Here is a 115343-nt window from a genome sequence, read left to right as displayed (position 1 = left end):
GTGGCACGTGGGCGTCTGCTTCGTGATCATGACCTACTACGCCGTGATCCTCGCCTGGTCTTTCCGCTACATCTTCTTCGCGGTGAACTCGGCCTGGGGGAACGACCCCCAAAAATTCTTCTTCACTAAATTTCTGGAAACCTCCAAGCAGACCGCGGTAATCGGCGCTCCCGTCTGGGGAGTACTAATCCCGCTGGCACTCATGTGGGTGGCCGTAGTGGGGATTATCGCCCTCGGCGTGCAAAAAGGCGTAGAACGTGCCAACAAGGTATTCATTCCCCTGCTGGTAGTCGTATTCGCGGCGCTGGTGGTGCGCGCGCTACTGCTGCCAGGAGCCATGGAGGGATTGAACTCCTTCTTCACCCCCGACTGGTCGGCAATTGCTAAACCTAAGGTGTGGATGGCAGCATTCGCGCAAATCTTCTTCTCGATGTCCGCCGGCTTCGGCATCATGCTCACCTACGCCTCCTACCTGCGCCGCAAGTCGAACCTTACCGGGACCGCGCTCGTGGCAGGATTCGCAAACTCTTCCTTCGAAATCCTGGCGGGCATTGGCGTGTTCTCCGCCCTCGGCTTCATGGCCTACCAGCAGGGTGTGCAGGTATCTGACCTGGAAGGACTGTCTGGCATTTCGCTAGCGTTCATCACCTTCCCCAAGATCATCTCGATGATGCCGGGCGGCGCCTTCTTCGGCATTTTGTTCTTCGTGTCGTTGACTTTGGCTGGGATCACCTCGCTGCTGTCGCTAGTGCAGGTAGTCTCGGGGGCATTTGCCGACAAATTCGGCTGGCCAGTAAAGCGGGCAGCAATTCTGCTTGGCACGGTGGCCGGCGTTATTTCGCTGGTGCTGTACGGCACCACCTCGGGTATGGGGGCCGTCGACACGGTAGACGCGTTCATCAACTCCGTGGGCGTAGTGTTTGCAACCATATTGATGGCTGTGGCAGTGTCTTGGGTGTGGCCCAAGCTGAGGCCGCTGCGCCAGCACCTAAACGTGTTGTCCACCGTTCGGATTGGCTGCTGGTGGACTTGGATGATCCGGCTGTTCATCCCCGCCTTTTTGGGGCTCATGCTGGTGCTTTCCATTCGCGACTATCTAACCGAAGGGTACGGGGATTACCCCACCTGGTATGTGGCCGCCTTTGGCTGGGGATGCGTGGGGCTGTGCGCCGTATTTGCCATCGTGTTCCCGCTGGTGAAGTGGCGTGACGAAGAATCGCTTGAAGGCGAACACGACCTAAGCGGAGTCGACTGGATCAAGGAGGCCCAGCAGTGACCGGAGCAGCAATAATCCTGATGTTAGTGACCATTCTGATCGTTTGGGGCGGCCTAATCGGTTCGGTCGTAGCCCTGCACTACATGTCTACCCCCTACGAGAAGGCAGAAAAAGTAGTGGCTTCCACCCCGGCCTCGGGAATCGCACAAAGCGCGCGGCCCTAGAGGCAGCCCGCAAATACTTTGCCCCCACCGCGCAGATTGTGAGCGCGGTGGGGGCTTGTGGCAGTTGGGAGCCCGCCTCGCCTTTAGATTTTGCCCAGGCTAGCCTCCAGAGTCTTGTGTGGGAACCCGGCCTTGACCATAGCGAGGGCGCCTGCCGCCTACTTTGGCTGGCTTGGGTTGGGGCTTACCTGCTTTGGGCTTGAATCAGTGCGGGACGAGTTGGGCCCAGCGGCGCCCCGTCCGGCGCGTATTTCACGGATTACCAAACCTGCCATCAAAATGGCCACCCCGTTGTAGGAAGTAAAAAACATGACAATGCAGGTCCACAGCCCCTGCAAAAAATAGTCGATCGGGCTTGAATAACCGGTAAAGCGCGTGGCTACATACCCGCCGAATATTTCCGAAATTATCCAGCCTACAAGGATCGCAATGCCGCCCCAAATGAGCCATCTGTCCAAATTCTTCAGCACGCCCACCCCTTCTTCTGTGTTGCCGGTGAGGCCAGTCTACAGGGCAAAAGTCACAATTGAATTGTTATAGTGCCCGCTCAGAGGGGGAATATGAAAAAAATATAATCATTGTTGCTGGTGGCAAGCTGATCCTTGCGTTAGTGTTGAGGGCGGAGGGTACACGATTGAATAAACTTTGCCACATTGCGCTGATCTTCTTAGGGATCACCCTGGTGTCTCTGATCGGGTATGCGGTAACTGATGTGCTCGCCGATCCTGGCACCCTGGCATGCAAACTGGGTGCCATAGCCCGCCACGTTGCCCAGTGGACCGGCTTTGTCTCGCTGGTGGCAGGCGGGCTATGGGTGATGAGCCTCGCCGCCAGAGCAAAACGCTAGACCGGCACCCAAAAAAGTACTACCCCGCGCCCAAACTGTGGCCCGCCTAGCCGGGCCCGCCCTTCGGCCTCCTACGCCCTTGGACAGGACGGGTGCAGCCTACCGCCTGCGTGTACCAAAAATGGAGCGGGTTATCTCGCGGCCCAAAGTCCGCCCCGCAGAACGCAACACGTTCGTGAACACCGACTCCATGTCTTTTGCTCGGCGTGCCTTCGCCTTTTCGGCCTCTCGCTGCGCCCGCTCGGCCTCCTTTTGGGCCTGTTTTGCGGCCTTGTCGGCCTCCTTCTGGGCGGCCTCCTGCTCTTTGCGGGACCGTGCTTCTGCCTGCGCCCTGCTGGAACGTTCAGCCAGCTCTTCGGTGGCCGAATGCGGGTCTACCGCACTCGCGTACTTCTTAGCTAGCTCAGATTCAGCCACCAGAGCAGAGATTGTCTGAGCGGAAGCTTGCCCCATGACCGAAGCGGGCGCCCACATCGAAAACGGTGCCACCGGGGTGGGGCGTCCCTTGGGATCCAAAACCGTAACTACGGCCTCGCCAGTACCCAAATTGGTTAGCACCTGGGCTAAATCTAGCTTGGTTTGGGGGAAGGTCTTTACCGTTTCCTTCAGCGCCTTCTGGTCGGCGGGGGTGGCCGCGCGCAGCCCGTGTTGTATGCGCGAACCCAGTTGCGCCAAAACGTCCGCCGGAATGTCGGAGGGCGATTGCGTAACAAAAATTACCGAAACGCCCTTGGAGCGAATCAGCCGCACCGTGTGTACAACCTGGCGCACAAATTCTTTGGTGGCATCTGTAAAAAGCAGGTGGGCCTCGTCAAAAACAAAGGTCAGCTTCGGTTTATCCACGTCGCCCACTTCGGGCAGGGTTTGGAACAGTTGGGCCAGCAGCCACATGATCAAGGCAGATATGAGGGCGGGACGGCTAGACATGTCGCCAACTTCAAGCAGCGAAATTACCCCTGCTTCGCTCTCGCTGCGCAGAAGGTCGCCCGTGTCAAAGGAAGGCTCGCCAAAGAACTTGTCCCCACCTTGCGATTCCAATGCGCTGAGCGTGCGCAAAATGACGCCGGCGGTGGCTGGGCCCACCCCTCCGATGGTGGCAAGTTCGACCTTGCCCTCCTTGGAAGTTAGGAACGTAATAACCGAGCGCAAATCCCCCAGGTCTACCAGCTCGAGGCCATTCGAATCGGCCCAGCTGAATATCAGTTGTAGCGCCTGCTCCTGCGTTGTGTTCAGCTGCAGGGCGCGCGCCAGCAAAAGTGGGCCGAAATCGCTGACGCGGGTACGTACGAGGGCGCCGGGCACCGGAGCGTCGGCCCCTGCGGGGGTCAGCAGCTGCACCGGGAAAGCCCTGCCCTGCCACTCTTGGCCGTTGGCCCCCGTGCGGGCGGCGAGCTTGTCCGAGGCCGTGCCCTTTTCAGCCAGCCCGGTAAGGTCGCCTTTAACGTCTACCAACACGGCAGGGCTGCCGGCGGCCGAGAGCCCTTCGGCCAGCAGCTGCAAAGTGCGGGTCTTCCCCGTGCCGGTCGCGCCGGCTACCAGGAGGTGGCGGTTCATGATTGACAGGGGCAGCTCGGCATTGACGCCCTTTACCTGGACCCCATCCTGCAATAAGGTACCCAAAGTCAGTGCCGGCAGATCGGCGGCGAACGCGTACCCGTCCGCAATCAACTTGGCCAGCTCGGATTCGGCTGGCTGTGGGGGCTCAGCTTCGGCTTCGGCGGCAGCGCCTTTGGCCGGCTGGGAAGTGGCAGAGGCCTTTTGTGTTTGGGCTGGTTCGCTGTTCTTAGCAGTGCTAGCGGACTTAGCTTCCTGGGCGGCGGCGCGCGCCTCGGCAGCCTCAGCTTTGAGGCGGGCCGCTTCTGCTTTCGCTTCGGCAGCCTCTGCGCGGGCAGCAGCTAGTTCGGCTTGTAGGGCGGCGGGATCTTCGTTTGCACTCACATAAAAAGCATAGTTGAAAAAGGCTAGCCAATGCCGCCCCTGGGGCGTGGCCGGGCTCAAAATATCGCCAGCACCCGGGCGGGCCCTGCGGCTACACCAAAACCGGGTGCTGGCGATTCGGCTGTATTTCTTTTACTCGCCCAAGCCGGCCTCTTCGGCTGCCTGCGCCTTCGGCCTCGGGTCGGGTTCCTTAGTGATCCTGTTGCGCAGGTCGCGGCGCACTATTTCGATTGACCACATCCACACTATGTGGCCGAAGAACTCAGAAAAATGTTCGGCGAACGGCTGATTCCAAGGGGCGGGAACTATCCCCAAGGCAGGCATCAACAACACGTGGAACAGCACGTAGACCACGATGCCAAAAGCAGCCCCCTGCCACAGGGTCACTTTGCTGTACACCTCCGCCAGCAGGCAGTACAGCAGCGCAAAGAAGATAGCGAAAGAAAAATGAATAAGGAACGAATAGATGGGTAGCGCATTGCCGTTATAAGTAACCGAAGTGTGCGAGGCCTGCGGAGACATTCCAAACAATTCCAACGTAGACTGCGGCGGATTGGTTGCGTTCCGCTCCGGAGTGCGCGGCGGGAAAGGAACTTCCCAACCGAATTTAACTATCGCCGAAAACAAACCGCCGATTACCCCGACTAATGCGGCAACCTTGTAGTTACGCTGCACAGGGTCTGTAGTGACCATATTTCCTCACTTACATAGGTACAAAAGACCGCAGTGAGTCGTGCCGAGGACGCGGCAAAGTCGCGCTCTCGAGCGACTTCGCTACGAAACCAGCCCCACAGGTTGGTTGTAGTCAATTTTAGGCGCGTCTACCTTGGGAAGGAAAAAGTCTACCCTTTTCTTTCACTAGCTAATACAAAAGAGGTCGCAACTACCGCTAAACCGGCAAAGGGAAGCGCCCAAAGGCTCACTCGCAGCCCAAAGATGTCGACAATCTGCCCAATAAGTGGGGGAGAAGCCAAAAATGCTACCCGCATGAGCCACGCCAACACAGCTAGGCCCGTGCCCGGGCGCAACCCGGGAATATCGTCAGCCGCATTCATCGCAATCGGCACTATTGTGGAAGAGCCAAACCCCGCCAGAGCCAGCCCCACCACCGTAGTGAAGGCGGCGGGTACCAGCATGGACGCGAAGGTGCCAACAGCGATCAAGACTCCGCCAAAACAGATCACGCGGCGGCTGCCCCAGCGGTCGATCATCCGGTCACCCACCGCACGCCCAAACAACTGGGCCGCAAACGCCGCCACGTAGGCGCTCCCAGCCAAAGCCGCCGAAACCCCCAGGTAGTCGCGCATGTACAAAGTGGCCCACGCCTGCGAATTGTCCTCGACCAGGGCCCCTGCAATCGCGAGGAAAATAAGAGCCGCCAGAGCCAAAAGGGGGTTGATGCGAATGGTGCGAACGGCCCGAGCCTGCTCTTCTTCGCCCTCGCCGTCGGGGCCGGGAAGGGTAAAACGCAACGCCACCTGCCCTAACACGGCAAAAATTCCGCCGGCAAGCAACATGTGCCAGCCAATCGGCAAACCCGCAGCAATAGCCGCCAAAGCCAGCATCCCGCCGGCTACGACACCGCCGGACCAGGCAGCATGAAACGAATTGATAATAGACCTGCCGTAACGGCGCTGGACCCGCAGCCCGTGCGCATTCTGCCCCACGTCCACGTTCGCATCGCAAAAACCGCACAGGAAGAAACTGGCGGCAAAACCCGCGTAGCCAACGCCGACCCCAACCCACCCCGCTTGCGAACAGGACACCAAAAATCCGGCGAGGGCGAACAGCGCCCCCAAGATCGCAGTCCCGCTGGCTGCCACTCTAGCTGAACCCCACCTGCGTATTGCCCAGGCGGTAACGGCGCCCCCGCACATGCCCCCAAAGGGGAAGAGGGCAACGGTCAGCCCGTAGGTGGACCCGCTGAGGCCAAACACGTCCTTGATAGCGGGGTAGCGGGGGACCATGCCGGCCATGAGCGCTCCGTTAGTAAAAAAGAGCGCCGTAACCGCCGCCCTCGCCCGCCCTGTTTGGGCTGAAACTTTCTGCATTGCCTCTCCAGAACCTGCCGGAAATTGTACTTCAGTGCGAGGGAGCGTTCGCCAGGGTCCCTCTATCTATGATTTTGGGTGGGTACACTTTTGAATCCACCGCTTCCCCTCTTGCCAGGGCCATGCGCACCGTTTCGGCTCCCATCTGGTCCCTCGGAGTGGAAACCTCGGTGAATAGGGGCGCAATGTAGGGGTGAAAACGGGCCTGCCCGCCCAGGGCAATCACCGAATAGTCGCGCCCAAGCACCTTGCCGCCCTCTGCCAGCAGAACCACCACAACAGAGGCCACCTCCGCGTTCTCTGCCAACAGCAAGGTGGGGGCGCCCGGAGCGCGAAGCGCCTCGGCCACCTCACTGGCACAGCGCGGGTCGGTAGGCACGCAGCGCTCCTGCACCCAGATGCCGGCGCCCTTGCAAGTCGCAATAGCCGAATCGGCTATGGTACGTCCCGTGCGCGGGACCGACCCGTCGTCTAACACCTTGCGGGTGAGCAGCAGCGCCCGCCTGTGCCCGCGACGGGCGCCCTCGGCAACGGCCATATTCCCAACCGCAGCAAAATCTGACTCCACAAACGGCAGCCCTGCAGCCCTGCCCGTAGAACCCAACAAAACGCCGGGAAAATGCTCCTCCAACATGACCTGCTCGCGCCAATCCTGGCGGGAAACGTCCATCAAAATCATCGTGTCCACCACGTGTGAACGCAAAAAGGTGCGGAAATCCTCCGGGTCGGCCCCAGTAATAAAAGGAAGCACCAAAGAGGCCCCCGCCCGCTGCACCTGGGCGTGCATGCCAGCCATGTATTCGGTTGCCACCGAATCAACCCCGTACACGGCGGGCACAGTGTGCAGGCCGATAGTGCGCATAGACCGCGAAGCCAGCGCACTCGCCCTGGCGTTGGGAACATAACCCAACCTGTCTATGGTGGCCAGCACGCGCTCGCGGGTGGCTGCCGAAGTGGGCCTCCTCCCTGAGAGCACGTACGAGACGGTCGAGGGCGACACGCCCGCAGCTTGCGCTACTTCCTGCCTGGTGACCATATCGCCCTCGCCGTCTGTGTTCCGTAAACCGTTGGGTTGCCGCTAGTTCAAATGCACCCAAATGGCACTGTCGCGTTCGAGGCGCACCTTGCCGCCCTCGACACTCGCCCCCGCGGTGGCCACAACAGCTTCGCCGGCAAAATCTAGTTCAGCCGTCTCACCCAGGTTCAGGGCCACCAAAATGTTGCCGTTCTTGAACGCCAACAGCTGTTCTGGGCTGTGCTGCCAGGCCAGCTCCCCTTTGCCGAGGTCGAAGGCCCGCCTTTGGGAAAGCAGGTGGCGGTAGTGCGAAAGCGGCGAGGCGGGATCTTGCTCTTGCAAGTCAACCGCCAGCTCCCCCCACAGCTTAGGTTGGGGCAGCCAGGGCGTGCCCGTGCCGAAGCCGTAATTTTTCGCGTCGTGTTTCCACGGCAGCGGGATGCGGCAACCGTCCCTGCCCGGGATCTTTTTGCCGGTGCGGAACCAGGTGGGATCCTGGCGGGCGGAATCGTCTAGGGTGGTGTGCTCGGGCAGGCCGAGTTCTTCGCCCTGATACAAGTAGGCGCCGCCGGGCAGGCCTAACATGAAGGTGGTGGCGGCCAGGGCCCGGCGCAGTCCCAGCTCGCGGTTGGGCTGCGGGTCCCTGGCACTGATACCGGAGTCCGTGTCATGGCCTACCTCGTAGCCCAAGCGGGTGGCGTGGCGAACCACGTCGTGGTTTGAAAGCACCCAGGTCACGGGCGCGCCCACCTTGCCGAATTCGGCACGGGTCAAGTCGATCACCTGCCGCAGTTGGGGCCCGTCCCAGGGGGCTTTCAAATAGGCGAAGTTGAAGGCCTGGCTCATTTCGTCTTCGCGCACGTAGCGGGCGGTGCGCGAGAGCGGCTCTACCCAAGCTTCGGCAACTAGCATCCGGTCGCGCCCGAATTCGTCCAGCACCTTCCGCCATTCGCGGTAGATCTCGTGCACGCCGTCTTGGTCGTAGTAGGGGCCCAGGTCGGTCTGGTCCCCAGTGGCTTCGCTCTGCCAGCGGTCCGGGCCGATTGCGTCGTTGGGAAGGCCTTCTGCCTTTACTAGGCCGTGGGCTACATCCACGCGGAACCCGTCGGTTCCCCGCTCGCACCAGAAGCGCAGATATTTCTTGAACAGCTCGTGTACGTCGGGATTTTCCCAGTTGAAGTCCGGCTGTTTGGGGTCGAACAGGTGCAGATACCACCAGCCGCAGTCTTCCTCTTTGCCGGTTAGCTGGTCGACCTTGCTCCAGGCGGGACCCCCAAACATGGAACCCCAGTTGTTGGGGGCTTCGCCCTCGCTATAGCGGAAAATGTAGCGGTCGCGTTCGGGGGATTTGGGCCCGGCAGCTAGCGCTTCTTTGAACCACTCGTGCTCTGAAGAGGAGTGGTTGGGCACCACGTCTATTACTACTTTCATCCCGAGGGCGTGGGCCCGGGCTACGAGTTTGTCGTAGTCGGCCAGGGTGCCGTAATCGGGGTTGATGTCGAAATAGTTAGCTACGTCGTAGCCTGCGTCGGCCTGGGGGGAGGGGTAGAACGGCGATATCCAAATCGCGTCTACCCCGAGTTTTGCCAGGTAGTCCAGTTTTGAAATGATGCCTGGTAGATCGCCCAGGCCGTCGGCTCCCGAGTCCGCAAAGGAACGCGGGTAGACCTGGTAGATCACTGCGCTGCGCCACCACTGATCCATGTCTGGGCGCATAGCGGTATCGGTCAAGATTCCCTCCTTAGATTCTTACTGTTTTACGCCGCCGGCTGCGAGGCCGGTTACGATTCGGCGCTGGAATAGCAGCACCAGGATTACCAGCGGGATAGTTACTACCACGCCCGCTGCCATTTGTGAGCCGAACGGGGTTTCGAACCCGCTCACGCCACCGAATTTCGATATTGCTACCGGGGCGGTTTGCATCCCTGGGTCGTTGACCATGGTCACGGCGATCAGGAATTCGTTCCACGTGTTGATGAACACGATGATTGCGGTGGTGAATACGCCGGGGGCGGCGATGGGCAGTATTACCCGCCGGAACGCTTGCCCTGGGGTGCAGCCGTCTACCATTGCGGCCTGCTCTAGTTCGCGTGGCATTTGCTTGAAGAAGCTGGTTAGGTTCCACACTGCCAGTGGCAAGGCGAAGGATAGATCAGGCAGGATCATGGCCTGGAAGGTGTTGATCCACCCCCACGCGGTGAAGAGTTTTAGTAGCGGTACCACGATTGCCACGAGCGGGAACATCGAGGTGGCTATAACGATGGTCAAAATGATCGATTTGCCCGGAAATTCCAGGCGGGCCAGCGCGTAGGCGGTGATCGTTGCGATTAGCAGAGCGAGCACTGTAGTAACCCCGGCCACAATGATCGAGTTCAGTAGCGACCTACCGAATTGGCGGGAGGGGTCGAATACCTGCGTGTAGTTTTCCATGGACACCGTTTTGGGCCACAGGGTGGTTTCGAAGATGTCCTTGGTGGGGCGCAGGGACGAGACGACCATCCAGTAGAAGGGCGCCAGGCAGAAGATTACGATTGCGGCTATGCCTATCCACGAGGACGTGTTGGACAGTCCCGCTTTTAGTTTGGATTGCTTCATCGCTCTTGCTCCTTCCCCTTTGGGGTGCCCTCCCGGGTGGAACCAGCCCTTTGGGCCCGGCTGATTTCAGCTGGGCGCGTGGAATAGTGCGGCTTTTTCGACCTCTTGAAGAATTGGGAGAGGCGCAGTTTGGAGCCGGAATTTGGTTCGTCTACGAGTTCGGCCCCCAACACTTTTATGAAGGCGAAAGCGATCATGAACACGTAGATGAAGAGCACTACCGCGTAGGCGGCCGCACTGCCGTAGCGCAGGTTGGAGGCGTCGTCTTGCACTAGCATCGACAGGGTCTCGACTGAGCCTTTGCGGGGGCCGATCAAGATGTAGGGCAGATCGAACATGCGCAGTGCGTCGAGCATGCGGAACAGGACGGCTACAACTAGGGCGGGTTTTACTAGCGGCAGGGTGATGGTAATGAATCTGCGCCAGGCGCCGGCCCCATCTATTTTGGCGGCTTCATAGACGTCGTCGGGGATAACTTGCAACCCGGCTAGAGTGAGCAGCCCAATGAAGGGGGCAGTTTTCCAAGTGTCGGCGATTATGATCGCAAATTTTGCGGGCCAGTCCGAGGTAGCCCACAGCACCTGCGTGTTCAGCAGCGCGTTGGCGGCTCCGTGGGAATCGAAGATCCACTTCCACAGCACCGCAGATACGGCGGTGGGAATTGCCCAGGGCACCAAGATTGCAGCGCGTACCAGCCCGCGTCCCTTCATCGCCTTGTGCATGATTAGTGCCATGGCCACGCCCAACACTGCTTCGATTGCCACGGTTACGGTGGCGAAGAAGGTGGTGTTCCAGAATGCGTTCCAGAAGCGGGTGCCCGTGTCACCTCGGAAAATATTTAGGTAGTTTTCCAGCCCTACAAACGGTTCGCTTTCGCGCACGAAGCCGGTTGCCGGGTCGATCCCGCGAAAGCCCCACAGGGACTGGTAGAGGGCGGAAATGGTGGGGAAAATGATTACGATCGCGATGACTATGACGGTGGGCGATACTAACCAGCCTGCCAGTTTCGCCTGCGCCTTGCCCGAGTCGGTCAGTGCCAGAGATTTTGATTTAGACATGCCAACTTCCTTACTTTCCCGACGTCATGTCGGTTAGCTTCTTTGCTAAGCCGTCGAGGGCGGGGCCGGTTTCTTTTTCGCCTTTGAGCACGGGGAAGACCGCGTCCTGGATGGCGGTTGAAACGTCCCCGTAGTTGTAGACCTGCGGGCGGGGGACGGCACTTTCGATGGATTTCTTTAGCGCCGGCAGGTAGGGGAATTGCTTGATTAGTTCAGGCTCGTCGTACAGCGAGGTGTAGATGGGGGCCAGTGTGGTTTCGGTCAGGAGACGCCGCTGGATTGGTTCTGAGGTGTACCACTTGATGAAGTCCAAACTGGTGGCCTTGTTTTTGCAAAATGCCGAGATGGCGGCGTTGTGCCCACCTAGGGAGGAGGTGCCGCCCTCGGGCTTGTCTGCGGTGAAGCCGGGCATTGGGGCCACCCCCATTTTGTCGCCCAATTTTTCTTTCGAGAGGGCGTATTGGTAGGGCCAGTTGCGGTAGTACAGGACGCGGTCGGATTCGAAGGCGTTGCGCCCTTCTTCTTCTTTGTAGGTGAGCGCTTCCTTGGGGATAAAGCCATCCTTGAAGCCGTCGGCAAGGACCTGCAGTCCCCTCTTGGCTTGTGCAGAATCTACTTTCACCTTGCCGTCACTGTCGACAGTTTTGCCGCCGAAGGCGTGAATAGCTTCGTCAGCATTTACGGTTAGGCCTTCGTATTTGGCCATCTGGCCGGCGTAGCAGCCGATGTCTTTGTGGCCGGGCAAGGAGCGCACCGCCTTACAGCCGGCCTTCATGTCGTCCCAGGTTTTGGGGGCTTCGTTTACCCCGGCCTGCTCTAGTAGGTCTTTGCGGTAGTACAGGATGCCCCCGTCGGAACCGTGCGGCATGGCAAACAGCTGGTTGCGGTATTGGCCGGTTTTCCAAACTGGCGGCAGGATCTTGTCTTTGGGGAATTCCTTAGCGGGCAGGGGCATGATCCACCGGTAGGCGGCGAATTCGGCCACCCACACGTTGTCTAGTGAAAGAACGCAAAACGAGTCGGATTTTGTTTGCGCGTTTTGCACCATCGAGTTGCGCTGTTGGTCTGCTTCAGAGGACAGCTCGATCATGGTTACGGGTTCTTTGGGGTGGGCTTTATTCCAATCTTCGAGCATTGGGGCTAGTTTGCCCGAGTTGTCTTTGCCCTGTACGTAGGTGATTGGGCCGCGGCCTTCCAGCTTGCCCGCTTTTATATCTTTCTCGCTTACCGTGTTGCCCGCACAGGCCGTAAGGGCGAGGGCGGCACAGGCGGCCAAAGCGCCAAGCGAGAGCGCTTTTGTTTTCATATCCGCGTAACTCCTTTGTCAGTCGGAACGAGGCAGGGCGCGCTGTTTCGACGCGCGTCGACCTAACCACCCTAGCCCTTCATTGCCGAATGCTGTAAAGGAGACCTGCGCAAATATGGCTAATTTGCCATTATTTGCCGTATGGTTAGTCTGTTTCACTCGTTTCGGTTGAGGTGGAACCAGCCTTTTGGGCAGTCCGTGAGTCATCTTCGCTTCGAGCGGGCTGCGGGTCCTGCTCGCTGCCTTGCGAGCGGATATCCTTGCGCCGCATGCCGGCGACTCCCCTCCTGGCGAGCGCAACAGCAGCCTTCCCGGTTTTACGGGCCCATTCGGCGCTAGCTTTTGCGCCCCTCCGAACGCTAGCGAGGGCGGAACGGGAGGCCTTCGAGTCCCTTGCCGAAGCGGCCGCCTTGGTTGCAAAGGCCTTACCTGCGCGAGTGGAGGCGAAGATCTTTGTGCGCGTGGGGATCCAAAAAGCGCGCCAGCGCCTGCGCATCTTCTGGAACGAATCGGGCCTGCCGAGCGCTCTGGACATGCCTAGTGCAAGCATTAATAGGGCGGCCATCAGCGCCCAAATTAGGACCTGCGAAAGCGAGAAGCCGGCATTGTCGCGAGCTTCGACCTCGAACCCGGTATTTAAAACTTTCGGATTGGTCCAGGTGATAGTGTCCCCGTCTACCTTGCCTCCAGCAGCTCCCGAAGTGTCGGTGATGGGCCCGGGGAAGGTCAGCGACAACTTGAAGCGGGTATTCTCGTTCAGGTTTGAGTAGCTGGGGTCGCCGGGCAGGGAAACGCTGTAACGCCCAGAATAGTGTTTGATAGTCACAAAAGGGGCCCCCGAAGAGGCAATCGGTTGCGGCTTGGTGAAGTCAATAGTGCAGCGAGTCTGCTTTACAGTCGACCTGTCGAGTACGCGCGTCTGGCCCTGCCCGCCTGCCTCCAATAGCAAGTTCTGCAACGAAGCGCAGGTGATCTGGCTGCCCTCGTTTTTGGGGATTCCCATGGTGGCGTGCAGCGTGTAGGTCTGGTCGGGGTAGATTCTAATAGCCGTGGTTGATTCGCACCCCGAAAGCGCGGCGCACAGCCCGACTAACAACGCTAGCGCGGCAAAAGCACGAGGGCGGGTGGGGGAGCAATCCTGGTTCATGGGTTAAGGGTTCCACAATATTGGCCTCACCGGGTAATGTAGCGCGCCGAAGCGGCCTTTAGTCCCTGGAATAGGGCGCCGGAATTTGCGTAGCAACAGGTAGATTCAGTAAACCTAGAAAAGTTAATAAAAAAGTAAAGCAAAAGCAAAGAAGGTTTGCTAAAAGTAATCTATGGCTAGATTAGAACCTTCATCCCAGGCCCCATTACTAGGCGTCACAATCGCCACGGAAACGCTCCTGCCGCCCTCGCCGGCACCCCTCACCGAATTTCGCGTGCCCAACAGCATAAATGCCACCGGCCTCATCGCCCTCGCTGTGGGGGAACCAAAACACAAACTAAAAGGCGACTACGGAATAAACCCAGAGCTACTAAAACTAAAACTTCTAGCCGCCGCCGAGCAGCGTCCCATAGACCTGGCGCTGGTGGCCGGCTACAGTGCCCAAATGCTGGTTAGCGCGAAAACTGTTGACGTGCTAAACGAACTGCGCGCCCAGGGCGCGATCGGCGAGTGGGGAATAAGAGCCCGCACTGCTGGCCAAGTAATGCGCTCACTGTCCCTGCTCGGCCCCTCCCACGTACAGGTAGACGTAGACGAGGTCGGCCCTAACGCCATAGGCGGCGTTCTAGCGGCCGCAAAGCGAGCCCGCGCCAAGCTGATATTGACCGTACCCGCGTCCCTCCCGCCCGCTCGCGCAGCAAAATTACTACGCCAATGCGCCGCCCTCACCCTAAAGGTGCGCACCCGGGCGGAACTGAACTCTGCCCTAAAAACGATTACAACCCTCACCCCGGCACACACCCGGGCCGCCTAGCCAAAGAGTAACCCACAAGGCGCCGTCACCAGGAAAAGATGTAAAGCGGGCAGAAAGTGTTTACTCTCTAAGCGGACCCAAACGGCCCAGAAAGGCCGAAAGCTAACTCCGGAAGTAACCCAAATGCAGCAAACCCCGCACATAAACCCAACAGGGCCGATCGCCAACACAGTACTGATGCCAGGCGACCCCCTGCGCGCCAAATTTATTGCCGAAACCTTCCTAGACGACGCCCGCCAATTTAACCAGGTGCGCGGAATGCTGGGATACACCGGCACCTACCAGGGAGTGCAGGTGTCGGTTATGGGATCGGGCATGGGCATCCCCTCCATTTCCCTGTACGCTCACGAGCTGATTCACGTCTACGGGGTGAAAAATATTATTCGCGTGGGCTCGTGTGGGGCCCTGCAAGAGGACCTAGACCTGTACGACGTGGTAGTGGCCGCCTCAGCCTCCACCGATTCGCACTTCATCACCCAATACGATCTGCCGGGCACCTGGGCGCCCACCGCCTCCTGGGATTTGCTCGAGGGCGTGTACGCGCAGTCCCGCAAAGCCGAGGTGCCCATCCGGGTGGGCAACATTTTGTCCTCGGACGTCTTCTACAACTTCGACGAAACTGTAAATGCCCGGTGGGCAAAGATGGGCGTGCTCGCCGTCGAAATGGAATCTGCCGGCCTGTACGCGGTTGCTGCCCAGGCGGGGGCGCGCGCCCTCGGCGTGTTCACCGTCTCGGACAACCTGGTAACCGACCAGCACACCAGCGCCAGCGAACGCCAGAGCGCCTTCACTAAGATGATCGAATTGACCTTGCCGGTAGCTGCGAAAGTGGGGCAAGAATGAGCCGCGCGAAAACTTCCAAGGCCCGGGCGGGCGTCAATCCCCAGGCGGCTGTGCCCATCATGCTGTTCACCTTCGTGTTCAGCTTGATTATCGACAACGGTTTTAAATTCATGACCGCTTCCATGGGGCAGGCGCTAGACCTGAGCCTAAACCAGGTCTCCTTGCAGGCCTCCCTAGCGGGTATTTTGATCGGCATTGGCGCAGTAGTCTACGCCGCCCTCTCCGACTTTGTGCCAGTGCGCAAACTGGTACTGGCGGGCATCACGCTGGCCGTAGTCGGCTCCCTGATAGGTTTTATTGGCCAAAGGGTGTGGCCGCTGGTACTCACCGGGCGTATCGTGCAGACTGCAGGGTTGGCGGCCGCCGAAACGCTCTACGTCATCTACGTAACCAAGCATCTGTCAGCCGCTCAACAAAAGACTTACCTGGGCTTTTCCACCTCCGCATTCCAGGCCGCCACCCTTTTCGGGGCTCTGGCCAGCGGTTTCATGGCAACCTACGTGTCGTGGACGGCAATGTTTGCGATCCCAGTGGTACTAGTGCTGGCCATTCCGATCGTGCTAAAAACGCTTCCAGCCGACGACGAGCTGCAAACGGGAAGCGTCGATTGGGTGGGGCTCGCCCTCATCGGCATCTTTGCTACCAGCTTGATCATGTTCATGCAGGAGTTCAACTGGCTTTGGCTCGTGCCCACGGTGGCGGGCATCGCCCTGTTTGCCGTGCACGTGGCGAAATCGTCCGGGGCACTCGTGCAATCGCGCTTTTTCAAAAACGGCAGGTACGTGTGGGCGCTGGTACTCGTATTCATTGTCTACTCTGTGCAGCTGGGCTTCATCGTGCTATTTCCCGCGATTGCAGCGCAGATACACGGCTACACGTCCGACAAATCCGCCCTGCTGTTGGCCCCCGGCTACGTGGGAGCAATCATTGTGGGGGCGGCCTCCGGCAAAATTGGCCAGTACCTTCCTACCCGCCCAGCCATCTACTCTGCTGGAGGATCAATCATTCTGGCACTGGTCCTAATGGCGCTGTTCATGAACGCCTCCCCGGCCGTGTTCGTAGTAGCCGCACTGCTATTCGCCTGCGGCTTCGCCCTCATGTACGCCCCCTTACTGTCTAGCGCCCTGGCGAAGATCGCGCCCGAGCAGTCGGGCATCGCAATCGGCTTCTACAACCTCACCATCAACATTGCTATCCCGCTGGGCATTGCCTACAGCGCTAAACTCGCCGACCTGCACCTTTCGGTCCCCCGCGTGCTGAACCCGCTAGGTGGGCGGACCGAAGGATACGGCGCAGTCATGTGGATACTGGCGCTGATAGCACTGGTTGGCATCGCAATCTATGCGGTAGCCGACCAGAACATGACCAAAATCGAACAAAAGAATCGGCAGCGGCGGAAGGAAGCCAAATGAAACGTGCTGAATTAGCTCGAATGATCGACCATACCCTACTCAAACCCGAAGCCACCGCAAGCGACTTCGCCGCCCTCGCCAAGGAGGCGGGGGAGCTAGGAACGTATTCGGTGTGCGTGTCCCCTTCGGCTCTGCCTCTGGAAGTTCCCGAGGGCGTACACGTGGCCACCGTCTGTGGTTTTCCCTCCGGGGCGGTAAAACCGCAGATCAAGGCCGCCGAAGCCGCCCAAGCTGTGCGCGACGGGGCCGAAGAAGTAGACATGGTGATCAATGTGGGATTGGCCGTAGCTGGCAAATTCCAGCAGGTGTGCCAGGAAATTGAGCAGGTGCGCGAAGCCATCCCGAACGCAATCTTGAAGGTGATCATTGAATCCGCCGCCCTTAGCGACGAGCAGATCGTAGCGGTCTGCCAGGCCGCCGTGGCAGCGGGGGCCAACTTCGTCAAGACCTCAACCGGATTTCATCCGGCCGGTGGTGCGAGCGTGCACGCGGTGGAACTCATGGCCCGCACCGTTGCAGGCAAGGCGGGAGTAAAGGCCTCCGGGGGGATCCGCACTGCTGAAGCCGCCCAACAGATGGTGGCTGCGGGGGCTACCCGGTTGGGGCTATCGGCCTCGGCAAAAATCCTGGCCGAAATGGACCTGTGATGGACCTGCTTGGCCAGGCGGCCGACTGGGCCCGCCACGATCCCGATCCGGTTACAAAAGCCCAGCTAGAGCACACTCTAGAACTGGCGCGTGCCGGCAGCAAAGCCGCGGTTGGCGAACTCCAGGAGGCCTTCGCTGGTCCACTGCAATTCGGCACTGCCGGGTTGCGAGGGCGGCTCGGGCCCGGGTGCGCCCGCATGAACGAGGCCGTGGTGGTGCGTGCTACCGCCGGGCTGATGGCCTGGCTGAACCAGCAGGTAGAGGCCCCCAAGGTAGTGGTCGGCTGCGACGCCCGCCACGGCTCTGCCCAATTTGCCCAGGCCGTGGCCGAAGTGGTGGCTGCAGCTGGCGGAAACGCGGTGAAATTGCCGGAAGCCGGGCCCACTCCCGTCACCGCATTTGCCGTACGTGCTTTAAACGCCGACGCGGGGGTGATGGTCACGGCCTCGCACAATCCTGCCCAAGACAATGGCTACAAGGTTTATTTGGGAGGTCGAGTGGCCACCGGCGTCGCCCAAGGAGTGCAAATTGTGCCCCCCGCCGACGCGCAAATTGCCGAGTGCATCGAACAAGCCCCGAAGGCCGACCAAGTGGCCCGCAAAAAATCGCCGCTTGCTCGCGCAGACGTAACCGAGCAATATCTAGCTGCCATCTGCCCGCCCCCGAAGAGCCGAGACCTGACCATCGTATTGACCCCCATGCACGGGGTGGGCGGGCGCATCTGCGAACAGGCGCTGCGGAGGGCAGGATTCACTAACGTGCAACTCGTATCCGCTCAGGCAGACTCCGACCCGGACTTTCCCACCGTGGCATTTCCAAACCCCGAAGAGGACGGGGCGCTAGAGTTGGCCTTCCAAGAAGCTGAGCGGGTGCGCGCAGACCTAGTAATCGCCCTCGACCCGGATGCGGACAGGTGTGCACTAGCAGTATGCGACCAGGGCCAATGGCGGGCGTTGTCGGGAGACGAAACAGGGGCACTGTTAGGATCCCACCTTGCAGCTGGGGCGCAGTCTGGTACCCTAGCCTGTTCTATCGTGTCCTCGCGCTTGCTAGGAAAAATTGCCGAGGACGCCGGGCTGGGATTTGCCCAAACTCTGACCGGGTTCAAATGGATTGCCCGCACCGAAAATCTGCTCTACGGCTACGAAGAAGCCATAGGGCACTGCCCCAACCCGCAGGCTGTGCGCGACAAAGATGGCATAGCAACCGCGGTGGTTGCTGCCCTGCTGGGCGCTGAGCTCAAAGCCCAAGGCAAAACGCTAGTTGACGAACTCGACGAGCTGGCACGCAAATTTGGGCTCTACCAAACAGCCCCACTCACGTTCCGCGTAAAAGACCTGAATCTGATCAGTAGAACCATGGCAAAACTGCGGGCAGAGAGGCCGGCCGCCCTCGCCGGATCGCAGGTGGTGCGAACCCTAGACCTAAAGGACGGAACCGAAAAACTGCCCCCCACCGATGCGGTCATCTTCGAAACTGCCGCCAACGACCGGGTAGTAATACGCCCTTCAGGCACAGAACCCAAGCTCAAATGCTATTTGGAGGTAGTACTACCCGCCGGCGAAAAGGTACCTCACGAGCAGGCGAAGCAGCGGCTGCAAAAGCTGAAACAGGACGTCGCTTCAGCCTGTGGGCTGTAGTAGAACGTAAACGCCGTCTCAACCAAATATTAGTTGGCTGAGACGGCTTTTTACGTCCAAGTGGGCACTGTAATCCGCAAGTAAAATTTAGATATTGCAAAAATGTGGGTATAGTAAGCCAAATCCGAATATGATTTATGTACCCGACATGCGGAGGAACAATGGCCGTTCAGGCTGAATCACAGTGGAATCCACCCAACAAAAGATTCTTCGGGCACCCTCTAGGCTTGATGCCGCTATTTACAACCGAGGCGTTCGAACGCTTCAGCTACTACTCGATGCGTGCCATCTTGCTCTACTACCTGGTAGACACCCTAGCCAACGGCGGACTGGCACTTGACGACGCAATCGGGCAGTCCCTAGCCCAAATATATTCGGCCTCCGTATTCCTGCTGTCAGTGCTCGGCGGCTGGTTTGCCGACCGCGTGTGGGGCCCACGCCGCGCCACCCTGTACGGCGGGCTAGTGATCATTGCCGGCCACATTGCCCTGGCGATCCCCATCCCAACCATGTCCTACCTAGGAATTATCCTGGTCGCCCTCGGCACAGGCCTGTTGAAGCCAAACATTTCCGCAATGGTTGGCAACCTCTACCGCGACCACGACCCCAAGCGCGAAGCAGGCTTCTCGATCTTCTACATGGGCATCAACATCGGCTCGTTCATTTCCTCCTTCATCGTTGCTGCTGCCCGCAACTGGGGCGGCTACCACGCGGGCTTCTCGGTGGCAGCCTTCGGCATGGCCATAGCCCTGTTGTTCTACATCCAAGGGCGCAAATACCTAAACCCGGCCGTCGACGACGTCCCCAACCCACTTACCAGCGCTGAGCGCAAACGCATGTGGATCTTTGCGGGCGGGCTGCTAGGCGCACTCGCGGTAGTGCTGGTTCTGGTACACCTAATTACCGGAAAAGGCTGGTTGGTAAACGCTATCGACTCGCTAACCCTGTTGGCCCTGGCTGCACCTATTTGCTACTTCGTAGTAATGTTCCGCTCCAAGAAGGTGGACGCGGCCGAACGCTCCCGCCTTTCCGCCTTCATCCCACTGTTTGTGGCAGCAATGTTGTTCTGGATGATCTTCGAACAGGCAGCCTCCTCCATGGCCGCCTTCGCAAAAGACAACACACACCTAAGTGTTGGCGGACTGGCCATAAACCCCGAATGGTACCAGTCCATCAACCCGCTATTCATCGTGGCACTATCCCCGCTGTTTGCGGCGCTGTGGGGCAGAGTCGGAAACCGCGTGCCCACCGCCATCAAGTTCACCATCGGACTCGGCTTGGCAGCCCTGTCCTTCATATGGCTGGGAGCCTGGGCCGCGGTCTACGCGGGAGGGCGCAGCCCCTGGTGGGTTTTGGCCCTCACTTACGTGATCCAGACCCTGGGCGAACTCTGCCTTTCGCCGGTAGGTTTGGCAGCTACCACACTGCTGGCTCCCCGGGCATTCAAGAGCCAGGCAATGGCACTGTGGTTTTTAGCTTCGGCCTCCGGGCAGGCAATTACCGCACAGGTCTTGCAACGCACGGGCGACCTGTCGCACACCACGGTGTTCGTGGGCACCGGCGTAGTAGCACTGGTATTTACCCTGATCCTGGCATGTCTATCGCCCTGGATCGGGCGCCACATCAACGCGGGGATGGAAGAACCCGTAGCCTGAGCGTAGTAATTCCCTAACGGGATTCACTGGCAGGGGCTGGCGCCCCCTGCTAAGCGCAAATGTCCCTCCTCGCCTGCGAGGTTGTGCGTGCTTTTGCTCTTTCGCACCGGAGAGGTTGTGCGCGCTCCCGCCCTTGCGCTTCGCGCAAATGCCCGTCTGCGCCCCGAGCGCGCACCACCTCTCCGGTGCTTTCGCCTGGTGCCTGCGCAAATGCCCGTCCGCGCCCCGAGCGCGCACAACCTCTCCGGTGCTTTCATTTTGCGGCGTACGTGCTTAGGCGCGCAAGCCTTTTTCGATTGCTTCGCCAACTTCCTGGTCAATGTTCTTCCAATAGGCGATGACATTTGTGAGCACGGGCTCCTTGCCCTGCCCGTGGTTCAACATGCCCACTACGGTGTCGACCAGATCCTCGCGTTCCTTGGCAGTGTAGACATTGCGCACCAGCTCATGTGCCTGCGTGAAGTCGTCGTCCTCGGAATGCAAAGTGGCGGCGCTGCGAACCAGCTCCCCGTCGTTTTCCCACGAGGCTTCGGCCACGCCGCCGCCCTGAGCCCAGTCGCGCTCGTAAGAGTTAGGAGCGTAGACCGGGGCGTCCCCAGAATGTTCGAACGCCATCTGCCCATCGAAGGTGTAGGCATTGGTTTCCACTACCGGCCGGTTTACTGGCAGCTGCGCATAGTTGGTGCCTATGCGGTTGCGTTGGGCATCCGCATAGGCGAATGCGCGCCCCAGCAACATTTTGTCGGGGGACAGGCCCGTGCCCGGCACCAAGTTTGAGGGCGCAAACGCGGCCTGTTCAATCTGCGCGAAGAAGTTCGTTGGATTTTCGTTGAGCGTAAACTTTCCGACCGGGATCAGCGGGTAGTCCTTCTTCGAAATAGTTTTAGTCAGATCAAACGGGTTGAAACGGTAGGTCTTGGCCTCCTCGTAAGGCATGATCTGGAAGTCGACCCGCCAGGAGGGATAGTCGCCCCGCTCGATAGCTTCGAACAGGTCCTTCCTGTGGAAGTCAGGATCTGACCCGGCCAGCTTCTCGGCCTCTTCGTTCGAGAGGTTCTGTACCCCCTGTTCGGTGTGGAAGTGCCAGCGCACCCAAAATAGTTCGCCCTCGGAATTGATCAGCGAATAGGTGTGCGAAGAATACCCGTTCATGTGCCGGTAGGATTTGGGAATCCCCCGCGGACCCATGAGGTAGGAAACCTGGTGGGCACTTTCGGGGGACAGCGACCAGTAATCCCACTGCATGTTGTTGTCGCGTAGGCCGCGGTCGGGAAGGCGCTTTTGGGACCGAATGAAGTGCGGGAACTTCAGCGGATCGCGCATAAAGAAGGTGGGGGTGTTGTTTCCCACCATGTCGAAGTTGCCGTCCTCGGTATAGAACTTCAACGCAAAACCGCGCACGTCGCGCCACGTGTCGGGCGAGCCCATCTCGCCAGCCACGGTGGAAAAGCGCGCCAGCATGCGGGTTTTGGCCCCCTTCTGCAAGAACTTGGCGTGGGTGTACTTCGAGACGTCTTCGGTTACCTCAAAGACGCCAAAAGCCCCCGACCCCTTCGCGTGAGGGCGACGCTCTGGAACGTTCTCGCGGTTAAAGTGCGCCAGGGATTCGACCAGGTGAACGTCGTGCAGAACAATAGGGCCGTCGGGGCCGACGGTTAAGGAGTGCTCTTCGGATACAGCAGGGGCCCCAAAGTCCCCAGTAGCGTTTTTCTTTGGGTTTTTAGGCATGGCAACTCCGTTCATTGAAGGGGATATTTTTGTAGCTAAAATTTCGCCTTTAGCGACATCCTCAAACTATCGAAGGTTGCACTGTGGCGCACGACAATGCCGTGGAACACATTGTGGCCTGCACCTTTGCAAACGCGAGTGATTGCGCAGGCTTCATAGTCGCAGGCAGTTTTATGCAAGTGTGGTGGCAACTTTTTGAAATAGGCATAAATCAGGGACTTCTGCCCGGTGCAATTATCGCAATGGTCTGCAAAGATAGATACGTCATCGGGCGTTGACGCAGACGCCCCTTTCAAGGCTCAGGAGGCTGAACAAAGTTATGACCGTTACTGAAAAGGACATCCAGGCCGCAGCACCGGCTAACGCACCCGAAGAAGTTGTGAAGTGGGTTGCTAAGATTGCCGACATTACCAAGCCTGAGGCCATCGAGTTTGCCGACGGATCCCAAGAGGAATGGGACCGCCTCACCTCGATGATGGTTAAGACCGGGATGCTCACCAAGCTCAATGAAGAGAAGCGCCCCAACTGCTTCCTAGCTCGTTCGCTCCCGTCGGACGTGGCTCGTGTCGAGTCCCGCACCTTCATTTGCTCCGAAAAGGAAGAGGACGCAGGCCCCACCAACCACTGGGCAGATCCCAAGGAGATGAAGGAAACCCTTATTGGCGAAAAGGGTGTATTCCGTGGCGCAATGAAGGGCCGCACCATGTACGTGGTTCCCTTCTCAATGGGCCCACTGGGTGGCCCCATCTCGCAGCTTGGCATCGAAATCACCGACTCCCCGTACGTCGTGTGCTCCATGCGTATCATGACTCGAATGGGGGCTAAGGCCCTCGATTTGATCGCCGAGGGCAAGCCGTGGGTTCCCGCGGTCCACTCCGTTGGCTCCCCGCTCGAGGAAGGCCAGCAGGACACCGCTTGGCCTTGCAACGACGAGAAGTACATTACTCACTTCCCCGAAGCAAACGAGATTTGGTCTTACGGTTCCGGTTACGGCGGCAACGCACTGCTAGGCAAGAAGTGCTTCGCGCTGCGCATTGCTTCTACCATGGGCCGCCGCGACGGCTGGATGGCAGAGCACATGCTGGTGTTGCGCCTCACCGAGGAAGCCACTGGCAACCAGTACCACGTGACTGCCGCGTTCCCGTCCGCATGCGGCAAGACCAACCTTGCCATGTTGCAGCCCACCATCAAGGGCTACAAGGTCGAAACTGTTGGCGACGACATTGCTTGGATGCGTCCGGGCCCCGACGGCCGCCTGTACGCGATCAACCCCGAGGCCGGATTCTTCGGCGTTGCCCCGGGCACCTCTTACAAGACCAACCCGATGGCAATGGACACGGCCCGCGCCAACTCCATTTTCACTAACGTAGCGCTCACCGACGACGGCGACGTGTGGTGGGAGGGCATCGACGCTGAACTGCCCGATCACCTGATCGACTGGCAGGGCAACGACTACACTCCCGAGGACGCTAAGGCTGGCAAGAAGGCAGCACACCCGAACTCCCGCTTCACCGTGCCCGCTTCGCAGTGCCCAATTATTTGCCCCGACTGGGAAGCCCCCCAGGGCGTTCCGGTGGACGCAATCCTGTTCGGCGGCCGCCGCGCAACCAACGTTCCGCTAGTTGCCGAGCAGTACACTCCGGCACACGGCGTGTTCATTGGCGCTAACGTGTCTTCCGAGGTAACCGCGGCTGCGACCGACGTCAAGGCTGGCTCCCTGCGCCACGATCCGTTCGCAATGCTTCCCTTCTGCGGCTACAACATGGCCGACTACTGGGGCCACTGGCTCGAAATGCAGAAGAAGTTGGGCGACAAGTTCCCGAAGGTATACCAGGTCAACTGGTTCCGCAAGGACGAAGATGGCAAGTTCATTTGGCCGGGCTATGGCGACAACTCCCGCGTTTTGGATTGGATCGTCCGCCGCGTTTCCGGTCAGGTCGAAGCCATCGAAGGGGTCACTGGCTTGTACCCGAAGTTCGAGGACTTCAACCTCGAGGGCACCGGTTTAGGCAAGGAGGAATGGGACAAGATGTACGCCATCGATCCCGATGCCTGGGCCGCTGAAGCTGACGACACTGCAAAGTACTTCGAGCAGTTTGGCGACAAGGTTCCTCAGCCCATCCTCGATGAGCTGCAGGCTCTGCGCGACCGCATCGCCGCCGCTAAGAAGTAGATTTTTAGCCTTCTCTAGGTAGCTAGTTAGAGGCCGGTGGGGAAACCCGCCGGCCTCTTGCTGTGTTCCCTTACCGACAGTGCGCTACCGAGGCCGCGTGCGCTTTGGCGGGGGCAGTCCGCCCTGCGTTGCACGCTGGGGTCTGCTCGCCCTAAGGGCCCGGCTTCGACTGGGGCGATCCACGGAGGGCCAGATGGGCAATTGCGATGCACCCCATATTGCTTTCAACGTGCGAAAACTTGCGCAAACGGCAACAATAAGACCGTGAGTAATGCATTCGGTACGTCCCCTCTGGCACAGCTGCTGCCCGTAACTGCGCCCACCGTCATGTTCCGCGAAGAGCACATGGCAAAAGGGGTAGCACCGCTATTCGAAATCACTCGCATCGGCCGTTACATGTCCGTGGGACTGGCATTGCGCAAGGGCGGCAAACTGAACGTGCTCACAACGCGCAACAAGATGATCGGGCACCTACTGGACCTATCCACTCGCGGGCAGCTGCTAGATTTAGCCTGGGCAAATTTCGAATCCCTGCACTTGAATCAGGACGGCACCCCCGAATTGCGTATCCGGGTGCTGGGGGACAAAGAAGATCGCTACCTGCGCATCGACAACGGCACCAACTTGATTTCTGCGCTGCTTTGGCGTTTTCCCGTGAAACACATTCGCGACCTGCTCCCCAAAGTGGACATGGGCGACGGCGGCATCGTGGTTGTGCCACAGGCCGATTCAATAGCCGTAGTATCCGACCAGACCGCGCACGTGCAACTGGCTAAATTGCTGGAACCGTACGCTCTGAACGCGCGCCCAGCTTCGACCTCGACCCCCGTACCGCTGCGCCTTACTAATTCGGGATGGGTGGAATACGTTCCGCCCGTAGGCTCTAAAGCATACGGGCATGTGCAAACTATTATGGAAGTGTTAGAACAGCGCGCACAGCGCGGATACGTGGATGCCTCCTACCGGATGCAGATCAAATAGTACAGAAAGGCGGCCCACCCATGCCGGAGTCAGCTGGTAAGCGCCTCCCGGACAGGCTGACGCGGCTGATAGCTGTTCATACACTCCTAACTTCTGTGGGTCCGGCCGAGGTAGTTATTACCGTAACTATAAAAAATGGGGACATGTCTACGCGCATCGATGAGCCGGTGTCCCTCCAAGACGAGCTACCCATGATCGTGTTGCGCCGTTTCGCAGAGGCCGTATCGTGGGGCCAGCCCGCAGCGGTACGAATTTCTGCCTGCCGGGTAGCGGACGAGATTCGCTCATACGAGGGTTCGTTTCCAAATATCACTTTGGTGGACGGCACCGATCCTGTTGCCTCCAAGTTGGGAGCCGAAGTACGTAAGCAGGCTGGGGAGTGGGCGGCGCAGAACGCCGAGCACCTCCGGGAGCTCGCCAAAGCGCAGGCTCGCCGCAAAAAATTCGAGGACGCCCTCGTTAAACCTTTGGTTGTGGTAGCTACAGACGGGTCTGTGGGGCGTGGGAATCCGGAAGGGTCGTGGGCTTGGATCGATTCGCTGGGCGGGGGCAATGGCGATCTGTACACCGGCGACATAGTCGAGTGCGAACTTTGGGCGATCATCAGGGCAATTCGCGCGCATCCGAATACGCGCCTGCGCTTGATAACCGACTCGCAGGTGTCGGTGAAGTTGGTAGAGTCGCGGCTGTCTCCGCAGGCGCGTCGCGAGCGGGCCAGCGGGAATTTCCAGATCCCCACCGTGCCGGGGATCAGCCAGGATGCCAGCACGCTGGCCGACAAGGCGGCTCAGATTATCGAAGCCCACGTGGGTGTGGTGTCGCTCGAGTGGGTGCGTGCTCACCCGGAGCAGCCGACCTCGCTTGCAGAATATATGAATGAGGGCGCCGATACCGCCGCAGTGTTAGTGCGGCGGCGACTCAGCGACCCTCTGTTGGCTAATAGGGAGGACGTGCGCGCCCGCGTGCGTGCCGTTGCCGGCGCTACTGTCGCGGACTACAGGCGTTCTCTTTAGGCTCCGACCTTGTTCGGGTCAGATACCGGGGGAAGGGTGGACCAGGGGAAATTGATCCACTTGTCTGTCCTCTTCAGTACGTAGTCTGGTTTCACAATGGAGCGGGACTTTTCGTAGATTACCGCGCTGCGAACCTCGGATACTTCGACCACTTCCTCGTCGGCAGATACGACCCCGTGCTTAGACACCAGGTCGATCACTAGCTTCAAAGTCTTGCCAGAATCTGCCACGTCGTCTACCACCAGGACTTTTTTGCCGCGCAGTGCGGAAGTATCCATAAGTGGGGGTAGTACTACGGGTTCGGGAAGTGTTTCGGCAATGTCGGTGTAGAACTCGACGTTTAAAGTACCGATGGATTTGGTGCCGAGGGCGTAAGACAGCGCCCCTGCTGGCAGTAGACCTCCACGGGCTACAGCTACTACCAGGTCGGGCATCCAACCCGATTCATAAATTGTTTCGGCTAGTGTGCGCATGCCGTCGCCGAATGATTGCCAGGTTAGAACTTCGCGGTCGTTTTCCTTCTCCATGTCATTAGCCTAGTTGAAAATTATTGCTCCCGGTAAATGGCGGGGCTTACTTTTCCTTGATCATCAGTTCGAACAGTGTGGCGAGTGTGTTTGGTACCTCATTGGTGGCCTCGCCGTAGTGTTCGGCATAGCCTTCGGGGTAGACCTCGAACACGGTGTAGGAGGTGCGCGCCAGCAGCGTTAGATCTTTTAGGGAACCGACGCACTTGGCGTTCACGGCGTCTAGGATGCGCTGGAAGTATTCTTCAATTTCGTGCTGCCATTCGAATTCTGCCGACTGCAGGATTTCGAAGCAGTGCTCGTCGCGGGAAGCGTACAGGCGCATTTCCTGGGCGATTACGGCGCGTTCGTTGCCGGTGATGGCCTCCAGGAAGGGGGTGAGGGCGGCTTGGGCGCGCTTGGGTGCAGGTGCATCCATGTCGATACCTTCGAGGACACTTTGCAGCTCTTCCCAGACTTCTACGGCGTGTACGCGCAGGTGTTGGTAGTACCAGCCGATGAGGGTCGAGACGAAGTCAGATTTGTCCACGAAGTTGTAGTAGAAGGCGCCGCGGGTAAAGCCTGCGGCCTCTGAGACGGTCCCTACGGTCATTGCGGGGATACCGGTTTTTACTACAAGCTGTAGGCCACCTTCGAGTAGTGCTTGACGTGTGGCCTCGCGTTTTGAATGCTCCCAGGTTGCGGGGGTTCCTAGTTCAACAGACATAGACTTTGCCCTTTGGTTACGTATAGTTGTTCTCGGTGTGTATGCAATACGCGTACATACGAGTATGACTCTATCGGGGGATGCGCTGCTATGAAAGTTTTCGCTACTAAACCGCGAAATACGGCAATAGCGAAAAGCTATCAAAGGTTCAATTTCGCGCACCTCAACGATAAGTATATTGATTAACGTTTTTTAATGAAAGTGGACTAGTGGGCAGAAAACGTAGGATTTACCGCAGGCGGCGAACCGGGGCAGCCTTAGTTCTTATATTTCTAGTTGCGCTGCTCATATACGCCCTCGCTGCGGTGCGGGAGGCCAACAGGCCGGAATCTGTGCCTCCGGTTCCTGCTGCCGCCACCCCGAAGCTGGACTACACCGGTTTCAACGCAGGCAACATCATTTCGGACGAGACTTTTAGCAATTGGCTTTCTATGGACGAGCCCTCGATTGCGAACTTTATTGCTGCGGCAGGCGCCGAATGTAAGCCGGGCGGCAAGATCGAATGCTTGAAGTCGGCCCGCTTTACGCTCGAGGAGCAGGGGTGGACGCAGTACTGCAGGCCTTTAGAGGGCGGCAAAAACCTGTCGGCCGCAACGGTAATTGCGCGGGTGGCCGCCTCCTGCCGAATCAACCCGCAGGTGCTGCTCGTCACCTTGCAAAAGGAGCAGGGGTTAATCACTGCGACGCAGAAGAATCTGAAACGGACTTCTTACGATTCGGCCATGGGCTTTGCCTGCCCTGACGGGGCAAAATGCGACCCCCACTTCAAGGGCTTTACGCGCCAGGTATACTGGGCAGCTAGCCAATTCAATCGCTACCGCGCCAATCCGGACCAGTACGCCTTCCAGGCGGGCAGGGAAAATGAGGTGGCTTATTCGGTGGACAAAAAATGTGGAGCGACTAAGGTCTACATCGAAAATTCTGCCACTGCCGCCCTCTACAATTACACGCCCTACCAACCGAACGAACAGGCTCTGGCACATAATCATTCCGATCGCTGCGCCCAGGCTGGCAACGCCAATTTTTACGCCTATTTTAAATATTGGTTCTCCTGAGGCGGGCCAGCTGGCGCGCGTAGGTGTTACCTAGCGCTGAAGGGGCTACCTCGCGGCCGTGGAAATACCAGGTGAGCACTGCCTCAGGCGTGAACGTACGCGAACAGATCCCGCAGCTAACTACGCGGCTAGGGCGGCGGTAGCGGGCGGTTTCGTGCCCGGCGGGGCAGCGCCCGATCCAGGCGGCAGGCGCGCTCGGCAGTGAGGCTGGCAAGGTGGCTTTGGGGCGAGCCCCTATCTGGCGGGCAATTTTCTGCCACTTCGGGCCGTGGCCTGCTCGGGCCCCGGCGAGGGCGTGCGCCACCTCGTGCAAAATCACGTCGCGTACCTGCTGGTCTTCGTATAGCGGCAAAAGGGCCGCAGACAGGGTGATTAGCTTTTTCGAATGGTGGCATGCCCCTGCCCGCCTGCGGGCGCGGTCGGGGCGCACCTGCCAGTTCAGGCCGTGCTCGCGAAGGATGGCGCGGGCGAGGCCCAAGGCGGTTTCAATCTTCATCTGGCTGGGCCCACCACCAGGTGGCGTCCGCAAAAGTGTCGGTGTCAGTTACGGTTACGGCACCCGCCCTCTGGGTGTTAGCACCCAGTAGGTCTACCACCGAGGTGGCGGTGCGCAACTGGCCGCCGCCGCAGGCAAAGAGTACGTGAGTGCCAGTTTGCGCGGGCTCGTGCTGGCACCAGTCGGCACGTCCACCCAGCCTGGGGGCGGTGTTTAGCGGGAAAGTGTTTACCACCTCGTCGTAGATGCCGTATTGGCGCAACTCTTCGAGGCCGGAAATGGGCTGGTCGGCAAAGACCTTGTTGTATTCGTCCACGTAGCATTTGGCGAAGCCGGCCTCGGAGGGCGAAATGTATTCGTAGCCGGCCCGAGGGCGCACGCTCACCTCGCCGTCGGCAGCGAAATTAGCCCCCGCCATCGCCTCCTCGTAGAGTTCGTGTGTGCGCGATTCGGCTTTTTGCCCAATAGATGCGGGTTTTACCGCCAGCCGCACTAGCGGGCTGATTTGGCGGCCGAACTGGGGGTCGGTGCCCACAAAAATTTGGAGCAACCCACGCTCGGGTAGCCACTGGAGGTGGTGGGGCAGGCCGGCAAGGTCGATCTGCGCTAGCAAGGACAGGTAACCGTCCGAGTGCTGGGGTACCCCGCGTGCATCCAAAAGTGGGAACCCCCCTAGCTTGTCCCCGGCCAAAGTGGGCTTGCCGGTGGTGGGCACTAGATAGATCGCGGGGGTTTTGGTGGCTTCGCGCACCCCGTGGGCCACCTGGTCTAGGCGCGGGTCGCCGGGAAACGGCGGGGTAGGTTTGCGCGCGGGCAGCTGCCGTTCAGGGCGGGCGGGCTGAGGTGGGCCTACCTGGGTGCCTTTGGCTGCAGCCTGGGTGCCTTTGGGTACACCTTCGCCCCGAAAGAACCTAATTAGCCGCTGAAATAATCCCACGAGTGAAAGACTACGCGAGCGGGCGCCTCTACGCCAAGAAATGGCAGCGCCTGCCACAAATGTTCAATCGAGTAGCTCCCGGATGCGTTTTGGACTGACTTTTACTGCGGTGCCCAAAGTCTGGGCGTAAACCTGCACGGCGAGCTCTTGAACCATCCACTGGGCCCGTTCCAATCGTTGAGACCTGACCTGATCCCAAGGCAGGCGTTCGGACGCTAACACTGCGTCTTCGACCTCGGCGGCAACCTGGTGCAGCTGGTAGGCGGCGCGCTGGTCGGGCGTGCCGCGAACTACCCGCCGGTGTGCGCCAGCCAGGTAGCGCCCCAAGTGTTTGAGGGCAAAAGCTGGCGTGCGCGCAATAAAGCCCGGGTAGATCAATTGCTGTTGCTGGGCCTTCACCTGGGTGAGCACGTCCAGCAGCGACAGCTGGTTGGCCTGCCTTATAGCTTTGTTCAGGTTGGCGTTGGCTGCCAGCGCCTTGGCAACGTGGCCCATGATTTGGTACAGGCGATCTTCTAGTTGATTTTGCATCCAGTCGGCCACCGCTTCATAGGCCGCCTTAGTGCGCGGGAGCCCGCCGGGCAGCGCCGGTTGGGACGGGGGTGGCATCAGCTGGCAGATTTGGTCGAGCAGGCTCGCCACCGCCGCCCACTGGGCGTCGGCCACCATAGCTTCGGTGCTCTGGTAGGGGGACTGGGCGAGGGCGGCCGCTTCTTCGCCGCGCCAACGCGTGGTTACGCGGCGGGTGGGTAGTGCCAGCTGCTGGGTGAGCAGACGGATTACGCCCAGGCGGTGTTCGCGCTCGCGTACGGGCCCTTCGGCGAGCAGGCGTAGCGCTACCTGTTTAGGTGCGGTTTTGCCGGCCCCTGTGCCGGGAGTCGGGGGAAGATCTGCGCGCACGGGAGCATGAGGGTCTACCAGACCGGGGTAGGCTCGCACGGTCATAGTCTTAGATGCGGTAACTACCGAATCTGGGATTTTTTCCAGCGAAGGCCAGCCGGTGAGGGCCTCTTCTTCTGAAAATTTTGTGGCTTGGAGGGGGCTAAGCTCCCTGTTGTCGCCTTTAGCGCGTTTTGCCTTGCCGGGGAGCTTTTTGCCCTTGTTCGCCTTGCGGGGGTCGGCAATGCCGGCCTCGGCCATGGCTCTAGCTACCGCGCCCGACACAGCACTGCGCACTGCCGCCGAGGCCTTGGTATCGAGCGTGCGCTGTAGATATACCAGCTCCCTGGCGGTGGCCAGCTGCTGCCCATTTTGGGTAACCACAAAACGCATGCGCAAATGCTCTGGCAGGCTGGCAATAGCGTGGTCTATGTCTTCGATAGAAACGTCTACGGCTTTGACCGCCCGCAGCCCGGCGCGCACGGCCTCGCGCAGGTCGCCCTCGCCAGCTTTGATTTGCCGCCTCGGGGCCTGCTTGGGCTCCGGCTTTGCCTGAGGTGGCTCTTTGGGGTTGCGCTTTACATCTAGCCCGGCCCACGAAGCCAGGCGGGCCATGGATTGGTCGAGGGCGGCCGCCTGCTTTTGTTCAAAGGTAGAGGCCGCCTCCCGGCTAGTTTTGCCGCCCGAGCGGATCCACTTGGCCACCAAGGCGCCCACGTCGGGAGCGGGAACGAGTTCGCGGCGAACCGCCTTGGGCAGGGAACGGACGATGCCTGTGCACAATTGGTCCAAGAATCCTGGTACCAGCCACTCAAAATCTTTTTCACGCAGCCGGGGCAGCACTTCTAGGGGAACAGTTAGGCTTACCCCGTCGGCCGGGTCGCCGGGGGCGAACACGTAAGAGAGGGGCAGGGCAATGTCGCCCAGTTTCCAGTGGTCTGGGAAGGCTCTCTTGTCGAGGGCGCCCTCTTCCTCCTCGTTTTCATTTGCGGCCACTCGGGGGAGCACGTCGGCCATGGTGTAGGTGAGGTAGTCGCTCTGGCGGCGGCGGGCCCCCTTCCACCAGTTGTCGAAACTGACCTGGTCGGTAACCTCTGGGGGAAGGCGATCTTCAAAGAAGGCAACCAGGGCGTCGTCGCTAGCTACCAACCCCACTTCGCGTCGACGCCGTTCCACTTCGTAGGCGCGATCTAACACCTGCGCGTTCTGGCGCACGAAACGGTGGCGGCTGTTCCATTCGCCCTCAACTAGAGCCTTGCGAATAAACATCTGCCTGGCGAGGTCGAGCATTTCTTGGGCTTTGACCTTGTCTGCGGTCTGCCTGGCGGCGGTTGCCAAGCGTACCTTCCGATCGGCAATAAGGGTCATCCCGTAAAGCGTAACTTTTTCGCGAACAACCGCGCTACCAGCGGATTTAGACCAAGTAGGGTCCCCGAAGCTGCGTTGGGAAAGGTGGGATGCTGCCGGCTCAACCCATTCGGGGCGAATGGCTGCGGCAGTGCGCGCAAATAGGCGGGAAGTTTCGACTAGCTCGGCCGCCATCACCCAGTCGGGGTGGGTGCCGCGCAGGCCCGAACCAGGCCAGAGGACGAACCTAGTGCCGCGGGCGCCCTCGTACACTTTGTGCGGGGCCACCCAGGCCCCCAAATTGGAAAGTAAACCTGTAAGAATCGACTGGTGGATCGAATCGGCGTCGGTGGTAGTGGGCCCTGCGGTAAGTTCCACGCAGGCGGCGGCCACCGCGTCGTTGAACTCGCTAGAACCGGGGGCAGCCCCCGCCGTCACCTGCCGCAGTTCGTCGGCCGGCGGCATAGCCAGCTTGTGAACCCGCAGGTGGATGTCGCGGGCCATTTGGCGCAGCTGCAAAACTACGTCCTGCCATTCGCGAATACGCAAAAAATGAAGGTACTCTTTGCGTGCTGACCTGCGGAAAGCAGAATTGGTCAATTCGCGCGAGAGGGTGCGCACATACCTCCAGAGGTTCAAATAGGTAATAAAGTCGCTCTGCCGGTCAGCTAACCGGCGGTGCTTGGCGTCGGAGGCCTCCTGCGCGTCGGCGGGGCGCTCGCGGATGTCCTGCATCGACAGAGCTGCGATTATGACCAGCACTTCCGAGGCGCAGCCGCGCTCGTCGGCCTCAAGCAGCATGCGCCCCAGCCGAGGATCTATGGGCAGCCGCGCTAGTTTCCGCCCGATCGAGGTGAGCGCACCCGCCTTGGTGAAGGCTCCGACCTCGAAAAGAAGTTGTTTCCCGTCGCGCACGGCCTTCGCCTCGGGAGGGTCGATGAACGGAAAATCTTCTACTTTCCCCAGGTGTAGCGACGCCATCTGCAAGATGACGGCGGCCAGCGAAGTGCGCAAGATTTCGGGCTCTGTGAAGGCGGGGCGGGATTCGAAATCCTCTTGCGAATATAGGCGGATGGCGACGCCGGGAGCCAGGCGTCCGCACCTGCCCGAACGCTGATTGGCACTGGCCTGGGAAATTGGTTCTATGGGCAGGCGCTGTACCTTAGTGCGGTTAGAGTACCTGGAAATGCGGGCCAGCCCCGGGTCTACCACGTAGCGAATACCGGGAACAGTGAGTGAAGTTTCGGCCACGTTGGTTGCCAGCACGATCCGCTGGCGCGAATGCGGGGCGAAGATCTTGCGCTGCTCGGAGGCGGCGAGCCGCGAAAACAGGGGGAGCACCTGGACGGCCCGGCCTGCAGGGCGGTGGCGCAGGTGGTCTTCTAGAGCCTCCTGGGTTTCGCGAATGTCGCGCTCGCCGGGAAGGAATACCAAAATGTCGCACGGGCCGGAATCGGCCGGCTCTTCTAGTAGCTCGTCTACGGCCTCAATAATGCCAGTGACCTGGTCTATTGGTTCGGCCTCGACGTGAATATCCCCGCCGTCCTCGACAAGGTTTTCAATTTCCAGAGGGCGGTAGCGCACCTCCACGGGAAAGGTGCGCCCGGAAACATCCAACATGGGAGCGGGCTTTTCAGCGGTGCCGAAGGCGCGGGCAAAACGCTCAGAGTCGATAGTTGCGGAAGTGATAATGACTTTTAGGTCGGGCCGGGAGGGGAGCAGGCGCGCAAGGTAGCCCAGGATGAAGTCGATATTGAGTGAGCGTTCGTGGGCTTCGTCGACAATTATGGTGTCGTAGCGCCGCAGCAGCGGATCGGACTGAATTTCAGCAAGCAAGATGCCGTCTGTCATTAGCTTCACCAACGTTTTATCTGACACCTTGTCAGTAAAACGGACTTGGAAGCCCACGGTCTCGCCCAAGGGCCGGCCCAGCTCCTCGCTAATGCGTTCGGCCACAGTGCGGGCGGCCAGCCTGCGCGGCTGCGTGTGGCCGATCATACCCGCAATGCCCCGGCCCAGCTCCAGGCAGATTTTAGGCAGCTGGGTGGTTTTGCCCGAACCTGTTTGCCCAGACAAAATTACTACCTGGTTATTGGCAATAGCCTCAGCAATGTCGCCGCGCCGGGCACTTACCGGCAGTTGTGCGGGGTAACTGATTTTTGGGACCGACGCTCGCCGGGCTGCAAGCACCTTTTCGGAAAACGGTTTAAAACCCCTTCGGGGCCGCCTTTTTTTAGAGCGCGGACGCCTGGCTTTCTTATCGGTCACCGAACAATCCTAACGCCCATTCCCCTCCTGAGAATGAGCCACCTTGTAGTGGCGGACCACCGGGGCCTTAGCCAACTTCCGGGCCGGCCCGCCCTCTTCGTCAACCTTGTGGCCGTGCGAAGCGTTGAAGTGGTGCGAATGCACCCACGCCTCATAACTAGACTGGTCGCGCCAGCGCGTAACCACCAGCCACCGGTTGTCGGCCGGTTCTGTGGGCTGAAGCAGGTCAAACCCCTCGAATCCCTCCAGATCACCCATGCGCGAACCGTTGGCCCTAAAGCGGGCAGCAACAGCGGCCGCATCATCTTCATGAATACTGATCTCGTTCGTAACCACAATGCTCATGGCACGAGCTTAGCCGCTACTTGGCCGGAACGTGCGCTTTGGCCCACTCCAAGCATTTATCGCGCAAAGCCACAGCCCCCGATTCGGGGGCATCGGGGCCAGCCCCAAAATTGGCCTCCCGCATAACCTCGAGCCGAGACCCGTCGGGCAGCAAGGCCAACAGTTGGGCGGTGGAATCGACCATGCCCTCGTCCTGATCCGAGCCATCGTGTACGAGCAACACCCGGCACGACACCCCCTGGGCCAGCTTCTGCGTGTCGACAATGGTCAGGTCCGCCAACGTCTGCTTTGAAATCAAGTAGTGGTCGCGTTCGCCCTCGGACCCAGGAATAATAGTGTGTCCCACAACCTCGAGCTGATCTAGCTGGTCAGGCGAAAAAACCGCACTCCAATCCATCAACGTAGAACCGGAAATAGGGCCCGTCAAAATCATGGTGGCAACCGGAAGTGGGGCAGCCCGCAGCGAAGCCGTAGCCCCGTAGCCGTGAGCGTGCAGCAAAATCTTCTTTACCCCGTTATCTAAGAGCCAACTACAGGCAGATTGAATGTCCTCGACACTGCTGGAGCTAGTAAGCACATCATCGTCAGAATCGCCGCATCCGGCCAAATCAAAAGCCAAGGTCTGATAGCCCGCGCCCCGGTAGGCCGAACCCAAAAAATCAAACCAGCCGGCCGAATGACGGTCGCCCAAAAATGAGTGCACCAATACCACGCAAACGTCGCGGGAATCGACGGGTACCACCCAGTCGGCCGCCAGCTGTTTGCCACGCGGGGTCATAATCTGCACTTCACTCACGCCCATAACGGTAGCAAGGCAACCTTAAAGGTTGAAGAAAAATCACTCAAAAATTGTTTCGCGGTCGGCGGATAATCCTCATCTACGTCGTGAAGGCCGAAATGTGGACAAGCAAAATGGCGCAAAATTTTGCCTAAATGCGCCTCCCGAGGGCGAAAAAGACGATTTTGCAGTTGCGCTTGGGCTACCGCCCCGCCTAAGCTACCAGTCAAATAGCCATCCAGAGCGGCCGAGAGATCTGGCTTGTCGACGCCGCAGCAACCCTTTAGCGGGTGCTAATGCCAGTTTCGATGGGAGTAAATATGACGACAGCCCACCTCTACAAAGGTTACAAAGCAGGCGAGCGAACAACTCATCCAACCGTTTCATTCGAATTATTTCCGCCCCGGTCGTCATCCAAACTCTCCTCCATTTGGGCGGGAGTGGACCGGCTAATTGCCGCGGCCCCCGACTATGTTTCCGTCACCTACGGCGCCTCCGGGGCAAAAGTAGACACTAGGGACACTTCCGTGCGCGTACTAACCCGCGTGCTCGACCGGCACCCCGGCCTGCCCGCAGTAGCCCACCTGACCTGCGTAGGAGCCACCCGCGGGCAACTGGCAATGACTATCCGACTGTTGCTGCGCGCCGGAATCCGCGACTTTCTAGCCCTGCGCGGGGATCCACCAGCCGGGCAAACCGAATTCAAAGTAGTGCCAGGGGGGCTCGCCTCGGCGGCAGAACTGGTCGCCCTCATCCGCGAAATTGCAGCCGACACCCTGCCCGACGGCGTGGGAACGGGCCCCAACGGAGCCGGCGCAGCCAGCGCTGCCAACCCCAAAAACTACGTCTCCATCGCAGTGGCCGCCTACCCGGCCGCCTCCGGTCAATACCGGCGCAACGACATTGCCGCCCTCCTAGAAAAAGAACTAGCCGGCGCCGACTACGCCATCACCCAGGTGTTCTACAACCCAGACGAATACGCCTCCCTAGTACGCGAACTGACCATAGCCGGAGGGCGCCTTCCCATAGTGCCCGGAATCATCCCACTCACAGACCTAAAGCGGCTAAACGCCCTCGAAAAAATTGCGGGCGTAGCCGTGCCGGAAGAAATCTCGAAAACCCTACAAATTGCTGACGCCCGCGAACGCGTAGCCAAATCGCTCAACGCCACCCTAGCCCTGATCGACGGTGTACTAGCAGCTGGCGCCCCCGGCGTTCACCTGTACACCTTCAACAGGCCGCGGCCCGCCCTCGACGTGGTCGAATACGTGCGCGCCTCCGGCTACCGCAACGGCCGAATGCCCAAGCGCGGTGGGATCGACACCGAACTAGTCGATCTAGCACTGCACAGGCTAACGCCCAGCAACTAAACACCGCGCAAAATCCCAATTCCGCGGTAGAAGACACCCAAAAACGCTAAAAGTACAGCTAAAACTATAAGGAACACCATGACTGAACAGCACTTCCCCTCCGCTTCCATCCTGGGCTATCCCCGCATTGGGGTGCACCGCGAACTGAAGCGGGTGCTAGAAGAATTCTGGTCCGGCAAAACTAACGGCGTGCAGCTGATGGCAACCGCCAACCAGCTGCGTTGTTCGCGCACCGAACGCATGCACGCCCTGGGACTGACCGAAGCCGGCTCCATTCCTGAAGACTTTTCCTACTACGACCAGGTGCTCGACATTATCGAGGCCACGGGCGCGGTGCCCACCCGCTTCGCCAAAGAGCGCGAAGCTCTAGCAGAAGCCGGCCCCGACCTGTGGCACGCCTCAGACGCGCAAACCACCGCCGCCCTGGAGGCGCTCTTCACCATCGCGCGTGGCGAAGGTGCCCGCCCCGCCCTCGAAATGACTAAGTGGTTCGACTCGAACTACCACTACCTGGTGCCCGAAATTGGGCCCGAAACGAAGTTTGAATGGCTCGGTTCCACCCGCCCGCGTGCGGCCGCCCTGCTTGGCGAGGGCGTGCGCCCGGTATTGGTTGGCCCCGTCACCTTCCTGCTACTTTCCAAACCCTCCGCCAAGGCGGGCGAGGGCTACGATATCTTGGCGCGCCTGCCCGAAGTGGTCTCCATCTACGAGGCTCTAGTTGACGATCTGGTGGCAGCCGGTGCCACATGGGTGCAGTTCGACGAGCCGGCGCTCACTTCGGATCGGTGGGAATACCCGCGCGAACGCATTATTGCCGCCCTAACCGATTCCTACCGGCGCCTGTCGGTGCGTGGCGCAAACCTGCTGGTCGCCCTCACCTACGGGCATGCCTTCGATGCCGTCGAAGCTCTGGCGGCAACCCAGGTGCAGGCCGTGGCAATCGACTTGGTAAAGGGAAAAACCCCGGCTGCTAGCACGCTGGCAGCCTGGGATAAAGCTTGGGCCGGGCGCACAATTGCTGCCGGCATCGTGTCCGGGCGCAACGTGTGGCGCACGAACCTGCGCGTTGCCCTCGGGAAGTTGCGGGAGCTGCAGAAGGGCCTGCCGCAGGTGCACTTGTCGGTGACTACCTCAACTTCGCTGCAGCACGTGCCGATTGACGTGGCGAAGGAAACCAAGCTAGACCCGCAGATCAAGTCGTGGCTATCTTTCGCAGACCAGAAGATCGAAGAGGTCGTGGCACTGGCAAAGGGGCTGGAGCAGGGCGAAGAGGGGATCGCTGCTGAACTAGCGGCTTCCGACGCGGCCGTGGCCTCGCGCCAAGAACACCCCGGCGTAAAGCGTTCTGACGTGCGCAAACGTACTAGTGCTGTGACGGATGCGGACCGCCGGCGCGCCCCCTACTCCGAACGCGCCCCCGAGCAGGCAGAGCGGCTGCACCTGCCCACCCTGCCTACCACCACAATTGGTTCGTTCCCGCAGACCGTCGAGATCCGCAAGGCGCGTGCCGCCCACCGGCGCGGCGAACTGTCTTACGCCGACTACGAACAGGCGATGAAGGCGGAAATTGAGCACGTCGTGCGCGTGCAAGAACGCATAGGGCTAGACGTGCTGGTGCACGGCGAAGCCGAACGCAACGACATGGTGCAGTACTTCGCGGAAAACCTGGAGGGGTTTGCCACTACCGTGAACGGGTGGGTGCAGTCCTATGGTTCGCGCTGCACTAGGCCGTCCATCCTGTGGGGCGACGTGGTGCGGGAGGCGCCAATTACTGTCAAGTGGTCTTCGTACGCACAGTCGCTTACCGACAAGCCGTTGAAGGGCATGCTCACCGGTCCGGTTACTATCATGGCCTGGTCGTTTGTGCGTGACGACGAGGCTCCCGGCGAGGTCGCAGACCAGTTGGGGTTGGCCCTGCGCGACGAGATTGCAGATCTGGAAGAGGCCGGCATCCCCGTTGTGCAAGTCGACGAGCCTGCGATCCGGGAACTGCTGCCGCTTCGAAAGGCTGACGAGGAAGAATATCTGAAGTGGTCTGTAGGTTCGTTCCGCCTGGCAACTGGCGGGGCGCAGAATAAGACGCAGATCCACACCCACCTGTGTTACTCGGATTTCAAGACCGTAATTGACGCGGTAGACCGGCTGGATGCGGACGTTACTTCTATTGAGGCGTCCCGTTCTCGCATGGAGATTTTGCCTGCGATCCGCGAGCGCGGTTTTGAGCGGGGGCTTGGCCCCGGCGTGTGGGACATTCACTCCCCACGCGTGCCGCAGGTAGACGAAATTGTGCGGTTGCTCGAAGCGGCTGTCGAGGGCTTGGGGGTTGAAAAGTTGTGGGTAAACCCTGACTGTGGGCTAAAGACTCGCGCCTACACCGAGACCATTCCTTCGTTAGAGAACCTGGTGGCCGCAGCCAAGCAGGTGCGCGAAGCGCACAAGTAGACGAGCTGGTCACAGGTAAATAAGGCGAACAGATAAGCGGGCTGGCGTCCTTCTGCGGGGCGCGGCCCGCTTATTTTGTGCGCGCAGGTCAGTGGGGCCTGAGGGGGACGATCTTCTTTGTTGCAGCATTTGGTGTACTTGTTAGGCTGAAAAGTAAAGATGCAGGAATGAAGTATTTTCAATGGAAGGAGCCCTATGGCTATTAATGTTAGAACTTTGCATGCTCTGCCTGTGGAGGCCTCTCTTCCTCTGCGGGCTCAATTAAATTGGGATGGGTGTGTGACGCGCAATGATACAGGGCAGGCAACGAAAAATATTTTTTACCGGCGTTGCTATAGGTGTCGTCCTCTTAGTAGCTGAGGCTGCAATGGTGGTAGTTGCAATTGTTAGTAGCCTGAACGGGCATCCTATGCCTGTACTTCAATCAATTTGCACGGCAACCACCATAGTGCTCGTAGTCCTAATTTCCTGGTTGTTCTATTACGGCTCAAAACATCGAAGGCCTCAGCGGCGTGGACGTAATATGTCTGCATGAATCATTCGCACCAGGGCGAGGGCGCCCACGCAAGTTCGTCCGATCCTACTGCAGGGCGTGGCCCGGCTGCCAGCCACCGGCACGCCTCCGCTCGCCACGTGGGCTCCCACCACCTGCATGCGCACTTGTCGGCAGCGCAGGCGAACGCCTCGACCTCGCCGGTGGCAAAGTGGGCGTTGCTGTCCTTTCTTGCCGCCATCGCGGTGGCTACTTTGCTCGGCCTCGTGCTGCTGTGGCCGAATAGCAGCCAGACCGCGGCCCTGCGCCAGGTGCAGAAAAACTATTTGCTCGCCCCCTCGGCCACCCTCGAAACTGTGCAGGTTATAGGGCTGGGGGGCAACTGTGGGGTGGACGCCTCCCCGTCCCAAGGCGAAGCCGGCACAGCCTCCCCTTCAGCTTCGCCGGACTCGCCAGAAACCGCCGCGTCCCCGGCCTCGAAGTGCAGGCTGGCACAAATAAAAGTACTAACCGGCAAACACCGTGATGAAACGGACCAGCTCCGTTTGGCTGGCCCGGCCGCTAACGCTGGCATCAGCAGCGGCGACAAGCTCTCCGTGATGCGACTGGACACCCCGGCGGGCGTGCAGTATTCGTTTATGGGCGTCCACCGCAGCCAGCTGATTGGTGTTTTTGCGGCGATGTTCGCCCTCGCGGTGCTTGCCGTTGCCCGCTGGAAAGGGCTGTTTGCACTGGTGGGGTTAGGGGTCGCGGGGGCGGTGCTAATGCTATTCATGCTGCCTTCGCTCGTGTGCGGCAACCCTGGCGTGTGGGTTGGTCTGGTTGCGGGCTCGGCCATCATGTTCGTCGTCGTGTTCATTGCACACGGGTTTTCGCTGCGTACGTGTGCGGCTCTTGCAGGAACCCTGGTGGCGCTCGCAGTTTCGACAGGGCTCGGAGCTATAGCGGTATACGCCGGGCGCCTTTCTGGCTTCACCGACGAAACCGAGTTGAACCTGGCTGCGCGCCTGCCCGGCCTGGACTTTAGGCAGTTGGCGGTGGCCGCCCTCGTCCTTGCGGGAGTGGGGGTGCTAAATGACGTGACCATAACCCAGGCTTCTGCCGTGTGGGAACTACGCGCGGCAGCCCCCCACTATTCGCGCTGGGAGCTCTACCGGGCGGGCATGCGCATTGGCCGCGATCACATTGCCTCTACTATTTACACGATCGTGTTCGCCTACGCTGGGGCCGCCCTGTCCACCCTGCTGCTGCTGGTTATGTTCTACAACCAGTCGTTGCAGTCGCTGCTCGCTTCAGAGGATATTGGGGCCGAAGCGTTGCGCACGCTCGCCTCAGCTACGGGCCTTGTGCTGGCGGTTCCGCTTACTACGGCTATTGCGGCCGGGGCGGTAAAGCGGGCCGAGTTGCCTCAACAAAATGTGCCGCAGCCCCAACGGGGGCTTTCCCACTAGCCCAAACTGCTCTGAGGGTTCGCCTCAGCTGGTCGGAATGTTCGACTCCCACGGCGCAAACTATCCCCTGGGTGAGGGCGGAGGCCGCGCTTTTGCGGGAAATTACGGCTGGTCCGGCCCCGGCGCTGACGGAACCGATTACGGCGGCGTTTGAGGAGGCCACTAGTGCCGGGCGTGCCGCGGTGAATTGGGCGAGGGCCAGTTCTAACACTTGGCGCGTACCGGAACCTTCTTCGCGCACTACTAGAGGGGTGCCTGCCAGCTGTTTTAGTGATACCGGTGAGCGTCTGCGGGCCCACGGGTGAGTTGGCGGGCAGATCAAAATGAGCTGGTCGTGCCCTATCGCCTGGGTGTGCAGGCCGGGGCGGATGGTGGCTGATTCTACGAGCCCGAGCCGCGAATCCCCGGCTAGGATGCGTTCCATTATGGCGGCGGAGTTTGCCACTTCGAGGTGTACGCGTACCTGCGGGTGGCAGGCCTGGAAGCGGGCCAGCCAGGCGGGGGCGTAGCTTTCGGCGATGGTTTGGGAGGCCAACACTTGCAGGCGGTCTGTGGCATCTTTACGAAGGGAGGCCATGGCTGCTTCGAATTCTTCGCTGGCTGCCAGTAGCGGACGCGCCCACCCGGCCACGAGGGCCCCGGTAGAGGTTAGTTTTGACCCAGAGGACGAGCGCGCCAGTAGGGGCTGGCCTATTTTGCGTTCGAAGCGGGCTAGGGCGCGTGAGGCGTTTGGTTGGGCTAGGCCCATGGCGGCGGCCGCTTTGGAGAGACTTCCAAGTTCTTCGGTGCGCACCAGCAGGTCCAGGAGCTGCAAGTTCGGCATTGGCATATCAAAAGTATATGGCAGCGGTGTAAAATTGAGTATTCTCCCGACCGGATTTTTTCTTCATAGTTACTGTTGTGGATGCTGTTGTTGAAAAACCAAAAGTAAAAGTAGTAAAGAAAAAACATTTTTCGGTGGCAGAGTTCCTGCCTGGCCTGGCACTAACAGGGGGCATAACACTAGCTGCCATGGCCATCAACAAGGTGGTTCCCCTAGCTAGCGCGCTGTTGGTAGCTATCGCCCTCGGCGTGGTGGTAGCTAACGTGTGGCGGGTGCCGGAGCGCTTCGGCCCTGGCATTGCTCTTTCTGCTAAGCGGCTGCTACGCCTTGGCATTGTGCTGTTGGGCCTACAAATTTCCCTGTCGACGTTGGCTTCCCTGGGGTGGCAGCGCCTGGTACTGGTGGTGGTAGTGGTGGCCGTGGGAGTCGCCTCCACAATGTTTATCGGTTTGGCGATGGGGTTACCTAAGCCGCTGGTTGGCGTGATTGCGTGCGGGTTTTCGATCTGTGGGGCCGCCGCTGTGGCAGGTGCGAAAGACACTGTAAAGTCCAGCAAAGATCAAACGGCCACCGCACTGGCTTTGGTGGTTGTCTTTGGCACGCTTTGCATCCCGGTGCTACCCCTGTTGGCGGGCCTGTTCGGGTTGGATCCGGTTACGGCTGGCACCTGGGCTGGCGGTTCTATTCACGAGGTGGCCCAGGTCGTTGCCGCCGGCGCCGCCATGGGAGAAAAGGCACTGGCCACGGCTGTGGCAGTGAAGCTGGCTCGCGTAGTGTGCTTGGCCGGGGTGGTGGCTGTGCTCGCCCTCGTATACCGCAAAGATAACTCCGGCCAAAAGGGAGCCCCCCTGGTTCCGCTGTTCGTGGTCGGATTTTTAGCAATGGTAATTTTGACGTCGCTGGTGCCGCTTCCCGCCTCGGTACTTTCGGCAGCGAAGCTAATTCAAACCGGCGCGCTAACTATGGCTATGGGCGCCCTCGGTTTAGGAATTCGCGTGCCAGACCTGGTGAAGGTGGGGCCAAAACCAGTGGTACTTGGCCTTATTGCCACCGTGATCGTTTCGGCGGTAGCCCTGGGGGGCGCGCTGCTGATCTAAAATTGCGATTCCCTTAGCCTGTTGATCCAGTCCGCCAAGGCGGGCTGGATCACATTTTTTGTGCCCGTATGGGCGGGTAAACGCCCTCGACCCCGGCAAAGATATTTCGAGGCCAACCTAGGGGCAAAGTTCGCCCTCCCGAGTTTTGTTCGCACCCGGTAAGGTAGTTTTTGGCTGACTTACAGGAGGAATAATGAAGAAGTTTACTTTGGGCCTGCTGGGCCTTGGCGCAGGCGTTTATTTTGCTCGCCGGGAAATGCGCAACAATCCGGATGGGCCGGTTGCGCGCGGGGTGCACGCTGTAGCGGATAACCCGAAGGTGCGCCAAATGTCGGGGCAGGCTTCCCGCAAGATCAACCAAGTGGTTTCCGAACAGGGCCAGAAAGTGACCGACAAGGTAGCCGACCACATCAAAGAGCGCCTGTTTGCCCCTCCAACTCAGTCGTCCACCTCGCGTACTGAGCCGCAATACGTTGACGTCGAGGTCGAAGAAGTTTCCGAACAGAAGTAACCGCAGTGCACCCACCTACCAAGGCTGAAATCAAAAGGTGGCGGCGGCATCTAGCTAGCGAAAGGCAGGAGGCCGCCACCTACTCTTACCTGGCGGGTAAGCGCAGCGGGGTCGAACGCGAGGTGCTACTAAAACTCGCCAAGGCGGAACAGCGCCACGAACGCTACTGGTTAGACAAGCTGGGCCTGCACGCCTACCCAGCCCCAATCCCGCCGCTGCGCACACGCCTAATGTCCACGCTTGCGCGCACCTTCGGGTCCGTGTTTGTGCTGGCGCTAGCCCAGTCTGCCGAAGAGCGGCAGGCGGGGGGCGAGCCCGAAACTCCCGCGCAGATAAGCGCAGACGAGCGCGTCCATTCCGAGGTGGTGCGGGCGCTCGCGGGCCGTTCTCGCATGCGAATGGCGGGGACATTCCGTGCCGCCGTGTTTGGCATGAACGATGGGTTGGTTTCTAACTTGGCGTTGCTGCTTGGGGTGGCTGGTGCCGGGGTGAGCGGTAGCGCAATCCTGATTACTGGTTTTTCTGGACTATTGGCGGGGGCCTTGTCCATGGGGGCAGGCGAATACGTGTCAGTGCGTTCGCAGAGGGAGCTACTCGAAGCCTCCAACCCGTCTCCTGCCGCGGCTGAGGCGCTGCCTGAGCTGGATTTGGAAAGCAACGAGCTAGCACTGGTCTTTAGGGCGCGCGGAATGGAACCGGCCGAGGCCGAAGAGCGCGCCCGGCAGATGGTTAGCCAGATTGAGGCCTCCCGTTTGGCCGAGGAGACCCAGTCGGATGGTTTCGAGGAGGTTGGCGACGGCTGGAAGGCCGCCCTGTCCTCGTTCCTATTCTTTTCCGCGGGGGCGATCATCCCGGTTATACCGTTCCTGCTGCCGCTTTCACACGTGGGGGCAATGGTGGCGGCAGTGTGCCTGGTTGGGATGGCGCTGCTGGTTACAGGCGGGTTTGTGGGTTTACTTTCGGGGGCGAGGCCGGGCCCGCGCGCGCTGCGGCAGCTGGCGATTGGGCTGGGGGCAGCGGCATTCACGTTTGCCCTAGGCAAGGTTACAGGCGGTTAGAGCGCGCAGATGATGCGCAAGGGCGGCGCCGAGGCGCCGCCTTACTTTTTCCACCCCCTACTTCCGAACTCCCTGTTGTGGGCAGGCCAGCCCTGTAGGCAAAAGTGTGTCTTTGACGCCTAGGGGCGGGGGTGGGGAAACCTTCTCTAGCGGCTAGGTGGAAATATTTGGGGGCCGTTTTGCCTAGCCTGTAGCCTGTGTGCCTCGGCACCTTCGATAATTATGGCGGCGATAATGCCACCGACTGCGCCCATAAGGTGACCTTGCCAGGACACGTCTCCGCGCGGGATTAGGCTCATGAGCATTGAGGAACCGTAAAAAATGCCAACAACTACAGCCACGGCAATACGCCCCGCCCTCTGGCTGGAATTCTTTTCTACCAGGGCAGCGGCGATCAGGTAGCCAAAGTAGGCGAAAACTACGCCCGAAGCGCCAACAGTAAGTGAATAGGTTGGCGAAAGCAGCCAGACTCCGAGGCCGCTCACTACGGTGCCGGCGACAGTTACCCACAGGTAGCGGGAAGCACCCTCTTTGGAAACTAGAGTTCCCAGGATTAAAAATGGCCAGGAATTGTTCACTATGTGCCCGAAGTTTAAGTGTTCGAAGGGGAAAGTGAAGATGTTCCAAAGTGAGGATACTTGCCCCGCGTGAATGCCTAGCAGGCTGGTTAGGTCGAGGCGCGCGAAAACTTCGACTAAGTATATTGCCCACATAATTGCAAGGAGCACCAGCACGGGCTTTGCCGCTTGCTTTAGGGAACGATTTTGCTGGTAGGCCGGCCCAGATAGGGCCTGGTCCACTGGCTGCACGTTGAAGCGGGCGGTGTTAAAAGGGTCGATCGGGGCTTTTTGTTTAGGGTCCCAGCTGGAGGGGCCAGAATTGTCCCAATTTGATATGCGCATGTTTAAAGCCTAACGGCAAATCGGTAAGATCAGTGTGCAAGATAGCTACAAGCAAAAGATGGTAGCGCAATTTTTTTGGGGGCGTTATGACTCGGATCATGTTGGCTGGCTTTGATGCAAAGGTTGATGGGAATATTACGCAGAAGCTGGTGGATGCCCTGGATGGACGCCACGAGGTAGTGCCTCTAATTCTGCCGCAGCATGGGCCTGGGGCTAGGGCTTTGCTCAGCGAGGTGGCAGCGAATACTTCCCCGGATATCGTTGTGGTTTGTGGTTTTGTGGGCCGGGGGGAGCCCATTGCTGTGGAGCGCGTGGCGTTGAACCTGCTGGACAAGGCGGCGGGGGAGGACCCGTATGCTAGTGCAGATTTGGTGGATCCGGATGGGCCTACTGCCCGATTGGCGTCGTTGCCGTGGCGTTCGATCGTGCGCCAGCTTGCTGGCGAGGGGTATGCGGTTGAGCCTGCGTTTACGGTAGCTGCCGATTTTCAGAATGCGGCGGCGTTGGCTGCACTAGAGTACGTTCACGACCACGAGGGCACGATTGGCGGCATGATTCGGTTCCCAAGCGTGGGCGAGGGCGAGTTTGAGGAGCAGTTGCGGGCGCTCGAGATTGCTTTGTACGAGGCCGACCGCGTCATTTGGGCGGCCAACCACCCCGAGTGAAGTTTCTGCGCATGCTTTGGGCGGTTGCGCGTGAATGTTCGGCTGAGCCCTGACTTCTTTCTTCCTTTTTGAGCCGATCGCATGCTTACGCCCGGAATAGTGCCCGCCGCCTAGGGTGAAGCATTCAGACCCGGCCTTGCCCGTGGGGAAGGTCGGACCGAACTCGGCAGCAGTTACTTGTCTTTGTCGCCATGGTGTGGAAAGAAGGCGTAGAAGGCTGCGATCGCAGCCGCAACTGCACCCCACAGTATTAAGGCTCCCCACGAAAAGTGTTCTGGTGTTTTGCTGCCGCTGGCCGGATTGAGATCTATTCCTAGTTTGGATCTGATTAGGAATATTATTACCCCCGTAAAGAATCCTAGGATAATGAATCCAAATTTTTTCATAAGGCTCCTCTTCTTACGCTCTAATCTGCTTTGAAACAACTTTCTTTTACATGCTGCACGGCTAGCACCTTTTTAAGGAACTTGCCGAATTCTTTGCCTACGACCTTGATGAAAGCTTTTTCTGTCTTGGATTTGAGGTAGTCGTTTATAGCTTCTGCAACTGTGATTACGCCGCCCGCAGCCTTTATCCATTTCCAGTATTGGGCCCCGGGGACTGCTATTGATGCCGCATCTGCAACTGCTAGCAGACAGTCAAAAGCCTTAGAGGTACCCTCTAGGCTCCAACGGTTGCCCGTTTGCGCAAAGATAAGATGGTTAAGTTCCTTTTGCACCGCCGGGTCCGATAGAGGGCGGTGTCTCAGTGCTTCTGGTAAGGCATGGTAGGCATTTATTACTTGTTGGGTGCGGATGGCGTAGTTAGTTGCTTCGGCGTCAAGATTTCGGGCTTGGGCTTGCGCGTAGATTGATTCGATTGACTGCACGGGTAGCTCGTCGGGGGTATTTGTGGCAGACGTTGCTTGTTCGCTGGCCTTTGAGGTTGCGGCGGTTGCTGTGGGGGTAGTGGAGGTTAGGGGGTGTAAGTAGTGAGAAGGTGGCGGTGGCGGCGATGGTGGTTATCAGGGTTGGAATCTTGCGCATTGTTTCTCCTGTGAATGTTTCGGTTGGGTGGTACAGGAAATGGTTGCGACGCGTCCCTGCGCTGCATTTTCCACGCTAACACTGAGAGGCTAAGTTCGCGCCCGCAAAGCCGCTGCCTTAACTCCGGGCAGCACGCTGGTTCCGCGGGTGCTTGCCCGCTTCGCTTCTGCTGCCGCTTGGACTGGCCGGCTTGGGTGTGGGCTCCTTTTCGATGTTCGACTCACTTTCGTTTTCCGCATCGTTGGCCTCTTCTAACCGTTTTGTAGCAGTGGCATCTAGCCAGGCAATGTTAGTTGTGGTGAAACCGATGTCGGCCCACATTGCGGGCTCGTAGAGGATGCCTATGTTGCCGTCTGACAGCACGGCTATCGTGGAATATCCGGTGCCACCCTTGCGGAAGGTCTTGGAAGCCGCCCAGGTGTTGCCGTCGTCGTAGGAAATCCACAGGGTGCCATTGGAGCGATCTACGTGCGATTTCGTGTTGGAGAAAAGCAGCACCTTCGCCTTGGCGCTGCCGGGCTTAGCGTTCGGGAATGCTCTAATGATCTGGGCGTTATTGCTTGGATCAATTAGATTCTTGTCTACTCGAAAATCTTGCCAAGTTTCGCCCCCATCTTTCGAGGTGCCAACAATTCTGTAGCCAAGCCCCTCCCCGCCGCTGGTGCGTGAATTGAGCATTAGCGAACCATCTGATAATTCCACGACCTTATTTTCGTCAAACACCCAGTGTTTGCCGCCCTCGTGCGGGGCAGTCGGGGTGCCAGCGTGCCAAGTTTTTCCGTGGTCATCCGAATAGATGGTTACGGCTAGGGCAGCGTCTATGCCAAATTCAGAAATTCCGTTGCCATTTTGATCTTGAATACATGCCGCCTGTTGCAGCAGTCTGCCCTTATTCGGTGGGGCGGTCTTTTGCGTACCAGCCCCGGAAGTAGCAAAACAAGACAGTAGCTTATTCTTCCTCGCTATTGGCCCTAGCACCTGGTCGGTGATTACCCGCTGAGTCCAGGTGTGGCCGTTATCGGTAGATACAGACAAACCCAAATTCATAGTGTGGGAGTCAGTTTCATCTATCCTGCCACGCTGGTCGTACTTGTAATTGGGCTTATTCGCGAACACTCCGGACTGCATGGAATGAACATGAAAATTGAATATGGTGCCCCTCTCGCGGTCCACCACATAGGAGGGATCCGAAAATCCTAGCCTGTTCCGCCCAGAACGCCCTTGCGCCACTACGGTTTCGGCCTGCCAAGTGCGCCCGTTGTCGGTGGAGCGACGTTGCATAATCCAGTTTGCGTTTGGTGAGTCCCCGCCATTCATTCCCCCATCATGAGGGCGAAGGTCGTATGCAGCCAGCAGGTCACCATTGGTGGCCACAGCTATGGCGGGGATGCGAATGTTGTACCCGGCTGCGTGGGAGCGGACGGGGAGCGGCCCCGCTGGCGCAAGTGCGGGCAGCGCCGTGCTTGCACTAGGTGCAGGGGCCGGCATTGCGGGCGCTGCTGGCTGCTCTTCGGCGGCTGGTTTGGGGGCAGCAGCTTTCTGTGTGCTCACCGAGGTTTTGTTACCGCTTGTTTCAGGGAGCTCGGCACTGGTGCCGCGATAACCAGTTTGCGAATACATGCGCCATTTGATGGTTGGAAGGAAACCGGTTTTTGCATCCTCAGCAGTCGTCACATGGTAGGCGAAGGTGCATTTAGCCTCTTTGTTGGGTGGTAGTGCGGTCCACTTGCAGCCCTGCCAATCCGTAAGGTTTGACGAGGTCGAAGCGAAAGAACGCGTCTTGTCGGTTTTATTCGTCAACCGAACAACGAAGTTTATTTGTTCGCCCTGTTTCCACGTGCTCCCATCCACTTTCGGGTTGGCGATGGTTATGGAGGATTCAAATTCTGGGGGCTTATCCGGCTCGGCCGCGGCAATAGCGGGAGCAGTAAAGGTGGTTGTTAGAGATAATCCTGCTAATAAGCCGAGTAGGGAACCTAGTTTAGGCATAACTTCTCTATTCTTTTCAGCCTCATTGCTGAAAAATTAATCGACATTGATTATTATCAATAAATCTAAGCTTTCGGATGTAGTCAACTATGCGAGGAAGAATGCTCAACAAAATTGAGTGTAGCTATTCAGGTTGTCGTCCGAACCTGCGGGAGCGCCGGGATGAGTTGTCTGGCAGGGGCAGGAACGGCGGTCGTAAAGGTAGTAGAGAGGGTTGCCCTGCCCCTGCCGAGGGCGACGCGATCCGGGTGCTGAATGCTAATCCAGTGCCACACCGGCGGTTTCGCGTGCCCGGGTGAACAAATATCCGCCCACGAATAGCAGGATGCCGAATAGTAGGAAGGGAACGAACACAATCTGGGGGGTTAGTTCGTTGGAGCCAATCATCCATCCCACCAGGTAGGGGCCTATGATTTTGGCGGTGGCGCCGATGCCGTAGGTCATGCCCACCCCTGTGGAGCGCACAGCGGCGGGGAACTGTTCGGCGCCGAATGCGTTCAGGAATCCGAAGGAACCGTCTCCGAAGGCCATGGCTAGTAGGATCCCGCCGAAGAAGATCATGCCGGCGGTGTGTGTGCTGACAGCTCCAGAACTGGCAGCTTTCGCAGAGAATGCGGCAACTAGGCAGCCGGCTCCTCCCAGCCACCCCCAGATGAGCAGTGTCCGTCGCCGCCCAATCTTATCCGACATCCATGCGCCGGCCAGTCTGCCTGCCAGGTCCACTGCTGACACGCCCATGAACATGTAGACGACGGTGCCGGTGTCGAAGTTGAAGGACTCCCCCAGTAGGGTTTGGCCCCAAGACTGGATGGTGAAGCAGCCCAGCAGGAAGCAGAATGACGCAGCCGCAATCACTACTAGTTCGCGGGGGTATTTGCGTACGATCAACGCATAGGAGGTTTTCTGGTTCCCAGCCCGCACTTCCACTGTTCCCACCTGGTCGCGGGGGATCTGCATTGCCCACGCGTAGGCGTCGCGGGCGGCTTTGAAATCCCCTTTTGTTGCCAGAAAACGGGGGGATTCCGGCACGGAGTACCCCCATACCAAGATAATTATTGGCGCGCAGCCGAGGGCAATCAGTCCCTTCCAGCCGAAGGGCTCAGCAAATAGTTTTGTGGCTAGGGATCCCAGGAATAGTCCCAGTGGGATGAATACTGAGGTAAGTCCCGAAAGTAGGCCGCGTTGGCGGACGGGAACGAATTCTTGTACGAACGGCAGCGAGGTAATGTTGAGCCCGCCCACGCCAACGCAGACGCCTACGCGGTAGAGGCTGAGCAGGTGCCATTGGCCGGGTTGGATGGTGAGCGTTGCTGCGGTGAATGCGACCATTACGACTATGCACCACATGAAGGCGTGCCGGCGGCCGAAGTGGTCGGCCATGCGCCCCCACACTAGCGATCCGAGGACGGTGCCCACCCCCGAGGATGCTGCAATGATGCCGGCCTGCAGCCCGGTCAGGTCCCAACCGGGTGTTTTCATTAGCAATGCTATGACGAAGCCGATCAAAAAAAGGTCGAAGAATTCGCAAATGTTGCCCGCGATGGTTAGACCAATTAGCGATTTTTGGTTGCGCGTCAGTGGGCTAGAGTCGATTTGCTCAGCTGCGGTTGTTGTCACTCTTCAATAATGTCCCCCGTCAGGCGGTATTTGCCTGGCGGGGGAGGTAAATGCGCGGAAGGTCACCGCCTCGGCCTCTGACTAGTTTTGGTCGGCCACCCAGGCTTTCTTGTAGTCGGCTTTGCGTTCTAGCTTGGCGGCGGCGTTGTTGTTCAGGAACACGATGACATTCGGGTGCTTTTGCAGGATGGATGCAGGGCAGTCTTCGCTTATTTCGCCCTCTACGAGGGCGCGAACCGCTTCAGCCTTGGCCGGCCCGGTAGCGAGTAACACAATAGTGCGTGCGTCCATGATTGTGCCCAGCCCTTGTGTAACACAGTGGGTGGGAACGGAGCTTGGCTCGTCGCCGAAAAAGCGGGCGTTGTCGGCACGTGTCTGTTCGGTTAGCGTGCCGGAATGAGTGCGCGAGTTGAAAGATTCGCCAGGTTCGTTAAACCCTATGTGCCCGTTCGCCCCAACTCCTAGTATTTGAATATCAACGCCACCGGCGGCAGCTATTTCCTTTTCGTAGGCTTCGGCTGCCTGCTCGGGATCTCCGCCTTTTGCTAGGGGAGTGTGCAGAGCGTTTTCGCTCAGGCCAGTCTTGTCGTCGCCAACTAGTTCGTAGCGGAGCACGTTTCGGTAGCGCTGCGGATCGTCGGAACCGATTTCTACGTATTCGTCTAGGGCAAAGGCCTGCGAATCAGACAGATCGAATTCGCCTCTGTGGTGGGCGGCGCGCAAACGCAAGTACAAAGGCAAGGGGGTAGAGCCGGTGGCAACCCCCAAGTTGCCGCCCTTTGGGAAGTTTTCGATGATGAACTTTGCGGCCGCGTCACACGCGTCCAAAGCGGTGTTGAATATGCCTATGCGCATCGTTGCTCCTTTTATTCTGCGTTTTTTATAGCCTGGCTGAACCAGCTGGTGATAGTCGTTGGATGTGTTATTGCCGTCCCCACTACGGCTGCCCAAGCACCTTTTTTCATCACAGCACTTGCCTGCGCCGGGGTGTGAACTCGTCCCTCGCAAATGATGGGGATGTTTGGAAACTCCCCAACCATTTGGGCGAGGAGATCCATATCTGGCCCATCAGTCTTAATGCGTTCACCAGTGTATCCCGCAAGTGTGGTCGACAGCACGTCGGTTTCGCACTCTGCTGCTTGGCGTGCGTCGTCAATTGATCCGCAATCAGCCATTACGAGTATTCCTTCGTCGTGTAGAGCTGAAACAGTTTGCGCGTATGTGCGTCCGTCAGGCCTGGGGCGCCTGGTTGCGTCGAGTGCCACTATATCGGCACCAGCCGTGGAGCAGGCGCGTGCGTGCCTAAGGGTTGGGGTGATGAACACTCCGTCATGGCCTTCTTTCCAGATCCCTAATACTGGAATTTCTACGCGCCCTTTTATAGCTGAAATATCTGCTAAGCCCTGGCAGCGTATTCCAACAGCGCCGCCCTGTTCGGCAGCCCGTGCAATCTGCGCCATCGTTTCCGGGTTACGCATAGGTTCGCCCGGATAGGCTTGGACGCTAACAATGAGTCCTCCGCGAAGGGATTCAATTACCTTGTTCATTTGTTTCTTCCAATTTCGAATCGGCCCAGGAAGCTGCGCCTAGGAGTGGGGCAGTAGAGCCGAGTTCTCCTTTCAATAGTGGAATGCTGCGCAGCGGCGGTAGTGCGGTCTTGGAATAGCCAGCCTTAACTTGTGTTAGCCACTTGCTCCCACTTTTAGTTACCGAGCCTGACAAGATCACTGCGTGGGGATCAAAACAGTTGCACAATCCACCCAGGACTTGCCCTAGTGCGTAGGCTGTTTCTTCTAGTATCTTTTGTGCGTATTTTTCCCCTTGAGCTGCGCGGGTAGAGATCTCTTTTCCGCTAAAAACTTCTGAAATTTCTGGGGGGCGCTTGTTGTTATAAAAACGAACCTGGCCACTACCGGAGGCCACCGTTTCGATGTGGCTAAATCCACCGCAAGAGCATTCCAGTCCCCTGGCTAACGGGTGAACTACATGACCAACATGGCCGGAAGCGAAGTGTGCTCCTTGTAGTAAGCGTCCGTCTTGTACGAAGGCTCCCCCCATGCCCGTGCCTACAGCAACCGACAGGATGGATCTGTAATTTTTCCCGACGCCCCATTTGGCTTCGCCGAGTGCGTGGGCATGCACGTCATTTAGGGCGAAGGTGGGTAGTGCATACTCGTTCTGAAAATAGTTTTTTAGGTTCGTTCCCGCCCAATTTTTGATTAGATCAGTGGCGGATGTGATAGTTCCACTGTCTGTATCTACGATCCCTGCGGTAGATATACCGATCGCTTCTGCCCGTCCATTTTCCAGAATCTTAGACAGCTGCTGGGCGGCAGCGGCGCATACTGCGCCGCTGCCCTCCCGAGCCGGAGTGGGAAGGTCCGGTATGCGAGTGATATTCCCAGTCCTGGTGCAAATAAGACCGGCGCCAATCTTTGTGCCGCCTATGTCTATTGCGGCTATGTTAGTCACTTAGCATCCCTGTTTTTACTAACACATTTCGAATACGCTGTACGTTCTCGCCTTCAAGCGCTGCCACGGGCTCAGGCATCATGTTTGAATCGTACACGCCGAGTAATTTCATGGCAGTCTTGAAGGCTCCAACTCCTGCCCCAAAACCAGAAACGTTTTGTACTACCGAGGTAATGCGCATTAGTGCCGACAGGTGGTTTTGAGTGGTGCGAACGGTATCCCAATCGCCCGCCTGATAAGCCTGCCACTGCTTTACATAGCTAACTGGATCCACGTTCGCCAGACCTGGTACCGACCCATCTGCACCGGCCATGTAGGCGCCGTCGACAACTACTTCTTGGCCTGTAAATAAGGCAAGTGGGTGGCCGGCTTCCTCATTGTCGTCAGCAAGGAAGCGGAAAGCCACGTCATCTCCAGAGGAATCCTTTACGCCAGCGATCACGCCGTCCTTGCCGAGTTTTAGAAGAAGGGCACCCGGCAACTTCACGTGTACGCATACCGGAATGTCGTAGGCGAAGATTGGCAACGACGTTGCTTCATGAATAACGCGAAAATGTCGTTCAATCTCGGGTAGACCTCCCAGCGCATAGAATGGTGCGGTGGCCACGATCGCGTCGTAACCGAGCTCTTCTGCTACCTTTGCGTGCTCTATAACGCGTAGCGTCTCAGTGTCGATGCATCCAGCTAGAAGTGGGACTCTGTCGCCAACAATTTCCTTGGCGGCTCTTAGAATCTCTTCGCGACGTGCGTCAGTAGAGAAGGCGACTTCACCGGACGATCCCAGTATGAAAAGTCCATTTACTCCTGCTTCAATCATCCTATCTATGGAACGTTTGAAACTAGTTTTGTCCAGCTCGCCCGACTCGGTAAGAGGAGTTACGACTGGTGGTATAACACCTTTAAACTTGCTCACTTTTCAATTCCTTTAGTTGAATCGTAAATATTTCTTAGCATTTGCACGCGCTCCAAGAGGGGCGCCGTTTTAGGTACGCAGATTTTTGCGCCAATATATTCGGCGGACTCTGCTGCCTGCGAACAGCGTTCGATCTGATTCGAAGTTAGTAGAGAACTAGGCTCGTAGGCGGAAGTAGGTAGATGCCCGTCTATCCAGGAATACCCATACTGGGTGGGTTCTGGGCCGGCTCCGGAGAAGATGAGTCCAGCTAGTACACCGTTCTTAGCGCATTCTTGAATGTGGTCATAGGCGGTGTCTGCTGAGCGGCCTTCAACTGCTGACCGTCCCCAATTTATGTGGATTCTTACGCCAAGCTCACGCGCTATATTGATTTCTTGGCCTATGGAGAGAAATCCTTTTTCGGGTTTTTGGGATGGGACAAACTTGTCGCAGTGCTCGATAACTAGTTTTGCCCCGCCCCAGTCCTGTTTGAGTAGCTGTTCTAGAGACTTGCAGAAGGAAGTAGCGTTCGCCAGCTTTGTGGGAGCAGAATGTAGCTGGATATAGCTAATTGAGCTCCTACCTGACTCAGTGTTTAGCTCAATGACGGAATTCCTGATCTCATCGCAAAAGCCAAGCGCGGCCTCTCTACCAGTTTCGTCAGGGGAGGCAAGCCCAAACTTAGGATCTTTCCAAACATTTTGCATGGTGCCAGGGATTGCAGTAATTGTATTGGCACTCCAGTCTTTAGACAGTACTCTGGCAAAATCTCGTGCGTTGTTTTTGATGACGCCCGGAAAAGGTATCTCGATCCCGTCAATCCATTTTTCTTGGTGTAGGAGTTGATAGTAGTCGTCTTGCCTGCCTTCTTCTGGTAAAGATGCGTAGGCTCCTACCACGAATAGTTGGGACATTATTTGCCTTCCTTGATTACCTCGTCGTCGCCATCTTCAATGCGAACTGCTTCGGGGGCCACGGCCTTCTGAAGGAGACGAGGAATATTAGCGCCGATCGAAATCATGACTACTGCTGCAAAACCTGCAGAGAGAATAGCTAGTGCCATGCCAAGCGAGACTTTTGCCGCCACTGCGGCGCCCAGTACCGGGCCAACTGCTCCACCAAGTGCGCCTACGTTGTAGCAGAAACCGAGTCCAGCTGCTCGCTTGTCTACTGGGAAATAGCTCGACACCCACTTGGGCAAAAGCCCGGAGATACCCTGGCCAAACATCTGTTGGAAGAATAGAAGTGCGGCAACGAGTATTACGTACTTGCCATTTTGCATAAACAATGGGAAAACGATTAGCTGCGAGAGCAGAAGCGAGATGGCATACCAGCGACGCATGCCGAAACGGTCACCTGCAAAGCCCGCAATAATGTAGCCGCAGGCATTGCCCAGCCCAGCGAACGAGACAACATTTGCAACAAGTTGCTGATCCATACCCACGCCTTGTAAGTAGGTAGGCAGAAGGCCTTGGATAGGCCAGGTGTACATAAAGGAAGCAAAGATCGTGAGCATGATTGCAACGCCTGTGATCCAGCGGTTTTTGTTGAACTGAACAATGAAGTAGATGAAGATGATTGCGCAGATTGCTCCCAATATCGCAGTCACCGCTACGCCGGAGGTAATTGAAGTAAAGATTAACAATAGAGCTACGGAAGCGACAACTACCGCAAGGTAGTTAAGAGCTTTTTTGTTTCCGCCAAAAAGCACTGCGAGCATGTCGTTATTTTGAACATGGCCCTTCGACTTGGCCTCTTCCCAATCTGATGCTTCAGGCAAAGATTTGCGCATGTAGATGGCGATCACGATGGGCACCACCCCAGTCAGGAATAGGGCTCTCCATCCCCATCCGGGGTGAATCGAGTCAACCCAGGTGACGAAGTATTTGTCTACTTGAGCTGCTGCAATGACGCCAAATGCGTAGCCGGACAGCAAGAATCCGGAAGCCTTGTTGCGCATATGGACGGGCCAGGACTCGATTACATAGGTAGCCGAAGAGGAATACTCTCCTGCCATTGCGAAGCCAATTACCAACCGCAGAATGAACAGTACCCAGAAGTTTGGAGCTATGGCACAAGCAATAGAGCCGAAGGCAAACATGAAAATAGAAAGAACCATCGCTGGTTTTCGGCCGTAGCGATCGCCGACGGCGCCTAGGACTAGTCCGCCAATCCAGCGACTGATAAATGCAGCAGAAATTAGCGACGCACCTTGTACGAGCGTGAGGTCGAAAGCCTTGATAATTGCTGGAAGGGCGAAAGAAATCAATACAAAGTCGTACCCATCGAGAAGTACGCCGAGCCAGGCAGCGAAAAATGCTTTCCAGTCTTCTTTCCCCAAGTATTCCCACCAGGATTTATTGCGCGTAGGTGACGCGACACCTTTGTTACTCATTTGGGAATGACTCCTTATATTCGTCTTTGAACAGGTGTAGCCAACAGATCAGTTGTCTTACAAGTAAGTTATAGCAGCGGTTTTCCGTCTTTGCAAGAGGGGTTGGAGTTCTCTAGGTCAAACTGTATCTGCAGTTGGAAGGCGTATTTTTAGGTTGCTTGCCATGAGCTAGAGTGTCGGCTAGCATGTCGATTAGATGTCAGACAACTGATGCTACAAGGTGGTAGTGAAACATGGACCTAGTTACCGCAGCTAGAATACCTAGATCTAAAAGAGCGCTGCTGGGGTCGTTCTTAGCAACGTCGATGGCCGCGGTCGGTATCATCTGCGTGGCGGACGCCGATGCGAGTGAGGAGGGCGGGTCGTCGCGACCGTTAATTGAAATGTCTGAGCCCTACGCTCAGCACGCGCAGGGGGACGGACTAGATTTATCGCGATATGCCAAAAAGCTCACCTCGTTAGACGTGGGAACTATAGCGGTCAGATTTAAAACGACTCAAAAATCTCCTTCTGCAGCACTACTCAGTGCCTCCTACACGAAAGATCCCTCCACGAATCTGACGTTGTCAGTGCGGAACGGGCATATTTATTGGGAAGTGAGGGATCAAAAATCGGCCCCTGGAGGTTGGCTCGCAAAGGCAGATGCAGAAGATGCCGGCTCCGTGAGTGATGGGGTGGAGCATACAGCTGCAATTACCGTTTCTAACGACAACACCCGCATTTATCTGGACGGACAGCAGGTGTTTAGCACTGCTGCGAGAGCATTTTTCTCCTCGCTAAACCGCATTGATTCTCTACGGCTTGGAGCGAATTACGACAATTCGGGAAGGCAATGGGGTTTCGATGGGCAAATCAGTAAGGTTAGCATTTACGGTTCTCCACTATCTGCGCAGCAGATCAAGGCCATTACTGGATATCCACAACCAGTTTTTTCTACAGATAAGAGCGCGCCGATTCCATCTGCGGTACGCCGTACGGCTGACAACCAAAAACTTACTTTGCTCTACACAGTAGAAAGTAAGGGGACGGGGAATAACGAACTGCGGTTGCGTCGAGGACAGGCTGATGTGCAGATACTATCTTTGGGGGGCTCTCTGGTTTTTAGCCAAGGAGGGCAAAAGCTTGAAGTGCCGCTGAACAAAGGCCTCAAACCTGGTGACACCATCGCTGTGGCGATAGATAGTGATGAGATAGGGCTATACCTAAACGGCTCTTACCTAACTTCTCGGAAAATGCCCGCGCGCTCCCTGGCGTCTATAGATAATTATGCTGGTGAGGGGGCCAGGCTGCGAGTGTATGAGGGAAGGCTAAACACGGCGCAAATTCAATCACTTTCCTCATATCAAAATCCCGGAGAAATAGCACTATTCGACCTCGGTTATGAGGGCGCAGCCAGCTATAGGATTCCTGCAATAATTAGGACTCAAAGTGGAACGTTAATTGCTAGCGCGGATCAGCGGGTGCCCAATGCCTACGACAGCCCAAATGACATTAACTTAGTAGTGCGCAGGTCGTCTGATAACGGCAAGACCTGGAAGCCGCTGCAGAAACTCGTCGACTTGCCTGGGGAGGGCAAAAAAGCGGCGTCGGTAATAGACTCTTCGCTCGTGCAAGATCGGAAGAGTGGAAGAATAACTTTGCTCGTAGATCTATATCCAGGGGGAGTAGGTCAGCCGAATAATGGTCCCGGTACTGGAATGGGTGAAGATGGCTCCTTACTTCTAAGGGACGGCGCTAACGGTACCTTCAAATATAAAGCGGGCAGGGTGCTGGACTCCCAGGGGAGAGCGACAGACTATTCTATTGATGCGTTGGGGAATGTGCGCAAGAAGGGTCGTGAACTGAACTCGATATATGACCCAGCTGAAAAATCTAAAGTTACTGTAGAGGGCCTGTTCATGGTGCCGACAGCCTATCTCGTTGAAATGCATTCTGACGACGATGGAGTTACCTGGACTACTCCTCGCCATATTAACAATCAGGTCAAAGCGGACTGGATGAAATTCATTGGGACCAGCCCAGGATCAGCAATGCAGGTCAGGGGAGGTAAATATGACGGACGCTTGATCGTGCCCATATACTACTCAAATTCCGTTGCAACGGTTTACTCTAGTGCGGTCGTTTATTCCGACGATGGAGGGGAAAATTGGCGCAGATCTAAATCGCCAAACGATGGAAGACATTTTAAATCTACAACCATTGATTCAAAGACAGTGCACGACCGAACTGCATCCTTGCACGAGTCTGCCGTTGTACAAACTGGCGAAAATGAGCTGACAATGTATATGCGCAACCTCAATCCGGGACGGAAAATTGCCGTTTCGCGTTCCCAAGACGGTGGGGTTAGCTGGAGTGAACCCGAGTTCAAAGACGAAACTCCCGATATATTCAGTTTGCCCGCGGCGCGGAGTATGTCACACGGATATGAAAGCGTGTTATTCGCAAACGCATCCGCAGCGCAGCCGTACAGAGGTAAAGGGGTGCTTAGAGTATCCCTAGATGGTGGGGCGAGTTGGCACTCGTCCAGGACATTCCAAGCAGGGCACTACGTATATCAATCTATGGCGATGCTGCCTAACGGCAATATTGGGCTGCTCTGGGAACGTGAATGGCAAGGTATTTACTACACGGAAATTCCTGCCGAGTGGGTAACTGAATATCCAGTAAGAAGCTTTTAAAAGGACCTTTTTCTACTTGAAGGGTAAATGATAATGAATGCAAATGGACAAAGCTGGACGACTAATTTTCGGGCGAATATAGACGGAAAAATCGCACGTGTATTCGGCAGCGACAGTGGCTGGGAACTTTCAATAGCGAATGGCAGTCTGCTACTGCTGGGCAGCAACAGCGATGCAGAAATTCGCCTCGATATGGAAGATACTTTCAAGGTATCTGACAACCAGTGGCATGCGCTGGGGATTTCCTCCACAGCTGCGGGGGCGAAGATCTACTTAGATGGGTACCAGTGCTTTTCTGCAACTGCTGATCTTAGGCCGGCAGCTTGCGGGGAGTCGAGCGTCTTTGAATGGTCCCCTACCACCGGCGTGGAGCTAGCTGAACAATCGGTTTTCGACAGGGAGCTTACGCCTATGGAATTTCTTGCGAAATCGGTTGCGCCAGAACCGTTAATTGAGTTCGCTGCATCGCATTTGTCGGATTATGACGCCGCCCAAGTAGGGCAGTTGCGCTCGGGCTCGATTTTTCTAAGGTATCGAGTAAGGGGTCCCGGTCAGCACGGTACCCTGCTTGCTGCAGCTGCAGGGGGGCAAGAAAAACTAAATATCAGCCTCACTGAACGAGGCATTGACTACCGAGTTCTTGGGAAGGGCAACGTATGGCGGCATTTCGTTGCCGAAGGTAGTTGGGACCAAGGGCATTGGCACGATGTTGTTCTTCGAGTCGGCCACGGCGCAGTCCAGATTTACGTGGACGGATATATGGAAGCTCATCTTCCGGGGCAAGCCTTTTTCGATAGCTTTGACGGCTGCGACGAGGTGGTTATCGGACAGGATATCTATGGATCCAGGCTCTTCGGAGAGGTTCGCAACGCAGCGATCTATTCGTCGGTGCTGAACGACGCACAGATCAAGAAGCTATCTACAGTGCCGCCTGTGGATACCCAATGTCTGTTCGACTACGGCTTCGAAAATTCAATTAGCTATCGCATTCCGTCGCTACTGACTACAGCGTCGGGTGTGGTTATTGCGGGAGCTGACCAGCGCGAAACGATAGCTAACGATTCCCCTAATTCGATCAACTTCGTTATTCGCCGGTCTTTCGATGGTGGAAAAACTTGGGGAGATTTGCAGCCAGTCCTAAGCTACCCGGGCCATGGAGCAAGCGGTGCCTCCGTAATCGATTCCTGTGTAGTTCAAGATCAGAAAACTGGGCGCATAATAGTCCTCATAGATCATTTCCCGGGCGGTATGGGGCAACCAAACGCTGAAGCCCAGATTGGCGTAGACCCAAACGGGAACTACATCCTCCACGATAGTGAAGGAAATGAGTATGCCTGGAACTCCGATGGAACAGTTGTGGACGAAAATGGTGAACTTGCGCCGTATTCGATTTCCGAAGATGGAACAGTAACTGTTGTGCAGGGCGGCAAGGAGTCTTACGGTGGCAACGTATTTTTGAAGGACGGGGAAGATCCCGCCCAGACATTACTCACGGCACGCACCTGCTTCCTCCAAATGATTTACTCAGATGACGATGGGGAAACCTGGTCTAAGCCAGTAAATCTGAATCATCAGGTTAAGAAAGAGTGGATGTCGTTCTTGGGTACTGCCCCCGGAACTGGAATCCAACTTGCCAATTCGAATTATGCTGGCAGGCTAGTTATGCCCGTCTATTACAACGGAGAAAATAAGACCAATTTCTCTGCAACCGTTGTTTATTCCGATGACGGAGGCGAGTCATGGAAATTAGCGAAGTCGCCAAACGATGGCCGCATATTCGAAGGTAGGCAAATAGACTCTCGAACTTTGGATACCGAAGCCGCAGCCACCCACGAAGCCACGGTGATAGAGCGCCAAGATGGGACTGTCCTAATGCTTATGCGTAACCAACATCCTAGCGGCAAGGTAGCAGCCGTCGAGAGTGTGGACGGGGGCGAAACGTGGGGCGAGGTATGTTTCGTCTCGCAAATCCCTGAGATTTTTTGCCAGCCAAATGCTGTCGCGTGGCCTACGGGCGAACACCCTGAAAGAGTAGTGTTCGCGAATGCTTCCCAACTGCGCCCATATAGAGGTCGGGGAGTTCTGCGGAGGTCCGACGACGGCGGACACACGTGGGATGTAGCCCGAACATTTAATCCGGCCCACTACGTCTATCAATGCATGGCAATTATGCCAGACGGAGAACTTGGGCTTCTTTGGGAGCGAGAAATGCAGGGGCTTTACTTCACAAAAATCCCCCATTGCTGGTTCGACTCTGTGAATGCGTAGGCAGGTAAAATGTGGCACGGATCTGTTGTCTTATGACTGCGGAGACGTGCCACAACTGTCATAATTGAGTGGGAAACCCTGCAGGTAGGAAAGTGGTAATGAAAAAAACGTCAGATATCTTGTCGTCACTTCCGCCTACTCTCACGGGCTACGAGAAAACTAAACTCGAACAGAAGTTTGCCTCTCGCGCTGACTCTACAGTGGAAGCGGTTGAGCAGTACATAATTTCTGAGCATCTCAATCCAGGGGATCCTTTGCCTACCGAGGCGGAACTTTGCAAACTCCTGGGCGTCTCTCGGTCCTCTGTCCGCGAAGCCATGAGGCAGCTACAGGCGCTCGACATTGTTGCAACCAAGCAGGGCAAAGGTGCGTTTGTCTCAAACATGTCACTGTCTCCGTTGGTAAACACTCTCGTCCTGCGGTCGTCTATGGGAAACGGCTCCCTGGGAACTCTCGACGAAGTGGTGGCCATGCGAAAGTATCTCGACATCGGGGTAGGCCACGAACTGGTAGAAAAGCGCGACCAAACAGATCCCGAAAAGATCGAAGAGCTGCAAGATCTGGTTAAACAAATGATTTCCAAGTCTGCAACTGGCCACTCATACATACAAGAGGACATAGCTTTTCATAGGGGACTAATTTCTATCCTTCAAAATCAGCTATTAGACGAGATGATGAGCGCCATGTGGCTGATTCACATGGCCGTGGTGCCGTCCCTTCCGGCCGACCCCGCAGGGTTAATTTTGACCGCCAAAGCCCATGGGGCGATGTTAAAAGCAGTCGAGGACGGGGACATTCACGCATACTACTGCGCAGTCGAAGACCACTACGAGCCTCTAAAGGCCCGCATGAACGCCGCCCAATAGCGGCTTTCGACCTGAAAAAGGCCCCCCGAAACTATTAGGCTAGTGTCGTGCTGGACAACCTCAACTCGATTCTTCCCGATGTGTTTCGCGTCATCGACCTAATTGGCGTGTTCGTGAACGGGATCATTGGCGGCCAATTAGCGCGCCGGCGCAATTTTGACGCAGTCGGTTTCTTCGTGTTGGCCGTAATGTCCGGCCTCGGCGGCGGCATCGTCCGCGACGTGATGCTCCAATCCGGTGCCCCCGTAGCCATCACCGACCCGTACTATCTGTTCTGCGCCCTCGGCGGAGCATTCGTGGCAATCCTGCTGCGCCTCTCCGGGCGCTGGGCCACCCGCATGGTCTTTTTAGGTGACGGGCTCGTGCTCGGCTGCTGGGCCGCAACCGGCACCCTAAAAACCCTCAGCCTCGGCTACAATATTCCTCCCGCCATCCTGCTAGGGCTCGTAACCGCGGTAGGGGGCGGCATGATCCGCGACGTCGCCTCCGGCATGGTCCCCCGAGTATTCGGTGGCAACACCCTATACGCCACCCCTGCGCTCGCGGCCTCACTGATAATGGTCGTCTTCTACAAGTACGACCAGCCGGTTTTTGGAATGCTCGTAGCAATAATCTTTGGGGGGTTGGGGACAGTAGTATCGGGGTGGCGCCGCTGGACTCTACCCACCGGCGATTGGACCGTTACCATGACGTCCAAACAATTGCGCGCCCTCTTAGCCCGCAAAGGCGTAAAACCAGACGTAAATCCCTTCATATTGGGCGGTAACCGCAAACACAGGCCATTCAAGAATCGCAAGAAAAACACCGGCTCCACCGCCCAACCCACAGCGGAAGAACCCTAATGTGCGGGCGCTACGGCATGTGGGAGTCCACCGGCCACATAACCGCACTATTCGACATAGATCTGGTAGTCCACGACGCCCCGGATCCCTCGTGGAACATAGCCCCAACCCATTCCGTTGCCGCCGTCATGGAACGTTTTACCGGCGAGGGCGAAATCGTGCGCGAACTGCGCCAGCTGCGGTGGGGGCTCATCCCCTCCTGGGCAAAAGAACCTGACCAGCCGCTGCTCATAAACGCCCGGGCGGAAACGGTAACTAGGAAGCCATCTTTTAGAACCGCAGTAGCTAAACACCGCGTACTGCTGCCCGCCAACGGCTACTTTGAGTGGCAAAAAATTGGGGGCAAAAAACAGCCCTATTTTCTTTCCGAAGGCCCTCTGGATCCCCTTATGGCGTTTGCTGGCATAGCGCAGGCCTGGAAGGGCCCCAGCGGATGGGTGGCATCTTGCGCGATTTGCACCAGGAGTGCCCCGGACGCCCTCGGCCACATCCACGAACGCACCCCCGTAATTGTGCCCGAGCAGGCGTGGGGAAGCTGGCTAAATCCGGCCCTCACAGACCCCGGCGGAATAGACGAGCTGATCGGCCAGATTCCCGCCCCCGCATTGCAACCCCGGAAGGTTTCTAAACAGGTCGGATCCGTGGGAAACAACTTTCCGAGCCTAGTTGAGCCAATTGCCGAATAGGGCTTCAGCCTCACTTGGCGGTTCGAGGGTGGAGACGGGCCGGCGAAGTTATCCACAGATTGACACCGCTGTCACCATCTGTCATAGGTACGTGCCACAGTAGAGTCCATGAGACGACGGTTCGGAATTGGCGATCTGGTGGCGTGGCTGCTCGCTGCCGCGTTGGTGGTCTGGGCGGTGGCTCCGCTGGGCCTAGATTTGGGCGGTTTCGGTAAGGCTGGGGCAGCCGGGGCAAATAGGCCTGGCTCTATTGTCGACACTTTCAAAACCAACGATCAGGTGCTAAAAGAAGTACCTAACACCGACTTTGCCCAGGCGGTAAAGTCCCTGCCCGTGCGCCAGTGGCGGCAGACCAAAAAATACAATCGGCACGAATTCGGCCAACGTTGGGCCGACGAGGATCATAACGGCTGCGACACCCGCAACGACATTCTGAGCCGCGACATGAAGAATGTTGTTTACAGGCCAAATACTCGCAATTGCGTGGTACTGTCTGGGCAGTTGCAAGATCCGTATACGGGCAAAGTAATCAACTTCGTGCGGGGGCAGCATTCTTCCGAGGCCGTGCAGATAGATCACGTGGTTGCCCTCGCCGACGCTTGGGCTTCGGGGGCCGATGGGTGGGACCCTGCGCGCAGGCAAAAGTTTGCCAACGACCCGCTCAATTTGCTGGCAGTGGACGGCCCTGCCAATCAGGCCAAAAGCGCGTACGCGGCAAACAAATGGCTGCCTCCCGACGTCGATTACCGCTGCGCCTACGTGGCCCGGCAGGTGCGAATCAAGCAGGTGTGGGGGCTCAGCGTAACTGCCGACGAGCAGCGCACTATGGCACTTACGGCCTCCGAATGTCCTTCCCAACAACTGCCGCCGGGGCCAACGCTCGCCACAGCTAAATGAGCCGGCGGCCGGTCTATGACGTATAAAAGAAGGAAAGGGGGAACAATGAGCGATATTGAAAAGCTCGTAGCCGAGCAAAAAGACTGGCAGGAAGACTTATACAAGGAATTACACCAGCATCCAGAATTGTCCATGCAAGAAGAATGGACTCGTGGGCGTATAACCAAAGAGCTAAAAGATTTGGGCGCAGAGCCTAAAGAAATCGGTGGGGGTGTGGTAGCCGTAATTGAAAATGGCGAGGGCGCTGCCATTTTGTGTCGTGCTGATTTCGATGCGCTTCCCCTGGCCGAAGACACTGGCCTGGACTACGCTTCCACGGCCCGGCAGCAGGATGAAGACGGCAACAAAACTCCGGTAATGCACGGGTGCGGCCACGACATGCACACGGCCTGCCTACTTGGGGCGGTAAAGCTTTTGCTCGCTCACAAAGATCTGTGGGAGGGGACGTTTGTTGCGCTCTTCCAGCCGGGCGAGGAAACGGCGCAAGGGGCTAAGTCTATGGTCGAGGCCGGGCTGGTTGAACAGGTGCCAAAGCCCGAGGTTTGCTTGGCCCAACACGTGGTAGGTATCAAAGAGGGCACTGTGAACGCGGTCTGCGGGCCAACCTTCTCGGGTGCCACAAGCCTTAAGATAACGGTATTTGGCAAGGGCTCGCACGGGTCCATGCCTCACCTCTCTGTAGACCCAGTGGTTATGGCAGCTGCGATTGTGCTGCGGCTGCAAACTATTGTTTCACGCGAAACGTCGCCCTCGGATTTTGCGGTGGTTACCGTGGGCTCAATTTCGGCAGGAACCTCGGCGAACACCATCCCTGACTCTGCCGTGCTGCAATTAAATATCCGCACATATAAAGAACAGGTGCAAGAACAGGTAACCGCAGCTATTGAACGCATTGTGAAAGCTGAATGCGCTGCCTCGGGCAGCCAGCGCGAACCCAAATTCGAATACTTCAACAAGTACCCGCTCACCTCTAACCCTAAGGAGCAATTCGACCGTATTACCGGCGCGTTCAAAAACTATTTTGGCGAGCGCTACGCCGACGGGGAAAAGGTAACTGCCTCGGAAGATTTCACCTACATTCCCAAGGCCTTCGACGTGCCCTACTTCTACTGGACGTTCGGGGGGTTCCCCGATCCCAAGACTGCGCCGGGCAACCACTCCCCACAATTCGCTCCCACCCTGGCCCCCTCCCTGCGAACGGGCACCCAAGCACTGCTAGTGGCCGCCCTCGAATATTTAGGAAAATAGCCCGCGCGAAGGCTTCGGATATAAAAATCCCCGCACCCAGCGAACTCGAAATAGTGTGCGCCGGGCGCGGGGGAAGTGTTTAGAGGAACGTATTTAGATGCCGGCAATAAGGCCGGTTACCAGTCCCAATGCAACCAGAATGCCCAGCGCCACCCGGTAGATTACAAAACCGTTGAAGTTGTTCGAAGAAACAAACTTGAGCAGCCACGCGATCGAAAGGTAGGCGACAATCCCAGAAACTACCGTGCCGATAATGGTAGAGCCCCAGCCGACCCCGCCGGCAGCCCCGATCTGGTCGAATTTGGTTACTGCCTGCAACCCGCCCGCCGCGATGAGGGTGGGGATACCCAAAAAGAAGCTCATGCGAGTGGCGGCAACTCGGTCGATCTTTAGGAACATGGCCCCGGCAATAGTAGCCCCGGAGCGCGATACGCCTGGGATCAGGGCGATGGACTGGAACAGGCCCAAGAGCAGGCCGTCTTTCCAAGTGATCGATTCCTCGCCGCGATTGAAGCGCACCCGATCAGACACGTACATGGCCACCGACCACAAAATTAGGCCTGCTGCCACAAACCACATCGACCGCAGCGGCCCTTCGATTACGTCCTTTAGCAGTAGCCCGATAACCGCTGTCACAGCCACGCCCACAATAATTGCCCATCCCAGGTGGTAGTCGGCCTTGCGCTCATACTTATTTACCAGGCCCACGAACCAAGCCTTCGCGATGCGCACAATGTCAGACCAAAAGTAGACGATGGAGGCGATCATGGCACCAACCTGGATGATCGCTGTGTAAGCCGTGACAGTTGGGGCGTTGACCGCATGCCCTAGCAGGTTCTCGGCAATGGTTAGGTGCCCTGTCGAAGAGACCGGCAAGAACTCGGTCACGCCCTCGACAATCCCCAAAATGATGGATTCCCACCACGAAATCACGGCTACTCCTTGTGGCTAGAAAATGCGAACGCAGCTAAGTCTAGGTGACAAGGGCGTGCCCTCGCATGAGGCGCCCGCAAGTTGGTTTGCCGAAGAGGTAAAACACTCCTGCAGGTCACGCCGGGGATAGGGGGAGCTAACCGCTAAATTCTGCCGTAAAACCTGAGAAATGTGACCTGAGCGACTATCGTATAGGTGTTGGAAACAACGCAGTTAGTCAACACAGGAAGGTGAAGGAACCTTATGCGTATTGGGATCCCCACAGAAGTCAAAAACAACGAATTTAGGGTTGCTGTAACCCCCGCTGGAGCAGCCTCGCTGATCCAAGATGGGCACGAAGTGTTTATCCAAAAAGGGGCTGGCGAGGGCTCGGCCTATCCAGATTCCCAATACGAAGAGGTGGGCGCCAAAATAGTTGCTGACGCCGACCAGGTTTGGGCGGATGCAGACATGGTCATGAAGGTCAAGGAGCCCATCGAAGAGGAATACCACCGCCTGCGCGAGGGGCTCATCCTGTTTACCTACCTGCACTTAGCCGCCGACAAGGCGTGTACCGATGCCATCATCAAGGCGGGCACTACCGCCATTGCTTACGAGACTGTGCGCACCGATGCGGGCACGCTGCCGCTGCTGGTTCCCATGTCCGAGGTCGCAGGTCGCCTGGCTGCCCAGGTTGGTGCCCACTACCTCGAGAAGCCGCACGGCGGTCCGGGCGTGCTGATGGGCTCTGTTGCCGGCGTGCGCAACGCAAACGTGGTTGTCGTTGGCTGCGGGCAGGCCGGCCGCAATGCCGCCGAGATCGCCATTGGCATGGGCGCGGACGTTACCGTACTGGATAACGACATCGAAAAGCTGCGCTGGGCTAACTGGCAGTGGGGCAACCGGGCTCGTACCACTTATTCCACCCCGCTGGCCGTAGAGCAGGCTGTAGCCGATGCGGACCTGGTTATAGGCTCTGTGCTCATCCCCGGGGCAAAGGCGCCCAAGCTGGTTACCGACGCAATGGTTGCCCAGATGCGCCCGGGTTCGGTGCTGGTGGATATTGCTATTGACCAGGGCGGTTGCTTCGAAGGCTCGCACCCTACCACCCACGACGATCCCATTTTCAAAGTGCACGAGGCAACCTACTATTGCGTGGCGAACATGCCCGGCTGTGTTCCCCACACCTCCACTACCGCGCTTGCTAACGCCACCTTGCCGTATGCGCGCGCAATCGCAAAGAAGGGGTGGAAGCAGGCCCTCAAAGACGACTCGGCTTTGCGCCGCGGCCTGAATGCCCACGCCGGAAAGATTGCGTTCCCGGGCGTGGCTGAGGCCTTCGACCTCGAATGCGTAGATCCCCAGGAGCTGTTGAAAGACTAATCTTGTGGTCTTTGCCGCCGCCGGTGAACCTGCCCACGGAAGCGGGGGAGCCGGCGGCGTTCCTGTATCTAGGGCCGGGAAGGGTGGGTAAAAGCAAAACTCAACACCCATTGTTTAGCAGGCAAAAACTCTGTAAAGTATCTCTCGATATAAAGACAATTGATTGGGGGATACGCAATGACGCAGGCATCCGGCCAAGCAATCGCGATGATCATCTACTTCGTTGCCATGATCGTAATTGGGATTTGGGCGTATACCCGCACCCAAAATTTGGACGACTACATGCTAGGAGGGCGCGGCCTCGGCCCCGTGGTAGCCGCGCTCAGCGCGGGCGCCTCCGACATGTCCGGATGGCTGCTGATGGGGCTGCCGGGCGCCCTCTACCTATCCGGAATTGTGGAGGGCTGGATAGCGGTAGGGCTAACCGTGGGGGCGTGGCTGAATTGGAAGATTACCGCCCCTAGGCTCCGCTCATATACGCAGGTGGCGAACAACTCCATTACGCTTCCCTCTTTCCTTGGAAACCGCCTGCACGATTCCTCCAATGCCTTGCGCATAGTGGCCGGGTTGATCATTTTTGTGTTTTTCACCTTCTACGTGTCCTCCGGTATGGTCGCCGGCGGCACCTTCTTTGAATCTGCCTTCGGCATGGAATACCACCTGGGCATGGTGCTAGTAGCCGCCGTAGTGGTGCTATATACGCTGGTAGGTGGTTTTCTAGCGGTGTCATGGACCGACCTGGTGCAGGGGCTGATGATGCTGGCTGCGTTAGTGGCGGTGCCGGTAGCAGGGGTGTTTGCTTTGGGCGGGCCGGCCGCTGTTGCCGAGGGCGTGCGCGAGGCAAACCCAGACTTCCTTTCCCCTTTCGGGGGCGCCACATTTGTGGGAGTAATTTCGGCGCTGGCGTGGGGGCTCGGCTATTTTGGCCAACCCCACATTGTGGTCCGCTTTATGGCCCTGCGTTCGCCCAGGGAAGCGAAATCTGCCCGCCGCATTGGCATCGGCTGGATGTTTCTGTCAGTGCTAGGGGCTTCGGGCACAGCCATCATCGGTATCGCCGCCAACCAGAAAGGCGCGGTGAAAATAGGTAAAGAACAGGCTGAATCCGTATTCATTTTGATGGGACAAGACCTATTCCCGGTGTTACTTGCAGGATTCATGCTGGCCGCAATCTTGGCGGCAATCATGTCCACGGTTTCCTCCCAACTATTAGTGACGTCCTCGGCGGTAGTCGAAGACATCTACAAGGGAATAGTGAAACGCAAACTGTCGGCAATGGGAGGGGTAAACTTGGGCCGCACCGCAGTGCTCGCGGTAGCCCTACTGGCGGCCGGGCTGGCCTGGCTGCGCACAGACTCGATCTTGAACCTGGTGTCCTTCGCCTGGGCGGGCTTCGGGGCCTCCTTCGGCCCGGTTGTGCTCTTGTCGCTCTACTGGCGCAAATTGACAACCAAGGGAGCGCTCGCCGGCATGGTGGCCGGGGCAGTAGTAGTGGGCGTGTGGGGCACCTTCAAATGGGGTGGCCTCTACGAGATTATTCCCGGCTTCGCCGCCTGTCTGGCGTGCGCTTGGGCGGTTTCGAAACTCACCTACAAACCAAACGAACGCATCGACGCGGAATTCGCCCTCGCCGCCAAGCTGGCCGGGGCGAGCGCCGAAGAAATAAACCAACATTTCGGCGGTGCAACCATGTCGGGAACCACCATTGCCTACCACAATACTGAAAGTTAAAGACTCACCCAAGATATACTAAACAGGTAGGCTTTTTAGGGTCTGGGATATGGCAAGGATGCCGCCCACAACTTTTTTGAGAGGTAGAACATGCCGAACGCTGAAGTCGACTACGCCGAAATTGGGGAACTTGCGAAAAAGAAGGCGCGCTCCTGGCTGGAACGGTCCAAAAAATATCCGGTAGACCGGGCGGGGCAGCTGCTCAGCGAGGTACTGCGCGACCCAGCCGGATTAGATTTTACGGTGGGATTCGTTGACAAGGTGATTCGCCCCGAGGACGAAAAAATTGCAGCCCAGCAGATCCGCACCCTGGCCCAACAAGACCCGCAATTCTTGCCCGCATACTTGAAAGGGCCCCTGGCGCTAGGGGGCAAGCTGGCGCCACTGGTACCCGAGGTGGCCGTGCCCACTGCACGCAAAGTATTTGAAGCCCTAGTGGGGGATCTAGTCCTAGATGCTAAGGGGGCTGGGCTAACCAAATCCATTGCCCGCCTCAAGGCGCGTGGGGCCAGGCTAAACATGAACCTGCTCGGCGAGGCCGTCCTGGGCAACAAGGAAGCCGAAAAACGCCTTCAGGACACGATGGAGTTGCTCGAACGCGAGGACGTCGACTACGTGTCCATGAAGGTTTCAGCCGTCATAGGCCCCCACAATCCGTGGGCCTACCAGGAGGCCGTAGACTACGCGGCCCAGGCATTACTGCCCCTATATAGGAAAGCCAACAGCTACAGTCCAAAGAAGTTCATCAACTTGGACATGGAGGAATACCACGACCTGCACCTCACCATCGACGTGTTCAAGAAGATTTTAGAGCGCGACGAATTCAAGGACCTCAAGGCCGGCATCGTACTACAGGCTTACCTGCCGGACTCACTGCCTGCAATGCAAGACCTGCAAGAATGGGCGGCCAAGCGCGTGGCCCAGGGTGGGGCGCCAATCAAAGTGCGCGTGGTAAAAGGAGCCAACCTTTCCATGGAACGCGTAGAAGCCGCCATCCACGGTTGGGACATGGTGACCCAGCCAAATAAGGAAACAACCGACGCCAACTACATTCGCGTCCTCGACTGGGCGCTGCGTCCCGAACGCACTAAAAACGTGACTATTGGCGTGGCCGGAATGAACCTGTTCACTGTGGCTTTCGCATACGAATTAGCCAAAAAACGCGGCATTTTGCACACCGGCGGGGTCGAATTCGAAATGCTTGCCGGCATGGCCACACAACAGGCCGCGGCCGTCACAGAGGATGTGGGCCACCTACTGTTCTACGTCCCCATAGTCAACCCCGAAGAATACGACGTGGCAATCGCCTACCTGGTGCGCCGGCTCGAAGAAAATTCCCTGCCAGCCAACTTCATGTCGTCAATATTTGAACTCGACAAAGACGAGGCGCTGCTCCAACGCGAACAGGACAGGTTTAGTGCCGCCCTCGCCCACGCCTTCGACGATCCGGTAGGGCCGGCGCGCAAACAAAACCGCCTCGAAGAGGGCGAAGCCGACATAAAAGCAACCGTCACCGACGCTAGCGGCAATTGGAAGTTCCAAAATACGCCCGACTCAGACCCGTCCCTACCCGCGAACCTGCAGTGGGCGCGCCAGATCGCGGGGGCAATGCGCGAGAGCGAAAAAGGTGGGCTGGTAATTGCCGAGGCCAAAGTCGAAACCGCCGCACAACTATCCCAGATAGTTGCCGAAGCAGCCGACGGAGGCAAACGCTGGGCAGCCCGGCCCCTCCAAGAACGCGTCGACATCTTGCACCAGGTGGGCGTCCTCCTGTCCAAACGGCGCGGCGAACTAATCGAAGTCGCAGGTTCCGAAGCGGGCAAAACCATAGACCAAGGCGACGTCGAAGTATCCGAAGCCGCGGACTTCGCCCACTACTACGCCGAGCAGGCCAAAACCATTTGCAACCTAGAAGGGGCCACCTTCGCCCCCGCCAAAGTGATCGCCGTAACCCCACCTTGGAACTTCCCAATGGCAATCCCCACCGGCGGCGTAATGGCCGCCCTCGCCACCGGAGCCGGCGTAGTCTTCAAACCCGCCCGCGAAGCCCGCCGCACAGGCGCCCTGCTAGCCCAAGCCATGTGGGACGCCGGCGTACCCCGCGACGTGCTGAAACTAGTAGACATTGACGAGGGCAAGCTCGGCCGCGCCCTCATCGAAAACCCGCTAGTTGAGCGCGTGATTCTAACCGGATCCATCGACACCGCCAGACTATTCAAATCCTGGCGGCCGGGCCTGCAAGTGCTAGCCGAAACCTCAGGCAAAGACTCCATAATCGTCACCCCGCACGCCGACCTAGATCTGGCTGTGCGCGACGTAGTCAACTCCGCTTTCGGGCACGCCGGCCAGAAGTGCTCGGCCTGTTCGACGGTGATCCTAGTGGGTTCGGTTGGGCGCTCGCGGCGTTTCCACGACCAACTGCTCGACGCGGTCAGGTCGTTGAAGGTCGGCTACCCGTGGCAGCTGGACACGCAGATGGGGCCGCTGGTCACCCCGGCTTCCGGCAAGTTGAAGCGGGGGCTGACCACCCTTGGCGAGGGCGAACACTGGGCCGTGCGCCCACGCCAACTAGACGAAACGGGCAAGCTGTGGAGCCCCGGAGTGCGAGCCAACGTCCAGCCCGGCAGCGAATACCACCTGACCGAATACTTCGGCCCGATCCTAGGAATCATGCGGGCAGACACGCTGGAACAGGCTGTGAAACTGCAAAATGCTACCGAGTTTGGCCTGACCGCTGGCATCCATTCCCTGGACGGCGGCGAAATCAACTATTGGCTCCAAAATGTGCGGGCCGGCAACGTGTACATCAACCGTGGAGTCACCGGGGCGATCGTGCGCAGGCAGCCGTTTGGTGGATGGAAACGCTCTGCCGTTGGGGCTGGAACAAAAGCGGGTGGCCCCTCCTACCTGTTCGGCCTCGGCAATTGGCGACGTAACCAAACCAGGGCGGCAAAGCTCGACGCCGGGGCTCTAACGTTGCCTCCTCTTGTCGACGCCTACGAGACTGCCACGACTCTTTCCACAGGCGGGGAATTCGTGCAGGCGCTGGCGATTTCTGCCCAAAAGTGGGGTAGGGAAGAATTCGGGGTGGGGCACGATCCTTCGGCCCTGAAAGTCGAGCGCAACGTGCTGCGCTACGAGGCGGTCCCCGTGCGCGTGCGCCTTGGTGGGGGCCAGGATCCATGGCAGCTGCTTGCAGTGGTAGCCGCGGGTTTGGCGGCAGGTTCACAAGTGAGCGTTTCAGCGGCAGAACTGCCCGAGCAGGTGCGGGCCTTCCTGCGCCGCCAGCACGTTCACTTTGCCATCGAAAATCAGCAGGCTTTCCTAGAGGGCGTGCCCGCGTGGGCGAAGGAGGCCGGTTTTGATGCGCGGTTGAGGCTGCTCGGCGGCGACCCGGCTGAGGTGGTGGGCGCGCTGCCGAAGGAACTGATTGCCGACGTGGCAATTTGGGATCAGCCGGTAACTCTGTCGGGCCGGGTCGAGATCCTGCCATTTGTGCACGAACAGGCGGTTTCCTTCACCAATCACCGCTTCGGCAACCCCACCCCCCTAGCAAGGGAAGTCGAAATCTAGCTAAAAACCTGGGCGAGGGCGCCATTTCCGGGACAGTGCGCCCTCGCCCTCCTGATTTACCTGCGGGACCTGGCTGTACGCCCTGCGGCGGAAGCCCGCCCGCTCGCCCCGTTTATTCTTGGTGGGCGCGGGCTTGGGACTCAGCTCCGGCCCGGTAGGCGATGGCTGCTGCCGCCTGCTTTAGTTTGCTAATCACGGGAATCAGCTGATCTTCGGGCAAGGCGGTCGAATGGTAGGTCATTGCTAGCGACCCTAAAGGGTAGCCCGACTTGTCTAAAACAGCTACTGCCACGGTCGACCATCCGGGCGTAATATTTTCTACCTCCTGGGCCCACCCGCGCGCCCGGGTCACGGCCAGCGTCTCTTGCAGTTCAGCCACAGTCTTTGGCCCTGAACCGGTGCGGTCAGCCAGGTACCGGTTGGAAGGGTAGAGGGCGGACACCTGCTTGTCACTTAGGTGAGCCAACATGGCCTGCCCGCTCGCGGTCAGTTCGGCGGGCAGACGCACCCCCACGTCTGTTACTAGCGAGAGGCCCATAGAGCCTCGCTGCTCAACCACGTAGATGACATCTTTTCCGCTCAAGATAGCAAAATGTGCGCTCTGGTGTATTTGGTCGACCATGTGCTCAACCACGGTCAGAGCAATGCGCCGCAGCGGCTCCTGGCGTTGGTATGCCCACGCCAACTCGTAGGCGCGCACGCCGAGGGAATACCTGCCGGTGTCGTTGTCGTGCGTCACGTAGCCGAACTCGACTAGGGTACGCAGAATCCGGTAGGTGGTTGAACGGGCCATTTTTAGCTCGCGCGCCAACGACGCAGCCGCCTGGGGCGTGATGTGTTCGGCCAGCGAATTCAAAATCCGAACAACGTTTGCCGTTGAGTTACTTGCGGGCATTGCCGTCTCCTTTCCCTCGACGTGCCTACTCTGCCAGGTTTTCCGCTAACCTTCGCGGAAAGATATTCCCATTGCTCCCTCGGGGTAGACCCAGTGCAAGACTTCCCTGGGGGCAACAGCCAGGCAGGTGCCGCACTCTAGGCAGGCGGCGTATTCGACGTCCACGCTGCCGTCGTCATTTGCGGTGTACACGTGAGCTGGGCAGACGCGTTCCAAAATCTTGCCGAAGCCAGTGCGCTTGGCTGCTTCCTGGTTCACCTCTATGTGCGAATTTCCCTCGTCTACCTCGTAGCTGTTTTTCGCTAGTCGTTCCGTTACTGTGCCAAGTTTTAGTGCCGCCATTTTATAGAGACCTCACTGCTTCGAATCCGATTTTTGCGAGCCGTAGTGCGCCTATTTTCGACTTTTTGAAAGCCGCGAGCGCCGTGGGAAGTAGTTTCTTCCGGGGGGACAGGTCTAGGTTGTAAATGCCGTGGAGCACGTTTGCTACTAGTTGCCCGATTTCGCCGTACATTTCCTGGTTTTCCAAGAATTTGGGTGCCCCGGAGTAGGTGGCCATATCTTTGCCTACGAAGGATTCGCCCACTAGGCGCGTGTATTCTTCGAGTGTTTCCTGGCTGAAGTCGCCGGCCTTTAGCGCTTTGTCGATGGCTTCGGCTGCAGCTTTGGCGGATCCGGCTGCCAGGTCCATGCCCCGTACGGTGAATCCCGTGTTGAGGGTGAATCCGGCGGCGTCCCCAACTATTACGAGGCCGTCGCGCACCAGGTCGTGCTGCATCTTTTGCCCGCCCTCGGCAATTAGGTGGCAACCGTATTCGATTAGTTCGCCGCCTTCTAGGTATTTAGAAATTGCCGGGTGGGTTAGGAAGTGGTCGTGTATTTCTGAGGACGATTTGCCCCGTTTTACTAGGTCGTCCAGGCGCAGTACCACGCCGATAGACACGGAGTCGGTGTTGGTGTAGAAGAAGCCGCCTCCGGCCACGCCTTCGGTACAGTCGCCAACCATGGCGTAGGCGAGGCCGTCCCCGTCGCGCACCCCGAAGCGTTTCGAGACTTCGGCCTCGCCAAGTTTGATTACAGATTTGACGCCTACGGCCAAATTTTCGGTGGGTTCTTTGTCGCGGATGCCCGCTTTTTGGGCTAGGAAGGAGTTGACTCCATCTGCGGCTACTACCACGTTAGAGTGCAGTTCTTCTCCGCCTGCCGAGATGCCCACAATCTTGTCGCCTTCGCGCAAGAGTTCTTCAACTTTGATGCCGGGCATGATCACTACGCCGGCCTCTTCGCATTTTTCTGCCAGCCAAGGGTCGAACTTGGCGCGCAAGACCGTTACTGCGGTGGAGTCTTCGCCTAGACGCCCGTCCCAATAGTCGACGTTTGTGGCGGCTGTGGGGGTCATGAACGACAAGATGTTGCGGGCAATCTTCCGTTCGTAAGGCGCCTGTTCAAGAAAATCAGGAAAAATTTCCTGCATGATCTTGCAGTAGAACACGCCCCCGGACAGATTTTTGGTTCCAGGTTCGGTGCCGCGTTCTACGAGTAACACCTCGTGTCCCTGCTGGGCTAGCAGGTAGGCGCACGTCATGCCGGCAATCCCCGCGCCGACAACGATTACTTCAAAATCTACGTCGTTCATGACCCCGTCTTCCGTTACTTAGATAGTGCTTCGGTCAGTGCTGGCAACACTTCGTACAGGTCGCCAACGATCCCGTAATCGGCCAGTTTGAAGATCGGCGCGTTCTCGTCAGAGTTGATCGCAACGACCGTCTTCGAATCTTGCATGCCTGCGGTGTGCTGCAACTGACCGGAAATTCCGAGGGCGAAGTAGAAGTCGGGGGCCACTTTGGCTCCCGAAACGCCCACGTAAAGGTCGCGGTCGAACCAGTCGGCGCCCTCGGCAAGAGGACGCGAGCAGGCCACCTCGGCCCCGATTGTGTCAGCCAAGCTGCGTGCCAGCTGCAGGTCCTCCTCGTTTTTGAAGCCGCGCCCGCAGGCAACGATCTTGCTGGCGGCCGGCAGGTTTACCTGGGTGCCGGCGGAGGTATCTTCAGAAATCACCTTGGCTGGGGCAAGCTCACCGTCGGCGGTTTCTGCTTGGGCTCCGGAACCGGACACTTCCTTTCCGCCATCCAGCAACAGCACGAGCTTTTGCGAAGTCGGCAGTGTTTCGGTAGCAATCCCGCCGAAACGGGCAACCTCTACCGACTCGGCGCTAACCTCTTTGACTCCCCGGAAGATAGGGGCGTCAAGCGCTGCAGCAACGGCCCCTGCTAGCACGCGGTCGGCGGAGGCATCGGAGGTGAAAATTATGGAGGCATCCAGCCCGGCCACAATCTTGGCCACGGCCGGGGCGGCGGCCTCGGCGGGGGTGCCCTCAGCCAGCTCGAAAGAGACCACTTTGGCGGCCTCAGCAAAGGCCTCGGCGGGAGTGCCAACAGCGAGCACAGTCACGTCCCCAACCTTGCCGGCAGCTTCCAACAGGGCGGATACCTGCGGGTTTGTAGCAATTACTAATGCGTTGGTCATTGAAAGTCCTAACTACTTCAGGCCAGCTGCGCGCAATGCGTCTGCCAGCTGGGCGGCGGCGTCTTCGCCCTCGAACAAGTTGTGAGCGCGATCCTGGGTGGAGGCGCCGGAACGAGCCGAAACTTCTGCGGTGCAATCGTGAGTAGCCACGTCAGCGGCGGAAAGCACCTCGGAGGGCTTCTTGCCTGCGGCCAAAATGTCGCGCATGCCCGGGGTCTTTGCCTCTACAGCATTGGCCGCAACAGAGATGACCACGTTGCCCGTGACCTCGATGGTGCGGGTGCCGCCGGGAACCTCCTGGACCAGCTTCCAACCGGCCTCAGTTTTTTCGGCCTCGCGCACCTCTAAAAAGCACGGCCAACCCAAATACCCAGCAACGAGGGCAGGTACTAGGCCGGCGCCCTCGTCTATAGAGGCAGAACCGGTCACCAGGGCACTCACCCCGTCAACGTCGGAGGCTAAATCGGCAAGCGCCGAAGCAACCTTCGGTGAAGACCAGGTTTTAGTTTCGTCGTCCGAAACCAACCTGGCCCGATCCAAGCCGCGGGCGAGGGCGGACTTCACAGCGTTCCCGACGCTCGCCTTCTTAGACCCGACGGTGATGCCAACTAGTTCCCCGCCCTCGGCGTCTGCCATAGTGCGGGCGAGTGTGATGGCGACCGGGTCGTACTCGCTAATCGCTTCCTTCGCGCGCGCCCAATCGACGTTGCCATCTGCGCTAACGGATGCGTCTTGGGGGTTGGGCGCAAACTTGTATGCGACAACTACGCTCATATTTGTCTCCTTACTACTTCCAGCTCTTCAACACGTCTTCGGCACTCGATTCGCCGAGGGCGGGGCTGGGGGCGGTGGTGAATTCTGTGTCCGGTTCTTCCGTTTCGAAACGCACCGGGTAGCGCACGTATTGGGTGGAACCGATAATCGGGTGGTCGAACGTGCCAAGGGTGTTGCGATAGCGCACCTGTTCGGAATCTAGCGCCTGGGTCAAATTCCAGATCGGGGCTGCAGGAATGCCGCCCTTTTCGGTGGCCTGCAAAGCTTCTTCCGTGGTCAGCGACTTGGTCCAGTCCGAAACAAGTTCGGTCAGCTCCTCGAGCTTGTCCGAACGGTTCTGGTCCCCCAAATAGTCGGGGTTTTCGGCTAGTTCTTCGTGGCCCATAACCTTGGCCAGACGCCCCCACAGGGTGTCGTTGGCGACCGCGATAGCAACCATGCCGTCCTTAGTGGGGTAGGTGTCGAAGGGGACGGATACCGGGTGGCGGTTGCCAATGCGTCCGGGCAGTTTGCCGGTGGCAGCCTGCATGGAAGCGGCAGTCACCTGCAGGGCAAGCATCGAATCAAACATGGAAACGTCAATGTGTTTGCCCTGGTCGGTGCGCGTGCGGTCGAACAGGGCCGCGCAAACTGACCAACCCATGAACATGCCGGCAACTACGTCGCCAAGGGACTCGCCGACGCGGGTGGGTGCTCCGCCCTCCTGCCCTGTAGCATCCATGATGCCGGTCATGGCCTGCACAATCAGGTCGTAGGCGGGGCGCTTAGCGAACGGACCATCCTGGCCGAACCCGGACAAAGAAGCGTAAATCAGCTTGGGGTTTACCTCTTTTAAAGTGTCCCAGTCTATGCCCAGGCGGGAGGTTACCCCCGGCCTGTAGTTTTCAATCAGCACGTCTGCTTCGCGCACCAGATCCATGAAGGCCGCCTTGTCGGCCTCGTCCTTCAAATTCATGGTCACCGAACGCTTGTTGCGGTTCAAAATCGCGAAATAGACGGACTCCTTGTCCTTGAATGGGCCCAGCCCGCGCGCATCGTCGCCGCGGGGAGACTCAATCTTGACCACGTCTGCACCAAGGTCAGCCAGTTGGGCTGCGCAGTAGGGGCCGGCCAATACGCGGGATAGGTCTAACACTTTGACGCCGTCTAAGACGCCCTTAGTTTCACTCATTTCACTGGTTCCTTTTCGTCGTCGTAAAAGTAAACGGTGTGCTCAGGCACGCTGACGGCCTTGCGGCCCCACGCCCAGTAGATGATCGCCGGCACTATCAAGCCAACAATCCACGAAATGTCAGCTCCGCCCAGCACCTTCGTTAGTGGGCCGGTGAAGAAATCGGAGTTGAGGAACGGGATCTGCGCCAAGATGCCAACGATGTAGGCGGTAAGGGCAGGCACGTTGTATTTGCCGTAGCGCCCATTCGGGTCGTAGAGGGCGGGAATGTCGACGCGTTCCTTCGAGATCAGGTAGTAGTCGATCAGGTTGATCGCAGTCCACGGGGTGAAGGCCATCAGCAAGGTCAGGATGAACGACTTGAAGGAGGCCAAGAAGTCCGCGGATGCTACCAGGGCGAAGATTACCGAGGCGGCGATAAATGCGACGATGATGCCGGTGCGCACCTTCTGGTTGAATCCCTTTTGCTTGTCAGAGCTGAACGAGGACATGGTGGTCATGATCGTCATGCAGCCGCCGTAGGCGTTCAGCGTGTTCACGGTCAACTTCCCGATCGTTATCACCAGGTAGATGATGATCGCGATGAAGCCGCCGCCACCCAAGGTGCCCAAGAAGCCCACCTGGTTGGTGATGAAGCCCTGGCCCTCTGCGGTGGGAAGGGAGGCGAGAAGCACGCCGAAGATCATCGAAATCTGGGCGCCGCACACGAGCCCGCCTAAAGTCCACCAGAATACCGAGGACGAGGACGTCTCGAACGGCAGGTAGCGCGAGTAGTCAGCCACGTAAGGGCCGAAAGTCAGCTGCCAGCCTGCGCCGAGGGCGATACACAAGAGGAAAGATACGAAGTGGAAATGGTTGCCGTGGAAGGCAGCGAACACGTCGTACTTGGTGAACATGCGAATCCCCAGGTAGGCGAGCATGATCAGGCCCGCCCAGGAGGCCAGGTTCCCCAGCTTGTGAATGTACTTGTAACCGAGCACGGCAATGATCGCGGTGATAACACCGAAAATGATGATGCCGAACGTGGGCCGTTCAATTCCCATGCCGAACATGCGGTTTATAGCCTGCCCGGATAGGACTGTGCCGGTACCAGCGAAGCCAATGTACATGAGCACTGTTAAAACCAGCGGCAAAATCGCCCCGTACACGCCAAATTGGGCGCGGGAGGAAATCATCTGCGGCAAGCCCAACTTGGGTCCTTGCGCCGAGTGGAGGGCGGTTACGGCACCGGCAAGCACGTTGCCAATTAACATGCCAATGATCGCCCAAATTGGGTCGGCACCAACAAGCACCCCCAAAGTGCCGTTGACAATAGCGGTGATCTGTAAGTTCGCCCCGAGCCACAGGGTGAATTGGCTGGAGGCTTTGCCATGCCGCTCTGAACGCGGCACGGGTTCGATAGTCCGCGATTCTAAGTTTGAACCCTCAGACTTTTTACTCGTGGAAGAGCCTTCTTTTGTAGCCATGGTTGGTCCTGAAAATTTAGTAGTTCTTCAGCAATTGACGGGCAATCACGATGCGCTGGATCTGGTTAGTGCCCTCGTAAATCTGGGTGACTTTCGCGTCGCGCATCATGCGCTCCACTGGGGATTCCTTCGAGTAGCCGAGGCCGCCAAGCAGCTGGACGGCATCGGTGGTTACCGCCATAGCCGTGTCGGAGGCGAAACACTTTGCGCTTGCCCCAAAGAAAGTAAGGTCCTCAGCCTTAGTGCCAGAACGATCCGCGGCGGCGTAAGTGAGCTGGCGGGCAGCCTCCGTCTTCATAGCCATGTCAGCCAACATGAACTGGATGCCCTGCAACTTAGCTAGGGGAGCGCCAAACTGTTCGCGCTTAGTAACATACTCTGCGGCCTGATCGATTGCGCCCTGGGCAATGCCAACCGACTGGGCGGCAATCGAAATGCGAGTGTGATCCAAAGTGCCCAACGCCAAAGATAGGCCATGCCCGCGCTTACCCAACATGCGGGAAGCGGGGATGCGCACATCTTTCAGCACCATTTCACGGGTTACAGACCCGCGAATACCCATCTTGTGTTCGGGCGCACCCAGGGAAATTCCCTCGTCGTCAGCATGCAACATGAACGCGGTAATGCGGTGACGCTTGTCGTCAGGATCAGTGACCGCAAACAGCACAATGTACTTAGCGATACCCGCCGAGGTAACCCAGGCTTTAGTGCCGTTAATTACGTAATCGTCGCCGTCCTCTTTAGCCATGCAGGTCATAGCACCCGGATCAGAACCGGCATTCCACTCGCTGAGCGCGTAGCCGAACATTGCTTCACCCGCAGCAACAGGGGGAAGGTAGGTCTTGCGCTGCTCTTCCGTGCCGTACAGCATTAGCGGAATCATGCCCAACTTGTTGGAGCTCAGAATGGTCGAAGCCGAGGCGTTGACGCGGGCGATTTCTTCCATGACGATAGCCATAGACACCGAGTCGATTCCGTCCCCACCATATTCTTCGGGAATACCTGGGGCAGCGAAGCCTGCTTCCAGAAGTGCGTCGTAGGAGGCCTGGTCAAACTCACCCTTCTCGTCTGCTTTGGCGGCAAGGGGCTCAAGCTTGGTTTTAGCGAAGTCGCGCACGAAGTCGCGTAGTAGTTCCTGCTCGGAATTTAATTGGTATGACACCGTAATCTCCAATCTGCGTTGATCGCGCCGTGGGTTCTGGATTACGGCAAAAACCTATGGGAGAGATGGTGGGGATTTTCCGGGATATGCCGCTCTGCGGTGTCAGATATGGGATCGAATGTCGCTATATAGAGACTGAGCGAATTTCTTAGGTGTTTAGTCCCAAGAATAGAGACCGCGCTCACGTTTAGTAGCTAAACTCGAGGATTTCATTTTCCCCACGAAGCGGCACACCTTCGCGCAAGCGCCTGTCCGTACTTGGGATAGTGGTGTGCGCTCCCGCTCTCACGCTTTCACGCAAGCGCCTGTCCAATGCGCGCTTGGGAAGGTAGCGTGCGCTCCCGCCCTTGCGCTTCGCGCAAATGCCCGTCCGCGCCCAGAGCGCACACTACCTTCCCAAGCTCTTGCAAATGGCACTGGGCCGTCCCACTCGCGCATTAAAACACTGTAATGATGCGGGAAAACTTGTTTCCTGAGGATGCGAAGCATTGTCTGAACGGGTATCGTGCCTTACGCAATGGAGCAAGAAGAGGTGAAGTAATTAGCTCGGATATGTCGGCGCAGATTGTTGATACAAAGAATGCAAAGTACCCTCTAACGCTGGATCCAGATGCTGGGTGGTGGGCTGCGACGGCGGCAAAGTGCGCCGTTGACATTGCGCCTCTAGTAGCTACTGGTGGGGCTGCTGTAGCCAGTAGAGTTCCTAAACTCGTATCGTTTTTGAACAAACTCAGGAAAACCAAGAAGATAGCTGCGGCTATCGACAAGATCGGTGGAATGGAGAAAGCAGTAAAGGCAATCGCGAAAAAAGCTGTGCAAGTCCTGCGGAGCAAAGTAGTGCAAAGTGTACGCAAGCATTTACCCTCAGTAACCTTGAACTCTAAAGACAAAGCGTTGATCAGTGCTGCCTGGCCTATTGTCGCCGATTGGATATGGGATTTATTGGGGTTTGGAGGATGCAAGCAGCTCGTAACAGGTAAATGAATATGAATCGTGAATTACTTTTTTATTTAATAGTGGGCGGAACAATCGGAATTGGGGCGCTTTACTACACGGTGAGGCGATATCGAAAATTAGGCCCGCGGGATAGAATGAGCTGTATATGCCTGATAGCGCTTGGTTTCGCTGTTATGATACGGGGTTATGTTGGTATCAAGGCGGGGCTGATATACGTAGCTATTATTATAGTCTGGTTAGGTTCCCAGATTTATCTAAGAAAAAAAGAAGATGGGCAGATGCGAGCTAAAGCTGACGCATCTGATGCGACCAGCAAAGAAAAGCGCCAGGATGATTCATGATGGGTAGGGTGTACCTAATTACTATATGGCTATGTGCTGGTGTAACGGTCTGCTGCCTTGTTTACATGCTCGTAATGGGTAGGAAGCTTACAAGGGCAAGTAGGTTTAACTGTTTGTGTCTCATGGTGCTGGCAGTGATCCATCCGCTGAAATGGAGACATCCGGTACTCGTGGTAGTTGGTTCGGTAGGCGTAATGATCTTTTGGTGGTTTGCCCGTTCCCATAAGTACCTCAGTCGTGGAAAGGAGCAGGCAACTTCAAGAAAAGGTTCTCGCTAAAACCGCCTGGCCGTTCTTAGCTGATGCTATCTGGGAGTTATTAGGTTTCGGAGGCTGTATACGACTTGTACAAGGTAAGTGAATTATGAATAGAGTAATGCTCGCAGAGCTTATCGTGGGCGGTTCGGTTGGGGTTGGTTCACTCGGCTACCTACTAGTGCGATATCGAAAGCTAACGCCCCAGGCAAAAGCAAATTGCCTTTGCCTAGCGGCGATTACCTTTGCATACGCAGCACACGGAATTATTGGATTTTGGGCACTTGCAATTGACCTTGTTGCCCTCGCGGTTTGGGTGCACACGGTCTCTTACTACAACAAGAGGGATCAGCGGCTCAAACAGGCCGACGCTAATAATACTAATACCCCCGAAGCGGCCGGCAAAGAAAAGAAGTTAGATTAATTTTCACTGAAATCAGTGCCACGAAATAGTGTGCAGACCATAGGTTCATAATGGCGGTGTGTGCTCCCGGTGCGAACGTGGCTTTTAAAGCGCAGGCGCGAGGGCGCCCCTACTTTCCGACCTAGGGCTGCAGGGCGCTCGTCGCGTCTTGCGCATGCGGGCGCGCTATCCTTGGATTTTCTGAATCTGGGCTACAACTTGGTTGTAGGTATGTTTGTTTAGGCGTCCGCCCTCGCGCCGAACAGCATCCTGCGGCACGGAGAGTAGCCGGTCTAAGCGCACCTCGGACGGGCGGCGCTTAGAATCCCAATTGCCGGTGCCAATGTCCATCCAGTAGCGGCCCCACCTGGCCTCCTGGGCGGCGTCGCGATCGTGATCTTTGCTGGTCAGCTGCGCGCAGATTACCTCCGCGCCCGAATACGCCAGCACCAGCACCGGCCGGTCCTTGCCACGGGAGGCATCCTCTTCGTAGGGAACCCACGTCCACACGACCTCGCCCGGATCGGCATCCCCGTCGCGGGCGGGAGCATAGTCAAATTTAGGAAGTGGCGCCCCTTTACGCAGGTAGCGGGCCTTTGCTCCCGAGGGCGCGCCTTGCGTAGACCCGCCGTTTGCGCCCCCGCTTTTACCCTGACTGCCGCCTTTGTTCAGAGCCCGTAGTAGTAGGCGGGTAGCCTTGCGGACCATCCCCCACGGAATATTTGCCATTGTTCCCCCTGTGCTTGCCGTGCGCTTTTACTGCTTTATCCTAAAATTTGCCCTCGAGTGCTTCCCGTAAGCTCCCGGCGCTTTTCCTCAAAAGTATCGCGTTCACGGGTGTCGGGGTAGTTTTGGGGCATGGGTTCTATTGCGCGCAATCAACAGGTGCCTGCAGAGCGGCGGACACAAATGCTGAAGTTGTTGCAGCATGAGGGCGCTAAGGCGGTTGCCGACCTAGTCGACCGTTTTGGGGTGTCGCCGCAAACTGTGCGCCGGGATTTACGTCTGCTTGAAGAAAGGGGCCAGGTCTCCCGTTCTTACGGCACTGCCCGGGCGGTCGAAACGGGCAGTTTTGAACGTGCTTGGGCCGATCGTCAAGAGAGTTTTGTTGCCGAAAAAACGGCGATCGCAAAGGAGGCGGCTGCTCGTGCCGGCCAGCCTCAGGTGCTTTTCATCGACGAGGGATTTTTGCCCTCACTAATTCCCCAGTTTTTGCAAACACGCGATCTGACGATCGTTACCACTTCGCTGGATACGGCCCAAAAGGTAGCGTTGTTGCCCGGGGTCACCGCGATTATTGCCGGAGGGCGGGTGCGCTCAATCACGGGTGGGGTGGTAGACCATTGGGCATTGCAGACGATCGGGCAAATGACATTCGATCTGGCTTTTATTGGCACTAATGGGATTAGCCGCAGGGGAAATTTGTCCACGCCCGATCCGGCTGTGGCCTCTGTGAAGAGGGCGGCACTCACGGCTGCAAAGCGAGCTATTTTGGTTGCCGACCATTCCAAGTTCGGCCACAGCCTGTTCGCTACGTTCGGTAACACTTCGGACGTGGAGGTAGTGATTACGGGTAGGCAATTGCGGCCGGTGGATGCCGGGCGTGTGCCGGGTGCGCCCGTAGTGCGGGTTTAGCTATTTCGAGGTTGCCACCTGAAAGTAGGCGAGGGGCCGCTGCGGGCGCTGAGAGCAGACCGCTGCAGGTAGCCGCCGAGGGCGAGCACTTACCGATCACATAACGCTATGAAAACGATCAATAGGGTGGGGTGCTGTAACTCCCGCACTCCGCTCTTGGCGGGGAAATATCCGCCAAATATGAAAAATGACGCGCACCAGCCCGACCTCTTCTAATAGAAACGATCACAAAATGACAAACGCTTGCGTTTAAATAGTCGGGACTTAAATCCTTCCCCACTACTAGCGTTACCGGCGACCGCTTAAGTTTTGGATCGAAAGACAACGATGTCCGCAACAAAATCGCTAACGTTTGCACAACGAATACATTTCCCCACCGCCATGACTTTGGGGATCCTCGGCGTCGTCCTCTTTGTGATTGGGGACGGCATTGAAGCCGTTTGGATCACCGACTTTTTTCACAGCGAACTAGGTTTTACAGTCAGCCAGGCCTCGCTGGTTTACACCAGTTACGGCGTGGTGGTGGCGGTGGCGGCCTTCCTGTCGGGGGCGCTGTGTGATGCGATCAGTCCGCGAAAGGTGATGCTGGTCGGACTCGTCTCGTTTTTGCTGTTCGACTTCTTGTTCATCACGGTGGCAATCCCGTCTAAGTCGTTGCCCCTATTGGTGCTCATTTACGGCCTGCGTGGCTTCGGCTACCCGATGCTAGCCTACGGGTTTTTAACCTGGATGATGATCGTGACAGTCCCCGAGCGCCAGTCGTCAGCCTCCGGGTGGTTTTGGTTCGCGTTTTCGTTGGGTATGCAGACGATCGGGTCCTATCTTTCTTCGCTGTTCGTACCGTCCCTGGGTGGGATCGCCACGTTGTGGATTGGATTGGCGCTGGCCGCCTTAGGTGGTTGGGTCACCATGTACTTCTTGCGCAGTCAACCGTCGGCGAGGGCGAGCAAGCACATTTCTGTAGTTGACTCGCTCTTTTCGGGACTCTCGATCACCTGGCGGCGCCCGAAGGTGGGGGCCATGGGGATCGTCAAGATCATCAATCTTGCCGGACAGTACGGCATGCAGGCCTTCTATTTGGTGTACGTGCAGCGGGTGCACCACATGGCCCCTGGCAAGGCGATCTTGGAATTTACAATTTTTGGGGTAGTTGCTATTGCCGGCGATGTGCTGTGGGGGATCGTAGGCGACAAGTTGGGCTGGCACCGCACCCTGCAGTGGATTGCTACCCCGTTGTCGGCTGCTTCGCTCGTATACCTGTATTTGATCCCAAACCTTGCCGGCCCGAACTTTTGGCTGATCGCTTTGGGAATGGCGGCCATCGGCATCGGCCTGTCTGCTCACGTGCCCACCACGCCGCTGATCATGGCGCACGCTGGATCCGAAAAGGCCTCATCTTTGGCAATATTAAACCTGGGGGCCGGGCTGGGAGCCTTCGTCGGTCCGGCTGTGGTAACCCTGCTGGTAGACAGTGCGGGCTACGGGGCCGTGGCCTACGCCCTCGCCGGCCTATACGTAGTATCGTTCGTTATTTTGCTGGGACTGAAGCTTCCGGAAGGCGAAGTGTCCCGGCTAAACAATTCAGAAAACTCCGAAACAGTCCTAAGTAAGTAGCATTGAGCAAAGGAGCAAAAATGAAACTGGCTGATTCGCCTTTGGCACCTAAATACGATCGCAGCAACCTTACTGCTGGCATTGTGCACTTTGGGGTGGGCAACTTCCACCGCTCGCACCAGGCAATGTTCTTGGATCGGTTGCTGCGCGAAGGTAAGGCTAAGGATTGGGCCATTTGTGGGGTTGGGGTAATGCCTGGCGACAAGAAGATGCGCGATGCCCTGGCTGGCCAGGATTACCTGTACACGCTGGTGCTCAAGAACCCGGATGGCAGTAAGGATACTGCTGTTATCGGTTCGATCATCGACTACCTGTTCGCCCCCGAGGATCCTGCCGCCGTGTTGGACCGCCTGGCTAGCGCCGACACTAAGATCGTTTCGCTCACGGTTACCGAGGGCGGCTACAACATTGACGACGAAACGGGCAATTTCCGCACGGATTCGGAAGGAGCAGTGCACGACGCAGCTCACCCGGAGGCCCCCCAGACCACGTTTGGTTTTATTGTGGCCGCGCTGCGCCGCCGCAAGGAGGCCGGCCTCGACCCGTTTACGGTGATGTCTTGCGACAACCTGCCGGGCAACGGCAATATTGCGCGCACCGCCGTGGTGGAGCAGGCCCGCCTTTCGGATCCTGAATTTGCCGAGTGGATTGACCAGAACGTGTCTTTCCCGAATTGCATGGTTGACCGCATTACCCCTGTTACCACAGATGCTGACCGGCAGATGGTTAAGGACGAATTGGGCTTGGACGACGCCTGGCCGGTGGTGGCTGAGCCGTTTGTGCAGTGGGTACTCGAGGACAAGTTCCCGCTTGGGCGGCCCGCCTACGAAGAGGCTGGGGCCCAGCTTGTGGAGGACGTAGTCCCGTACGAGCTCATGAAGTTGCGGTTGCTGAATGCTGCCCACCAGTCGTTGGCACATTGGGGGCGGCTACTTGGGTTGGAGTTTGGCCACGAATCTGCTGTAGATGAGGATATTGCCGGTGTTACCCGCCGCTATTTGGAACAGGAGGCGCGTCCTACGCTGCGCCCAGTTCCGGGAATTGATCTAAACGCCTACATCGACGAACTATTTGAGCGCTTCGCCAACGAGGCCATTGCCGACACGCTTGCGCGCCTCGCCCAGGATGCTTCCGATCGCATGCCTAAGTTCGTGTTGCCGTCGGTTCGCGAGAATTTGAAGAACGGCGGCCAGATTAAGATTGGTGCGGCCATGTGTGCGGCTTGGGCGCTGGGCTGCGAAGGTAAGGCCGAGGACGGCAGCCAGATCGTGATCGACGATCAGCACGGCAAGGAGCTTGCGGCCTCCGCTAAGAGGCAGGCCGAGGGCGAGGAGGCTGCCTTTATTGAAGATCAGTTTGTCTTCGGCGAACTGGCCCAGAATGAACAGTTCAAGAACGAGTTTGTGCAGGCCCTGAAAGACCTGCGAGAAAAGGGAGCGCGCGAGGTGATGCGTTCGCTGTAGCACGCACCTGGGGGCGGGGCGCGGGCTCCGCCCCCTTTTTTTGTTTGACGTGGCCTGCCGCCTGGTGGGGCTCTGTCCCCGGCGCCCGCCCTCGCTGGAATTGGCAGCCCAAGTATACGACCCACGCAAACTGTTGGCGGGCTCGGACTACCCCTACTTTCAGGGCGACAAGTACACGCGTGCCTTCACATACGTAGAGGACACGGATTTCGGCTCAGAGCAGGTGCGGGCCAATTTGGGTGCGAACGCCGCCAAACTGTATGCCCGCTAAAACGAATGCCTGGGCAGGCAAGTGGCGGTACGTTAGTTACATGGCAAAAATCGTAGTTACCGCACCCCAACTTCCCGCTGCCCTCGACCTGCTTAGTGAACACCAGGTAGTGGGCGGCGACCATTTCATGGACCGGGAGGAACTCGCCCAAAATATTCAGGGGGCCGACGCGCTGCTGTCTTCCCTTTCAGACCCGTTAGACGCGCAAATGATCCAGCAGGCAGGCCCGCAGCTAAAGGTAATCGGCCAGTGCGCGGCAGGGTTCAACAACATCGATCTACAGGCCGCCCGCCAGGCAAATATTGCCGTCACTACCACTCCAGGGGTGTTGCACGAGGCCACAGCCGATCTGGCATTCGCGTTGTTGTTGCAGGTAACCCGCCGCACCGGCGAGGCCGAACGGCTAGTTCGCGCGGGTAAGGCCTGGCGCTACGACCACACGTTCATGCTCGGCATGGGCTTGCAGGGGGCCACCTTGGGCATTGTGGGGCTAGGCCAAATTGGCGAGGCCATGGCCCGGCGCGGGGCGGCCTTCGGCATGAACATTTTGTACAGCGCGCATTCAGACAAGGACACTTCCCGGATTGGCGGGAAAGTACGCCGGGTAAGCAATGATGAGCTGATTGCTTCTTCAGATGTGGTGTCTTTGCACTGCCCGCTCACCAACGAAACCCGCCACCTAATAGACGCGGATGCGCTGAACTCCATGAAAGAGTCCGCCTATTTAGTGAACACCGCTCGCGGAGCCTGTGTAGACGAAAAAGCTCTGGCGTCCGCCCTGCAAAAAGGCCAGATTGCGGGCGCCGGCCTAGACGTGTACGAGGACGAACCTGCAATTAGCCCCGAACTTATGCGCATGGAAAACGTGGTGCTGCTACCGCACATTGGGTCCGCCACCCGGCCTACGCGCGAAAAGATGAGCGCGCTAACGGCCCGCAACATTCTGGCAGTACTCGAAGGCAGGCAGCCCGAAAACCAGCTCTAACGGGTTGCAAGTGCGGCGGGAAGAAGCTGGCCGGCATACAGGTTAAACTTTGCCCCACGCACAAACCCCGCCAACGCAATACCGGCCTCATGGGCCAGGTCGGCGGCCAACGAGGTCGCAGACGAGACCGCAACCACCGCAGGAATGCCAGCCATCAGGGCTTTTTGCACTAGCTCAAAGGAAGCCCTCGAAGACATAGCTAAAATCAGGTTGCGCCCAGGAAGCAGGCCCTGCTGCAACGCCCACCCAATAACCTTGTCGGCGGCATTGTGGCGGCCTACGTCCTCGCGCACACACAGCAGTTCGCCACTTTGGGTAAACAACCCCGCTCCGTGGGTAGCCCCGGTAGCTTTGAACACGGGCTGATTGCTAGAAAGCCGCTCCGGCAGGGACACCACCACGTTAGGGTCTAGCTTTATAGGCTCCACCTGGTAGCTTCCCTTGTCTAGGACCCGCTCAATTGTGGAGGTGCCACAAATGCCGCAGGCAGAAGAGGTAAGACCTAGGCGGCCCGCCCCCTTAGGGACCGACACTCCGGGGGCAAGCCCCACATTCATCACGTTGTACGAAGCCTCAGAGTGGTCGCCCACCCCACCTATCGAATCGAGCAGGAAGCGCTCGCGGTTTTGCGGATCGCCCGCAAGTCCCATCATCCCCACTGGGCCGCTTGGGCGAGGGCGGGTAGAATCACACGAACGAATTGATGCCACATCGGTTCGGGTGCGAATCACGCCCTCGGAATGAAGGAAACCGTGGATGAGCTCGTAATCCGCGCCGGGGGTCCGCATAGTAGTGGTGAACGGCTTGCCCCCGATGCGGATTTCTAGCGGTTCTTCGACGGCCAGGATGTCCTCGGTCCTGAAGTCATCCGAGCCTTCTACGCGCACTAGCCGCGTGCGCGCAGTCCCTTTGCCCACTATTCTTTTTCGCCGCCTTTGCCAGTGGATTTAGCGGGTTTCATGTAGATCAAGATCGACTTCATAACGGGTGTCTGCGACACCTTGCATTCGTTGTCGAGGGCGATGAGCACGTTCGCTTCCGGCATGTAGGCGGCTGCACACTGGCGAGGTGTCTTGTAGGGGACCAGGCGGAAGTTGGGGGCGCAACGGGTGGTGCCGTCCCAATCCGAGTACAGGTCCACCACGTCGCCGGGTTTGAACCCCAGTTCCTCGATGTCGTCCTTGTTGACCAACACTACGCGGCGGCCCTTCTTGATTCCGCGGTAGCGGTCGGAGAGGGCGTAAATAGTGGTGTTGTATTGGTCGTGCGAACGCAAGGTCTGCAGTAGCAGGTGCCCGGGCGGGCACTCCAGCGGCTCGATGTTGTTGATGGTCAGGTGGGCTTTGCCGTCCTTGGTGGTGAAGTTGCGTTCGCGCGGGCCGTTGGGCAGGATGAGCCCGTTGGGTTCGGTTAGGCGCTCTTCAAAGTTTTCAAAGCCGGGGATCGTGTTTTCGATGCGGCGCCTAATTTCCTTGGTGGAACGGCCCATTTGCCGCCAACAATTCTCGCCGCCTATGCGATGGCCGATTTCGCCTAGAATGTAGGTTTCGGACAGCAGGTGGTCCAGGGCGCGGCGTTTGCCGTAGGAGGCGGTTACGTAGCCCATGGAATCCTCGGTAGTAACTGCCTGCTGCTCGTCGCCGTAGTAGAAGGCGTCCGAGCGGGTAAGGGTAGGCAAAATGATTGAGGTCTTGCCCGGGTATATGTGCGACCGGTTCAGTTTGGTGGACACGTGCACTGTCATTTCCAGTTCCGGGAAGGTTCGCTCCAAAATTGCTGTGTCGGAGGCTGCCCGCAAGAAGTTGCCGCCCATCTGCATGAAGAACTTGCAGCGGCCGTCGCGAATGGCCTTGCAGGTTTCCACCACGTTCCAGCCGTGTTCGCGGGGGATTGGGAAGTGGAATTCTTTTTCGAGGGCGGCGCAGAAGCTTTCGGGCGGCTCCTCCCAGACGCCCATGGTGCGGTCGCCCTGCACGTTGGAGTGCCCGCGCACGGGGCAGGTGCCGGCCCCGGGCTTACCGATGTTGCCGGTGAGCAGCAGCATGTTCACGATTTCTTGCAGGGTCTCTACGGAGTTCTTGTGTTGGGTGGCTCCCAGCGCCCAGCACACGATCACACCGTTGGCTTTTTCGACCAGGTCGGCTACGCGCTGGATGGATTCGTCGGGTAGCCCGGTGGCTTTGCGAACGGCTTCAGGATCAACCTGTTTTAGGTGTTCAATTACTTCTTCTTGGCCGGTGGTGTACTTGTCCAAGAAGTCGTGGTCGAGGGCGTCGCGCTTGATGAGTTCCTGGTTCACGGCTTGGAAGAAAGCCAGGTCGCCATCAAGGCGGATTTGGTAGAATTCGTCGGCGATTGGGGTGCCGGTGCCAATCATGCCGTTTATGGTCTGCGGGTCGCGGAATTTCCTCAATCCCGCCTCGGGAAGCGGGTTGATTACCACTATCTTGCCGCCATTTTCTTTGCAGGCTGCGAAGGAGCCCAGCTGGCGGGGGTGGTTGGTGCCCGGGTTCTGCCCCAAGGTTATGACCAGGTCGGCGTGGGCGAAGTCTTCAAGAGTTACCGACCCTTTGCCGAGCCCAAGAGTGGGGATTAGTGCCTTGCCGGAGGCTTCGTGGCACATGTTTGAACAGTCGGGCAGGTTGTTTGTGCCGAGCCGCTTGGCCAGCAGCTGGAACATGTATGCGGTCTCGTTGCACGTGCGCCCGGAAGTGTAGAAGGCAGCTTCGTTGGGCTCGATCTTCTTCAACTGGTCGGCAATGGCGTCGAATGCTTCAACCCAGGTGATGGGCCGGTAAGAATCGTCGCCCTCGCGCTTGATAACCGGGTGGGTGAGCCGGCCCTCGTGGCTGAGCTCGTAGTCGGTGCGCTCGCGCAACGAGGCGAAGGGGTGTTCGGCGAAGAAGTCGGGGGTGCAACGGCGGGCGGTAGATTCTTCGGCAACAGCCTTTGCGCCATTTTCGCAAAAGTCTACTATGCCGCCCTTGCCTGCGGAGGGGTTGGGCCAGGCGCAGCCTGGGCATTTGACCCCGTTGTGCCTGTTCAAATCGATCAGGTTCAGGAGCCCAAATTCGCGTACGCCAAAGTACATGCCGCGGGTAGCGCCTTCGATACCCACTGCGGATTTATGGGGTTTTTTGATTTTTGGGTTATCTATGACGTCGGCGCGGGCGTCCGCGTCTGCCATGATCACGTTATTTTCTTCCAAAGCCATAACTACAGGATAAGTGTCATTTAAAGAAAATGCACCCGTGATAGCTATGGCCTTGCAAACAGTAAACCTTTCGCCGTAAAAAATCCCATATTTGGCACCGGATCTAAAAGGCGCGGCCTCTAGGCGGGCACAAATCGGGTTGCCAGCCGGTAAGGGGTAGCATAGCCGCCCTCGGTAAAGCCGGCGTTTCTAACCGGCTGGCTAATAATGCACGAATAAATCAGCCCTTGTGGTCTGTTTTAGAAGTTGGCTTGTAGGTTGCGCAGGGTTTGGTCCAGCCGAGGGCGATCCCAATAGGCGCCCGCGCGCATTACAGCTTGCACATCCTGCAGCGGGCAGTCGCCTTCGCCCCAATTAGTCAGCGGGTCCGAGCCGAGCAGAACCAGGTTCGCGTCGTAGCCTGCTGCAACCCGGCCCATGGCATCGGTCCGATCCAGGAAATCGGCTGCGTAGCAGGTGGCCTGGCGGAGGATTTCTAGCGGCTCCACGCCGGCTGAGCGCAGCAGCTTGAACTCATCGAACAGGCCCAGTCCGGCAATTACGCCGGTGGCCCCAACGGAATCAGTGCCGGCGATCATGGGCACGCCCTCGGCGGCAATAATGCCCGCTAGGCGTTTCTGGCACTCCCAGTTCAGGGCCAGTGCGTCCTTGATCTTAGAACCCAGTTTGTCGAATTTCTTGCCCGACTTGTCCCACTTCTTCAGCCGCCACTGCGGTAGGTAGGTGCGGCGTGGATCGCGGGCGTGTACCGGTGCGTTGGCGAAATTCTGGGTGTGCAGGCGGATCAGGGTGGCGCACTGCCAGGTGCCGTGCTGCTTCAGGTAGGCCGCCAGCTGGTGGGCGCGTTCGTCGTTGAAATGCTGGTAGGCAAGGATCATGGCCTTAGCGCCGGATTCCTTAGTTATGGTGCGGGGGTTAGTGATGATTGGATCCATCAGGCGCACGGTAATTTCGTCGCGGTAGGGGAAGTTTATGGTTGGAAGGGAGGGTAGGTCCTTCGGCGAATTTGTGTTCTTGACCTTTTCCTCTTCCGTTGTGGCTGGCGCCAGCATAACCGCTCCGGGGCCGATGTGTTCGATGCAAGCCATGCCCAGGTCGGCTGCTTCGCGCGGGTCTACGTGTTCGGGAAGGTGGCCGGCTACGGGGACGCCAATCTTGTTGGCCTCGTCCATCAGGGCGCGGAACGCGCTGGCCGAAACCATGCCAACTTTGATGAAGTCGGCCCCGCGCTGGGCCTGCTTGCGCACCTGGGTGCGGGCCGCGTCCGGGTTGCCCGCATTGATGGGGGTAAGTAGTGGGCCTGAGATAGAGAGGACTTCGGGGGCACCCAGCGAGGTGGGGAGCGTGCCCGCCTTGCGCTGGTCCAAAATTTTGTTGGATCCCGACATGTAACGGTATCCGGTAACGCCTGCCGCCAGCATGAGGGCGTTGGGAATAGCTACCTGTTCTGGCATGTTGAGGGCGTGGCAGTGCATGTCGTTGTAGCCGGGGAGGGCGAACAGGCCGGTTGCGTCTACTTTGGCTGCGCCCTCGGCATCCTTGGTGCCCGTGGGGTGGTCGCTAACTTTTAGGATTTTGCCGTCTTTTACGAGCACGTCTTGGCCCGCCTGCGCCGTGCCACCGCGTGGGTCCACCACCGTAACGTTTTGCAAAAGCACGTGTCCCAGTGCAGCCGGGGCGGGCACAAACCTTGTCATCGCAACTCCCTACGAAAGCGTATTTTTCTGCCCTCCATTATGCTCGCTTTGGTAGTGCTTTCGCGCGCTGGCGCATTTGGGCCTACCAGTGGTGCAGCCACTTTATAGAGGTAGGCCCTTCTTGTGAGGTGGCTAAGCACTCCAGGTTTCGGGGTTGCGGATGAAGGCTTCCAGCCCGGCGAGTGCGGCACCGCGGGCCGCAGTGAATCTGCCATATTTTGAAGGGCTCACTGAAATACTGGCCCACCGCGACGAGAGAACACGGTGACGCAGTTCGTCTAAGAACACGTCGCTGATTCGTTCGTGGAGTGCGGCCAGGTGGCCCCCTAATATGACGAGGTCTAAATCTAGCAGGTTCAGTACGTTTGCCACCGCTATGCCGAGGGCGCGCGCACACTCGCACAAGGCCTGTTCGGCCTTGGTTTCGCCCTCCCCGGCGGCAGTAAGCAGTTGGTCGATCGAGGCGTCCCGTTCAAGTCCCGCCCGCCGGACCATCGCTTCGAGCCCCGCGTACTGTTCCAGGCACCCGTTGGAACCACAGCGGCAGACCGGGCCCGCCGAGTCGACGCACATGTGCCCTATTTCCCCGGCCCAGCCGTGTTGGCCGCCAAAAATTTTTCCGCGTCGCACAATTGCTGCGCCAATACCTACCTCGGCGGAGAGGTATAGGAAGGTGGCGTCCGCGTTTAGTTTTCCGGGGGCCGAGTAGATGTAGGTGTAGGCGGAGGCGTCGGCCTCGTTAGCAAGTATTAGGTTCGTTGGGCTGATGGTGGCGGTCAAACCCGTAAGGTTGTCCCACTCAAATGCGCTGGGAGTTACGTTTTCCCACCCTAGGTTGGGGGAGGTAATAACGCTCTTGCGATCCGGCGTTACAAGACCGGGCACGGCCAACCAGATTGACACGATCTGCATACCGGCGGGGACGTTAAAATCGCGTAACAGGCTGAAGGCCCGCCCTATGACCTGCTTCGGGGACCCGGCCCGGCAAGCATAGGATTCGCACACCTTGAACAGCTCTGCCCCGGCCAAATCCAGTACTACCACAGCCAGGTAATTTAGATTCACCTCGATGCCGATGCTGCAATATGCCCCGGGGCGGGGAACTAGGGGAGCGGCTGGCCGGCCCACGGCGTTGCGCACCGGCTCCAGTTCGCTAACAATTCCCAAATCCACTAGTTCGTCTATAAGCCGGGAAACTGTGGGGCGGGCAAGGCCCACCTGTTTGGCGAGGCTGGCCCTAGAGAGGGCGGTTTCGGCGGAAAGGATGTTGCGCAACAGCAAGCAGAGGTTGTCTTGCCGCAGGGACTGGGAATTTTTGCCGACTGTCATTTTCGCCCTCCTATCTAACGCTTGCCCAAATTTGAAGGCGACCCGCCGAAGGCGGACCACCCCCCATGCTATTGCCAAAGGTGGTGGTCCGCTTACCTAAAAAGTTAGGCTGTTGCAGCCGCTTTTGTACGCAGTGATTCTTCAATCTCTTCTAGGGAGCGGTTGCGTGTTTCGAACACCATTTTCTGCGTGAATATGATGGCCAGCACGCAGGCCGCGGCGTAGCCGAAGAACAGGTAGCCGGTGCCGAAGAAGCTGAGTAGGAACGGGAAGGTCAGCGACACGATCGAGTTCGCCGCCCAGTTGATCACCGCGCCGAAGGAATTGCCGAGCCCACGGATGTTCAGGGGGAACATTTCGCCAATCATCACCCACATGACCGGCCCCCACGTGGCCGAGAAGAAGGCAATGTAAATCGTCAGCGCGATCGCGCACAGGTAGGCGGCCAACTGGCTGCGGCCCGAAAAGTGCATGCCCACGCTCATAATGATCAGGGATACGGCCATCCCCACAGCACCACCGATCAGCATCGACTTGCGGTTTACCTTGTCCATCAGCCAGATTCCAAGAACGGTCACAATCACGTTGAACACGCCAATGCCAATGTGGGCCAGCAGGGCCGCGTTTACGCCGAAGCCCACGTCGGTGAAAATCGTGGGAGCGTAGTACAGCACGGTGTTGCACCCCATAATCTGCTGGAATATTGCCAGCCCGAGGGCGGCCACCAGCGCTGGGCGGGCGGTCTTTCCGAAGAGTTCACCCCACCCGCCTTCTTTCACTGAAGCTTGCTCGTCAATTTCGGCGATCTTGGCATCGATTTCGCCCTCGTGCCCGCGGTACATGGATTCTAGGACGCGGTGGGCGGCCTCGCGTTTGCCGATCTTGATTAGGTAGCGGGGCGATTCGGGCAGCACCAGGGCGCCGAAGAACAGTACGGCAGCCGGCAGTGCTGCCAGCCCCAGCATCCACCGCCACCCGGTGTAGAGGCCAGCGAAGGCGTAGTTGGTTATGTAGGCCAGCAAAATGCCGGTCATCACCATCAGCTGGAACAAGCCGGTAATGAAACCGCGTTTGGAAACGGGCGACATTTCGGAAAGATAGGTGGGAACCAGTGCCGAAGCCGTGCCCACGCCGAGACCCAAAATCAGGCGCGAAATAATAAGCACCGCAACGGAATGGGCCACCCCAGATCCTAGGGCGCCTACGAAGAAGATAACCGAAGCGAGCAGTACTAGGCGCCGCCGCCCATACTTGTCGGACAGTGGACCAATTACTGCGGCGCCGATTACAGCGCCTAGCAAAACCGCGCTAACAACCCAGCCTTGCCCCCACGAGGCCAGTTTCAACTGGTCTTGAATAAACAAAATAGCTCCGCTGATGACACCGGTGTCATAGCCAAAGAGCAGACCCCCTAAAGACCCAAAAAGGTACACGAAGGTCATAGAGATTTTACGCATGAAAAACCGCCAATGGTCAGGCCGCTCACGGCCGAATGAAAAAGTTTGTGGGGCCGGGTCCGCCGGGCCCGGCCGGTGCGCCTAAGCTTCAGCTAGCGCTTTGACAATGTAGTTGTTGATGGTCGCTTTGAGAGTTTCCAGGTTGCCCGGCTCATTTGCGGCAATCAGCTCTGACTGCCTCTTGTCCAGGACGTGTGCCTCTAGGTCTGCTAGCGAAGCCTGGCCGGACTCGGCCTTGGCTCCCAAGCCGGAATCGAAGCTGGCGTAGCGTTCTTTCAGAACGTTTTCAATTACGCCGTCCTCGTGCATCTTGGCGGCTACCAGCAAACCTGCGGCGAACGAATCCATGCCTACCACGTGGGCGGCAAACAGGTCTTCTTCAGTGAAGGAAGAGCGGCGGGGTTTGGCATCGAAGTTTAGCCCGCCTTTTGCGCCAATGCCGCCCTCGGCCAAGATTTCCCACATGACCGAGGTGGTTTCGTACAGGTCGGAGGGGAACTCATCCAGGTCCCATCCCAGTAGCTTGTCGCCCTGGTTTGCGTCCAGGGAGCCGAGCAAGCCGGCCGAGCGCGCCACGCGGATTTCGTGCTGGTAGGTGTGCCCTGCCAGGTTGGCGTGGTTGCCCTCCAGGTTGAGCTTGAAATCTTTGTCGAGGTCGTAGCTCTTTAGGAATGCAATAGTGGTGGCGGCGTCGAAATCGTACTGGTGGGTGGTGGGTTCCTTTGGCTTGGGCTCAATTAAGAACTGGGCGTCGAGGCCGATTTCTTTAGCGTAGTCGACGGCAGCGTGGAAGAAGGCCGCCATATGATCCTGTTCGCGCTTCAGGTCAGTGTTCCACAGGGTTTCGTAGCCCTCGCGTCCGCCCCAGAAGACGTAGTTTTCGGCGCCCAGCTGCTTCGCGATTTCAAGGGAGTGTTTGAGCTGGCCGCCCGCGTAAGCGTAGATGTCAGCGAAGGGCGAGGTGGCCGCGCCAGCCTGGAAGCGGGGGTTGGTGAACAGGTTGCAGGTGTTCCACAGCAGTTTGATGCCGGTTTCCTGCTGCCGCTGTTCGATGCGGTCAACCACCTTGTCTAGGTTCTTGTTGGTTTCGCGAAGGGTGTCGCCCTCGGGGGCAATGTCGCGGTCGTGGAAGCAGAAGAATTCGGCCCCCAGCTTCTGGTAGAACTCGAAGGAATAGTCGACCTTGGCAAGTGCCAGTTCCATTGGGTCGGAGTACTTGTCGTAGGGGCGCTGGGCGGTGCCGTCGCCGAACGGGTCAACAAGACGCTGATTGAAGGTGTGCCAGTAGGCTACTGCGAACCGGCACCATTCAGACATTTTCTTTCCGGCCACTATTTTGTTCGGCTGGTAGTAGTGGAATCCAAGGCCCTGCTTCGGGTCGGCTGTACCCACGTAAGGGATTTTTCCGGTTTTCCAAAGGTCAGACATTTGTACCTCCTCGTACTGCGTCGGAAGCTGAGCCTCAACGACTTTGTAATGGTATGTTACAAAAAGTAGGTTAGCAGCGCTGCCAGGTCTTCGCAAGGGGTAAATTTCAAGATCAGAAAGGTTTGGGAGGCTACTGCAGGTTACGATATTGCAGTGCCAAATTATTGTTTGTAGCCTATAGTTATTGCATAAAACAAAGTCGATGAGGACGGCGCCAAAGTTGACGCTTCCAGCGGGAGACAAGATGTACGTAGCAGGAATCGATTCTTCGACCCAATCCACCAAAGTGCTTGTGCTAGAGGCCACCACCGGGCAAATTCTGCGGCAGGGGCGGGCGGCCCACCCAGACGGAACCGAAGTAGACCCGCAGGCGTGGCTGGCCGCCCTCAAAAAAGCCGTGGCAGAAGCGGGCGGACTGGAAGATGTAGCCGCGCTGGCCGTTGGGGGCCAGCAGCACGGCATGGTGCTGTTAGACGCCAAGGGGCAGGTGATTCGCCCCGCCCAACTGTGGAATGACACTAAGGCGGCGCCGGCCGCCGCAGCACTGGTTGAAGAAAAGGGCCCCGATTTTTGGGCCGAGGCTGTGGGCTCCGTTCCCGTTGCTTCCCTTACGGTTTCGAAGCTGCGGTGGATGGCCGACAACGAGCCTGCCAACGCGAGGCGGATTGCTGCGATCTGCCTGCCACACGACTGGCTGACCTGGAAGATTCGGGGTACTGGGCGGCTCGAAGATTTGGTTACCGACCGTTCGGATGCTTCCGGCACCGGCTATGTCGATTGCGCGGATGCCAGTTATCGCTACGACATTTTGGCCCACGCGCTGCGTATTAGCGAGGCCGAAGCCCGCCAGATCATTCTGCCGCGCATAGCCTCTGCCACCGAGGTGGTAGGTACGGCAAGCGCCGACTTCGGCGGCGGCAAGGTAGCGCCCGGTTGCGGCGACAACGCGGGGGCAGCATTGGGGCTAAATCTTGCCCACGGGGAGGCCTCGGTTTCTCTGGGCACCTCCGGGGTGGTGGCCGCTAGGTCTGACCATCCTGTGCGCGACGCGGTTGGCGGAGTTACCGGGTTTATGGATGCTTCCGGGCAGTGGCTGCCGCTCGCTTGCACGCTGAACGGTTCGCTAGTGCAGGACTATTTCTGCCGGATCCTCGGGACGGACTACAAAGAACTGGATGCCCTGGCCCAGGCGGGTGAGCCCGGTTGCGGCGGCATGGTCATGATTCCCTACTTCGTGGGTGAACGCACCCCGAACCTCCCCGACGCCACAGGGCGCATCTTGAACCTGCGTCCGGAAGCGATGACGCGGAAAAACTTTGCGCGCCTCGCCTTCGAATCTTTGGCCTGCCACATGAGGGCGACGCTCGAGGCCGTGCGTGCCGGAGGCATTGAAATTTCTTCTGCGATGGTGGTTGGGGGTGCTGCAAAATCTAGTGTGCTGCTGCAGATTCTGGCTGACATCATGCAGATCCCACTTTCGCTACCAGCCCCGGGCGAGTACGTAGCAAAAGGGGCCGCCCGGCAGGCCGCACTGGCCGCGGGCGTCGAGGTTGGCCCCAAGTGGGATCCGCAAGTAATAAAGCGGGTAAGCCCGGGCCAGGCGCCGCCCTCGTGGGAAATTTTCCGCAATGCTATGGGCGATCTTCTCTAAGGTAGCGGGGGGAAGCTAGCGCACACCCCGGTGGGCATGCGCTAGCTTTTGGTGGCGCTATGTTTGTCGGCTTCTGCCTCTAAGTGTTTCCAAAGCGGAGCCAGCCCGCGAAAGATTGCAAACTCCAAGCTCACGCCAAGGAGGCCGGCAATGGCCGCGGCAAGCAGCGGTGCCACCACTAGGCGCAAGATTGCTGCAGCTATGAGTATTTCAATTACAAAGGATACGGTCAGGCCGGTCCATTTGCGCGAATAGAGTTTCTTTGTACCAGCTTCGATAGCGCCACCAACGATGAGCAACAATATAAATAGAAAGACACATACGAGGTAGCTAGCCCACAGGGGGCTTACGAGCGCCCCGTCTTCCCCCAGCACCCAGCGGGTCACGTATACGGCCGCCAATAGGGGTAGGGGGAAGAGCAGGGGGATACTGAGCACTCCAAGAATGCCGCGCGTGCCTTCTAAAAGCATGATGCGCACGGGCTTACCTTAGCGGTGGCCCATCACCTGTTCCATGGTGGGCTTGTAGCCGTGGCGGCGGAAGTAGGCGGCCACCAGGACAACTATCGCTGAAATAGCAATGTAGGTGCCCAGTACAGCTCCCGTCGGTCCCATGGGAATGGGCCCGCCGCCGATTGCAGCGCGCAGCGCATCTACCGTGTAGGTGATGGGAAGCCAATCGTGAATAACCTGGAACAGCTTCGGGGCAGTTTGCACCGGGTAGATGCCCCCTGCCGCGCCGAGCTGCAACACGATCAGTAGCAGTGCGATGAAGCGCCCCGACGGGCCGAGGGCGGCAATCAGCGCCTGGTTGATCACCACGAACGTAAACGAGGTGAGGACGCACAGCCCAACTGTGGCGGCGCGATTGGCCGGTTCAAGGCCAACTATGAAGTGCATTCCTGCAAGCATCAGCAAAGCCTGGGCAACAGAAATGGCCGCGGTGGCACCTAGGGATCCTACCCCCACTCCCAGTGCGGAAACCTTCTTGTTGCGCATCAAGGTCTTATTGAGGGGGTTCATCATTAGGTAGAACGCGATCGCACCCACCCACATGGCCAGAGACATGAAGTAGGGGGCCACGCCAAAGCCGAATGGGCCCACGTCGTTTGTTTTCGTGGCGTCCAGTGTTACAGGGCCAGCAGTGTTTTCCGCACTATTGCGGGCCTGCTGTGCAGTGTAGTCAGGAACCTTCGCAGCGCCCTTTGACAGTGAATCTTTCAGCTGGGTGTTCCCCTGCGCGAGGGCGGAAGTTCCGTCTTGCAACTGGTGTGCGCCGGTTCCGGCCTGGCCAAGGCCGGAGCTGAGCTTGTCGGCTCCTGCGGCGGCGCGCTGGGCGCCTTCGGCTAGCAGAGGAGCTTTGGACTGTAGCTGGCTGGCACCGTTTGCTACTTGGCTGGTGCCGTCGGCTAGCCGGTTCGCCCCGTTGGCTGCCGCTCCAATGGAGGTGGTTGCCTTAGAGAGCGAGCCAGTGAACTTAGAAGTGCCTTCCGCAGCCTTTGCGGCGCCTGCGGAAAGCTGGGTGCCGCCCTCGTTTAATTTAGAGTTCGCCTCAGCAATCTTTTGTGCCCCGGCCAGGGCCTGGTCAGCCCCGGTCGCAAGAGCGGTCAGGCCCGTAGTGTCGTCGCCCACTAAGGCTGTTGCGCCCTCATTTAGCTTTTTCGCACCCGCCGACAGCTGGGCAGCGCCGTCCAGGAGCGGGCCAATCTTGTCCACTAACATTGCCTTGGGAATGAGGAAGGGGGCCTGGTCTAACTTCGCTCCCATAGTTTGCAAACCGGAATTCAGCTCGGCGGCGCCGGCTTCCAGAGAAGCAGCTCCCGCCTGCAGGCTTGCGGCCCCTTCGCTGGCCTTGTGGGAGCCAGCAGCAAGCTTCTTCATGTTGTCCGCCAAAGACGTGTTGGCGGCATTTAGTTCGCCAATCTTTTGGGACAAGAGCGCAGATTTGTCTGCAAGTTCCTTAGTGCCTTGATTCAGCTGGGCTCCAGCAGAGTCGATTTGCCCGGTCTTGCCCGCCAACTGGTTCAGGCCCGCAGCCAGCTTGTCCGCGCCTTCGGCCGACTTAGAGGCTCCTCCAGAGAGCTTGCCCGCGCCCTCGCTTAGAGCATTGGCACCGCCGGCGAGCGTCGCGTTCCCGCCCGCCAACGTGTTTGCGCCGCCCTGTAGCTTCCCGAGGGCGAGCGTCAACTTGCCCGCCCCCTCGTTGGCTTTGCCGGCACCGTCGGAAAGTTTGCCCGCGCCCTCGGAAGCTGTGTCCAAGGACTTGTGCAGGTTGGTGAAGGACAAGTTCACTTTCTCTAGGTACTCAGCCGTTATTTGGTGGGCCAGTTTGTCCTTAATTTTGTCTGCAACACCGGTGCCGAATTTGCCCACAATGTAGTTTTGGGAATCGTTTGAGGTGAAAGTGATGGTGGTGGGCTTCAGGTTCTTGGGGTCTTCTTGGGCAGCCGCGACGTTAGCAGAAAAATCTTTCGGAATTGTAAGAACTGCGTAAACGTCACCGCTTTCAAGTTTGGTGGCTGCCTCCTTAGCGCCGTATTGCTTCCAGCCTAGGTTTTGCTCATTTTCGGACTCGAGCATTTGGCGGGTAAGATCCGCGCCAATATGCAAGGTACCTGAGGTTCCTTGAGCCGGTTGGTCGTTGTTTACGATCGCGGCAGGAATCGTGTTCAGTTTGTCGATTGGGTCTTTGTACGAACCCGTCAAAATCGAAGAATAAATTAGCGGGATACAGGCCAGGCCGATAATTACCACAATGGTCAAAAGTGTGCGCCGGCGTGGGCTGATGACTTTTTCAGTTGCCATTTCCGCCTTCTTTCAGTTGTCCTCCCAGCAGCAGGGAGGTAGAAATTTGCTCAACATATTTTTCTAGTGAGGCTTTGGGGTTAGCCTCGGTCAGCAGCCACTCTTGGACAAGCCATATTGCCCCAGCAGCTAAGAATTGGCAATATTTTTCAGGGGCGATCGCTGTGAACGTTTCTACCTTGGTTCCTATCGGAGATACGTATTGCAGCCTGTGAGCAATGTAATCTACCAGGTTGTTTAGTAAATGCTGGGCGGCCGAAGAGTTGAAAACGGTAGCGCAGTAGGTGCCATCTTCGCTCAAAAATGTGAGCATCGTCCTTATAGCATCTTCGGTGGCTCCGGGATCTACGTTGCGCTCTTGGGGGATCGCAGCAAACATGTTTTCAATTCTGCGCAATACGGAGGCGCCGACCAGTTCCGTGATGGTACTGAAATGCTGGTAGAAGGTAGGGCGGCTAACGCCTGCTTTGGCGACCAGCTCGGTAATGCTTATTTGGTCTGGGTTTTGCCCGCGTTCGATGAGCTTATCCACCGCATCCAATAACGCGGTGCGGGACTTCTCGACGCGGGGGTCTAGCTTATGTTCATCTTCCACGCGTGATAATTTACGAGTGTAAAGAAAAGATTTCAAGTTTTTGTTTTACAAATGACAAATATTACGGGCTCGCGTAGGGCTGCCTCCTTGCTCCTTGTTTGGGTGAATAGAGCTGCCTCCTGGAGTTCTCTTGTTGTTCACCAAATGTTCTCTTACGGTCTATCGAAAATGATGTTCACTAGGCCTACTCTGTGAGGGTGTGTTAATTGTGTGCAAAAGCCCCGCGCGGGATTTTGCGTAAAATTTCAAGGAGTAACAGTGCCCCATCCTCATAGACTTGGCCCAATATTTGCGGCCTCACTGCTCTCGTTCGCCCTCGTGTCAACCCCTGCCCAGGCTTCACCCGAAGCCCAGGGGAAAGAAACCATTGATCTGGACCTGTATACGCTCACAGACGTGCACGGTCACATCGAACAGGTAACAAAGAAGGGGAAGGTAACCGAAGCTGGCGGCGGAGCCATGAAATGCTACCTAGATAAGGCGCGCGCCGCCAATCCCAATTCTTCGCTCATGCTGCTGGGGGACAATATTGGGGCCTCCCCGTTCACCTCAGGCATCCTAAAAGACAACCCCACTGTCGAAGTGCTCAACAAGCTCGACCCGGTTGCCTCCACCCTGGGCAACCACGAGCTTGACCTAGGTGTTCGCGCGTTCCAAGACCGCCTGAGCGGAAAAGGCGGGTTCTCTAAAGTGGGGTTTCAGTACCTGGCTATCAACGTCGAGGGCATCCAAGGCCTAGGTAAGTACAAGATTTGGACTTCGCCCTCGGGAATTAAAGTCGCCTACATTGGTGCCATCGCGGCGGACGTGCCCGCAAAACTGAACCCCGCAGAAACTAAGAACCTGCGGTTCAACGACCCGATCCCGCTGCTAAACCAGACGGCAAAGAAGTTGAAAGAAGATGGCCAGGCGGACGTGGTGGTAGCGGCCCTGGACGACGACACTAAGAATAACTACCGCAAGATGGACGCCGCCTACGTAGACGGTTTTATGGGTGGGGACACGCACGTGCCCTACACATTCTCGAAGGATGAAGGCGAGCCCGTGTCGGCCGTTGCTTCTGGCTCCTACATGGACAACCTGGGCGTGTTGCGCCTGAAAATAGATTCGAAAACGAAAAAGATTACTTCCTCTAAGGCACAGCTGATCCCCGCGGGGACCATCGCCCAATGCGGAAGCGACCAGGGCGTCCAACAAATCATCGATTCTGCTGCCGCGCAGGCTAAAGACGAGGGCGAAAAGCCGGTTGCCACCGGAGTGAAAGGTAAGTACTTGCGCGGGGTACACCTGGGCGAGGACGGCCAGCCGATCCCGGGGGCGAACCGTGGGGTTGAATCCACGCTGGGGGACATGATTGCCGACTCGCTGAAGGACGAAGTGTTCACCGACAGTGAGGGCAAGCAGAAAGTTGATATTGGGGTCATTCATGCCGGAGATTTGCGCGAGGACCTGATTCCGAACCAGGGGGTCATAACTTATGCGCAAACCTTTGTGGTGGAGCCGTTCTCTAACGACATTGGCTACCGCAAGATGAGCGGTGCCACTTTCAAAACCCTGCTTGAGCAGCAGTGGAAACTGAACAATGCCAGTGAGGAAGAAATGGCTGCCGCAGGGGTGCCCGAATCGGAGTGGCACAATCAGGGTTCGCGCCCAATGCTGAAGCTGAATCTGTCATCCAATGTTTCTTACACCTACGACCCGGAGGCCCCTTACGGCAAGCACATTACTTCCGTAAGCATCGATGGCAAGCCGTTAGAGGTAGATAAGACGTACACGGTGGGTTCGGTGAAGTTCCTACTAGATGGTGGCGATTCCTTTGCAGCTATGCGGGACGGGTCTCCCATTCGCACGTTGGGGGTGCTGGACCGCGATTCGGTGAATAACTATCTGAAGAATCATGCCGGCGAGCTTTCTCCCAGGTCTAAGAAGGCTTCCGTTGGAATCCGCCTCGTTTCAGAGCAGATTGATTCCAACGGGGACTTGACCTTCGAACTGCAGGGACTTTCCTTCACTGAAGGCCCGGGGATTACCAAACGGGTGAGCGTGCGTGTGGGCGACCACGAGGCCAGCGGGAAGGTAGACAATTCGCTAGCGGAAACTGAGCGTGTCCGCACCGATGGGGCCGGGAAGGCAACCGTGAAGGTGCACGTGGGGGCAGTGGAAAAGCCTCAATCGCTGCCACTAAGCGTGAAAACTGATTTTGGCGAGGTCGTAAGCCCGGCTCAGGGCTTGAAGGTACAGATTCGGCCCGCCGCAGGTGAGGCGAAACCGACCGAGCCCAGTCAGGATAAACCCGCAAACGAATCTGGCACGCCCGGTAAGGCGGGTCACGACGTTCCCGAAAAAGCTAGCAAGGCTAGTAAGAAGGCAGGCCACTTGGCTGCCACCGGCAGCAATGGCCAGGCTGAGTTGGCACTGAGTGCTCTGCTGCTGATCGGGGGAGCGTGTGTGCTAACGGCCAGGCGTCGTAACCGTAGCTGCTAACGTTGCTCCGCCCGGAGCATAGCTAAGCAGCAGGCAGGCAAGCCGGTTAATTCCGGTTTGCCTGCCTTTAATTTTTGGTTTTGTGCGCCAGCGAATTTCCGTGGAGTGGTCGGAGGCGGTGGTTGCGGGTAAAAAAGCCTAATGTGAGTTAGATAGCCGTCCTGGCATAAGGCAACCAGAACATAAGAGATTGCGATGAAAAAGAAATACCTATCTAGACCACTTTGGGGGATTGCTGCACTGACCCTGGCCATAGCTGGGAATGCTGGCGTAGCAGGTGCTGCCGAGGATCCTGTTAGTTTTATGTATGAAAAACCGGACGCTTCAAATGTGCAAAGCGCCAATTTCTACGCTTCCAATCCGCTGAACCCCAAAGAACGCATCGACTTAAAAGAGCATGCTTTTCAAACTATTCCAGCAGGATGGTTGTTAAACGGAACTATCCAGATGGCACCCGGAAAAGTCTTGACTAGCACTGCCAGTTCCATTACTGAAGATGCCTTCGAAACCTCTGTAACCGGGACGGGACGCAACGCCCGCCTAACCATGAAATTGAAAGACTACAATCCTTCCGGCGACATTTTCGCGTTAGGGTGGCAGACCGACGAGTTTAACTACGCCAGGTATAACCTGTGCGGCGGCAAGTGGACTGACAAAGAACCAGATGAGCCACAGCTGTTCCAGGATCCGGAAAAGTTCCGGCAAATCCATATCACGCCACTCGGAACCGTTTACAAGCCCACTAACCCAACCCGAGAGGGCTACACCTTCGTTGGGTGGGTAGGAAAGAGCCTGTTAGATAGGGCAGCAAATGAGGCTGACACGCCCAGAGAATTCACCCCGAACAACCTGTATTCGTTTACGGAAAAAGATCCCAACCGTACAGTTGGCTACACCCGGCACCAGATAGTTACTCTGTCCGCTCTGTGGGCCAAGGAACCTACACTAGAAGTTTCCGATAAGACGATTGCTGTAGGCGCCGATTTTGATCCGGCAGCCATGATTACCCAGGCGCAGGACTTCCAAAATAAATCATTGAAAGACAAGGCCCAGGTGCAGGGGGACTACGACCCAAACAAACCCGGCACATACACCCTAATCTTTACCGTGACAGACAAGTATGGGGGCAAAACCACCAAGAAGGCTAAGCTGATCGTAAAGCCGCAGGCTCCTGCCCCAAAGGATCCGGAAAAGGACCGGCCTACCGAGGGTAAGAACCCCGCGGATAGTGAGCGTCCTACGGATAGTGGGCGTCCTCAGGAAGAAACTAAACCCTCCGCCCCGCAGACGGAAGAACGGGCTGCGGTTGCCCAGGAAGAGGCCAAACCTGCGGAACAGGCGAAAACTGGCCAGCCGGCTGCCAGCCAGCAGCAACTCCAACCTTCCTCTGGCCCAAGCGCTCGCCAGATCCAGAAGAACCATGCCAATAAACAGGCACTTGCCAATCCCGCAGCTAAGGCTAAGCCTGCACCTGCACTGCCCAACACGGGCGCCGCAGCACTTACAATAGGCGTAATCGCAGCACTGCTGGTAGCTGGCGGTATCCTGCTTACCTTGCATAGAAAAAATCGCTAAAGTTAGAGACCGTATTTTGTCTTTGGGGGCCCCTGGGCCCCCAAAGATTCTTAAGCCCCAGCCTGAATCTGTGCGTCTTTCCCCCTGCGCGTGTGCTCCGCCCGCTCTAGGCTTTGGGTATGAAGACACTGCGAAGGCGGGCAGCAAGCACCATTATCTTCCTATCTTTCCTAGGGCTTACAGGATGCGGAATTTCCACAGAAAATACCGGCAAAAATAATGCGAGCGAAGTAGGCAGTGCCCCAACTATCAAACAGTCCGAGCCCGCCCGTCCTCTGCAAGAAGACCCTGGTTCGCAAGGCAAACTTCAGCGCTGCCACTCAAAGGGGCTAAAACTGGAAGTGGTGCAGCCCGAAGGGGGCGCAGCCGCAGGTTCGCAGTACTACCAAGTGAAACTAACAAACGTTTCGAAAAAAGAGTGCAACCTGTACGGTTTTGCCGGCATCTCATTTACGGACGCGAACGGGCAACAGATTGGGCAACCCGCCAGACGCGAGGGAGATGCCAAGCAAATACTTACCCTTCCCACCGGAGGGGCCACGGCCAGCAACCTTCGCATTTCCAGAGCGGAAAATTTCGCTGGTTGCGCCCCCAAAAAGAGCGCAACAGTGAAAGTGTATCCACCAGAGGAACGGGAAGCGCTGACCGCTAATTTTGTTGCCAAGATATGTTCTAGCGAGATCGTAAATTCCTCCATAGGCCCTGTGTCCAAAACCCAGTAAGCCCTGGCTACCGACAGGCCGAGCCTATTCCCTATTGACTACCACCACGGACTTCAGCGATGTCGGATCGCCTGTGGAGGTGAGGGCTGCTTCGGCCTCTTCCAGGCTAAATTCGGCCGTCCGCAGTTGGGTCCACGACTTTCGTGGCGCTGTGCCTCAGGATCATTTCCCGCCTGGTGGGGTTGGGTTCGGAAACGATAATTTCGGAGGCTCCGAAACTCTTAGCAGCCAGGGCCGTGAGCGTCCCAATTGGGCCCGCACCAGTGATGTAAACCCTCGATCCGAGTGTGGTGTGGGATTCCATGTTTGCCCACAAGCCGACGTTGAATGGTTCAAGTAGTGCAGCGGCGTCGTTGCTCATCTGTGGGGGGATGGCAAAGGTGAAATCGGCGGGAGCTAACACGTAGTCGCAGAAAGTCCCGTCTACTGGGGGAGTGGCGTAAAACTACATGTGCGGGCACAGGTTCAGGTGTCCTGTCTTGCAGTAGCGGCATTTGCGTCAGGGTACTTGCGGGTCGATGGAGACCCGTTCCCCGATTCGTGCTTCGTCCTCGGCACTGCCAGCCGCCACTACGATCCCGGAAGCTTCGTGTCCCAGGATCAGCGGTTCTTCCACTTTAAAACCAGCACACTCGCCAGTGCGGTAGTAGTGCACGTCTGAGCCGCAAACGCCCACGGACAGAACTTTGATAAGAAGTTGGCCGGGCGAGGGCGTGGGGACCGGTCGTTCCTCCATCCGCATCTGCTGCTGCCCTAGCAGGACATTTGCTCGCATGGTCTTAGGGATGTCGTAGGTGGCCATTTTATTTCCTCCTAAACGAGGTGGCGTCGTTACCGGACGGGACGGATGCGCCCCGCCATTCATTAGTGTGGGAAATCTGCAGAGGTGTGTGGGCAAAATCGGGGGTTGATGAGATTAGGTTCATCTTCAGGACTGGAAATAGTGCAATAAATTCACTATGATTGCTAATCGGTAACTATTTATGTGAGGTAATCAATTTGGGGGCTCGGTGGCAGATTTAGCGCCGTGTTTGGTTGATTTGCAGTGCGAGCTAGTGGCTGAAAGAACGCTGGTCAATCCGCAGGAGATCTCTTGGCTTCAATACGATATTCTGCTTCAGCTTGCGAAAGTAGATGATCTGTTGCCTTCGCGCCTAAGCGTGATTCTTGGGGTGTCGCGAGTAAAGCTGTCGAAGGTGCTCAAGGGCTTGAAGAGTGCTGGCTACGTAGTTCAATCACCTAGCAGTTTAGATGGTCGCGAGTTGTGCACCAGCATTACCGATTCTGGTAGGGGCTTACTTGCTGACATTTCGGCAAAACACGTTTCCTTGCATCAAACGGCGTTACAGGTTTTCACCAAACAAGAGCAACAAGAATTTGCTCGACTTGCCGAAAAACTATCGCTTGCTCTCAAGGCGGCGAGGGAGCAAGCAAATGGGTGAAGCCGCCCATATTCGTCCGGGCGAGCGGGAGATCAGGATTGTTGGAGCGAGGACGCATAATTTGCGTAACGTATCCACCTCGATTCCTAAGAACAAGTTGGTAGGGATCGCTGGTGTTAGCGGGTCGGGCAAGTCCTCGCTGGCGTTGACTTTAGCGGCTGCAGGCCAGCAAGCGATAGCCTCACTGTTTCCCCCTTTCTTACAGGCAAGAATGAATACTTTAAGCCCCGGAGTTGTTGATGAGGTGCAAGGGCTGACTTTTACCGCTGTGGTCAGGCAAAAGAGATTCAGTAAGAATGTGCGCTCCTCGGTTAGTACCGTTACCGGGATTGCCCCGTATCTACGGCTTATGTTTTCGCGGGCGGCTACTCCTAGCGCAGGATTTTCACCCTCATATTCACCAAATGACCCTCGCGGCATGTGTAAAAAGTGTGCAGGCCTGGGGTATGTGGATCGGATCGATCTTGCCGAATTAGTTGACCCCGCCAGAAGTCTGAACGAGGGCGCGATTCGTTTTCCGTCTTTTGCGCCAGGAACTTACCGGTGGAAAAGGCTAGTGTGCTCTGGGATAGCAGACAATGACACCGCTTGGAAATTATTGTCTCCCGAGGTCCAAGAGCTTCTTCTTTATGGTCAGAACGTTAAGCTTCAGCGCCCTCTGCCTGGGTATCCAAAACACGGCAAGTTTGATGGAGTGATCCCTCGGATAGAAACCTCGTATTTGAAAAAAGCCGGGGCAAAAATCACTGCGAAAGAAAAGATAGCCCTAGACCGGATAGTCAGCCATCTAGTGTGTGCCGCTTGCGACGGCCAAGGCATCAATGCTGCCGCAAGGGGTAGCCGCCTTAATGGCCTGAATATTGCCGAAGCTTCCCAGCTGAGCATCACCGATTTCATTGCTTACCTTGGCGGTATAAAGTCTGATGCGATAGATAAACCGCGCGAGAAGATTCTGAACAGGGCAAAGAGTATTTGCGAGGTTGGGTTGGGGTATCTCTCGCTAAACCGCCCTACCGATTCCTTATCTGGGGGTGAAGCCCAAAGACTGCGCATCGTCGGGCTTTTAGGGGCGTCGATTACCGATACGACCTTCGTTATGGATGAACCATCAAGCGGCCTACACGCCAGCGATATTTACCGGCTGATAGCGGCTCTGCGGAAACTGCGCGACAGTGGCAACACTGTCCTTTTAGTAGAACACAATATCGAAATACTACGGGCTTGCGATCGCGTAATTGAGCTAGGGCCCGGACCAGGATCGCGTGGCGGGAAAATAATATTCGAGGGAAGTGCTAAGGACCTAGCCAACGCCGTGACACCCACTGGAAAAGCAATGCGAGCCAAGCTCGAATTACCTGGTACTCCTGTTTATGCAACGGGAAGTATCGACGTCTCGCACGCAAATCTAAACAACCTCAAAGACGTATCCGCCAGCTTCCCAACGGGGGCGCTGACAGTAGTTTCCGGCGTGGCTGGATCAGGAAAAAGCTCCCTCATAACCGTCCTGGCTGAGCAGAATCCCCAAGTGGTGCTCGTAGACCAGGTACCACTTGCAGGAAGCGCGCGTTCGTCACTACTGACAGCACTTGATCTTGCTGATCCGGTACGCAAAGTCTTTTCCCAAGCCTCAAAGCTGCCCGCAAGCTGGTTTAGTGAAAACGGTCAGGGCGCATGCCCATCATGCAAAGGAAGAGGTACGACACGCGTCGACATGGCCTTCATGGACGACGTTGAAACAATTTGTGAGCAATGCGGCGGAAAGAAATTCAACACCAAGACACTGTCTGTTCGGCTGCCTTTCGGCGGCCGGTTATTGTCCATCGCAGATGTACTCGGCACAAGCGTCATAGACGCAACTAAGTTGTTCGCCAACTATCCTGAGATAAGTACCATTACACTTCTTTTACAAGACGTGGGACTGGGATATTTGAAGCTAGGACAAACCCTCAATACTCTTTCGGGCGGGGAGTTGCAGCGGCTCAAGTTGATAAAACAGTTAGCCACTAGCTGTCCCAGCCAAAAATCGGTGCTGATATTGGATGAGGTCACCACCGGGCTACACCCCAACGATGTAGAACACCTAATCACCTTTCTGCGACGACGCACAACAAAAGGTTTCACCGTTATTGCCGTAGACCATAACCTGCGGCTCATCGCTAAAGCCGACCACAACATCGACCTCGGCCCAGGAGCCGGGGATGAGGGCGGAAGCATAGTATGCGAAGGAAGCCCACGGACACTAGCAGATTGTGCCAGTTCTCAAACCGGCAACTGGCTAAGCAAAATCAGCACACCAGTCAGCTAGCAGCCAGCCAGTTTCTTCCACTTCCGGATCTTGGATCGAAACGCGGTAAACGGGGCAACCGTGTTGAGACCAGGACGTCGGATTTGATAACCGCTGCGTGAACACGCGCGCCCTTCTGAATGGTGGGTTGGTCTTTCCTATAGGTAATTGACTCTCATGCGGCACCGACGGGTCACCCTAGTAGACGCGCATAATGAGGTCCTGCTTTCATAGCGTGGATGACGAGTTCGTTGCCGCTATCGAAAATCAAAACAACGGTTTCAAGCAAGCGTCCATCGGTAGCAAATCCAAGCCGCAATTCTCGTTGGGGATTTTCTTCGTCCAGCGGTTCCACCCACTGCGGCCAGCTGGCGGCATGCAGGATATCTTCATCAGACAGAGACTAGTTGTAACGCATGTTTTCTGGCTGAGCCGTGGAGGGAAATTGTCATGCTAAGACAGCTTCTCGAATTAATTCAGAGCGGGTCACATTCCGCTTTCTAGCGCGAGCATCGATAGCCTTGATCTCCTCTGGCGTGAAGCGGACAGCGACAACCTGACTAGGGGCTGCGCCTCGCCCAGGACGTCCGCGTCCTCGCTTGACCAGGGCATCAACATCGTAACCAGCTTCAGCTTCAGCTGCCCACGCACGAATTTGATCTTCCGTAACAGGTACACCCTTAATGGTTTCCACCATACAATTATCGTATTACAAAAAAGATTGCTGCACGACTCGCAAATCCGAGCGTTGGTATGGAACCCCTTCCATTCTTGTCTCTAGTGTGTTGGCCCCAATTACATTCTTGGTGCTTGGGCGGGGATTTATTTTAAAAACACTCGCGAAATCCCAGCTCTAGGTCGGCATGGCAATCTACTAGCAGACAGCTAGTTTCTTCCATTTGCGGATCTTGGCTCAAACGGGGTGAACGGGGCGGCCGTGTTGATATGTACCCATTTCCATACCGGCCGGGCCAGCGAACTCGCCGATAAAACCCCTTCCGCGTTCGGGATAAACACAACCGAAAGCAAGCTTTCTTTGCGTTTCCCCTCTCTTGGATATTAAGACGTCGAAAATGATAAAAGCCGCTTGACCCCTTGAACCCCTGTTGGGCAGGGGTTTTGTTGTTTCTGGGGCTGCTCGCTACTTCGCTGGAGGTTCGGCGATCCGACGCTCGTCGCCATGACGTCCGCGTGGCAGGTGCGCGTTTCGACCTAAGGGGGTCTGCGCGAGTGCTTGCGTTAGCGGGTATCAGACGAGGGTGTTAGAGGCATCGAGAAGGCTTCTGGTACGTTGTATCTGATTTCGTTGGCTTCTTTGCGGACGTTGATGTTCGAGCTTTCGAGGAGAATCGGGTTCAGGTGGGGTTTTCCTTCGTGAAGGAAGATTGCATTTGAGACGTTGATTCGAATGTAAGTGGCGCTTTCGCGGGTGAATCCGAGTCGTTGGAGAAGGATGGTTTCCTGTTTCGTTGTGCCGTACTCGACGTATTCGTACCAGTCGTTGTCGAACTGCTCTTTTCCGTGGACCTTCTTGTATTCGTTGGAGAATTTAAGAAAGTAATTCGATAGCTCAAAAAGGATTACTTGCTCAATAGCTTCAAGCGTGTCACTAAAAACAAGGTTTCGGTGTTCTTTCGAATCTAGGTAGCGATTCGGTTGCCGATTGATCCACACAATTCCAGTTTTCCGGTGATGCTCGATTGCACGATTCATGATGGAACGCAAACCGTGTCCCTCCATCCACTGCAACAGGAGGACGGTGTACCAGGACAGCATAGCGAGCTGGTCGCTTCCTTTGGGTGTTCTCCCTAACGTCTCGGGATTGTAAATTCGCCATTTGAAGATTGAGGCAAGCCGCTGAAGAAACGCGAGGGTCTCGTCGTAACTGAACTTTCCGTTTGGAGAAAGTTGTGGATACTGGAGTCCAGCTTGGATTGCGTGCGTCAGCGCTTCTGCCTGGTCAATGGAGACATTGATATCGTCATCTTGTTGGCCTTCGCGTCGCGAGAAAGTAGCAATAATGCTGTTGGTAGCCTGTTCGTCAAGATAGTCAGAGAATTCTTCACGCACCAGGCTTTGACGTCCGGTAGTGATGTCGCGCAAGAGCATGAGACCGAATTTGCGTTTCATATCATAACGCTCATAGCTCTCATTCCCTTTGGAGAATTCGATGCGACCTTCCTGTAGATCCTTGACGACTCCTTGCTTCATTTTCTTGCTGATGATTTGTGAGTCGGTTTGCACGGATAGCTTCTGTGCAGGAACGTTCGCTTGTAGGAGTTCCTTGGCCTTTTGCTCGGATGCAAGTTGGTCGCCCACGATGATGAATACGTTGCCGTAGAGGTTGAACTCGATACGCCCGACTCGGCCGATCAGGTTCTTGAAATCGACTGCTGTCATTCCTGCTCTGCCGATTTTGTTGGTTGTGATGACAAGATTGTCGGCGGGCAGGTTGACTCCTTCTAGAAGCGTGCTGGTACAAAATAGTGTCGAGATTTTGCCTTCGCGGAACAGGCCTTCGATGCGTTCACGGATCGCTGGTGGAAGGTAGCCGATGTGGTAGCTGACGCCTCTACGGATAAGACCGCTAAGGTAGTAGTCCTCGTGGACGTCGCGTTCGATGTCTTTTGCGAGATCGTCCAAGTCTTTATCGTTGAGGTCTGCCAAACTCTGAGCGTAGTCACGCGCCGCTTGCACTGCGTGATGCCGGGCAGAATGAAACACGATGGTTTGCCCACGATGATCTGAACCTCGTGATGATTCACTAACAAATCGGGTTACGCCCTGTGTAGTAGTGTCCTGAGCTTGGAGCGA

The 115343-nt window shown here is 57.6% G+C and carries 97 protein-coding genes and 1 riboswitch (2 of these 98 only partly in view); of the genes, 44 read left to right on the top strand and 53 right to left on the bottom strand.

The window, feature by feature from the left end:
• Together G437_RS0101035 and G437_RS11285 are read left to right on the top strand one after the other, a co-directional pair.
• On the top strand, positions 1 to 1276 hold the 3' portion of the coding sequence (locus tag G437_RS0101035) for a sodium-dependent transporter (RefSeq protein ID WP_024330748.1). 284 nt of this gene lie to the left of the window's left edge; the window shows 1276 of its 1560 coding nt (coding positions 285–1560); its start codon lies off the left edge, out of view; it ends in the stop codon at positions 1274 to 1276.
• Positions 1273 to 1440, top strand: a complete 168-nt coding sequence (locus G437_RS11285) for a methionine/alanine import family NSS transporter small subunit (protein WP_141739532.1) — start codon at positions 1273 to 1275, stop codon at positions 1438 to 1440. The genes G437_RS0101035 and G437_RS11285 overlap by 4 nt, the downstream gene beginning before the upstream one ends.
• Positions 1441 to 1598: 158 nt before the next feature.
• Here the strand turns inward: G437_RS11285 and G437_RS0101025 are convergent, their stop codons facing one another.
• Positions 1599 to 1910, bottom strand: coding sequence for a hypothetical protein (locus tag G437_RS0101025; RefSeq protein WP_024330747.1), 312 nt, complete (start codon positions 1908 to 1910; stop codon positions 1599 to 1601).
• Positions 1911 to 2074: 164 nt separating this feature from the next.
• On the opposite strand from G437_RS0101025, the gene G437_RS0101020 reads away from it, so the two are divergent.
• Positions 2075 to 2287, top strand: a complete 213-nt coding sequence (locus tag G437_RS0101020) for a hypothetical protein (RefSeq protein WP_060797842.1) — start codon at positions 2075 to 2077, stop codon at positions 2285 to 2287.
• Positions 2288 to 2386: 99 nt separating this feature from the next.
• Here G437_RS0101020 and G437_RS0101015 read toward each other — a convergent pair whose 3' ends face one another.
• From G437_RS0101015 to G437_RS0100975, 9 genes are all read right to left on the bottom strand, one after another.
• Positions 2387 to 4225: a helicase HerA-like domain-containing protein gene (locus tag G437_RS0101015; protein WP_029769118.1), complete on the bottom strand. Its 1839-nt coding sequence runs from the start codon at positions 4223 to 4225 to the stop codon at positions 2387 to 2389.
• Between the two features lie 132 nt (positions 4226 to 4357).
• Positions 4358 to 4918, bottom strand: coding sequence for a YagU family protein (locus G437_RS0101010; RefSeq protein WP_024330744.1), 561 nt, complete (start codon positions 4916 to 4918; stop codon positions 4358 to 4360).
• A 149-nt stretch (positions 4919 to 5067) separates the two neighbouring features.
• Complete coding sequence (locus G437_RS0101005; protein ID WP_024330743.1) at positions 5068 to 6276, bottom strand: MFS transporter; 1209 nt, start codon at positions 6274 to 6276, stop codon at positions 5068 to 5070.
• Between the two features lie 31 nt (positions 6277 to 6307).
• The gene (locus tag G437_RS10805; RefSeq protein ID WP_024330742.1) at positions 6308 to 7312 is read right to left on the bottom strand and encodes a LacI family DNA-binding transcriptional regulator; all 1005 of its coding nucleotides are present in this window, start codon (positions 7310 to 7312) and stop codon (positions 6308 to 6310) included.
• Between the two features lie 42 nt (positions 7313 to 7354).
• A complete protein-coding gene (locus G437_RS0100995; RefSeq protein WP_024330741.1) occupies positions 7355 to 9022 on the bottom strand; it encodes a glycoside hydrolase family 13 protein in 1668 nt (555 codons plus the stop codon).
• Between the two features lie 18 nt (positions 9023 to 9040).
• Positions 9041 to 9886, bottom strand: a complete 846-nt coding sequence (locus G437_RS0100990; RefSeq protein ID WP_024330740.1) for a carbohydrate ABC transporter permease — start codon at positions 9884 to 9886, stop codon at positions 9041 to 9043.
• On the bottom strand, positions 9883 to 10944 hold the full coding sequence (locus G437_RS0100985) for a carbohydrate ABC transporter permease (RefSeq protein ID WP_024330739.1): 1062 nt from the start codon (positions 10942 to 10944) through the stop codon (positions 9883 to 9885). Before G437_RS0100985 ends, G437_RS0100990 begins: the two co-directional genes overlap by 4 nt.
• A 10-nt stretch (positions 10945 to 10954) precedes the next feature.
• Entirely contained in the window at positions 10955 to 12250 is a 1296-nt protein-coding gene (locus tag G437_RS0100980) for an ABC transporter substrate-binding protein (RefSeq protein WP_024330738.1), read from the bottom strand.
• Between the two features lie 145 nt (positions 12251 to 12395).
• Positions 12396 to 13397, bottom strand: coding sequence for an LppM family (lipo)protein (locus tag G437_RS0100975; RefSeq protein ID WP_024330737.1), 1002 nt, complete (start codon positions 13395 to 13397; stop codon positions 12396 to 12398).
• A 172-nt stretch (positions 13398 to 13569) separates the two neighbouring features.
• Here G437_RS0100975 and G437_RS0100970 point away from each other — a divergent pair, with 172 nt between their 5' ends.
• The 6 genes from G437_RS0100970 (at position 13570) to G437_RS0100945 (ending at position 20408) form a co-directional block, all read left to right on the top strand.
• Positions 13570 to 14211 carry a hypothetical protein gene (locus G437_RS0100970; protein ID WP_024330736.1) on the top strand — a complete coding sequence of 214 codons (642 nt, stop codon included), beginning with the start codon at positions 13570 to 13572 and terminating at the stop codon, positions 14209 to 14211.
• 123 nt (positions 14212 to 14334) lie between these two features.
• Positions 14335 to 15054 (top strand): purine-nucleoside phosphorylase, encoded by a 720-nt coding sequence (gene deoD, locus G437_RS0100965; RefSeq protein ID WP_024330735.1) that lies wholly within the window; start codon positions 14335 to 14337, stop codon positions 15052 to 15054.
• Positions 15051 to 16466, top strand: coding sequence for an MFS transporter (locus tag G437_RS0100960; RefSeq protein WP_024330734.1), 1416 nt, complete (start codon positions 15051 to 15053; stop codon positions 16464 to 16466). The genes deoD and G437_RS0100960 overlap by 4 nt, the downstream gene beginning before the upstream one ends.
• On the top strand, positions 16463 to 17113 hold the full coding sequence (deoC, locus tag G437_RS0100955; RefSeq protein ID WP_024330733.1) for a deoxyribose-phosphate aldolase: 651 nt from the start codon (positions 16463 to 16465) through the stop codon (positions 17111 to 17113). Before G437_RS0100960 ends, deoC begins: the two co-directional genes overlap by 4 nt.
• On the top strand, positions 17113 to 18753 hold the full coding sequence (locus G437_RS0100950) for a phospho-sugar mutase (protein WP_024330732.1): 1641 nt from the start codon (positions 17113 to 17115) through the stop codon (positions 18751 to 18753). Before deoC ends, G437_RS0100950 begins: the two co-directional genes overlap by 1 nt.
• A 161-nt stretch (positions 18754 to 18914) precedes the next feature.
• Entirely contained in the window at positions 18915 to 20408 is a 1494-nt protein-coding gene (locus G437_RS0100945) for a peptide MFS transporter (protein ID WP_024330731.1), read from the top strand.
• 273 nt (positions 20409 to 20681) lie between these two features.
• Here G437_RS0100945 and G437_RS0100940 read toward each other — a convergent pair whose 3' ends face one another.
• Complete coding sequence (locus G437_RS0100940) at positions 20682 to 22136, bottom strand: catalase (RefSeq protein WP_034490084.1); 1455 nt, start codon at positions 22134 to 22136, stop codon at positions 20682 to 20684.
• 319 nt (positions 22137 to 22455) lie between these two features.
• On the opposite strand from G437_RS0100940, the gene G437_RS0100930 reads away from it, so the two are divergent.
• The 3 genes from G437_RS0100930 (at position 22456) to G437_RS10800 (ending at position 26303) form a co-directional block, all read left to right on the top strand.
• Complete coding sequence (locus G437_RS0100930) at positions 22456 to 24309, top strand: phosphoenolpyruvate carboxykinase (GTP) (protein WP_024330728.1); 1854 nt, start codon at positions 22456 to 22458, stop codon at positions 24307 to 24309.
• Positions 24310 to 24573: 264 nt separating this feature from the next.
• Positions 24574 to 25290 (top strand): hypothetical protein, encoded by a 717-nt coding sequence (locus G437_RS0100925; RefSeq protein WP_070454594.1) that lies wholly within the window; start codon positions 24574 to 24576, stop codon positions 25288 to 25290.
• 20 nt (positions 25291 to 25310) lie between these two features.
• Positions 25311 to 26303 (top strand): RNase H family protein, encoded by a 993-nt coding sequence (locus G437_RS10800; protein ID WP_024330726.1) that lies wholly within the window; start codon positions 25311 to 25313, stop codon positions 26301 to 26303.
• Here G437_RS10800 and G437_RS0100915 read toward each other — a convergent pair.
• Both G437_RS0100915 and G437_RS0100910 read right to left on the bottom strand, forming a co-directional pair.
• The gene (locus G437_RS0100915) at positions 26300 to 26830 is read right to left on the bottom strand and encodes a phosphoribosyltransferase (RefSeq protein ID WP_024330725.1); all 531 of its coding nucleotides are present in this window, start codon (positions 26828 to 26830) and stop codon (positions 26300 to 26302) included. The genes G437_RS10800 and G437_RS0100915 overlap by 4 nt on opposite strands.
• A 46-nt stretch (positions 26831 to 26876) precedes the next feature.
• On the bottom strand, positions 26877 to 27536 hold the full coding sequence (locus tag G437_RS0100910; RefSeq protein WP_024330724.1) for a TetR/AcrR family transcriptional regulator: 660 nt from the start codon (positions 27534 to 27536) through the stop codon (positions 26877 to 26879).
• A 209-nt stretch (positions 27537 to 27745) separates the two neighbouring features.
• On the opposite strand from G437_RS0100910, the gene G437_RS0100905 reads away from it, so the two are divergent.
• Positions 27746 to 28591: a hypothetical protein gene (locus G437_RS0100905; protein WP_024330723.1), complete on the top strand. Its 846-nt coding sequence runs from the start codon at positions 27746 to 27748 to the stop codon at positions 28589 to 28591.
• On the opposite strand, the gene G437_RS0100900 is transcribed toward G437_RS0100905, so the two are convergent.
• From G437_RS0100900 to G437_RS0100880, 5 genes are all read right to left on the bottom strand, one after another.
• The gene (locus tag G437_RS0100900; protein WP_024330722.1) at positions 28572 to 29087 is read right to left on the bottom strand and encodes a SprT-like domain-containing protein; all 516 of its coding nucleotides are present in this window, start codon (positions 29085 to 29087) and stop codon (positions 28572 to 28574) included. The genes G437_RS0100905 and G437_RS0100900 overlap by 20 nt on opposite strands.
• Positions 29077 to 30024, bottom strand: coding sequence for a DUF1963 domain-containing protein (locus G437_RS0100895; protein ID WP_034490046.1), 948 nt, complete (start codon positions 30022 to 30024; stop codon positions 29077 to 29079). The genes G437_RS0100900 and G437_RS0100895 overlap by 11 nt, the downstream gene beginning before the upstream one ends.
• Positions 30025 to 30087: 63 nt before the next feature.
• On the bottom strand, positions 30088 to 34518 hold the full coding sequence (gene hrpA / locus G437_RS0100890) for an ATP-dependent RNA helicase HrpA (RefSeq protein ID WP_024330720.1): 4431 nt from the start codon (positions 34516 to 34518) through the stop codon (positions 30088 to 30090).
• 9 nt (positions 34519 to 34527) lie between these two features.
• Entirely contained in the window at positions 34528 to 34863 is a 336-nt protein-coding gene (locus G437_RS0100885; RefSeq protein ID WP_024330719.1) for an antibiotic biosynthesis monooxygenase family protein, read from the bottom strand.
• Between the two features lie 16 nt (positions 34864 to 34879).
• Positions 34880 to 35659: an alpha/beta hydrolase gene (locus tag G437_RS0100880; protein WP_024330718.1), complete on the bottom strand. Its 780-nt coding sequence runs from the start codon at positions 35657 to 35659 to the stop codon at positions 34880 to 34882.
• Between the two features lie 213 nt (positions 35660 to 35872).
• Positions 35873 to 35956: riboswitch (SAM riboswitch) on the top strand.
• A 5-nt stretch (positions 35957 to 35961) separates the two neighbouring features.
• Here G437_RS0100880 and G437_RS0100875 point away from each other — a divergent pair.
• From G437_RS0100875 to G437_RS0100860, 3 genes are all read left to right on the top strand, one after another.
• The gene (locus tag G437_RS0100875) at positions 35962 to 37011 is read left to right on the top strand and encodes a methylenetetrahydrofolate reductase (protein ID WP_024330717.1); all 1050 of its coding nucleotides are present in this window, start codon (positions 35962 to 35964) and stop codon (positions 37009 to 37011) included.
• A gap of 78 nt (positions 37012 to 37089) precedes the next feature.
• Positions 37090 to 39453, top strand: coding sequence for a 5-methyltetrahydropteroyltriglutamate--homocysteine S-methyltransferase (metE, locus tag G437_RS0100865; protein WP_024330716.1), 2364 nt, complete (start codon positions 37090 to 37092; stop codon positions 39451 to 39453).
• A gap of 531 nt (positions 39454 to 39984) precedes the next feature.
• Positions 39985 to 41397 carry a YibE/F family protein gene (locus G437_RS0100860; RefSeq protein WP_051141846.1) on the top strand — a complete coding sequence of 471 codons (1413 nt, stop codon included), beginning with the start codon at positions 39985 to 39987 and terminating at the stop codon, positions 41395 to 41397.
• On the opposite strand, the gene G437_RS0100855 is transcribed toward G437_RS0100860, so the two are convergent.
• Entirely contained in the window at positions 41318 to 42226 is a 909-nt protein-coding gene (locus G437_RS0100855) for a LysR family transcriptional regulator (protein ID WP_024330714.1), read from the bottom strand. The genes G437_RS0100860 and G437_RS0100855 overlap by 80 nt on opposite strands.
• Before the next feature lie 71 nt (positions 42227 to 42297).
• Between G437_RS0100855 and G437_RS0100850 the strand changes: the two genes are divergently transcribed.
• The 3 genes from G437_RS0100850 to G437_RS0100840 all read left to right on the top strand — a co-directional run bounded on the left by G437_RS0100850 (position 42298) and on the right by G437_RS0100840 (position 44886).
• A complete protein-coding gene (locus G437_RS0100850; protein ID WP_024330713.1) occupies positions 42298 to 43317 on the top strand; it encodes a YeiH family protein in 1020 nt (339 codons plus the stop codon).
• Between the two features lie 193 nt (positions 43318 to 43510).
• Positions 43511 to 43828: a hypothetical protein gene (locus G437_RS0100845; RefSeq protein WP_024330712.1), complete on the top strand. Its 318-nt coding sequence runs from the start codon at positions 43511 to 43513 to the stop codon at positions 43826 to 43828.
• A gap of 5 nt (positions 43829 to 43833) precedes the next feature.
• Positions 43834 to 44886: a VIT1/CCC1 transporter family protein gene (locus G437_RS0100840; RefSeq protein WP_024330711.1), complete on the top strand. Its 1053-nt coding sequence runs from the start codon at positions 43834 to 43836 to the stop codon at positions 44884 to 44886.
• A gap of 146 nt (positions 44887 to 45032) precedes the next feature.
• On the opposite strand, the gene G437_RS0100835 is transcribed toward G437_RS0100840, so the two are convergent.
• A complete protein-coding gene (locus G437_RS0100835; protein WP_024330710.1) occupies positions 45033 to 45788 on the bottom strand; it encodes a rhomboid family intramembrane serine protease in 756 nt (251 codons plus the stop codon).
• Positions 45789 to 45874: 86 nt separating this feature from the next.
• On the opposite strand from G437_RS0100835, the gene G437_RS0100830 reads away from it, so the two are divergent.
• Positions 45875 to 46453 (top strand): pyroglutamyl-peptidase I family protein, encoded by a 579-nt coding sequence (locus tag G437_RS0100830; protein WP_024330709.1) that lies wholly within the window; start codon positions 45875 to 45877, stop codon positions 46451 to 46453.
• Between the two features lie 173 nt (positions 46454 to 46626).
• On the opposite strand, the gene G437_RS0100825 is transcribed toward G437_RS0100830, so the two are convergent.
• From G437_RS0100825 to G437_RS0100780, 10 genes are all read right to left on the bottom strand, one after another.
• Positions 46627 to 46839: a hypothetical protein gene (locus G437_RS0100825; protein ID WP_024330708.1), complete on the bottom strand. Its 213-nt coding sequence runs from the start codon at positions 46837 to 46839 to the stop codon at positions 46627 to 46629.
• A 20-nt stretch (positions 46840 to 46859) separates the two neighbouring features.
• The gene (locus tag G437_RS0100820) at positions 46860 to 47321 is read right to left on the bottom strand and encodes a hypothetical protein (RefSeq protein ID WP_024330707.1); all 462 of its coding nucleotides are present in this window, start codon (positions 47319 to 47321) and stop codon (positions 46860 to 46862) included.
• A 274-nt stretch (positions 47322 to 47595) separates the two neighbouring features.
• Complete coding sequence (locus G437_RS10395) at positions 47596 to 49467, bottom strand: sialidase family protein (RefSeq protein ID WP_024330706.1); 1872 nt, start codon at positions 49465 to 49467, stop codon at positions 47596 to 47598.
• A gap of 258 nt (positions 49468 to 49725) precedes the next feature.
• Positions 49726 to 51084, bottom strand: a complete 1359-nt coding sequence (locus G437_RS0100810) for an MFS transporter (RefSeq protein WP_024330705.1) — start codon at positions 51082 to 51084, stop codon at positions 49726 to 49728.
• 81 nt (positions 51085 to 51165) lie between these two features.
• Positions 51166 to 51939 carry a glucosamine-6-phosphate deaminase gene (locus tag G437_RS0100805; protein ID WP_024330704.1) on the bottom strand — a complete coding sequence of 258 codons (774 nt, stop codon included), beginning with the start codon at positions 51937 to 51939 and terminating at the stop codon, positions 51166 to 51168.
• 11 nt (positions 51940 to 51950) lie between these two features.
• Positions 51951 to 52631, bottom strand: a complete 681-nt coding sequence (locus G437_RS0100800; protein WP_024330703.1) for an N-acetylmannosamine-6-phosphate 2-epimerase — start codon at positions 52629 to 52631, stop codon at positions 51951 to 51953.
• Complete coding sequence (locus G437_RS0100795) at positions 52615 to 53556, bottom strand: ROK family protein (RefSeq protein ID WP_024330702.1); 942 nt, start codon at positions 53554 to 53556, stop codon at positions 52615 to 52617. The genes G437_RS0100800 and G437_RS0100795 overlap by 17 nt, the downstream gene beginning before the upstream one ends.
• Positions 53549 to 54469: a dihydrodipicolinate synthase family protein gene (locus G437_RS0100790; RefSeq protein ID WP_024330701.1), complete on the bottom strand. Its 921-nt coding sequence runs from the start codon at positions 54467 to 54469 to the stop codon at positions 53549 to 53551. Before G437_RS0100790 ends, G437_RS0100795 begins: the two co-directional genes overlap by 8 nt.
• Positions 54466 to 55365, bottom strand: a complete 900-nt coding sequence (locus G437_RS0100785; RefSeq protein ID WP_024330700.1) for a DUF4862 family protein — start codon at positions 55363 to 55365, stop codon at positions 54466 to 54468. Before G437_RS0100785 ends, G437_RS0100790 begins: the two co-directional genes overlap by 4 nt.
• Positions 55365 to 56846: an MFS transporter gene (locus G437_RS0100780; protein ID WP_024330699.1), complete on the bottom strand. Its 1482-nt coding sequence runs from the start codon at positions 56844 to 56846 to the stop codon at positions 55365 to 55367. Before G437_RS0100780 ends, G437_RS0100785 begins: the two co-directional genes overlap by 1 nt.
• A 233-nt stretch (positions 56847 to 57079) precedes the next feature.
• Between G437_RS0100780 and G437_RS0100775 the strand changes: the two genes are divergently transcribed.
• The 7 genes from G437_RS0100775 to G437_RS0100745 all read left to right on the top strand — a co-directional run bounded on the left by G437_RS0100775 (position 57080) and on the right by G437_RS0100745 (position 66331).
• Positions 57080 to 59524 (top strand): sialidase family protein, encoded by a 2445-nt coding sequence (locus G437_RS0100775; protein WP_233186738.1) that lies wholly within the window; start codon positions 57080 to 57082, stop codon positions 59522 to 59524.
• Positions 59525 to 59557: 33 nt separating this feature from the next.
• Positions 59558 to 61792 (top strand): exo-alpha-sialidase, encoded by a 2235-nt coding sequence (locus G437_RS0100770; RefSeq protein WP_425273934.1) that lies wholly within the window; start codon positions 59558 to 59560, stop codon positions 61790 to 61792.
• A gap of 98 nt (positions 61793 to 61890) precedes the next feature.
• Complete coding sequence (locus G437_RS0100765) at positions 61891 to 62658, top strand: FadR/GntR family transcriptional regulator (RefSeq protein WP_024330696.1); 768 nt, start codon at positions 61891 to 61893, stop codon at positions 62656 to 62658.
• A 47-nt stretch (positions 62659 to 62705) separates the two neighbouring features.
• Positions 62706 to 63500, top strand: coding sequence for a trimeric intracellular cation channel family protein (locus G437_RS0100760; protein WP_024330695.1), 795 nt, complete (start codon positions 62706 to 62708; stop codon positions 63498 to 63500).
• Positions 63500 to 64186 (top strand): SOS response-associated peptidase, encoded by a 687-nt coding sequence (locus tag G437_RS0100755; protein WP_024330694.1) that lies wholly within the window; start codon positions 63500 to 63502, stop codon positions 64184 to 64186. Before G437_RS0100760 ends, G437_RS0100755 begins: the two co-directional genes overlap by 1 nt.
• Before the next feature lie 108 nt (positions 64187 to 64294).
• Positions 64295 to 65083, top strand: coding sequence for an HNH endonuclease family protein (locus G437_RS0100750; RefSeq protein ID WP_024330693.1), 789 nt, complete (start codon positions 64295 to 64297; stop codon positions 65081 to 65083).
• Positions 65084 to 65128: 45 nt separating this feature from the next.
• Positions 65129 to 66331, top strand: coding sequence for an amidohydrolase (locus tag G437_RS0100745; RefSeq protein ID WP_024330692.1), 1203 nt, complete (start codon positions 65129 to 65131; stop codon positions 66329 to 66331).
• Between the two features lie 93 nt (positions 66332 to 66424).
• Here G437_RS0100745 and G437_RS0100740 read toward each other — a convergent pair whose 3' ends face one another.
• Positions 66425 to 67261 carry an undecaprenyl-diphosphate phosphatase gene (locus G437_RS0100740; protein ID WP_024330691.1) on the bottom strand — a complete coding sequence of 279 codons (837 nt, stop codon included), beginning with the start codon at positions 67259 to 67261 and terminating at the stop codon, positions 66425 to 66427.
• Between the two features lie 246 nt (positions 67262 to 67507).
• Between G437_RS0100740 and ald the strand changes: the two genes are divergently transcribed.
• The 3 genes from ald to G437_RS0100725 all read left to right on the top strand — a co-directional run bounded on the left by ald (position 67508) and on the right by G437_RS0100725 (position 73930).
• A complete protein-coding gene (gene ald, locus G437_RS0100735) occupies positions 67508 to 68626 on the top strand; it encodes an alanine dehydrogenase (protein WP_024330690.1) in 1119 nt (372 codons plus the stop codon).
• 177 nt (positions 68627 to 68803) lie between these two features.
• Entirely contained in the window at positions 68804 to 70357 is a 1554-nt protein-coding gene (gene putP, locus G437_RS0100730) for a sodium/proline symporter PutP (RefSeq protein WP_024330689.1), read from the top strand.
• A gap of 90 nt (positions 70358 to 70447) precedes the next feature.
• Complete coding sequence (locus G437_RS0100725) at positions 70448 to 73930, top strand: bifunctional proline dehydrogenase/L-glutamate gamma-semialdehyde dehydrogenase (RefSeq protein WP_024330688.1); 3483 nt, start codon at positions 70448 to 70450, stop codon at positions 73928 to 73930.
• A gap of 112 nt (positions 73931 to 74042) precedes the next feature.
• Here G437_RS0100725 and G437_RS0100720 read toward each other — a convergent pair whose 3' ends face one another.
• The 8 genes from G437_RS0100720 to G437_RS0100685 are packed head-to-tail and all read right to left on the bottom strand — an operon-like array spanning position 74043 to position 81924.
• Complete coding sequence (locus tag G437_RS0100720) at positions 74043 to 74825, bottom strand: IclR family transcriptional regulator (RefSeq protein ID WP_024330687.1); 783 nt, start codon at positions 74823 to 74825, stop codon at positions 74043 to 74045.
• Positions 74826 to 74870: 45 nt separating this feature from the next.
• Complete coding sequence (locus tag G437_RS0100715) at positions 74871 to 75167, bottom strand: ferredoxin family protein (protein WP_024330686.1); 297 nt, start codon at positions 75165 to 75167, stop codon at positions 74871 to 74873.
• 1 nt (position 75168) lies between these two features.
• Positions 75169 to 76461: an FAD-dependent oxidoreductase gene (locus G437_RS0100710; RefSeq protein ID WP_024330685.1), complete on the bottom strand. Its 1293-nt coding sequence runs from the start codon at positions 76459 to 76461 to the stop codon at positions 75169 to 75171.
• A 14-nt stretch (positions 76462 to 76475) separates the two neighbouring features.
• Positions 76476 to 77351: an electron transfer flavoprotein subunit alpha/FixB family protein gene (locus tag G437_RS0100705; protein ID WP_034490044.1), complete on the bottom strand. Its 876-nt coding sequence runs from the start codon at positions 77349 to 77351 to the stop codon at positions 76476 to 76478.
• 12 nt (positions 77352 to 77363) lie between these two features.
• Entirely contained in the window at positions 77364 to 78125 is a 762-nt protein-coding gene (locus G437_RS0100700; RefSeq protein WP_024330683.1) for an electron transfer flavoprotein subunit beta/FixA family protein, read from the bottom strand.
• Positions 78126 to 78138: 13 nt separating this feature from the next.
• On the bottom strand, positions 78139 to 79296 hold the full coding sequence (locus tag G437_RS0100695; RefSeq protein WP_024330682.1) for a CaiB/BaiF CoA transferase family protein: 1158 nt from the start codon (positions 79294 to 79296) through the stop codon (positions 78139 to 78141).
• Positions 79293 to 80762, bottom strand: a complete 1470-nt coding sequence (locus G437_RS0100690) for a purine-cytosine permease family protein (protein ID WP_024330681.1) — start codon at positions 80760 to 80762, stop codon at positions 79293 to 79295. Before G437_RS0100690 ends, G437_RS0100695 begins: the two co-directional genes overlap by 4 nt.
• A gap of 16 nt (positions 80763 to 80778) precedes the next feature.
• Positions 80779 to 81924, bottom strand: coding sequence for an acyl-CoA dehydrogenase family protein (locus G437_RS0100685; protein ID WP_024330680.1), 1146 nt, complete (start codon positions 81922 to 81924; stop codon positions 80779 to 80781).
• 450 nt (positions 81925 to 82374) lie between these two features.
• Here G437_RS0100685 and G437_RS0100680 point away from each other — a divergent pair, with 450 nt between their 5' ends.
• From G437_RS0100680 to G437_RS0100670, 3 genes are all read left to right on the top strand, one after another.
• Positions 82375 to 82908 carry a hypothetical protein gene (locus G437_RS0100680; protein WP_141739531.1) on the top strand — a complete coding sequence of 178 codons (534 nt, stop codon included), beginning with the start codon at positions 82375 to 82377 and terminating at the stop codon, positions 82906 to 82908.
• A 2-nt stretch (positions 82909 to 82910) separates the two neighbouring features.
• A complete protein-coding gene (locus G437_RS0100675; RefSeq protein WP_034490043.1) occupies positions 82911 to 83222 on the top strand; it encodes a hypothetical protein in 312 nt (103 codons plus the stop codon).
• Between the two features lie 363 nt (positions 83223 to 83585).
• Positions 83586 to 83900: a hypothetical protein gene (locus G437_RS0100670; RefSeq protein WP_141739530.1), complete on the top strand. Its 315-nt coding sequence runs from the start codon at positions 83586 to 83588 to the stop codon at positions 83898 to 83900.
• A gap of 165 nt (positions 83901 to 84065) precedes the next feature.
• Here G437_RS0100670 and G437_RS0100665 read toward each other — a convergent pair whose 3' ends face one another.
• The gene (locus G437_RS0100665; protein ID WP_024330676.1) at positions 84066 to 84608 is read right to left on the bottom strand and encodes a type II toxin-antitoxin system PemK/MazF family toxin; all 543 of its coding nucleotides are present in this window, start codon (positions 84606 to 84608) and stop codon (positions 84066 to 84068) included.
• A gap of 129 nt (positions 84609 to 84737) precedes the next feature.
• On the opposite strand from G437_RS0100665, the gene G437_RS0100660 reads away from it, so the two are divergent.
• The 5 genes from G437_RS0100660 (at position 84738) to G437_RS0100640 (ending at position 89847) form a co-directional block, all read left to right on the top strand.
• Positions 84738 to 85514 (top strand): DeoR/GlpR family DNA-binding transcription regulator, encoded by a 777-nt coding sequence (locus tag G437_RS0100660; protein WP_024330675.1) that lies wholly within the window; start codon positions 84738 to 84740, stop codon positions 85512 to 85514.
• A 327-nt stretch (positions 85515 to 85841) separates the two neighbouring features.
• A complete protein-coding gene (locus G437_RS0100655; RefSeq protein ID WP_024330674.1) occupies positions 85842 to 87128 on the top strand; it encodes an RbtT/DalT/CsbX family MFS transporter in 1287 nt (428 codons plus the stop codon).
• Positions 87129 to 87148: 20 nt separating this feature from the next.
• The gene (locus G437_RS0100650) at positions 87149 to 88591 is read left to right on the top strand and encodes a mannitol dehydrogenase family protein (protein ID WP_024330673.1); all 1443 of its coding nucleotides are present in this window, start codon (positions 87149 to 87151) and stop codon (positions 88589 to 88591) included.
• Positions 88592 to 88640: 49 nt separating this feature from the next.
• Positions 88641 to 88862: an amidohydrolase family protein gene (locus G437_RS11545; protein WP_316145005.1), complete on the top strand. Its 222-nt coding sequence runs from the start codon at positions 88641 to 88643 to the stop codon at positions 88860 to 88862.
• A gap of 40 nt (positions 88863 to 88902) precedes the next feature.
• Entirely contained in the window at positions 88903 to 89847 is a 945-nt protein-coding gene (locus G437_RS0100640) for a 2-hydroxyacid dehydrogenase (RefSeq protein ID WP_024330671.1), read from the top strand.
• Here G437_RS0100640 and fdhD read toward each other — a convergent pair.
• The 6 genes from fdhD to xylA all read right to left on the bottom strand — a co-directional run bounded on the left by fdhD (position 89844) and on the right by xylA (position 98972).
• Positions 89844 to 90764 (bottom strand): formate dehydrogenase accessory sulfurtransferase FdhD, encoded by a 921-nt coding sequence (gene fdhD / locus G437_RS0100635; RefSeq protein WP_024330670.1) that lies wholly within the window; start codon positions 90762 to 90764, stop codon positions 89844 to 89846. The genes G437_RS0100640 and fdhD overlap by 4 nt on opposite strands.
• Positions 90764 to 93061, bottom strand: a complete 2298-nt coding sequence (locus G437_RS0100630) for an FdhF/YdeP family oxidoreductase (RefSeq protein WP_024330669.1) — start codon at positions 93059 to 93061, stop codon at positions 90764 to 90766. The genes fdhD and G437_RS0100630 overlap by 1 nt, the downstream gene beginning before the upstream one ends.
• A gap of 239 nt (positions 93062 to 93300) precedes the next feature.
• Entirely contained in the window at positions 93301 to 94758 is a 1458-nt protein-coding gene (locus G437_RS0100625) for an amidohydrolase family protein (RefSeq protein WP_024330668.1), read from the bottom strand.
• A 132-nt stretch (positions 94759 to 94890) separates the two neighbouring features.
• A complete protein-coding gene (locus G437_RS0100620; RefSeq protein WP_024330667.1) occupies positions 94891 to 96087 on the bottom strand; it encodes an ROK family transcriptional regulator in 1197 nt (398 codons plus the stop codon).
• Positions 96088 to 96191: 104 nt separating this feature from the next.
• Positions 96192 to 97529: a sugar porter family MFS transporter gene (locus tag G437_RS0100615; RefSeq protein WP_244263212.1), complete on the bottom strand. Its 1338-nt coding sequence runs from the start codon at positions 97527 to 97529 to the stop codon at positions 96192 to 96194.
• A 96-nt stretch (positions 97530 to 97625) separates the two neighbouring features.
• Positions 97626 to 98972 (bottom strand): xylose isomerase, encoded by a 1347-nt coding sequence (xylA, locus tag G437_RS0100610; protein ID WP_024330665.1) that lies wholly within the window; start codon positions 98970 to 98972, stop codon positions 97626 to 97628.
• 202 nt (positions 98973 to 99174) lie between these two features.
• Between xylA and G437_RS0100605 the strand changes: the two genes are divergently transcribed.
• On the top strand, positions 99175 to 100623 hold the full coding sequence (locus G437_RS0100605) for a xylulokinase (protein ID WP_231782326.1): 1449 nt from the start codon (positions 99175 to 99177) through the stop codon (positions 100621 to 100623).
• A 41-nt stretch (positions 100624 to 100664) separates the two neighbouring features.
• Here the strand turns inward: G437_RS0100605 and G437_RS0100600 are convergent, their stop codons facing one another.
• The 3 genes from G437_RS0100600 to G437_RS0100590 are packed head-to-tail and all read right to left on the bottom strand — an operon-like array spanning position 100665 to position 104022.
• Positions 100665 to 101102: a hypothetical protein gene (locus G437_RS0100600; RefSeq protein ID WP_024330663.1), complete on the bottom strand. Its 438-nt coding sequence runs from the start codon at positions 101100 to 101102 to the stop codon at positions 100665 to 100667.
• 9 nt (positions 101103 to 101111) lie between these two features.
• The gene (locus tag G437_RS0100595; RefSeq protein ID WP_024330662.1) at positions 101112 to 103427 is read right to left on the bottom strand and encodes a YhgE/Pip domain-containing protein; all 2316 of its coding nucleotides are present in this window, start codon (positions 103425 to 103427) and stop codon (positions 101112 to 101114) included.
• A complete protein-coding gene (locus tag G437_RS0100590; RefSeq protein ID WP_024330661.1) occupies positions 103417 to 104022 on the bottom strand; it encodes a TetR/AcrR family transcriptional regulator in 606 nt (201 codons plus the stop codon). Before G437_RS0100590 ends, G437_RS0100595 begins: the two co-directional genes overlap by 11 nt.
• Before the next feature lie 258 nt (positions 104023 to 104280).
• On the opposite strand from G437_RS0100590, the gene G437_RS0100585 reads away from it, so the two are divergent.
• The 3 genes from G437_RS0100585 (at position 104281) to G437_RS10795 (ending at position 108803) form a co-directional block, all read left to right on the top strand.
• Entirely contained in the window at positions 104281 to 106506 is a 2226-nt protein-coding gene (locus G437_RS0100585) for a bifunctional metallophosphatase/5'-nucleotidase (RefSeq protein ID WP_024330660.1), read from the top strand.
• A gap of 195 nt (positions 106507 to 106701) precedes the next feature.
• On the top strand, positions 106702 to 108081 hold the full coding sequence (locus G437_RS0100580) for an immunoglobulin-like domain-containing protein (RefSeq protein ID WP_024330659.1): 1380 nt from the start codon (positions 106702 to 106704) through the stop codon (positions 108079 to 108081).
• A gap of 119 nt (positions 108082 to 108200) precedes the next feature.
• Positions 108201 to 108803, top strand: a complete 603-nt coding sequence (locus tag G437_RS10795; protein ID WP_024330658.1) for a DUF4232 domain-containing protein — start codon at positions 108201 to 108203, stop codon at positions 108801 to 108803.
• 106 nt (positions 108804 to 108909) lie between these two features.
• Here the strand turns inward: G437_RS10795 and G437_RS10790 are convergent, their stop codons facing one another.
• Both G437_RS10790 and G437_RS10785 read right to left on the bottom strand, forming a co-directional pair.
• Positions 108910 to 109164: an MDR/zinc-dependent alcohol dehydrogenase-like family protein gene (locus tag G437_RS10790; RefSeq protein ID WP_141739528.1), complete on the bottom strand. Its 255-nt coding sequence runs from the start codon at positions 109162 to 109164 to the stop codon at positions 108910 to 108912.
• Positions 109165 to 109302: 138 nt separating this feature from the next.
• Entirely contained in the window at positions 109303 to 109605 is a 303-nt protein-coding gene (locus G437_RS10785) for an alcohol dehydrogenase catalytic domain-containing protein (protein WP_024330656.1), read from the bottom strand.
• 208 nt (positions 109606 to 109813) lie between these two features.
• Here G437_RS10785 and G437_RS0100565 point away from each other — a divergent pair, with 208 nt between their 5' ends.
• Positions 109814 to 110245, top strand: a complete 432-nt coding sequence (locus G437_RS0100565; protein ID WP_024330655.1) for a MarR family winged helix-turn-helix transcriptional regulator — start codon at positions 109814 to 109816, stop codon at positions 110243 to 110245.
• Positions 110238 to 112550, top strand: a complete 2313-nt coding sequence (locus G437_RS0100560; RefSeq protein WP_197409617.1) for an ATP-binding cassette domain-containing protein — start codon at positions 110238 to 110240, stop codon at positions 112548 to 112550. The genes G437_RS0100565 and G437_RS0100560 overlap by 8 nt, the downstream gene beginning before the upstream one ends.
• Before the next feature lie 427 nt (positions 112551 to 112977).
• Here G437_RS0100560 and G437_RS0100550 read toward each other — a convergent pair whose 3' ends face one another.
• Together G437_RS0100550 and G437_RS0100545 are read right to left on the bottom strand one after the other, a co-directional pair.
• Entirely contained in the window at positions 112978 to 113226 is a 249-nt protein-coding gene (locus G437_RS0100550) for a ribbon-helix-helix domain-containing protein (protein WP_081638867.1), read from the bottom strand.
• 542 nt (positions 113227 to 113768) lie between these two features.
• On the bottom strand, positions 113769 to 115343 hold the 3' portion of the coding sequence (locus tag G437_RS0100545; RefSeq protein WP_231782327.1) for a DEAD/DEAH box helicase. The gene runs 1077 nt beyond the window's last position; 1575 of the gene's 2652 nt are visible here — the last part of the coding sequence; its start codon lies off the right edge, out of view — the gene reads right to left on this strand; its stop codon occupies positions 113769 to 113771.

Source organism: Winkia neuii subsp. neuii DSM 8576 (genome assembly GCF_000420405.1).
GTDB classification, from domain to species: domain Bacteria; phylum Actinomycetota; class Actinomycetes; order Actinomycetales; family Actinomycetaceae; genus Winkia; species Winkia neuii.
This window is presented reverse-complemented; position numbering and strand designations above follow the sequence as displayed.

Coding starts and splice junctions, on each gene's coding strand:
- G437_RS0101010 (WP_024330744.1), bottom strand. CDS start 4,918: ATGGTCACTACAGACCCTGTGCAGCGTAACTACAAGGTTGCCGCATTA.
- G437_RS0101005 (WP_024330743.1), bottom strand. CDS start 6,276: ATGCAGAAAGTTTCAGCCCAAACAGGGCGGGCGAGGGCGGCGGTTACG.
- G437_RS10805 (WP_024330742.1), bottom strand. CDS start 7,312: ATGGTCACCAGGCAGGAAGTAGCGCAAGCTGCGGGCGTGTCGCCCTCG.
- G437_RS0100990 (WP_024330740.1), bottom strand. CDS start 9,886: ATGAAGCAATCCAAACTAAAAGCGGGACTGTCCAACACGTCCTCGTGG.
- G437_RS0100985 (WP_024330739.1), bottom strand. CDS start 10,944: ATGTCTAAATCAAAATCTCTGGCACTGACCGACTCGGGCAAGGCGCAG.
- G437_RS0100980 (WP_024330738.1), bottom strand. CDS start 12,250: ATGAAAACAAAAGCGCTCTCGCTTGGCGCTTTGGCCGCCTGTGCCGCC.
- G437_RS0100975 (WP_024330737.1), bottom strand. CDS start 13,397: ATGAACCAGGATTGCTCCCCCACCCGCCCTCGTGCTTTTGCCGCGCTA.
- G437_RS0100970 (WP_024330736.1), top strand. CDS start 13,570: ATGGCTAGATTAGAACCTTCATCCCAGGCCCCATTACTAGGCGTCACA.
- deoD (WP_024330735.1), top strand. CDS start 14,335: ATGCAGCAAACCCCGCACATAAACCCAACAGGGCCGATCGCCAACACA.
- G437_RS0100960 (WP_024330734.1), top strand. CDS start 15,051: ATGAGCCGCGCGAAAACTTCCAAGGCCCGGGCGGGCGTCAATCCCCAG.
- deoC (WP_024330733.1), top strand. CDS start 16,463: ATGAAACGTGCTGAATTAGCTCGAATGATCGACCATACCCTACTCAAA.
- G437_RS0100950 (WP_024330732.1), top strand. CDS start 17,113: ATGGACCTGCTTGGCCAGGCGGCCGACTGGGCCCGCCACGATCCCGAT.
- G437_RS0100945 (WP_024330731.1), top strand. CDS start 18,915: ATGGCCGTTCAGGCTGAATCACAGTGGAATCCACCCAACAAAAGATTC.
- G437_RS0100940 (WP_034490084.1), bottom strand. CDS start 22,136: ATGCCTAAAAACCCAAAGAAAAACGCTACTGGGGACTTTGGGGCCCCT.
- G437_RS0100930 (WP_024330728.1), top strand. CDS start 22,456: ATGACCGTTACTGAAAAGGACATCCAGGCCGCAGCACCGGCTAACGCA.
- G437_RS10800 (WP_024330726.1), top strand. CDS start 25,311: ATGCCGGAGTCAGCTGGTAAGCGCCTCCCGGACAGGCTGACGCGGCTG.
- G437_RS0100915 (WP_024330725.1), bottom strand. CDS start 26,830: ATGGAGAAGGAAAACGACCGCGAAGTTCTAACCTGGCAATCATTCGGC.
- G437_RS0100910 (WP_024330724.1), bottom strand. CDS start 27,536: ATGTCTGTTGAACTAGGAACCCCCGCAACCTGGGAGCATTCAAAACGC.
- G437_RS0100900 (WP_024330722.1), bottom strand. CDS start 29,087: ATGAAGATTGAAACCGCCTTGGGCCTCGCCCGCGCCATCCTTCGCGAG.
- G437_RS0100885 (WP_024330719.1), bottom strand. CDS start 34,863: ATGAGCATTGTGGTTACGAACGAGATCAGTATTCATGAAGATGATGCG.
- G437_RS0100875 (WP_024330717.1), top strand. CDS start 35,962: ATGACGACAGCCCACCTCTACAAAGGTTACAAAGCAGGCGAGCGAACA.
- metE (WP_024330716.1), top strand. CDS start 37,090: ATGACTGAACAGCACTTCCCCTCCGCTTCCATCCTGGGCTATCCCCGC.
- G437_RS0100860 (WP_051141846.1), top strand. CDS start 39,985: ATGAATCATTCGCACCAGGGCGAGGGCGCCCACGCAAGTTCGTCCGAT.
- G437_RS0100855 (WP_024330714.1), bottom strand. CDS start 42,226: ATGCCAATGCCGAACTTGCAGCTCCTGGACCTGCTGGTGCGCACCGAA.
- G437_RS0100845 (WP_024330712.1), top strand. CDS start 43,511: ATGAAGAAGTTTACTTTGGGCCTGCTGGGCCTTGGCGCAGGCGTTTAT.
- G437_RS0100835 (WP_024330710.1), bottom strand. CDS start 45,788: ATGCGCATATCAAATTGGGACAATTCTGGCCCCTCCAGCTGGGACCCT.
- G437_RS0100830 (WP_024330709.1), top strand. CDS start 45,875: ATGACTCGGATCATGTTGGCTGGCTTTGATGCAAAGGTTGATGGGAAT.
- G437_RS0100825 (WP_024330708.1), bottom strand. CDS start 46,839: ATGAAAAAATTTGGATTCATTATCCTAGGATTCTTTACGGGGGTAATA.
- G437_RS10395 (WP_024330706.1), bottom strand. CDS start 49,467: ATGCCTAAACTAGGTTCCCTACTCGGCTTATTAGCAGGATTATCTCTA.
- G437_RS0100805 (WP_024330704.1), bottom strand. CDS start 51,939: ATGCGCATAGGCATATTCAACACCGCTTTGGACGCGTGTGACGCGGCC.
- G437_RS0100800 (WP_024330703.1), bottom strand. CDS start 52,631: ATGAACAAGGTAATTGAATCCCTTCGCGGAGGACTCATTGTTAGCGTC.
- G437_RS0100785 (WP_024330700.1), bottom strand. CDS start 55,365: ATGTCCCAACTATTCGTGGTAGGAGCCTACGCATCTTTACCAGAAGAA.
- G437_RS0100780 (WP_024330699.1), bottom strand. CDS start 56,846: ATGAGTAACAAAGGTGTCGCGTCACCTACGCGCAATAAATCCTGGTGG.
- G437_RS0100775 (WP_233186738.1), top strand. CDS start 57,080: ATGGACCTAGTTACCGCAGCTAGAATACCTAGATCTAAAAGAGCGCTG.
- G437_RS0100770 (WP_425273934.1), top strand. CDS start 59,558: ATGAATGCAAATGGACAAAGCTGGACGACTAATTTTCGGGCGAATATA.
- G437_RS0100765 (WP_024330696.1), top strand. CDS start 61,891: ATGAAAAAAACGTCAGATATCTTGTCGTCACTTCCGCCTACTCTCACG.
- G437_RS0100755 (WP_024330694.1), top strand. CDS start 63,500: ATGTGCGGGCGCTACGGCATGTGGGAGTCCACCGGCCACATAACCGCA.
- G437_RS0100750 (WP_024330693.1), top strand. CDS start 64,295: ATGAGACGACGGTTCGGAATTGGCGATCTGGTGGCGTGGCTGCTCGCT.
- G437_RS0100745 (WP_024330692.1), top strand. CDS start 65,129: ATGAGCGATATTGAAAAGCTCGTAGCCGAGCAAAAAGACTGGCAGGAA.
- ald (WP_024330690.1), top strand. CDS start 67,508: ATGCGTATTGGGATCCCCACAGAAGTCAAAAACAACGAATTTAGGGTT.
- putP (WP_024330689.1), top strand. CDS start 68,804: ATGACGCAGGCATCCGGCCAAGCAATCGCGATGATCATCTACTTCGTT.
- G437_RS0100725 (WP_024330688.1), top strand. CDS start 70,448: ATGCCGAACGCTGAAGTCGACTACGCCGAAATTGGGGAACTTGCGAAA.
- G437_RS0100720 (WP_024330687.1), bottom strand. CDS start 74,825: ATGCCCGCAAGTAACTCAACGGCAAACGTTGTTCGGATTTTGAATTCG.
- G437_RS0100715 (WP_024330686.1), bottom strand. CDS start 75,167: ATGGCGGCACTAAAACTTGGCACAGTAACGGAACGACTAGCGAAAAAC.
- G437_RS0100710 (WP_024330685.1), bottom strand. CDS start 76,461: ATGAACGACGTAGATTTTGAAGTAATCGTTGTCGGCGCGGGGATTGCC.
- G437_RS0100705 (WP_034490044.1), bottom strand. CDS start 77,351: ATGACCAACGCATTAGTAATTGCTACAAACCCGCAGGTATCCGCCCTG.
- G437_RS0100700 (WP_024330683.1), bottom strand. CDS start 78,125: ATGAGCGTAGTTGTCGCATACAAGTTTGCGCCCAACCCCCAAGACGCA.
- G437_RS0100695 (WP_024330682.1), bottom strand. CDS start 79,296: ATGAGTGAAACTAAGGGCGTCTTAGACGGCGTCAAAGTGTTAGACCTA.
- G437_RS0100690 (WP_024330681.1), bottom strand. CDS start 80,762: ATGGCTACAAAAGAAGGCTCTTCCACGAGTAAAAAGTCTGAGGGTTCA.
- G437_RS0100680 (WP_141739531.1), top strand. CDS start 82,375: ATGATGCGGGAAAACTTGTTTCCTGAGGATGCGAAGCATTGTCTGAAC.
- G437_RS0100675 (WP_034490043.1), top strand. CDS start 82,911: ATGAATCGTGAATTACTTTTTTATTTAATAGTGGGCGGAACAATCGGA.
- G437_RS0100670 (WP_141739530.1), top strand. CDS start 83,586: ATGAATAGAGTAATGCTCGCAGAGCTTATCGTGGGCGGTTCGGTTGGG.
- G437_RS0100665 (WP_024330676.1), bottom strand. CDS start 84,608: ATGGCAAATATTCCGTGGGGGATGGTCCGCAAGGCTACCCGCCTACTA.
- G437_RS0100660 (WP_024330675.1), top strand. CDS start 84,738: ATGGGTTCTATTGCGCGCAATCAACAGGTGCCTGCAGAGCGGCGGACA.
- G437_RS0100655 (WP_024330674.1), top strand. CDS start 85,842: ATGTCCGCAACAAAATCGCTAACGTTTGCACAACGAATACATTTCCCC.
- G437_RS0100650 (WP_024330673.1), top strand. CDS start 87,149: ATGAAACTGGCTGATTCGCCTTTGGCACCTAAATACGATCGCAGCAAC.
- G437_RS0100640 (WP_024330671.1), top strand. CDS start 88,903: ATGGCAAAAATCGTAGTTACCGCACCCCAACTTCCCGCTGCCCTCGAC.
- G437_RS0100630 (WP_024330669.1), bottom strand. CDS start 93,061: ATGGCTTTGGAAGAAAATAACGTGATCATGGCAGACGCGGACGCCCGC.
- G437_RS0100625 (WP_024330668.1), bottom strand. CDS start 94,758: ATGACAAGGTTTGTGCCCGCCCCGGCTGCACTGGGACACGTGCTTTTG.
- G437_RS0100620 (WP_024330667.1), bottom strand. CDS start 96,087: ATGACAGTCGGCAAAAATTCCCAGTCCCTGCGGCAAGACAACCTCTGC.
- G437_RS0100615 (WP_244263212.1), bottom strand. CDS start 97,529: ATGACCTTCGTGTACCTTTTTGGGTCTTTAGGGGGTCTGCTCTTTGGC.
- xylA (WP_024330665.1), bottom strand. CDS start 98,972: ATGTCTGACCTTTGGAAAACCGGAAAAATCCCTTACGTGGGTACAGCC.
- G437_RS0100605 (WP_231782326.1), top strand. CDS start 99,175: ATGAGGACGGCGCCAAAGTTGACGCTTCCAGCGGGAGACAAGATGTAC.
- G437_RS0100595 (WP_024330662.1), bottom strand. CDS start 103,427: ATGGCAACTGAAAAAGTCATCAGCCCACGCCGGCGCACACTTTTGACC.
- G437_RS0100580 (WP_024330659.1), top strand. CDS start 106,702: ATGAAAAAGAAATACCTATCTAGACCACTTTGGGGGATTGCTGCACTG.
- G437_RS10795 (WP_024330658.1), top strand. CDS start 108,201: ATGAAGACACTGCGAAGGCGGGCAGCAAGCACCATTATCTTCCTATCT.
- G437_RS10790 (WP_141739528.1), bottom strand. CDS start 109,164: ATGAGCAACGACGCCGCTGCACTACTTGAACCATTCAACGTCGGCTTG.
- G437_RS10785 (WP_024330656.1), bottom strand. CDS start 109,605: ATGGCCACCTACGACATCCCTAAGACCATGCGAGCAAATGTCCTGCTA.
- G437_RS0100560 (WP_197409617.1), top strand. CDS start 110,238: ATGGGTGAAGCCGCCCATATTCGTCCGGGCGAGCGGGAGATCAGGATT.
- G437_RS0100550 (WP_081638867.1), bottom strand. CDS start 113,226: ATGGTGGAAACCATTAAGGGTGTACCTGTTACGGAAGATCAAATTCGT.